At 60.0% G+C, this 80,906-nt stretch carries 80 protein-coding genes (1 of these 80 running past the window's edge); 41 read left to right on the top strand and 39 right to left on the bottom strand.

Going from position 1 to position 80,906, the window contains the following annotated elements; genetic code table 11:
• Both E0486_RS08955 and E0486_RS08960 read left to right on the top strand, forming a co-directional pair.
• Positions 1-867, top strand: the 3' portion of a protein-coding gene (locus E0486_RS08955) for a 3'-5' exonuclease (RefSeq protein WP_207906222.1). It extends 186 nt beyond the left edge of the window; the window shows 867 of its 1,053 coding nt (coding positions 187-1,053); its start codon lies off the left edge, out of view; its stop codon occupies positions 865-867.
• Positions 864-1,325: a DUF1801 domain-containing protein gene (locus E0486_RS08960; RefSeq protein WP_131851825.1), complete on the top strand. Its 462-nt coding sequence runs from the start codon at positions 864-866 to the stop codon at positions 1,323-1,325. The genes E0486_RS08955 and E0486_RS08960 overlap by 4 nt, the downstream gene beginning before the upstream one ends.
• Positions 1,326-1,444: 119 nt before the next feature.
• Here the strand turns inward: E0486_RS08960 and E0486_RS08965 are convergent, their stop codons facing one another.
• Positions 1,445-2,113, bottom strand: coding sequence for a porin family protein (locus tag E0486_RS08965; protein ID WP_131851826.1), 669 nt, complete (start codon positions 2,111-2,113; stop codon positions 1,445-1,447).
• Positions 2,114-2,251: 138 nt separating this feature from the next.
• On the opposite strand from E0486_RS08965, the gene E0486_RS08970 reads away from it, so the two are divergent.
• Positions 2,252-3,289, top strand: coding sequence for a bifunctional methionine sulfoxide reductase B/A protein (locus tag E0486_RS08970; RefSeq protein ID WP_207906223.1), 1,038 nt, complete (start codon positions 2,252-2,254; stop codon positions 3,287-3,289).
• Between the two features lie 155 nt (positions 3,290-3,444).
• Here the strand turns inward: E0486_RS08970 and dusB are convergent, their stop codons facing one another.
• Positions 3,445-4,476, bottom strand: a complete 1,032-nt coding sequence (gene dusB, locus E0486_RS08975; protein WP_131851827.1) for a tRNA dihydrouridine synthase DusB — start codon at positions 4,474-4,476, stop codon at positions 3,445-3,447.
• A 58-nt stretch (positions 4,477-4,534) separates the two neighbouring features.
• On the opposite strand from dusB, the gene E0486_RS08980 reads away from it, so the two are divergent.
• The 4 genes from E0486_RS08980 (at position 4,535) to E0486_RS18815 (ending at position 7,187) form a co-directional block, all read left to right on the top strand.
• A complete protein-coding gene (locus E0486_RS08980) occupies positions 4,535-5,500 on the top strand; it encodes a CPBP family intramembrane glutamic endopeptidase (protein WP_165917258.1) in 966 nt (321 codons plus the stop codon).
• A gap of 2 nt (positions 5,501-5,502) precedes the next feature.
• On the top strand, positions 5,503-6,213 hold the full coding sequence (locus E0486_RS08985) for a phosphatidate cytidylyltransferase (protein WP_131851829.1): 711 nt from the start codon (positions 5,503-5,505) through the stop codon (positions 6,211-6,213).
• Between the two features lie 117 nt (positions 6,214-6,330).
• Positions 6,331-6,987 (top strand): phosphatidylserine decarboxylase family protein, encoded by a 657-nt coding sequence (locus tag E0486_RS08990; RefSeq protein WP_131851830.1) that lies wholly within the window; start codon positions 6,331-6,333, stop codon positions 6,985-6,987.
• A gap of 32 nt (positions 6,988-7,019) precedes the next feature.
• Positions 7,020-7,187, top strand: coding sequence for a hypothetical protein (locus E0486_RS18815; protein WP_165917259.1), 168 nt, complete (start codon positions 7,020-7,022; stop codon positions 7,185-7,187).
• A 43-nt stretch (positions 7,188-7,230) separates the two neighbouring features.
• Here the strand turns inward: E0486_RS18815 and E0486_RS08995 are convergent, their stop codons facing one another.
• Positions 7,231-7,905, bottom strand: a complete 675-nt coding sequence (locus E0486_RS08995; protein WP_131851831.1) for a response regulator — start codon at positions 7,903-7,905, stop codon at positions 7,231-7,233.
• A 213-nt stretch (positions 7,906-8,118) separates the two neighbouring features.
• On the opposite strand from E0486_RS08995, the gene E0486_RS09000 reads away from it, so the two are divergent.
• Positions 8,119-9,183 (top strand): sensor histidine kinase, encoded by a 1,065-nt coding sequence (locus E0486_RS09000; RefSeq protein WP_131851832.1) that lies wholly within the window; start codon positions 8,119-8,121, stop codon positions 9,181-9,183.
• On the opposite strand, the gene E0486_RS09005 is transcribed toward E0486_RS09000, so the two are convergent.
• Together E0486_RS09005 and E0486_RS09010 are read right to left on the bottom strand one after the other, a co-directional pair.
• Positions 9,180-9,596: a response regulator gene (locus E0486_RS09005; RefSeq protein WP_131851833.1), complete on the bottom strand. Its 417-nt coding sequence runs from the start codon at positions 9,594-9,596 to the stop codon at positions 9,180-9,182. The genes E0486_RS09000 and E0486_RS09005 overlap by 4 nt on opposite strands.
• A 100-nt stretch (positions 9,597-9,696) precedes the next feature.
• Positions 9,697-10,401 carry a YjjG family noncanonical pyrimidine nucleotidase gene (locus E0486_RS09010; RefSeq protein ID WP_131851834.1) on the bottom strand — a complete coding sequence of 235 codons (705 nt, stop codon included), beginning with the start codon at positions 10,399-10,401 and terminating at the stop codon, positions 9,697-9,699.
• Positions 10,402-10,435: 34 nt separating this feature from the next.
• Here E0486_RS09010 and E0486_RS09015 point away from each other — a divergent pair, with 34 nt between their 5' ends.
• Positions 10,436-11,137, top strand: coding sequence for an SDR family oxidoreductase (locus tag E0486_RS09015; protein WP_131851835.1), 702 nt, complete (start codon positions 10,436-10,438; stop codon positions 11,135-11,137).
• A gap of 112 nt (positions 11,138-11,249) precedes the next feature.
• Here E0486_RS09015 and E0486_RS09020 read toward each other — a convergent pair whose 3' ends face one another.
• The 4 genes from E0486_RS09020 to E0486_RS09035 are packed head-to-tail and all read right to left on the bottom strand — an operon-like array spanning position 11,250 to position 14,393.
• Entirely contained in the window at positions 11,250-11,990 is a 741-nt protein-coding gene (locus tag E0486_RS09020; RefSeq protein WP_131851836.1) for a response regulator transcription factor, read from the bottom strand.
• Between the two features lie 8 nt (positions 11,991-11,998).
• Entirely contained in the window at positions 11,999-12,982 is a 984-nt protein-coding gene (locus E0486_RS09025) for a sensor histidine kinase (RefSeq protein ID WP_131851837.1), read from the bottom strand.
• A 1-nt stretch (position 12,983) separates the two neighbouring features.
• Positions 12,984-13,460, bottom strand: a complete 477-nt coding sequence (locus tag E0486_RS09030) for a gliding motility lipoprotein GldH (protein ID WP_131851838.1) — start codon at positions 13,458-13,460, stop codon at positions 12,984-12,986.
• A 57-nt stretch (positions 13,461-13,517) separates the two neighbouring features.
• A complete protein-coding gene (locus E0486_RS09035; RefSeq protein ID WP_131851839.1) occupies positions 13,518-14,393 on the bottom strand; it encodes a YicC/YloC family endoribonuclease in 876 nt (291 codons plus the stop codon).
• A gap of 258 nt (positions 14,394-14,651) precedes the next feature.
• Between E0486_RS09035 and E0486_RS09040 the strand changes: the two genes are divergently transcribed.
• From E0486_RS09040 to E0486_RS09070, 7 genes are all read left to right on the top strand, one after another.
• Positions 14,652-15,599, top strand: coding sequence for a UDP-3-O-(3-hydroxymyristoyl)glucosamine N-acyltransferase (locus E0486_RS09040; protein WP_131851840.1), 948 nt, complete (start codon positions 14,652-14,654; stop codon positions 15,597-15,599).
• A gap of 170 nt (positions 15,600-15,769) precedes the next feature.
• A complete protein-coding gene (locus E0486_RS09045; protein WP_131851841.1) occupies positions 15,770-16,012 on the top strand; it encodes a hypothetical protein in 243 nt (80 codons plus the stop codon).
• A gap of 57 nt (positions 16,013-16,069) precedes the next feature.
• Positions 16,070-16,825, top strand: a complete 756-nt coding sequence (locus tag E0486_RS09050) for an LOG family protein (protein WP_131851842.1) — start codon at positions 16,070-16,072, stop codon at positions 16,823-16,825.
• Position 16,826: 1 nt separating this feature from the next.
• Positions 16,827-18,923, top strand: coding sequence for a glycoside hydrolase family 97 protein (locus tag E0486_RS09055; RefSeq protein ID WP_131851843.1), 2,097 nt, complete (start codon positions 16,827-16,829; stop codon positions 18,921-18,923).
• 155 nt (positions 18,924-19,078) lie between these two features.
• A complete protein-coding gene (locus E0486_RS09060) occupies positions 19,079-19,363 on the top strand; it encodes a SemiSWEET family sugar transporter (protein ID WP_131851844.1) in 285 nt (94 codons plus the stop codon).
• Positions 19,353-19,961, top strand: a complete 609-nt coding sequence (locus E0486_RS09065; protein ID WP_131851845.1) for an HAD family hydrolase — start codon at positions 19,353-19,355, stop codon at positions 19,959-19,961. The genes E0486_RS09060 and E0486_RS09065 overlap by 11 nt, the downstream gene beginning before the upstream one ends.
• A gap of 26 nt (positions 19,962-19,987) precedes the next feature.
• Positions 19,988-20,602 (top strand): HAD family hydrolase, encoded by a 615-nt coding sequence (locus tag E0486_RS09070; RefSeq protein WP_131851846.1) that lies wholly within the window; start codon positions 19,988-19,990, stop codon positions 20,600-20,602.
• A gap of 121 nt (positions 20,603-20,723) precedes the next feature.
• Here the strand turns inward: E0486_RS09070 and metH are convergent, their stop codons facing one another.
• The 3 genes from metH to recR form a co-directional block, all read right to left on the bottom strand.
• Positions 20,724-23,456, bottom strand: coding sequence for a methionine synthase (gene metH / locus E0486_RS09075; protein ID WP_165917260.1), 2,733 nt, complete (start codon positions 23,454-23,456; stop codon positions 20,724-20,726).
• The gene (locus E0486_RS19205) at positions 23,453-24,481 is read right to left on the bottom strand and encodes a homocysteine S-methyltransferase family protein (protein ID WP_165917261.1); all 1,029 of its coding nucleotides are present in this window, start codon (positions 24,479-24,481) and stop codon (positions 23,453-23,455) included. Before E0486_RS19205 ends, metH begins: the two co-directional genes overlap by 4 nt.
• Before the next feature lie 253 nt (positions 24,482-24,734).
• Entirely contained in the window at positions 24,735-25,358 is a 624-nt protein-coding gene (gene recR / locus E0486_RS09080) for a recombination mediator RecR (protein ID WP_131851847.1), read from the bottom strand.
• A gap of 110 nt (positions 25,359-25,468) precedes the next feature.
• On the opposite strand from recR, the gene E0486_RS09085 reads away from it, so the two are divergent.
• Entirely contained in the window at positions 25,469-26,647 is a 1,179-nt protein-coding gene (locus tag E0486_RS09085; RefSeq protein WP_131851848.1) for a hypothetical protein, read from the top strand.
• Between the two features lie 57 nt (positions 26,648-26,704).
• Here E0486_RS09085 and E0486_RS09090 read toward each other — a convergent pair whose 3' ends face one another.
• From E0486_RS09090 to E0486_RS09150, 13 genes are all read right to left on the bottom strand, one after another.
• The gene (locus tag E0486_RS09090) at positions 26,705-28,117 is read right to left on the bottom strand and encodes an Ig-like domain-containing domain (protein WP_131851849.1); all 1,413 of its coding nucleotides are present in this window, start codon (positions 28,115-28,117) and stop codon (positions 26,705-26,707) included.
• A 55-nt stretch (positions 28,118-28,172) separates the two neighbouring features.
• A complete protein-coding gene (bglX, locus tag E0486_RS09095) occupies positions 28,173-30,455 on the bottom strand; it encodes a beta-glucosidase BglX (RefSeq protein WP_131851850.1) in 2,283 nt (760 codons plus the stop codon).
• 114 nt (positions 30,456-30,569) lie between these two features.
• Positions 30,570-32,327 (bottom strand): discoidin domain-containing protein, encoded by a 1,758-nt coding sequence (locus E0486_RS09100; RefSeq protein WP_131851851.1) that lies wholly within the window; start codon positions 32,325-32,327, stop codon positions 30,570-30,572.
• Positions 32,324-33,625 carry a glucoamylase family protein gene (locus E0486_RS09105; protein ID WP_131851852.1) on the bottom strand — a complete coding sequence of 434 codons (1,302 nt, stop codon included), beginning with the start codon at positions 33,623-33,625 and terminating at the stop codon, positions 32,324-32,326. The genes E0486_RS09100 and E0486_RS09105 overlap by 4 nt, the downstream gene beginning before the upstream one ends.
• Positions 33,626-33,635: 10 nt before the next feature.
• Positions 33,636-35,309 (bottom strand): glucoamylase family protein, encoded by a 1,674-nt coding sequence (locus E0486_RS09110; RefSeq protein ID WP_131851853.1) that lies wholly within the window; start codon positions 35,307-35,309, stop codon positions 33,636-33,638.
• Positions 35,310-35,369: 60 nt separating this feature from the next.
• Positions 35,370-36,299, bottom strand: coding sequence for a LamG domain-containing protein (locus E0486_RS09115; protein ID WP_131851854.1), 930 nt, complete (start codon positions 36,297-36,299; stop codon positions 35,370-35,372).
• Between the two features lie 51 nt (positions 36,300-36,350).
• Positions 36,351-37,880: a RagB/SusD family nutrient uptake outer membrane protein gene (locus E0486_RS09120; protein WP_131851855.1), complete on the bottom strand. Its 1,530-nt coding sequence runs from the start codon at positions 37,878-37,880 to the stop codon at positions 36,351-36,353.
• Positions 37,881-37,883: 3 nt separating this feature from the next.
• A complete protein-coding gene (locus tag E0486_RS09125; protein ID WP_131851856.1) occupies positions 37,884-41,192 on the bottom strand; it encodes a SusC/RagA family TonB-linked outer membrane protein in 3,309 nt (1,102 codons plus the stop codon).
• Positions 41,193-41,274: 82 nt separating this feature from the next.
• On the bottom strand, positions 41,275-42,336 hold the full coding sequence (locus tag E0486_RS09130) for a FecR family protein (RefSeq protein ID WP_131851857.1): 1,062 nt from the start codon (positions 42,334-42,336) through the stop codon (positions 41,275-41,277).
• Positions 42,337-42,454: 118 nt separating this feature from the next.
• Positions 42,455-43,039, bottom strand: a complete 585-nt coding sequence (locus E0486_RS09135; protein WP_165917262.1) for an RNA polymerase sigma-70 factor — start codon at positions 43,037-43,039, stop codon at positions 42,455-42,457.
• A gap of 140 nt (positions 43,040-43,179) precedes the next feature.
• Positions 43,180-46,356: an ATP-dependent helicase gene (locus tag E0486_RS09140; RefSeq protein WP_131851859.1), complete on the bottom strand. Its 3,177-nt coding sequence runs from the start codon at positions 46,354-46,356 to the stop codon at positions 43,180-43,182.
• Between the two features lie 901 nt (positions 46,357-47,257).
• Positions 47,258-47,716 carry an IS200/IS605 family transposase gene (tnpA, locus tag E0486_RS09145; RefSeq protein ID WP_131851860.1) on the bottom strand — a complete coding sequence of 153 codons (459 nt, stop codon included), beginning with the start codon at positions 47,714-47,716 and terminating at the stop codon, positions 47,258-47,260.
• A 631-nt stretch (positions 47,717-48,347) separates the two neighbouring features.
• Complete coding sequence (locus E0486_RS09150; RefSeq protein WP_131851861.1) at positions 48,348-49,091, bottom strand: DUF6261 family protein; 744 nt, start codon at positions 49,089-49,091, stop codon at positions 48,348-48,350.
• A gap of 374 nt (positions 49,092-49,465) precedes the next feature.
• Here E0486_RS09150 and E0486_RS09155 point away from each other — a divergent pair, with 374 nt between their 5' ends.
• The 3 genes from E0486_RS09155 to E0486_RS09165 all read left to right on the top strand — a co-directional run bounded on the left by E0486_RS09155 (position 49,466) and on the right by E0486_RS09165 (position 51,620).
• Positions 49,466-50,182 carry a hypothetical protein gene (locus tag E0486_RS09155; RefSeq protein WP_131851862.1) on the top strand — a complete coding sequence of 239 codons (717 nt, stop codon included), beginning with the start codon at positions 49,466-49,468 and terminating at the stop codon, positions 50,180-50,182.
• 229 nt (positions 50,183-50,411) lie between these two features.
• Positions 50,412-51,002, top strand: coding sequence for a hypothetical protein (locus E0486_RS09160; RefSeq protein ID WP_131851863.1), 591 nt, complete (start codon positions 50,412-50,414; stop codon positions 51,000-51,002).
• 81 nt (positions 51,003-51,083) lie between these two features.
• Entirely contained in the window at positions 51,084-51,620 is a 537-nt protein-coding gene (locus E0486_RS09165; protein WP_131851864.1) for a hypothetical protein, read from the top strand.
• A 141-nt stretch (positions 51,621-51,761) separates the two neighbouring features.
• Here the strand turns inward: E0486_RS09165 and E0486_RS09170 are convergent, their stop codons facing one another.
• Positions 51,762-52,148 carry a GxxExxY protein gene (locus E0486_RS09170; RefSeq protein ID WP_131851865.1) on the bottom strand — a complete coding sequence of 129 codons (387 nt, stop codon included), beginning with the start codon at positions 52,146-52,148 and terminating at the stop codon, positions 51,762-51,764.
• A gap of 236 nt (positions 52,149-52,384) precedes the next feature.
• On the opposite strand from E0486_RS09170, the gene E0486_RS09175 reads away from it, so the two are divergent.
• Together E0486_RS09175 and E0486_RS09180 are read left to right on the top strand one after the other, a co-directional pair.
• Positions 52,385-52,795, top strand: a complete 411-nt coding sequence (locus E0486_RS09175; RefSeq protein ID WP_131851866.1) for a helix-turn-helix domain-containing protein — start codon at positions 52,385-52,387, stop codon at positions 52,793-52,795.
• Positions 52,796-52,860: 65 nt separating this feature from the next.
• On the top strand, positions 52,861-53,277 hold the full coding sequence (locus E0486_RS09180) for a VOC family protein (protein WP_131851867.1): 417 nt from the start codon (positions 52,861-52,863) through the stop codon (positions 53,275-53,277).
• On the opposite strand, the gene E0486_RS09185 is transcribed toward E0486_RS09180, so the two are convergent.
• A complete protein-coding gene (locus E0486_RS09185) occupies positions 53,274-53,954 on the bottom strand; it encodes a DUF1345 domain-containing protein (RefSeq protein ID WP_207906225.1) in 681 nt (226 codons plus the stop codon). The two genes, E0486_RS09180 and E0486_RS09185, sit on opposite strands and share 4 nt — an antisense overlap.
• An 86-nt stretch (positions 53,955-54,040) precedes the next feature.
• Here E0486_RS09185 and E0486_RS09190 point away from each other — a divergent pair, with 86 nt between their 5' ends.
• Positions 54,041-54,571, top strand: a complete 531-nt coding sequence (locus tag E0486_RS09190; RefSeq protein ID WP_131851868.1) for a PepSY-like domain-containing protein — start codon at positions 54,041-54,043, stop codon at positions 54,569-54,571.
• A gap of 165 nt (positions 54,572-54,736) precedes the next feature.
• On the opposite strand, the gene E0486_RS09195 is transcribed toward E0486_RS09190, so the two are convergent.
• Both E0486_RS09195 and E0486_RS09200 read right to left on the bottom strand, forming a co-directional pair.
• Positions 54,737-55,132, bottom strand: a complete 396-nt coding sequence (locus tag E0486_RS09195) for a response regulator (RefSeq protein WP_131851869.1) — start codon at positions 55,130-55,132, stop codon at positions 54,737-54,739.
• Between the two features lie 120 nt (positions 55,133-55,252).
• Positions 55,253-56,119, bottom strand: coding sequence for a DUF4349 domain-containing protein (locus tag E0486_RS09200; RefSeq protein ID WP_131851870.1), 867 nt, complete (start codon positions 56,117-56,119; stop codon positions 55,253-55,255).
• 280 nt (positions 56,120-56,399) lie between these two features.
• Between E0486_RS09200 and E0486_RS09205 the strand changes: the two genes are divergently transcribed.
• The gene (locus E0486_RS09205) at positions 56,400-56,687 is read left to right on the top strand and encodes a hypothetical protein (RefSeq protein ID WP_131851871.1); all 288 of its coding nucleotides are present in this window, start codon (positions 56,400-56,402) and stop codon (positions 56,685-56,687) included.
• 125 nt (positions 56,688-56,812) lie between these two features.
• Here E0486_RS09205 and E0486_RS09210 read toward each other — a convergent pair whose 3' ends face one another.
• Positions 56,813-57,406 carry a YMGG-like glycine zipper-containing protein gene (locus tag E0486_RS09210; protein WP_207906226.1) on the bottom strand — a complete coding sequence of 198 codons (594 nt, stop codon included), beginning with the start codon at positions 57,404-57,406 and terminating at the stop codon, positions 56,813-56,815.
• A 219-nt stretch (positions 57,407-57,625) separates the two neighbouring features.
• Positions 57,626-58,726: an AI-2E family transporter gene (locus E0486_RS09215; RefSeq protein WP_131851872.1), complete on the bottom strand. Its 1,101-nt coding sequence runs from the start codon at positions 58,724-58,726 to the stop codon at positions 57,626-57,628.
• Between the two features lie 134 nt (positions 58,727-58,860).
• Between E0486_RS09215 and E0486_RS09220 the strand changes: the two genes are divergently transcribed.
• A complete protein-coding gene (locus E0486_RS09220; RefSeq protein ID WP_131851873.1) occupies positions 58,861-59,415 on the top strand; it encodes a peroxiredoxin in 555 nt (184 codons plus the stop codon).
• Positions 59,416-59,544: 129 nt separating this feature from the next.
• Complete coding sequence (locus E0486_RS09225; RefSeq protein WP_131851874.1) at positions 59,545-60,138, top strand: carboxymuconolactone decarboxylase family protein; 594 nt, start codon at positions 59,545-59,547, stop codon at positions 60,136-60,138.
• A gap of 63 nt (positions 60,139-60,201) precedes the next feature.
• On the opposite strand, the gene E0486_RS09230 is transcribed toward E0486_RS09225, so the two are convergent.
• From E0486_RS09230 to E0486_RS09235, 3 genes are all read right to left on the bottom strand, one after another.
• Positions 60,202-61,473 carry a glycerophosphodiester phosphodiesterase gene (locus tag E0486_RS09230; RefSeq protein WP_131851875.1) on the bottom strand — a complete coding sequence of 424 codons (1,272 nt, stop codon included), beginning with the start codon at positions 61,471-61,473 and terminating at the stop codon, positions 60,202-60,204.
• A 52-nt stretch (positions 61,474-61,525) separates the two neighbouring features.
• Positions 61,526-61,675, bottom strand: a complete 150-nt coding sequence (locus E0486_RS18825; RefSeq protein WP_165917263.1) for a hypothetical protein — start codon at positions 61,673-61,675, stop codon at positions 61,526-61,528.
• A gap of 68 nt (positions 61,676-61,743) precedes the next feature.
• Positions 61,744-63,246, bottom strand: coding sequence for a malate:quinone oxidoreductase (locus E0486_RS09235; protein WP_131851876.1), 1,503 nt, complete (start codon positions 63,244-63,246; stop codon positions 61,744-61,746).
• A gap of 770 nt (positions 63,247-64,016) precedes the next feature.
• Here E0486_RS09235 and E0486_RS09240 point away from each other — a divergent pair.
• From E0486_RS09240 to E0486_RS09260, 5 genes are all read left to right on the top strand, one after another.
• Positions 64,017-64,775 (top strand): SDR family NAD(P)-dependent oxidoreductase, encoded by a 759-nt coding sequence (locus tag E0486_RS09240; protein WP_131851877.1) that lies wholly within the window; start codon positions 64,017-64,019, stop codon positions 64,773-64,775.
• A gap of 35 nt (positions 64,776-64,810) precedes the next feature.
• Complete coding sequence (locus tag E0486_RS09245) at positions 64,811-65,125, top strand: CHY zinc finger protein (protein WP_131851878.1); 315 nt, start codon at positions 64,811-64,813, stop codon at positions 65,123-65,125.
• 125 nt (positions 65,126-65,250) lie between these two features.
• Positions 65,251-65,523 carry a hypothetical protein gene (locus tag E0486_RS09250; RefSeq protein WP_131851879.1) on the top strand — a complete coding sequence of 91 codons (273 nt, stop codon included), beginning with the start codon at positions 65,251-65,253 and terminating at the stop codon, positions 65,521-65,523.
• Positions 65,524-65,662: 139 nt separating this feature from the next.
• Positions 65,663-66,106, top strand: coding sequence for a hypothetical protein (locus E0486_RS09255; protein WP_131851880.1), 444 nt, complete (start codon positions 65,663-65,665; stop codon positions 66,104-66,106).
• Positions 66,107-66,247: 141 nt separating this feature from the next.
• The gene (locus E0486_RS09260; protein ID WP_131851881.1) at positions 66,248-66,697 is read left to right on the top strand and encodes an RNA recognition motif domain-containing protein; all 450 of its coding nucleotides are present in this window, start codon (positions 66,248-66,250) and stop codon (positions 66,695-66,697) included.
• Between the two features lie 129 nt (positions 66,698-66,826).
• Here the strand turns inward: E0486_RS09260 and E0486_RS09265 are convergent, their stop codons facing one another.
• Positions 66,827-67,786 carry a metallophosphoesterase family protein gene (locus E0486_RS09265; protein ID WP_207906228.1) on the bottom strand — a complete coding sequence of 320 codons (960 nt, stop codon included), beginning with the start codon at positions 67,784-67,786 and terminating at the stop codon, positions 66,827-66,829.
• A gap of 173 nt (positions 67,787-67,959) precedes the next feature.
• Between E0486_RS09265 and E0486_RS09270 the strand changes: the two genes are divergently transcribed.
• Together E0486_RS09270 and E0486_RS09275 are read left to right on the top strand one after the other, a co-directional pair.
• A complete protein-coding gene (locus tag E0486_RS09270) occupies positions 67,960-68,574 on the top strand; it encodes a YgjV family protein (protein ID WP_165917264.1) in 615 nt (204 codons plus the stop codon).
• Positions 68,575-68,617: 43 nt separating this feature from the next.
• A complete protein-coding gene (locus tag E0486_RS09275; RefSeq protein ID WP_131851883.1) occupies positions 68,618-68,824 on the top strand; it encodes a hypothetical protein in 207 nt (68 codons plus the stop codon).
• A 91-nt stretch (positions 68,825-68,915) separates the two neighbouring features.
• Here the strand turns inward: E0486_RS09275 and E0486_RS09280 are convergent, their stop codons facing one another.
• Together E0486_RS09280 and E0486_RS09285 are read right to left on the bottom strand one after the other, a co-directional pair.
• Positions 68,916-70,154, bottom strand: coding sequence for an aminotransferase class V-fold PLP-dependent enzyme (locus E0486_RS09280; RefSeq protein ID WP_131851884.1), 1,239 nt, complete (start codon positions 70,152-70,154; stop codon positions 68,916-68,918).
• 359 nt (positions 70,155-70,513) lie between these two features.
• Positions 70,514-71,692, bottom strand: coding sequence for an AI-2E family transporter (locus E0486_RS09285; RefSeq protein WP_131851885.1), 1,179 nt, complete (start codon positions 71,690-71,692; stop codon positions 70,514-70,516).
• 84 nt (positions 71,693-71,776) lie between these two features.
• Here E0486_RS09285 and E0486_RS09290 point away from each other — a divergent pair, with 84 nt between their 5' ends.
• Both E0486_RS09290 and E0486_RS09295 read left to right on the top strand, forming a co-directional pair.
• Positions 71,777-71,962, top strand: a complete 186-nt coding sequence (locus E0486_RS09290; protein WP_131851886.1) for a hypothetical protein — start codon at positions 71,777-71,779, stop codon at positions 71,960-71,962.
• 174 nt (positions 71,963-72,136) lie between these two features.
• On the top strand, positions 72,137-72,820 hold the full coding sequence (locus E0486_RS09295; RefSeq protein ID WP_131851887.1) for a DUF4197 domain-containing protein: 684 nt from the start codon (positions 72,137-72,139) through the stop codon (positions 72,818-72,820).
• A gap of 32 nt (positions 72,821-72,852) precedes the next feature.
• On the opposite strand, the gene E0486_RS09300 is transcribed toward E0486_RS09295, so the two are convergent.
• Complete coding sequence (locus E0486_RS09300; RefSeq protein ID WP_131851888.1) at positions 72,853-73,569, bottom strand: hypothetical protein; 717 nt, start codon at positions 73,567-73,569, stop codon at positions 72,853-72,855.
• A 210-nt stretch (positions 73,570-73,779) separates the two neighbouring features.
• Between E0486_RS09300 and E0486_RS09305 the strand changes: the two genes are divergently transcribed.
• From E0486_RS09305 to E0486_RS09315, 3 genes are all read left to right on the top strand, one after another.
• Entirely contained in the window at positions 73,780-74,301 is a 522-nt protein-coding gene (locus E0486_RS09305) for a glycine zipper domain-containing protein (RefSeq protein ID WP_131851889.1), read from the top strand.
• A gap of 188 nt (positions 74,302-74,489) precedes the next feature.
• Complete coding sequence (locus tag E0486_RS09310) at positions 74,490-75,884, top strand: alpha-amylase family glycosyl hydrolase (protein WP_131851890.1); 1,395 nt, start codon at positions 74,490-74,492, stop codon at positions 75,882-75,884.
• Positions 75,885-75,983: 99 nt separating this feature from the next.
• The gene (locus tag E0486_RS09315) at positions 75,984-78,155 is read left to right on the top strand and encodes a S46 family peptidase (RefSeq protein ID WP_131851891.1); all 2,172 of its coding nucleotides are present in this window, start codon (positions 75,984-75,986) and stop codon (positions 78,153-78,155) included.
• Positions 78,156-78,231: 76 nt separating this feature from the next.
• On the opposite strand, the gene E0486_RS09320 is transcribed toward E0486_RS09315, so the two are convergent.
• On the bottom strand, positions 78,232-78,789 hold the full coding sequence (locus E0486_RS09320) for a hypothetical protein (RefSeq protein WP_131851892.1): 558 nt from the start codon (positions 78,787-78,789) through the stop codon (positions 78,232-78,234).
• A 143-nt stretch (positions 78,790-78,932) separates the two neighbouring features.
• Between E0486_RS09320 and E0486_RS09325 the strand changes: the two genes are divergently transcribed.
• From E0486_RS09325 to E0486_RS09335, 3 genes are all read left to right on the top strand, one after another.
• Positions 78,933-79,826 carry a 2-hydroxyacid dehydrogenase gene (locus E0486_RS09325; protein ID WP_131851893.1) on the top strand — a complete coding sequence of 298 codons (894 nt, stop codon included), beginning with the start codon at positions 78,933-78,935 and terminating at the stop codon, positions 79,824-79,826.
• A gap of 61 nt (positions 79,827-79,887) precedes the next feature.
• Complete coding sequence (locus E0486_RS09330) at positions 79,888-80,178, top strand: transposase (RefSeq protein WP_131850826.1); 291 nt, start codon at positions 79,888-79,890, stop codon at positions 80,176-80,178.
• Positions 80,157-80,906 (top strand): IS3 family transposase (locus tag E0486_RS09335; protein WP_131850825.1); only part of this gene is annotated, 750 nt, incomplete at its 3' end. The genes E0486_RS09330 and E0486_RS09335, both read left to right, overlap by 22 nt.

Below are 80,906 nucleotides of genomic sequence, written 5' to 3' on the forward strand. Positions count from 1 at the left end.
ACCATTCCCATTCCGCCCGGGGCCACAGCCGTGCACCAGATCACCGATGAAATGGTAGCCGGCAAGCCCACGTTTGCGGAGCTGGCCCCCACGCTGGCCGACTTCTTCTGCAATTGCGACCTCGGCGGCTACAACATCAAGCGCTTCGATGTGCCGATGCTGATGGAAGAATTCGCGCGCCTGGGCAAGTACCCCGTGAAGGTGAGCGACACCCATATGGTGGACGTGATGGGCATTTACCACCAGCGCGAAAAGCGCGACCTCGCCGCAGCCGTGCGCTTCTACTGCGACCGCGATCACGACGGGGCCCACAGTGCCAAGGCCGACGTGCTGGCCACCATCGACGTACTGAAGCAGCAGCTGCTCCGCTACAACGACCTCCAGCCCAACACGAGCTTCCTGCACAACCTCCTCGACGATGGCCTGGTGGACCTGAGCCGCCGCTTTGTGCGCGACGCTACGGGCAACATCATCTTCAACTTCGGAAAGAATAAAGGCAAGCCCGTGGAAAGCGACCCGGGCTACCTCGAATGGATGCTCAACGGCGACTTCACCGCCGACACCAAGATCGCCATCAAGCGCATCCAGATGAACATCGTGTGGAAGCGGCAGCTGAAAGAATGGCTGGCCTCCCACCGGATTCTCGATAACAGTGCGGTGGCTTCGGCGCTTTACGCCACGCTCAAGTTCGGGCAGGACATTTTCCCTTTCAGCACCTATCCCGAAAAAGGCCGCCTGACCGTAACCTACCTCGACGAGCCGCCGGCCTCTTATACCTTCCTGCACAAAGACGCGCAGGCCATCCTGCTGCAACTGCTCGACGAACAACTCGTGCCGCAACAGCAAACCAACCAACCCGCCTTATGACCTCCTCCGCACCTACGGTAAACGAATACCTCGCCCACCTGCCTGAAGACCGCCAGCCGGCGATGGAGCGCCTGTTTGAAACGCTCCAGAAACACCTGCACAAAGGCTTCGAGCCGCGCATGGCCTACGGCATGATCACCTGGGTGGTGCCGCACAGCACGTACCCGGCCGGCTACCACTGCGATCCCAAGCTCGCATTGCCCTTTATCAGCATCGCCAGCCAGAAGAATTTCATCGCCCTGTACCACATGGGAATTTACGCCGACAAAAAGCTGCACGACTGGTTCGTGGCCGAATACCCGAAGCACAGCAAAACGAAACTTGATATGGGCAAGAGCTGCATCCGCTTTAAGAAGCCGGAGCAGATTCCCTTCGACCTCGTTCAGCAGCTGGTGGAAAAAATGTCGCCGCAGCAGTGGATCGAAGCCTACGAGCGAGGACTGAAGAGAGATCGCTGATGTCGGATGGAGGATGTCTGATAGGAATAAAAAAGAAAAACGGATCGCTACGCGATCCGTTTTTCCTATCAGACATCCGACATCAGACATCCGACATCAGACATCCGACATCAGACATCTTAAAATCTGAAACCCACGCCCACCTTGAACGCCTGGTTGTAGGCGTCCATGTTCTGGTTGGCGTCAACCTTGGTAAGGCCGCGGTCGTAGGCCGCGCGGATGTTGAAGCCGTTGGCGAACTGGTAGCCCACACCGCCGGTAAGTCCGAAGTCGATCTTGTTGAACTGGTCGGCGGTGTTGAAGCGATCGTTGTAGGCGTTGAAGCCGAGGGCGCCTGCGGTTACGTGGAGGTCCGACTTGGCGAGGTACGAAACCTGCGGTCCGCCGAAAATCTCGAAGCCGTTAAAGGAGCCTTTGATGACTACGGGGAGTGAAAGGTAATGCTGGGTGAGCTGCGCCTTGGCCGAAGGGCTCAGTACCGAGGCGATGCCCTTGAATTGATAGGAGCCTTTGAGCTGGTAGCCCTTCTGGTCGTAAAAAAGACCAGGCTCCACCGATACAGCTCCGCCGAGCGGGATGTTGACCGAGGCGCCGCCGTAGAAGCCCATTTTGCTTTGCGTATGGAAGATGCCGTCGGTATAATCCACCAGGCTGTTGAGGCTTTGGCTGGCATCGCCCACGATGGAGGCGGAGGTCACGCCGGCGCGTACGCTGACGGCGGGTTTTGTTTGGGCGAAAGTGGCAGCCGAAGCAACGAGGCCGGCGAGGAGGAGTACATACTGTTTCATAAGTTAGGTTGTTGGGGGGTAAAGGCCCATGTATCCCTTAGAAGGCCGGAGAGTGCCCGGGGTTTGCTCGCCCCGCGTAAGATTTCGTTAAAGCCCCCGGGCCGCCATCTGGCCCGTTCCGAAATTCGTAGCTACAACATGGCGACTATGAATTGGAACGACGTCCTCGATCATACCAAAGCCACGGCGACGCCCCCGCGCCGCGTGGAAAAGACCAAAGAAGAATGGAAGGCGCTGCTGACGCCCGATCAGTTCCGCGTTACCCGCGAACACGGCACCGAACGGGCCTTCACCGGCGAATACTGCGAAGCCCACGCGCCCGGCATCTACGCCTGCGTGTGCTGCGGCACCGAGCTGTTCGACTCCACTACCAAATTTGATTCGGGCACCGGCTGGCCCTCGTTTACCGAACCAGTGGAAGACAACGTGATCCGCTACAAGCTCGACAAAAGCTGGGGCATGGAGCGCGTGGAAGTGTTGTGCAATGTATGCGACGCCCACCTGGGCCACGTGTTCCCCGACGGGCCGCGCCCCTCCGGCCTCCGCTTCTGCATCAATTCCGCCTCGCTGCAAAAGATCCATAAGGCTGCCGGTGAGCCCGCCGCCGGCGACCATACGGCAACCGGCGAGCCCGCAAGCGGGCAACTCGAAACGGCCACCGTCGGCGGCGGCTGCTTCTGGTGCATCGAGGCCTACCTGGATCAATTAAAAGGCGTCCACCGTGTGACGTCGGGCTATGCCGGCGGCCACACCGAGAAGCCCGACTACCGATCCGTTTGCGACGGCAATACGGGCCACGCCGAAGTAGTGCAGGTGGAATTCGATCCCAAAATCATTTCCTACAGCGACCTGCTGAAGGTCTTTATGATCATGCACAACCCCACCACGAAGAACCGCCAGGGCGCCGACGTAGGCACCCAGTACCGCTCGATCATTTTAACGAACGGCGAAAAGCAGGCGAGTACCGCGAAAAAGGTGCTGGAAGAAATGCAGTCCTACTACGAACAGCCGATCGTGACGGAAGTGGTGCCGCTGGAAAAGTTTCATTCCGCCGAACTGTACCACCAGGATTATTACAAGAACGATCCGTCGAAAGCCTATTGCCAGAGCGTCATCTCGCCGAAGCTGGCGAAGATGCGGGAGTACTTTAAAGGGTTTTTGAAGCAACCTGCGTAGAGAGAAAGAACGCTGATCCCGCAAGCGGGATACGCAAATTTGTCAGGATTCGTTATGATTTTCCAGAAAAAACAAAAGGCGCCGCTCGCGGTGCCTTACTATTAAAACAGATCTGCGTTAATCTTAAGAACCATATGAAATCTGCGTTCTTTCTCTTACCCCCGGCAGGTACCTGCGTAGAAGTATTCTTCCGGACGCGGCAGCTCGAGACCGCCGTAATATTTCACCACTTCGTCCAGCACTTCGTCGATGGGGGCCACTTCGGGGAGCGTTACGAGCTTGGAGCGGAACTCCTTGATGTTGGGCAGCCCCTTGAGGTAATTGGTGTAATGGCGGCGCATTTCGTTGATGCCCACGATGGGGCCCTTCCATTCCACCGAGCGGTGGAGGTGCTGGCGGATCACATCCACGCGCTCCTGCACGGTGGGTGGCGGCAGCATTTCGCCGGTGGCCACGAAGTGCTTGATCTCGCGGAAGATCCAGGGATAGCCGATGGCCGCGCGGCCGATCATGATGCCGTCCACACCGTAGCGGTTCTTGTATGCGAGGGCCTTCTGCGGCGAATCGATATCGCCGTTACCGAAGATGGGAATATGAATGCGGGGGTTGTTCTTCACGCGGGCGATGGGATCCCAGTTGGCCACGCCTTTATACATCTGGCAGCGGGTGCGGCCGTGGATGGCGAGGGCCTTGATGCCCACATCCTGCAGGCGCTCGGCCACCTCGTCGATGTTGATGGTATCGTCGTCCCAACCGAGACGCGTCTTGACCGTCACCGGCAGGTTCGTGGAGTTCACCACGGCTTTGGTGAGGCGCACCATCAGGTCCACATCTTTCAGCACACCGGCGCCGGCGCCTTTGCTCACCACCTTTTTTACGGGGCAGCCGAAGTTGATGTCGAGCAGGTCGGGGTTGACGGTGTCGACGATCTTCGCCGACAGGGCCATGGCCTCTTCATCGCCGCCGAAGATCTGGATGCCTACGGGCCGCTCCTCCTCGAAGATGTCGAGCTTGCGGCGGCTTTTGATGGCGTCGCGGATAAGGCCTTCCGAGGAGATGAACTCGGTGTACATCAGGTCGGCGCCATTCACCTTGCACACGGCACGGAACGGCGGATCGCTCACGTCCTCCATAGGAGCGAGGAGCAGCGGGAAGTCGGGAAGCTGGATTGTATCGATGGTCACCACGGCAAAAGCGGCTTATCTTGCGGCCGGGCGCAAAGGTACAATACCCCGCCGGGAACGCATGCAAACATATCTTAAATCGAGGCCTGTAATCGTCCAACTGCTGCTTTTCGTCGGCATGGCCATGGGGATCCTCATGATCTTTCTCGTCATCGGCGGCTCGCTGCTATCGGCCGTCAGCGGCATCTCGCTCCTGGAAATGGGCAACTACCGAAGCTGGGTTCCCGGCGACCCGAACCTGCTGCTGCAACTGCGGGGGATGATGTTGCTCCAGTTTGCCGGCTTTTTCCTGATCCCCTCGCTTCTTTATGCGCGCTTTTGCGACAAGCGGCCGGGGGAATACCTCGGCTTGCGCGCGCCTTTCAGCCCGCTATTCTGGGTCATCGGGATCGTCACGCTGCTTGCGGCGTGGCCTTTTGTAGACCTCACCGGCGTGCTCAACCGCTGGATGATCGCGCACAGCCCCTTTCAGCAGGGCGTCAGCGCCATGGAGGAGCAGGCCAACCGCACGATCCTCATGATGCTCCAGGGCCATACGATCAAAAACCTGCTGCTCAACATCCTCTGCATCGCCGTCACGGCCGGTGTGGGCGAAGAGCTGCTGTTCCGGGGCATCATCCAGCGCCTGCTGATCCGCGGCACCCGCAGTCCCTGGTCGGGGATCCTGATCACGGCCTTCCTGTTTTCGTTCTTCCACATGCAGTTCATGGGCTTCCTGCCGCGCTTTTTCCTGGGCGTCATCCTGGGCGCGCTGTACTGGTACAGCGGCTCGCTTTGGGCCGCCATGCTCGCGCATTTCCTTTACGATGCGCTGCTCATCACCATCGCCTATTTTTTCCCCGCAACGGCTTCGAGCGACGCATCGGTGTTCGGCGGGCTCAATGTGCTGCTGCCCGCAGGCATTGCGGGCCTCGCGCTGGTGGTCTTCCTCATCAAAATAATGGAGCGCCGCAGCCGCACCGATTTCAACGCCATCTACGCGGAAGAACTCCACGGCCCGCGTCCCGATAACGATTTAAGCTTCTGACCATGGCCTTTCACTGGCAAACCTTCCGTACCCGCGCCCTTACGGCGATCCTCTTTGTGGCCGTCATGGCAGCTGGCCTCCTGATCAGCAAGTGGGGCTTCCTGCTGCTGTTCACAGTCGTGCACTTCGGCGGCTGGGCCGAGTTCCTGCGGCTGCGCCGCCAATTCCCCGACCGTAGTTCTACGGGCATCAGCGTCGGCGACCTACTGGGTGGGGGGCTCTACCTGACGCTGCCGCTCTTCCTGCTCTGCGACCTGCGCTTCGACTGGCTGCATACGCAAACAGCCACCGGCGACGCGGGGCTGGACGACGTCACGCGCCTCTCGCTGGTGTTGCTGCTCATCTTCTCCATCTGGATCAACGACACGATGGCCTATATCGTGGGCTCGTTGATCGGCAAAACGCCGCTGTCGCCCATTTCGCCCAAAAAGACCTGGGAAGGCACCGCCGGCGGCGCCCTGCTGGCCGTAGGCGTCATGAGCGCCCTGGCCTGGGCCGTGGATCCCGCCCTCACGCGCCACGCCGCCGCGATTTCTGCCATTGCCGCCATCACCGGCACTATCGGCGACCTGTTTGAAAGCAAGCTCAAGCGTACCGCAGGCGTTAAAGACAGCGGCTCCTTCATGCCCGGCCACGGCGGCTTCCTCGACCGCTTCGATTCGCTGCTCTTCGCCGCGCCCTGCGTATGGCTGTACGTAGCCCTCGCGCTGTAGGGGATTGCTCAAGTGGTCTATTAGTTGATCGGTAACCGGGACATACCGACCTCAAGAACCCGAAGAACCGTAAGAACCGGGTTGAAGTCGTACTTTCGCCGCCATAATCCTTTACTGATGCGTATTCACAAAGAAGGCTTCGTCACCATCCTGCTCTCCGTGATCGTGGTGGCGGCGGTCAACCTGCTCACGCTGTTTTTCGTAACGCCCTCCTACCCCACCCTGGGCTGGATCATCATGCTGGGCACCATCGGCCTGCTGGTGTTCATCCTTTCCTTTTTCCGTATCCCTACACGCACGCATGCGGTGGGTGAAGACCTCATCGTAGCGCCCTGCGACGGCACGGTGGTGGTGATCGAGGAAGTGGAGGCCGACGAATATTTTTCGGGCAAGCGCCTGCAGCTTTCCATCTTCATGAGCCCGCTCAACGTGCACGTAAACCGCAACCCTGTTGACGGCGAAGTGAAATACAGCCAGTACCACCCCGGCAAGTTTCTTGTGGCCTGGCACCCGAAATCCTCTACGGAAAACGAGCGCCACAGCGTGGTGTATGACCTCGACGGAAAGGAAGTGCTGGTGAAGCAGATTGCCGGCGCCCTCGCCAAGCGCATCGTCAACTACCTGAAGCCGGGCATGAACGTGAAGCAGGGCGATGAGATGGGCTTTATCAAGTTCGGCTCGCGCGTGGACCTGCTGCTGCCCCTAGGCACACAGATCGACGTGAAGATCAACCAGAAAGTAAAGGGTGGCGTGACCATCCTGGGCAAATGGTAAATGAATTATCTTTAAGGACTAATCATTCCGATATGAAAAAATCAGCACTCGTCATTCTCGCCGGCCTCTTCGCCGTGGGCACCGTAACCGCCACGGCACTGAACACCGACAAGGGTAAGAAAAAGAAGGCGCAGCACAGCTGCTGCCAGAAGATGAGCCCTGGCTGCCAGAAGTCGATGAAGACCTGCGCGAAGCCCTGAGCCCTTCCAAAAGCTTGAAGCCCCGGCGATGCCGGGGCTTTTTTTATGATTTCACTTCCGCGTCCGGCCTGCGGTTCCACGCAGGGCTGGGCAGGTTGTAGAGCATCGCCAGGTCCTTTAGCTGAAACAGCGTTTTGATCCGGAGCTTTTCGAATATGCGGGACTTGTAGGTGCCCACGGTCGAGGGCTTGACGTTCAGTTTCTGGGCGATCCCGCTGACCGTTTCTCCCGAAAGCACGAGCGTTGCGATCTCGAACTCGCGGCGCGACAGCGCATCGAACGGACTGCCCGTCTCCGGCTGCCCGAGCTGACCGGCCATCGTTTCGATCATTTCCTGGCTCATGTAGGTTTTGCGCCCGAGCACCAGCTCAAAAGCACGCCGGATCTCCAGCAGGGAGGAAGACTTGGGCAGGTAGCTGCGCGCGCCGGCCTGCAGAAAGCGCCGGCCATATACCTTTTCAGGAAGCATCGAAAAGATCAGGATATAGGCCTGCGGGTAGCGGATGGACAGCAACTCCACCAGCGCCACGCTGTCGGTCTCGCCGAGATGAATATCGAGGATGACCACATCGATGGGCTGGCGGCGCAGGATCTCCAGCGCAGCGTCGCCGTCGGCAGCTTCAAAAAACTGCAGCGATACGTCGAGCTCTTCCAGCAGTAACCGCAGGCCGTTGCGCATCACTGCGTGATCGTCAACAAGCAGAATGTTCTTTTGCACGGCGCGAATAAATGGGTTTTGAAGCACTTTATCTGTCTGTTTTTTTCCAAACGATTTGTAGCGCCCGGACTACAAATAATGATCCGCGATTTCCAAAAATTTGCCCAAAAACGTTGCGGCCGAGCTGGCGGTGCCGGACCATGGCGCAATCGGAAAAGCAGCCTAACTTTAGGAGAGCCAGCGGCCTTTTCTGCCTGACGTCCCGATCCAGCCATGACTTTTTTCCCGGAAATATTCGCTGCTCTTCCCAACCCCTATCTCTTCATCGAAGCGGGACCAGACTTCCGCATCCTGGCCGCCAACGATGCCTACCTCGCGGTGTCGGGCCAGACCGACCGCATCATCGGGCAACCTCTCTTTTCCGTTTTTCCAGGAAACAGCGATGAAGGCGTTACCGGCGCCCGCAGCCTGCAGGCCTCCCTGGAGGCAGTGTTGCGGGAGCGGTCGCGCCAGGACCTGCCCCTGATCCGCTACGACACCCGGAGCGCCGGCGACAGCCCATTTACCGAACGCTACTGGCGGGTGCACAACCTCCCCGTCAGCAACAAGGACGGCGCCCTGCTCGGCATCCTTCACGGCGTGGAAGAAGTGACCACGCAGGTGTTGCTGTACCGGCGGATGGCGCACCAGGACGACCGCAACCAGGAGCATATCCGTAATGCCGTACTCACTACCCAGGAAGTGGAGCGCATGGAGATCAGCCAGGAGCTTCACGACAACGTAGGCCAGATCTTGCACACGGCACGGCTCTATCTGGAGAAAGCGCAGCTCGACCCGGAGCGCGGCGGCGGCTTTCTGCCGCTCGGGCATGAGCTGGTGGTCAAAGCGATCGGCGAAGTAAAAGAGTTGTCGCAAACCCTTTTGCACAGCACGCAAGACGAGAAAATGCTCACGGCATCGCTCGAAGAGCTGCTTGCCAACGTGACCGACCTGAAAGAAATACAGGTAACGAAAACTTTCGACCTTCCTTCTGAAACGTTCATTGAATCAAAGGTGAAGACCACGGTACTCCGTATCCTGCAGGAGCAGCTGACCAACGTGATCCGGCATTCGGAGGCGCGCCACCTGCGCATCGGGCTGCATTTCAAGGACGGGCGTCTCCAGCTGACGGTGCAGGATGACGGGAAGGGATTTGATCCCGCGCACATGGTGCCCGGGTTCGGGATGCGCAGCATGAAGAGCCGCGTGGCTATGGTAGACGGCAGCCTCGACATCGACTCGCGCCCCGGCGACGGGTGTACCATCCGCGTTTCGATCCCGGCGCGGATACTGTCTTAGGCCGGCAGGCGGGCATTCACCGTGTCGATCATATCGCGGATGATGCGCACGCTTTCCTGCAGCGTATTGGGCTTTGAATAAAATCCCGTCGCGCCATTTTCAAGGCAGGTGCGGATGTCTTCCGAAAACGACGACGTGCTGAAGATCATCACGGGTGTTTGCTCCCAGCCGGGAAGCTCGCGCACGCGGCACAGAACTTCTACGCCGCCCATGCGCCGCATCTGCATATCGCAAATGACCGCAACGCTTTGCGCCGCGGCCGGACCGAGCCCGCGGATGTAGTTCAATAAAGGTTCGCCGTCGTCGAACTGGAGCAGGGTATGGCAGCCGCATTGCCTCAATCCGTCTTCAAATAACCAACGGTCGTCAGCATCGTCATCCGCATGCAGGATATGCAGGTTTCGTTCTTTCATCGCAGACCCATAAAGGTAGCCCAGCCGGATGGGGTGTAGGCTTCCGGGGCCTTTCGGGGCGCTAAATGTAGCCAGCCGGCTACAGGGCGGCCGCCGCGCCTCAGAGAAACGCCAGCAGCTGCTTCAGTGCCGTCACGGTGTAGGTAGGCGCAAAGGCCTGCGCCGCCCCGTTGAAGTTTACGTGCACGCCGTCCATCCCCACGCCGCGCGCGCCGGCGATGTCTACCTCGAGGCTGTCTCCGATCATCAGACTGTCAGCGGCCGTGGCGCCGGCCTTTTCAAGGGCATAGTGGTAGATCTCCGGCTGGGGCTTAAGGCTGTTGCTACCTTCCGAGGTAACGATATGCTGGAAAAAAGTATCAAGGCCCGACACGCGGAGCTTCGCGTGCTGGATCTGCTCGAAGCCGTTGGTGATCATGTGCATGCCGTAACCTTTTTCCTGCAGGCAGGTAAGCACTTCTTTGGTGTCGGGGAAGATAAGTGTGCGCGTGGGCAGCAGTTGCAGGAACAACTCGCTGAGCTGCCGGCTGAGGGCTTCGTCGGCGATCTTGAAATCGAGCAGCGTCAGCCACATACGCTTTAGGCGCAGCTCTTCCTGCCGGATGTAGCCTTTGCGGTAGCGTTCCCACAGCTTGTCGTTGTGCGCGATGTATGTATCGTAAAAAGCGTCGAAGTCGGCGATGCCGCGCTCCGGCAGCTTCAGGTCGAGGTGCAGCTGCTGCAGGGTGGCGCGCGCATTGGCGTCGAAGTCCCACAGGGTATGATCGAGGTCGAAGAACAGGTGCCGGTATTTGCGTTGGGGCATGAATTAGCTTTGCGTGAACCAACAAAAGTACCGAATGAACGTCGTCATCACCGGGGCTTCCCGCGGCATCGGGAAAGCCATCGCCGAACAATTCGCCGCGCATGGCCACCACCTGTTTCTCAATGCCCGAACCGAGTCAACACTGCTCGCCACCGCCGAGGAGCTGCGCACACGCTTCCCCGCCGTGCGGGTGGAAGCGATGGCAGCCGACCTTTCCGATAAAGCATCCGCGCGTCTTTTCGGAGAATGGGCCGTTGGCGCCGCGGGCACCATCGACGTGCTGGTCAACAACACCGGCACCTTTACACCGGGTGGTATTTCTACGGAAGCCGATGGCGCCCTCGAGCACATGCTCGGCACCAACCTTTTCAGCGCCTACCACGTTACACGTGCTGTGCTGCCGCACATGATGGCGGCGAAAAGCGGTCACATCTTTACCATCTGCTCCATCGCATCGCTGCAGGCTTATCCCAATGGCGGCGCCTACAGCATTTCCAAGTTCGCCCTGCTCGGGTTCAACCGCAACCTGCGCGAGGAACTCAAGCCCCACGGCATCAAAGTCACGTCGGTGCTGCCCGGCGCGGTGTACACCGATTCCTGGAACGGCTCCGGTGTTTCCGAAGACCGCATCATGAAGCCCGAAGACATTGCGCAGCTGATTTACACCGCGAGCCAGCTCTCGTATGCAGCGACGGTGGAGGAGATCGTCGTGCGGCCGCAGCTAGGGGACCTGTAGCCCCCTGTCCCCCGAAGGGGGCAATTAGGTCGAAGGTTCCTTACGACGACAAGCCTACTTTTAATCATTGCTTCATTAAGGAAAAGCCCGGATCGCTTTGCGATCCGGGCTTTTAATAAGCCTCCCCTTCGGGGAGGTTTAAGGGGGCTTCCGCGTATTTATACCCGACGCCTCTTACTGAGTGGAAATACTTCGGGTTGCGGGAATCTTCTTCAAAATACTTGCGGAAGTTCAGGATAAAGTTGTCGATGGTGCGGGTGGTCGGGTAAACGTTGTAACCCCACACCGACTGCAGGATTTTTTCGCGCGGGACCACTTCGTTCTTGTTTTCGATGAGCAGCTTCAGCAGCATCGTCTCTTTTTTACTGAGCTCGATGCGGGCACCGCCGCTGGTGACGGCCTCCTGCGCTTTAAAGTTGACCGTGTGGCCGCCGAAGCTGTAGGTGTCGCCCACGGTGGTCTTTTCCTTGATGCGCTGGCTTTTGCTGATCAGTTTGCGTACGCGCAGCACCAGCTCCTCGAGGTTGAACGGTTTGGTGAGGTAGTCGTCGGCGCCGCGCTTGAGGCCTTTCACACGGTCTTCGCTGCTGTTGCGGGCGCTGAGGATGAGGATGGGCACTTCGTCGTTGCTGAGGCGGATGTTCTGCGTCACGGCAAAACCGTCCACCTCGGGGATCATGATGTCCATGATGATGAGATCGAAATACTCCTCCTGCACGGCCTTCAGGGCGGCGATGCCGTCGTAGGCCGAAGTGACTTCGTAGCCTTCCAGCTCCAGGTTGAGCCGGAGCGTCTCGTGCAGGTTTTCTTCGTCTTCCACCACCAGGATAGAAGGTTTGGCAGGGGTGCTCATATGTACGCTCAGGGTTTTTTAAACCGTACCGTAAAGGTAGCCCCCTGCGGCTCATTGTCGCTGAGGGTAATGCCGGCATCGTGCGCGCGGGCAATGCGGCTGCAAATGTACAGCCCCAGGCCGGTGCCTTTGGCGCGGCGCGTCTGCTCGTTGCCAACCCGGTAAAACTTTTCAAACACCCGCTTCTTTTCAGCGTCGGGGATGCCGGGGCCTTCGTCGGACACCTGGAAGACCACCTGCCCCCGATCGGTGCCGAGGCTGCAGGAGAAGCAGGCATCCCGCGCATACTTGGCGGCATTTTCCAGCAGGTTGCTCACCAGCAGGCGGAGCAACAGCGGGTCCCCGGTAACGGTAACGCCTTCAGGCACCGTGGAGTTGACGCAGCGCTCTGGGTTGCGGCGGCGCACCTCGTCGAGCACACTGCGCACAATGCCGGAAAGATCCACGTCTTCGCGCGTGGGATGATAGGCGGCATCGTCGAGCTGCGAGCTGAGAAGCACGTTGTTGATGAGGGTGTCGAGGCGCATCGTTTCTTCGAGTGATGCCTGCAGCAGGCGGCGTTGTGTGTCTTCGGGCAGCTGGCGCCGCTGGAGTGTTTCGAGGTTGAGGCGCGCCACCGACAGCGGTGTTTTCAGCTCGTGGGTGATGGCCATCACGAAATTCTGTTGCTGCCGCTGCACCTGGAACTGCCGGCGCACGAGCCGGTAGATATACGCCGCGCCGAAGAGGATCAGCGCGAGGAACGTAACGCCTTCATACACATACTTGCGGGTATTGCGCTCATACTGTGCCTGGAGCGCGCGGCCTACGGCGGCGCCCTGCTCCGACTCGCCGATCAGCGGCGCCGAAGCCCAGATCTTGAGGTCGTAGATCTCCTTGTTCTGCCGCTCCAGCGACAGCAGCCACCATACCAGCGCCGCGATGATGTAAAACAGGAGCACCCAGAATACGATGGTCACCAGGCGGGTCTGAGGTCTGTTAGCGGCGGCCATATCAGCGTTGCTTTTTCTCGATCCGCAGGCCTACGTTCAGCACCTGCTCCAGCGGATCCTCGCGCATCAGCTGCTCGATGGAGAAGGTGTACGTGCCCGCTTTGTGAAAACGGAAGTCCTGGTCCAGCGGTGTCAGCGCAATGCGGTGCTCGTAGATGTCGTCCATGCCGCTGCCGAGCCAGCCCTTCTCGGGGTTGGCCAGCGGCAGTTCGTACTGCACGCGCGTGGCTTGCCCGTCGGGAGCCAGCGTAGCGAGCCCCACCCAGATGTTGTTGTAGTGGTAGCGGGCCGAATGGCGCAGCAGCACATAAATATTGTAGGAAGCCGTCGTGTCTTTAATGGCAAAGCGGAACGAAGGCTTCGTGCTGCTCTTCCAGGCCTGCCCCTTGATGGACACCGTCTGTTCGTACAGGTCGATGCTGTCGCAGCCGGCGAGCGCCATCAGGGACAAAAAAACGATCGTGAAAAATTTAGTCATAATAAGCTCTGTGAATCCTTACTTACATCAGACATCCGAGATCAGACATCCGATATCCTACAATACATTCAATACCTGCTCCTTCGCTTTTTCGAGTTCGTCTTTCATCTGCACCACGCACTTCTGGATGGTGTGGTCGTAGGCCTTGGAGCCGGTAGTGTTGATCTCGCGGCCGATCTCCTGGAGGATGAAGGAAAGCTTCTTGCCCTTGTTGGAATCTTCCTCGTTGAGCACCTGGGTAAAATATTCGAGGTGGTTGTTGAGTCGCACCTGCTCTTCGCTGATGTCGATCTTCTCGATGTAGTAGATCAGCTCCTGCTCGAGGCGGTTGGCGTCGTAGTTCTCTTTGCCTACGTGTTCTTCCAGCAGGCGGGTAATGCCTTCGCGGATCTTTTGCTGGCGCAGCGGCTCGAGGCTGGCCACCTGCTCCTGCTGCGCGGCGATGTTGCGGATGCGCAACTCCAGGTCCTGGCGCAGGGAGCGGCCTTCATCGGTGCGGTGGCGGTTGAGGTCTTCGATGGCGGCCTGCAGCGCTGCCTCGAATTGCTGCCACTCGGCATCGGTAAGCGTTTCGCTCGAAGGCGTGATCACTTCGGGCAGCTTGATGATGGTGGCCAGCAGGTCGCCGGTTTCGAGGTGCAACTCATCGGCCAGTGTACGCAGCGACTGGTGGTACGCTTTGACGAGGTCGGTGTTGATGGTGATGGGCTTTGCGCTCCCGGTTTCCTTGAGGCTGATGCCGCAGTCTACCGTGCCGCGCACGAGTCCTTCGGAAAGAACCTTGCGGATGTTGAACTCAAACGGCTTGAGGAAGGCCGGCATCTTCAGTTGCAATTCGAATTGCTTTCCATTGAGCGATTTGATATCGATCAGGAAGGTCTTGTCGCCCACGGCCCGCTCCGCTCTTCCGAAGCCTGTCATTGATTTCAGCATGCACCAAATTGTTTATAGAGGTAAAGGTAGAAATAAAAAGTCCCGACGAGATCGCCGGGACTAATATTGGGTTGGGTTAGTAAGTCAGGAAATAAAATTTCCTACCACAATATTAAAAAGTTTTTCCGCTAATAGAAAAAAAATATGCACAATTTTATTCACATTTTTTTGTCGTTGTAGTAGAACGACGATAACGCAATCGCATCCGCGCAGCCGAAAGCTACACCCTACCTTTGTTTTTCATTCTTCAAATCAATTATGCGCTTCGATCAACCAGTTGCACTCACCGATATCGCAAGCCTCATCGGCGCCGAGATCATCGGTAACAAAGAAGGATTCGCCACCGGCATCAACGAGATCCACAAGGTGGAAGCAGGCGACCTCGTTTTCGTGGATCATCCCAAGTACTACCGCAAATGCATCGAGTCGGCGGCAACGTTCATCATCATCAACCAACCCACGGAAGTGCCGCCCGGCAAGGCTTTGCTGCTGACGGCCGAACCGTTCGAAGCGTACCAGACGATCGTGCGGCACTATCGCCCCTTCGTTCCGCTGCGCACCGCCGTGAGCGAATCGGCAACGGTCGGTGAAGGCACGTACATCGCACCCGGTGCTGTCATCGGCAACAACGTACGCATCGGCCGCGACTGCGTCATCCATCCCAACGTGTTCATCGGCGACCATTGCATCATCGGCAACGACTGCATCATCCAGTCGGGCACGGTCATCGGCTCCGATGCATTTTATTACAACAAGAAAACATCCCGGCCGGTGCATTATAAAAAGATGCTCAGCTGTGGACGCGTGATCCTGGAAGACGCGGTAGAGATCGGCGCCAACTGCACCATCGATCGCGGCGTGAGCGGCGACACCGTGATCGGCGCGGGCACCAAGATGGACAACCTCGTGCACATCGGTCACGACACGGTAGTAGGAAAGAATTGTCTCTTTGCGGCACAGGTCGGCATTGCCGGCGCCACCACCATCGAAGACGGTGTGATCCTCTGGGGGCAGGTAGGCGTGAGCAAAACGCTGACCATCGGCGCCGGCACCGAAGTGTATGCGCAAAGCGGTGTGCCCGCTTCCATCGCCGGCGGTAAAAAATATTTCGGATCGCCCGTGCAGGAAGCTTCGGTCAAGATGAAGGAACTCGTTTGGATCAAGCGCATCCCGGAGATCTGGCAGAAGATCACGGGGAAGGAATAGTTCAGGAAGGTTTAGAAATGTTCAGTCGGTTTAAATAGGTTCATGAAACAGGCAGCGCGCCCATTTAAAGTAAAAATCACCCTGGACCTTTCTAAAAGATCCTAAACCCTTCAAAACCTGCCTGACCCCCAAACCTTAGCCTTGGCTTCAATATTGCTGCAATCCCGCTGATGAAACACCTCGCCTGGATCCTATTGCTCGCCTCCTGCGTTGGAGGTTCGTCGCGTCAGGACGAAGAGCCGCCTTCAACGGTGGACAGCCAGCTGCTGCAGGTGCCGGCCGACGCTGCGCCGGTGATCGACACCGACGATCACAACAAGCCGTCTACCGAACCCATCACGCTCGATTCGCCCGTTGGGCCCACACCGGGCTGGGATACCGTGCTGGAGCACCCCTTGCCCGGGAAGCAATGACCCCGTCCGGTGCGGCCTTTACCGATTGCCGCTTACATTTAGGTCCTAATCGTTTCCATGTCCGATCCACAAACAGAGCCGACCCGCAAGCAGGACCCCATCATCCCACCCAAGCAGCACGTATACCTCGACGGCCCCAAGAGCAGGAGCTACGAGCTTCGCTTTGCGTGGAAAGTGTTTTACGAGCTCGTCCGCGCCATCCGCACCCTGCACTTCGTGGGCCCCTGCATCACTGTATTCGGCTCGGCCCGTTTCCGCGAAGACCATGAATATTACCAGAAGGCGCGCGAGTTCGGCGCCCGCATCGCCGGCATCGGCTTCACCACCATGACCGGCGGCGGCCCCGGTATCATGGAAGCCGCCAACCGCGGCGCCTACGAAGCCGGCGGCAACTCCGTCGGCTGCAACATCAAGCTGCCCTTCGAGCAGGTGGAGAACAAGTGGCTCCACAAGAGCATGACCTTTGAGTTTTTCTTCACCCGCAAGACGATGCTCATCAAGTATTCCTACGCCTTCATCATCATGCCCGGCGGTTTTGGTACCATGGACGAGTTCTTTGAAACGCTTACGCTCATCCAAACGAAGACCATCACCGGCTTCCCCGTGGTGCTTTACGGAAAGGAGTATTACAGGGAGTTGCTGGAGGCGATGTACGACATGGCGCAACGCGGTACCATCGCTCCTTCCGACATGAACCTCGTGCTGCTCACCGACGACCTCGACGAAGCCATGGAACACATCCGCAAATACATACAGACGAATTATAAAATCAGGCCCCGCAGGCGACTGTGGTGGCTGTTTGAAAAAAAGTAACATGAAACGCTACCTGCTCCTGCTGCTCGCCGGCCTCTCCCTGAAAGCCGGCGCCCAGTCCACCGAACTACAGTCGCCCGACAACCGCCTCCGCCTGTGGGTGCACCTCGACAACGAAGGCCACCTGCAGTATGCGCTGAAGTTCGGCCAACGCGACGTGCTGCAACCAGGCACCCTGGGCATCACGCTCAAAGAACCCAATGTAGACCTCGCCACCTTCCGGCTGGTAGACCAGAAAGTAACCAGCCACGACGCCACCTGGACGCCCGTGTGGGGCGAATGGAGCCGCATCCGCGACCAGCACAACGAGCTGCGCTTCGAGCTGGAAGACCGCAGCGACGCGCACATACGCGTCAATGTCCTGTTCCGTTTGTTCAACGAAGGCCTCGGCTTCCGCTACGAATTTCCCGAGCAGAAAAACCTGCAGCACTTCGTGGTCGCGGCGGAGCACACCCAGTTTCACCTCAGCGGCGACCACAATGCCTTCTGGATCCCCGGCGACTACGACTCCAATGAATATCCCTATAACCATACGCGCCTCAGCGCCGTGGATGCCACCGTGGGCGACCAGCACACGGAAATCAGCACCCGCAGCATCATCGGGCCCGACTTCGTGCAAACGCCCCTCATGCTGAAAAGCGACGACGGCCTGTACATCAACATCCACGAAGCGGCGCTGATCAACTACCCCGCCATGAACCTCCACGTAGACAAGCAGCAGCACCTGCTTCAATCGCAGCTGGTGCCCGATGCAGTGGGGAACAGTGCCTACCTGCAAACGCCGGCACGTACGCCCTGGCGCACCGTCATCGTAAGCGACAAGGCCACTGACGTGCTGGCCGCCACGAAGATGATCCTGAACCTCAACGAGCCGCCCGCGCTGAAAAGCACCGCCTTCATCAAGCCGCAGAAGTTCGTCGGCGTATGGTGGGAAATGCACGTAGGGAAAGGCAGCTGGGATTATGCCGGCGGCCAGGTGGGCTCGCAGCAGTCGTCGCGCGTGCCGCACAGCGCCAACACGGCCAACGTAAAACGCTACATCGACTTCGCCGCCCGCAACGGCATCAAGAGCGTGCTGGTGGAAGGCTGGAACACGGGCTGGGAAGACTGGTTCGGCCGCTGGAAAGAGGACGTGTTCGACTTCGTAACGCCCTACCCCGACTTCAATGTAAAAGAGCTGCATGCCTATGCAAAGAAGAAAAGCGTGAAGATCATCATGCACCATGAAACCTCCGGCTCGGTGACCAACTACGAGCGCTGGATGGATACGGCTTACCGCTTTATGAAACTTTTCGGCTACGACGCCGTGAAAACCGGCTACGTGGGCCGCATCATTCCGCGTGGCGAGCACCACGACGGGCAATGGATGGTAAACCACTACACGCGTGTGGCAAAGAAGACCGGCCAATACGGTATCATGGTAGACATGCACGAGCCGACGCGCCCGACGGGGCTGCAGCGCACCTATCCCAACTGGCTCGCCTCCGAAGCCGCGCGTGGCAATGAATTCAACGCCTGGAGCGTGGGCAACCCGCCGGCGCACGAAACGATCCTGCCCTTCACCCGCCTCATAGGCGGCCCGATGGACTACACGCCAGGCATCTTCGAAATCAAAATGAGCGCCTACGATCCGAAGAAAAAAGAACAGGTGCATACGACGCTCGCCAAGCAACTGGCGCTCTATGTAACGATGTACAGCCCGCTGCAGATGGCCGCCGACCTGCCGGAGAATTATGAAAAGCATAAGGATGCGTTTCAGTTCATCAAAGACGTGGCCGTAGATTGGGACGATACAAAATACCTCGCCGCTGAGCCGGGCGAATTTCTCTGGGTAGCCCGCAAAGCCAAAGGCTCCGCCAGCTGGTTTGCCGGCGCCGTTACCAACGAGCAGTCCCGAACGATCGAAGCCGATTTTTCCTTCCTCGAAAAAGGCAAGACCTACCTCGCTACGATCTACCGCGACGCCGACAACGCGCACTGGCAAAACAACCCTACGGCGTATACGATCGAAAAGCGCCGCGTGACTGCCGATACAAAGCTGACGCTGAAACTCGCCGCCGGCGGTGGTGTGGCAATTAGCCTCGTGCCGGTAAAGTGATCTTCAAATAAAAAAAGTCGCAGAAGGCGTCGCGCAAGCGACGCCTTCTGCGTGATTGCGAGCGCAGCGGAACAATGATAGGCGATCGCCCGTCGTGCCAACCACGTACCTTCACCCAGCTCCAAAACATTACACCCAAAACTTAGATAATACTCATGGAACCCATCGAAGTCCTCGGCATGGTGGCCGGCTCCATTTCAGCGATTACCTTTCTGCCGCAGGTGATCAAAACCTGGCGCACGAAATCGGCTGCCGACATCTCCCTGCTCATGTTCACCTTCGCCACCATCAGCGTCATCCTCTGGCTGGTGTACGGCATCGCCAAGAAGAGCGTGCCGATCATCTACACCAACAGCATGGTGCTGCTGTTCTCCCTCATCATGCTGTATTTCAAGTTCCGCTATGGCAAACAGCAAATACCCGTTGCGCATGAAGCCTGACCCGACGATCGTGTGGGACCTCGGCAATGTGCTGGTGAACTGGAGCCCGCGCTACCTATACGACCGTATCTTCCAGGACCCGGCGGAGCGCGACTGGTTCCTCGACCAGGTGTGCACAATGGAATGGCACAACAGCGTAGACGGAGGCAAGCCCACCGCCGAAGCGACGCGGGAGCTTTCGGAAAAGCACCCGGACAGGGCGCACCTCATCGAAGCCTTCTACGCCCGCTGGAGGGAAATGTTCCAGGGCGCTATTGAAGGTTCCGTAGAAATACTGGACGAGCTCCGCCGCAAGAACTACCCGCAGTATGCCCTCACGAACTGGAGCGCCGAGCTTTTCGGCCAGTCGCGCTCGGATTTTCCGTTCCTTGAATGGTTCGACGGCATTGTGCTCAGTGGTGCCGAAGGCTTTACCAAGCCTGATCCGCGCCTGTACCTCCGGCTGCTGGAGCGTTATGGCCTCAGCGCCGCGCACTGCCTGTTCATCGACGATAAGGCCGTGAACGTAGAGGCCGCCCAGAACCTCGGCATGGACGGCATCCTGTTCAGCGACCCCGAAGCCCTGCGCCGCGACCTGGCGCTGCGCGGTGTTCTCTGAGTACTTTTGCCGCTCAATCGACCATTGTGATCAAGGATATCATCTTCGACCTCGGGGGCGTGCTCATCGACTGGAACCCCGACTATGTGTTTGACAAGCTGTTTGAAGGGCGCCCCCACGACAAGCAGTATTTCTACGAGCATATCTGTACTTCCGACTGGAACGAGGAACAGGACGCAGGCCGCCCGCTGCAGGAAGCTACCGAGTTGCTGGTGCAGCGGCATCCCGAATGGAAAGAACCGATCGAAGCCTTTTACGGGCGCTGGGAGGAAATGCTCGGCGGCCCCATCCAACCCACGGTGGAACTGTTTCGCCGCCTGAAGGAAAGCGAACGCTACCAGCTCTACGCCCTCACCAACTGGAGCTCGGAGACCTTTCCCGTAGCCCTGGAGCGCTACGACTTCCTGCATTGGTTTCACGGCCGCGTGGTGAGCGGTGAAGAAAAGATGCGCAAGCCGGCGCCGGCCTTTTACCAACTCATCCTCGATCGCTTCGACCTCGATCCGGCAACGACCCTGTTCATCGACGACAACAAGCGCAACGTGGATGCCGCCGCGGCTATGGGTATCCAGTGCATCTGGTTCCGCTCGCCGGAGCAACTGGAGCAGGAGCTCAGGAACCATAACCTGCTGCGGGTCTAAGAGAAAGAACGCGGATTTTTATAATGATTAAGATTAGCGCGGATTTTGGCTGCGTAGAACAAGGTCATAAACAATCATAATAAACCCACGTGTTCCGCTTGCGGAACCCGCGTTCTTTCTCTTACTCCAGCACGGGCCGCAGCCACTTCTCGGCTTCATCGATCGACATCCCTTTGCGCGCCGCGTAATCTTCCAGCTGATCGCGGCCGATCTTGCCGAGCCCGAAGTAGTGACTTTGCGGGTGGGCAAAATACCAACCGCACACCGATGCCGGCGGGTTCATGGCCAGGCTTTCCGTAAGCTCAATGCCGATGTTCTCCGTCACGTTGAGCAGCCGGAACAGCTTCAGCTTCTCCGTATGATCGGGGCAGGCCGGGTAGCCCGGCGCGGGGCGAATGCCGCTGTACTCCTCGCGGATCAGGCTATCGTTCGACAGCTGCTCGCCCGACGCATAACCCCAGTGCTCCTTGCGCACGGCTTCGTGCAGACATTCGGCGAACGCCTCCACAAAGCGGTCGGCCAGGATCTGCACCAGTATCTTGTTGTATTCGTCGTGCTCGGCGGCATAGCGGTCGATATGCCCCCGCGCGCCGTCGATCGTAACGGCGAAGGCGCCCATGTAGTCGGTGCCGGCCCCCTGTCCCCCGAAGGGGGCACTTAGATCGACTCCTTCTTCTGTATCTGCGGGTTTAATAAAATCGGAAAGCGCATAACTAGGCTGCCCGATAGCTTTTTTCATTTGCTGACGAAGGCTCTCCAGGTGCACCTTCTGGCCCCCGGCCTCGAGCACGATGGTATCGCGCCCGTTCGACAGCGCCGGCCAGAAGCCGATGACGCCATTGGCGGTAAACCACTGTTCCTTCACGATCGTCTCCACCATCTTTCGCGCGTCGTTGTACAGGCGCGTTGCTTCAGTGCCGAAGATGGGATCGCTGAGCACTTCCGGAAAGCGGCCGGGCATTTCCCACCCGATGAAAAAGGGACCCCAATCGATGTATCGGGCGATGGTAGCCAGGTCAAACGCGCGGAAAACCTGCACGCCATCCACCTTCGGCTTGACGGGCGTATACCGGCGCCAGTCGAAGCGCTCCTTGGTCACGACGGCTTCCTCGTAGGGAATGAGCACCTTCTGGCGCTGGCGGCCCAGGAACTGGTCGCGCAGGGCATCGTACTCGGCGCGCACGTCGCGCAGGAAGGCAGCGTTCTGCTCCTTGTTGAGCAGGCTCGTTACCGCAGTAACGCTGCGCGAAGCATCAAGCACGTGGAGCACGCCGCCGGCGTATTCGGGCGCAATCTTCACCGCCGTGTGCGTGCGCGAAGTAGTGGCGCCACCAATCAGCAGGGGCTGCTTCATGTTGCGCCGCTTCATTTCGCGGGCGATGTGTACCATCTCGTCGAGCGAGGGCGTGATGAGGCCCGACAGCCCGATGACGTCTACGTTTTCTTTCACCGCCGTGTCGAGGATCTTGTCGGCCGGCACCATCACACCGAGGTCGAGCACCTCGTAGCCGTTGCAGCCGAGCACGACGCCCACGATGTTCTTGCCGATGTCGTGCACGTCGCCCTTGACGGTGGCCATCAATATCTTAGCAGCGCCCGCCGGGGCGATCTCGCCGCGGGCCGCGCGCTCTTCTTTTTCTTTTTCAATAAACGGCGTCAGCACCGCTACGGCCTTCTTCATCACGCGGGCGCTCTTCACCACCTGTGGCAGGAACATCTTGCCCGAACCGAACAGGTCGCCCACCACGTCCATACCCGCCATCAGCGGGCCTTCGATCACATCGAGGGGCTTCGGGTATTTCCGACGCGCTTCTTCGGTGTCGGCGTCAATATGGTCGGTAATGCCGTTCACGAGGGCATGCTTCAGGCGCTCTTCCACCGAAGCCTGGCGCCAGGCTTCATCCTTTACGGCTTCCTTGCCTTTGGCTTTTACGGTTTCGGCAAAAGAAACGAGGCGCTCCGTGGAATCGGGGCGGCGGTTGAGGATCACGTCTTCGCAGAGCGCGCGCAGCTGCGGCTCGATCTCGTCATACACCACCAGCTGGCCGGCATTGACGATGCCCATATCCATACCTGCCTTGATGGCGTGGTAAAGAAAGACCGCGTGAATGGCTTCGCGCACCGGGTCGTTGCCACGAAAAGAAAAGGAAACGTTACTCACGCCGCCGCTGATCTTGGCCAGGGGGAAGCGCTGCTTGATGAGACGCGTGGCTTCGATAAAGTCCACCGCGTAGTTGTTGTGTTCTTCGATGCCGGTAGCAACGGCGAAAATGTTGGGATCGAAAATGATGTCCTGCGGCTCGAAGCCTACTCCTTCCGTAAGAATACGGTAGGCGCGTGAGCAGATGTCTACGCGTCGCTGCAGCGTGTCGGCCTGCCCGGCCTCGTCGAAGGCCATCACCACTACGGATGCGCCGTAGTCGAGGCAGATATGCGCCTGGCGGATGAACTCCGCTTCGCCTTCTTTCAGCGAGATGGAGTTGACGATACACTTGCCCTGCACGCATTTGAGGCCGGCTTCAATGATGGCGAACTTCGAAGAGTCGATCATCACCGGCACGCGCGCGATGTCGGGCTCCGCCTGCAGCAGGTGGAGAAAGGTGGTCATGGCCTGCACGCCGTCGAGCAGCGCATCGTCCATGTTGATGTCGATCACCTGGGCGCCGCTTTCCACCTGCTGGCGGGCTACGGACAGGGCTTCTTCGTACTTGTTCTCACGGATCAGGCGCGCAAATTTCTTGGAGCCGGTAACGTTGGTGCGCTCACCGACGTTGATGAAGTTGCTTTCGGGACGCAGCACCAGCGGCTCAAGGCCGGCCAGGCGCAGGTAGGGATGTATGATCGTTTCGCTCACGGGGTCAATTCTTTTTCTACGGTAGGTAAAGGTCGGGGGGCCAGGTGGCGCACCTGCTGCGCAATGTGGCGGATATGATCGGGCGTGGTGCCGCAGCAGCCACCCACGATGTTGACGAAGCCTTCCTTGGCCCAATCCTCGATGAAGTGCGCCGTGTCTTCGGGCTGCTCGTCGTACTCGCCCATCGCGTTGGGCAGGCCGGCATTCGGGTAAGCCGACGTATAGCATTCAGCAAGGGTACTGAGTTCTTCCACGTGCGGGCGCATTTCCTTCGCGCCGAGCGCGCAGTTGAGCCCGATGCTCAGGGGACGGGCATGGCGCACCGACGTGTAGAAGGCCTCCAGCGTTTGCCCGCTGAGCGTGCGGCCCGAGGCGTCGGTGATGGTGCCCGAGATCATGATGGGCAGCGGCTCGCGCCCGCTTTCGCGGAAGTATTGCCGGATGGCGAAGATGGCGGCCTTCGCATTGAGCGTATCGAAGATCGTCTCCACCAGCAGCAGGTCGGCGCCACCGTCAACCAAGCCTTTCACCTGCTCGTAATAAGCAGCCGCCGCTTCGTCGAAAGAGAGCGCGCGGTAACCGGGGTTGTTGACGTCGGGGGAAAGGGACAGGGTTTTGTTCATCGGACCGATCGCACCGGCCACATAGGCGTGGGCATTGACCGCGTCGGGATGCGCGGCGGCATACTCCGTAACGGCTTCTTTCGCCAGGCGCGCCGCAGCGACGTTGAGTTCGTAGGCCAGCGACTCCATGCCGTAATCAGCGAGCGACACGCGCTGCGCATTGAAGGTGTTCGTTTCAATGATATCCGCGCCGGCTTCGAGGTATTCGCGGTGGATGCCTTTGACGATGCCGGGCTGCGTGAGGCAAAGCAGGTCGTTGTTGCCTTTCAGGTCCGAAGGCCAGTCCTTGAAGCGTTCGCCGCGGTAGTCGGCTTCGCCGAGCCCGTGCCGCTGGATCATGGTGCCCATGGCCCCGTCGATGATCAGGATGCGCTCGCGGAGCGCGTCGTGTATTGCTGACATAGAGGTTCCGTTTAAACCGCGGAAGGTTTACAGCAAGCAATACAATTAAAAAAACGATGGAAAATCGAAGAAAGGAGCTTTCCCGCGTTTATTAGTTCTGTAGAGCCGAACAATAAACAAATCCGCTGTGGGTGCAAAGATAAGGCGGAGGCCGCCATCGAATAATGGCTATTGAATAATAACTATTGAATATCGGATGGTTGCTCCTTCGTTATTCAATATCCAATAAGCATTATTCAATAGTCAATGCGCGTCAGCGCCCCGCTTGCGAGACGTAGCTTTCGATCGGCAAACGGTTCTGGAGCGAGCGGGCGAGGGTCATCTCGTCGGCGTACTCGAGCTCGCCGCCGAAGGCGATGCCGCGGGCGATGGTGGTGATGCGAACCGCGGAAGGGAGCTTCTTCTGGATGTAGTAGATAGTGGTGTCGCCCTGGATGCTGGGGCTGAGGGCGAAGATGACCTCGGCGGTCTCTTCCTTGCCGATGCGGTGCAGCAGCGTGTCGATATGGAGCTGGCCCGGTCCGATGCCGTCGAGCGGGGAGATGACGCCGCCGAGCACGTGGTAGGTGCCGCTGAACTGCTGCGTGCTTTCGAGGGCGATGACGTCGCGGATATTCTCCACCACGCAGATGACGTCCTGCTTGCGCAGGGAGTTGGCGCAGATGGAGCAGATGTCGGCGTCTGCCACGTTGTGACAGCGGTTGCAGAACTTGATCTCGCTGCGCATACGGCTCAGCACCTCGCTGAACTGCTGCACTTCCCCGGGCTCCTGCTTGAGCAGGTGCAGCACGAGGCGGAGGGCTGTTTTCCGGCCGATGCCGGGCAGTTTGGCGAATTCGTTGACGGTATTTTCCAGGAGCGCCGAGGAGAATTGCATAAGGTTACAAATTTACCTTTTTACGCCCGGATTCAGGGGGATGACGGTGCTAAAAAATGGTTACAAAAGCACGTTGGAAGGCCTACTTTCGCCGCCTCAAAACTGACTGCATGAGCTACCTTTCCCGCGCCCTGTTCGGGGCGCTGTTCCTTGTCCTGACCCTATTCGCATCCGCACAGCGCAACTGGCGCCCCGGCTACGTCGTCAACCGCGATGGTGACACCCTCCGCGGCGAGATCGACGACCGCAAGTGGAGCCTGACGCCCGCTTCCATCGCCTTCCGCCCCTCCGCGCAAGACCCCCTTTCCGAGTACGGTGCCCGGCAGCTCAACGGCTTTGCCGTGGCCGACGGCGACCTCTATGCCGTGCAGGAACTGGAAGTGGACGATGCCCCGGTAGACATGGCCTACCTGGTGGACATTACCGAAAACCGGAGCAACCTCCGCCGGGTATTCCTCCGCCGCCTGTATGAAGGCCACCTGGTCTCCCTGTACGAATTGCAGGAAGCCTCCAAAACACACTTCTTTATCCGCGACAGCAGCGGCACCTTTACGGAGCTGCAATACCGGGTCGGCTACATTCCCGGCACACGCACTATCGATACGCGCCGGGGCTTTCGCAACACCCTGTATTTATACGTACCCGACAAAGAAAGCGCGCTGGCGGAAGCGGTGCGCAATGCCGAGTACAATTCGGAAAGCCTCCTGTTACTCTTCCCCAAACTCAATGCGGAACAATCCCTGAGCCGGAGCGAGCGCCTCCAGCGGACGCGTGGCATTCGCCTTCAGGTGTTCGCCGCCGCCGGCATCGTGACCAACTTCGTTCAGCTTAAGTCAACGCCATCGATGGCGCAAACACCGCCCGAGAAATCGACCGCCGACCCGCTTTATATTGCCGGACTTGAACTGAGTGAAAAGAACCGCCTGCAACACTTCTTCCTGCGCCTCGCCTTTTCCTACTCGTCGTTCAGCTACAGCGGCGATGTAAAGCTTCCTACCGCGACGATCACTTACGAAGCCAGGAATGTCAAGACGTTCCGCAGTGGCGTTTCCGTCCATTACCAGCATCACTTCGGACGGCTGAAGGCGTACCTCGGCCCCGGCGTTGCCTTCGAATATTCCAAGGTGGATTACACCAACATCCCGCAGTTCCAGGAATACCGGGGCATGGTGCCGCAGATCGGCGGCGGCCTCCGTTTCGGCCCTGTTTTCGTTGCGGCCGATTACCGCTTTCCCACGCAGAACCGCTTTCTCTCCGGCGCGCTGCTCTATGCAGGCTTCTGCTTCTGACCGGGCATCCCGCATAAAAAAGCCCCCGCCTTGAGGCGGGGGCTTTTTTATGACTCGTTATCGGCCCGGCGGCTGGGGCAGCTCGATCTCGATCTCGTTGTCGAGATCGGGCTTCACGGTAAGCTTGCGCTCTACCGGCAGCACGATTTCGGGCTGGCGCTTTCCGCCAAAGAAACGGCCCGCGTCCCAAATACCGTTACCGTTGCGGTCGAAAAGCAGGCGCAGGTCGTAGTCGCCCGGCGGGAAGAGGTCGCGGCTGAGGGTGCCGCTGCCCACGGGCGCCGAGAACACGACCTTGTCGCCCTGCACGAATTGCAGCACGGGGTTGCTGGAGGGAACGGCACCGCGGAAGCGCAACAGCAGCTTGCCGTAGTCTGTAGTTCGTTTCGCGCTGAATAAGACCGTGTCGTTGCGCAGCTGGCTGCGGCCGGTGGTATCGGTGGCGAAGTCTTTTTCGAGGATCAGCTGGTAGCTGGCGCCCTCCGTCCAGGCGCTGCGCAGGCTCAGTACCCGGCGCGTGCTGTCGAGGCGCAGGCTGGCGGGCACCGCGGTCGCGCTGTCGCGGTAGAGGCGCACCTTGCTGCTGTCGAAAGTTTTCACTTTGTTGTCGAAGGTGATGCGGAAGTCGCTCTGCAGGTCCTGCGTGCCGGGTGCGGTGGTGTATTTGAGGCGACGGTCGGTAGCGGCCTGCGGCGTCGAACGGGGTGTGCCCGAGGGTGAAGCGCCATTGGTGACAGCGGGCGTTTCGCGGTAGGCATAGAGCTGCAGCGGCGTATTCCCGCGGCCCGTCGTCACCGAAGAATCCAGGAAGCCGAACAGCTGGTTCTTGGCCAGGTAGCGGCGGTTGTTCTTGTCTTCAAGCACATACACGGCAAAGGTGCCCGCCGGCAGGTTGCGGAAGCGGAAGCGCCCCTCGGCATCGGGGTGCGTGATGTAGCGCGGACCCTGCGTTACCACGGCGCTGTCCTGGAGGTTGCGGTACAGTTCCACCAGCAGCGTGCTGTCGGTGCCGCCGGTCTCGGCAAGGGTGACGATGCCGTCCAGCGACAGCGAGTCGAGCGCGGGGCCGGTGGAAAAGGTATAGTCGAAGTCGCGCAGAATATTGCCTTCATTGAAATCGCGGATGGCGCTGCCGAAGTTAAAGGTGTAGGTGGTATTGGGCTCCAGCGTGTCTTTGAGACGGATGGTCAGCGTGCGGAGGCGGGTGGAGATCTCGGGCTGGATCTCGTACATCGGCGACACGGTCAGGTTGGTCCGCGTTTCCTGCAGCGTGATGTATTCGTCGAAGGTAAGCTCGATGGTCTTGCCGCGGAAGTTGGTCGTGGAGTCGGGCGGAGAAGAGCGCACGAGGCGCGGCGGCAGGCTGTCGCGCGGGCCACCGGCAGGCGGAACGATGTTGGCGCAGGAGTTTCCCAGCTGCGCCAGGATCAGCAGCAAAAAAGCGGCCGCCGGAAAAGAAAAGCGGTTCATGTTCCGGCAAACATAATTCCTTTCCGGCGGCAGCCCTGCTAAGAAAGCGATAATCTTACTTGTCCAGTACGAACGACACCGACTGGGTGCGGTCCGACGAAGGGCCCACCTGCACCCGGAACTCGCCGGGCTCGGCTACCCATTGCAGCGCGCTGTTGTAAAAACTCAGCTCGTTCACCGTCACCGGGAAGCGGATCGTGCGGCGCTCGCCCTTGCGCAGGTTCACTTTCCGGAAGGCCTTGAGCTTGCGCACCGGCTGCGTCACCGATGCCACGGGATCGGCGATGTACAGTTGCACCACCTCTTCGCCGTCATAGGCGCCGCTGTTGGTAACGGTGACGGAGGCCATCAGCGTTTCGCCGCGGCGCAGGTGCGTTTTGTCGAGCGTCAGCGGACCGTAGGTGAACTGCGTGTAGCTCAATCCGTAGCCAAACGCGAACAGCGGGTCATTCGACACATCGAGGTAGTTGGAGCGAAACTTCTGTCCTTCGCCGGCGGGTTGCGGGCGGCCGGTATTCTTGTGGTTGTAGTAAACGGGGATCTGCCCCACGTTGCGCGGCCAGCTCATGCTGAGGCGGCCCGACGGGTTGTAGCGGCCGAAGAGCAGGTCGGCGAGCGCGTTGCCCGCTTCGTGCCCGGGAAACCAATACTGCAACAGCGCATCCGCCTGGCGGGCTTCGTTTTCGATCGTCAGCGGGCGGCCGCTCATCAACACCACAACGATCGGTTTGCCGGTAGCCTTCAGCGCGGTCAGCAACGCCTGTTGCGACGCGGGCAGCCCGATGTCAGAGCGGCTTGCTGCTTCGCCGGTAAATTCAGAAGCCTCACCCAGCACGGCTACGATCACGTCGGCGGCCTGTGCCACGGCGAGGGCCGAGTCGAGCAGTTGCTTCGAAGTACCCGGCCCCCTATCCACGCGCTCGCCGAATACGTTGGCGCGCTTGGCCAGCGCCGTGTCGTCGGTGATATTGGCGCCCTTCGCGTACAGCACGTTCACCCCGCTCTCGCGGCGCAGGGCCTCGTAGATGGGCACAGAGGTTTGCGCATCGCCGCTCACCGCCCAGGTGCCGAGCATGTTGCTGCGGTTGTTGGCCAGCGGCCCGATGAGCGCGATGGTGCCGCGGGCTTGCAGCGGCAACAGGTTGCGGTCGTTTTTCAGGAGCACCGCCGAGCGCGCGGCATAGCGGCGCGCGGCGGCGCGCATGGCGGCATTCTGCACGGTGCGCCGGGCGCGGTCCGCATTGCAATAGCGGAAAGGGTCTTCAAAAAGCCCGAGCTTGTATTTCGCTTCGAGCACCCGGCGGCAGGCCGCGTCGATGTCGGCCAGCGTCACCTTGCCTTCCTTCAGCGATTTTTGCAGCGTGGTCAGAAAGCCTTCGCCCACCATATCCATATCGATGCCCGCTTTGAGGGCGAGGCGCGACACTTCCTGCAGGTCGCCCATGCCGTGCTCGATCATCTCGTTGATGGCGGTATAGTCGGTCACCACAAATCCTTTAAAGCCCCACTGGCGGCGCAGCAGGTCGGTCATCAGCCAGCGGTTGGCCGTGGCGGGGATTCCGTCGATCTCGTTGAAAGAGCTCATCACGCTGCCCACACCGGCGTCGACGGCGGCCTTGTACGGCGGCAGGTAGTACTCGTACATTTTGACGCGGCTCATGTCGGTGGTGTTGTAGTCGCGGCCGCCTTCGGCAGCGCCGTACAACGCGAAGTGCTTCACGCAGGCCATCAGCGTGTTGTCGGCCGAGAGGTCTTTGCCCTGGTAGCCGCGCACCATCGCGGCCGACAGCTGGCTGCCCAGGAAGGGGTCTTCGCCGGCGCCTTCGGCTACTCGGCCCCAGCGCGGGTCGCGGGCAATGTCGACCATGGGCGAGAAGGCCCAGCTAAGGCCGTCGGCGGTGGCCTCATCGGCCGCCATGCGCGCGCTTTCCTCCACCAGCGCCGTATCCCAGCTGCACGACAGCGCCAGCGGTATCGGCCAGGTGGTCTTGTAGCCATGAATGATGTCGGACCCGAAGAGGAGCGGGATCTTGAGCCGGCTGCCCGTAACGGCGAGGGTCTGCGCCTGCCGGATCTTATCTACACCGATCACGCCGAACAATCCGCCCACCTGCCCGCGACGGATCTTGCTCTCCACATCCGAGCTCACCACGGCCCCCGTGGCTACGCCACCACCGGGGGTCAGCAGGTTCAGCTGCCCGATCTTTTCCTCCAGCGTCATCCGCTTCATCAGGTAGCCCACGTACACGGTCATGCCGGAAGATCCGTTCTGCGCAAAGAGGCCGCTTACGGCGAAGAGCAACAGGAAGGCTAGGGTGGCTTTTTTCAACAGTATCATAAAAGCTGTATTTCTTGGTTTTATAAGGACACAAAGGAAAGTCAGGACCGCTGCAAACCCGAACCGCGTCGTGCGGAAAAACGGGGTTGACGTAGTATTGATGTAGTGCCGGGGCTAGTCGGAACGCACGGGCTCCGACTTCGCTCCCACTCCACCTTCATTAAACGCCTCGATGCGGAAGTAATAGGCCCGCTCGCGGTCCATCCCTTTGAAGTAATATTCGTTCACGCCATACAACAGGATGTTGCTGTACAACTTGTCGGGCGATGTGCCCATGTAGATGTTGTAGCCCGTAGCCCCGTCTACCGGCGACCATTTGATCCAGGCACTGCGCTTGTCTTTTTCGGTGCGCAGCACGAAGAAGGCCTTCGGAGGCGGTGGCGGCGTCACGTTGCCTTTGCCGAAAACGCGGAGGCCGCTGATGGCGAACTTGCCCGTGGGCATGTGGCTATTTTCCAGGCGGATGTAGCGCGCCTGCACCGGCGTGGCGAGCTCCACGTAGTCGTGGGGCACGTCGCTGCGGTTGTGGCGCTTGTCGGCGATAACGGTCCAGCGCTTTCCGTCGGTGGAAGCCTTCAATACATATTGGTGAAATACACCGCTGCTCTTGCCGAGAAACTCCGCATCCTGGTCGGCGTAGTTGATCTGCACCGCCTGCACCGTGGAAACCGCGCCGAGGTCGCTTTGCAGCCATTCGCCCGGGCCGCCCGACACGGCGCTCCAATAGGTCTTGATCGACTCATCCACTGCGTTGTTGGCAGCGTAGCCACCCAGCGTGCTCGACACTTGCACCGGCTTGTTGTAGTTGAGCAGCATCCAGCCCGTGAAGCCGCCGTCCCCATTGGGCGAGTAGCCGTCCGCGCGCGCCGCCCCGGGCAGGTAGTGCGGGTAGTCGCCGAAGGCAGTGTTGCAATACATGACGCCGCTGCTGTCGAAGCCCGCCGGCCAGAGGCCGAGGCGGCGCTCGAAGTTGTTCTTTACCGAAATGCCGATGGTTGATACGTGCCAGTAATTGCCCCAGCGGTCCTGGAAGGTGGCGCCATGGCCGGCACCGCGTGCAAAGCCGCCGGCTTTCCACGACAGCGGGTCGGACTGCGGCGTGAAGGGCCCGAGCGGACCGTCACCGACCACCACACCGTCGGCATAGCCGCTGAACTCGGTACCGGGCGCGCCGTATTGCAGGTAATATTTTCCGCCGTGTTTGGTCATCCACGCGCCCTCGATGAAGGGATCCAGGAACGTATCATCCAGGTATTCGCCGAAGCGCTGCCAACCGTAGCGCCAGGGCTCCAGCAGGTACATTTCCTGCCGTGTGCCAATGGGCCGCAGCGTCTTCCGGTCCAGCTCGATGCCGTAAAGCGGGTATCGGTTCGAAGAGCCGTTGTATTGATACAGCTTGCCGGGATCATCGGTGAAGAAAGCCGGGTCCCAGCCGCCGATCTCGAAGGAGTCGACGAGCGGCTTCCAGTCATTCCCCTTCGGATCGGTGCTCATCCAGATGCTGAAATTCTTTGTGTAGGTCGAACCGAACACGATCATCGTATCGCCCAGCACGCCCACGGCCGGCGCGCAGAGCTCGTCGTAGGTACCGGTATTCCAGGGACGCAGGAAGCGGCGCGACACGTAGTTCCAGTGCGAGAGGTCGGGGCTCCACCAGTAGCCCCATTGGTTGGTGGAAAACAGGTAGTAGTCGTTCTTATATATCACGATCACGGGGTCGGCGGTGGCGCGGTGCCGTCCCCATTCGGCAAAGGCCGGGATGGGGGTGTAGCCGTAATCGAGGTTTACCGGGTTGCAATAGGTGCGCTGCGCGCCGGCATAGTAAACGCCAACGCACAGGAGGCAGCACAATAGTGCGGTATGCCGTTTCATTTGAGGTAAGGGCTTTTAAAATTCAGCTTGCGCAATCCGCCCTGGACCTCCGGGCAGCTCATAAACAACTTCCACAGCAGGCCGCTGCGGTAGTTCTCGATCATCGCCACGATCGGTCCCTGGTCGATGGCCAGGTAGGACTCGGCATACCAGTCTTTGCTTTCGCTGAAGGCGTCGCGAAAACCGTAGGGCCCCCACAGCTTCGCTTTCTGCGGACCGTAGAAATACCGGAGTGCCTTCATCGACTCGGCCGGCGAATAAGGAAAGGCCGACAGTGCCGCCGTGGGCGTGATCACGCCCAGGTCCTCCGTCGGCGAGTGCGCGGCATAGCCCACCCAGGAGTCGGATGCCGTCAGGCCCCAGCAGTTCTCGCCGTAGCCTTTGTACTTCTTCGGGTTCTGCACGCAGTAATGGTGGTTGATCTTTGTATGGGCCGTGTTCTGCTGCCAGTAGTCGGCATAATCGTCCTTCAGCCCGTGCGGGTCGAGCCCGAGAAAGGAATACTGGCTGAAGAACAGCGGGCCGCCCCAGTCGAACCCGAGGGGCAGCACCGTGCCGAGGAAGGTCCTTCCGTTTTTGAAGAAATTGCTTTGCGCCCAGCCGCGGTGGTACACCGATGCCGGCACGGGATACCGATCGGCAGAGGCGGCCAGTATATATACAATAAGGCACTCGTTGAAGCCGCGGATCGGGAAGTTCATCGCCCAACCGTTGTTGGGACTCCAGTGCCAGTACAGCACGTCTTCGCCGCCCTTGGTGAACCAGTTCCACTCCACGTCGCTCCACAGCCAGTTGATGCGGTTGCGCAGTTCGCGCTCCACGTTGTTGTCACCATTGAAATACTGGCGCGCACAGAGCAGCCCCTGGAAGAGGTAGGCCGACTCAACGAGGTCGGCGCCATCGTCTTTGCGGCTGAACGGTATGGTGCGCCCCGTAGAGCCGTTGAGCCAGTGCGCGAACACGCCGTGGTACGCATCGGCCTTGAGCAGGAAGTTGACCATCTTCAGCAGGAGGCGCGCCGTGGTATCGCGACCGATAAAGCCGCGGTCCACGCCCGCGATGAGCGCCATCACGCCAAAGCCGGTACCGCCGGTGGTGACCACTTCGTTGCCGTAACCAAAGCTGTTGTTGCTCCGCTCGCGCGCCATGCCGCTTACGGGGTGGGCGAAGTCGGTGAAGTAGCGCAGTGTGGCCTTTTGCACGGTGTCGAGCAAGGCAGCGTCCGATAGTGTTTGCGACGAAGCGGGCGCAGCAACGGCCAGCAGGAAGACGAAGAGGAGCAGTCGGATCGGTTTCATGTGTTTGGTTTTACAGGTAAGGCGCGCTGAAGCCCAGGTTGCGGAGCCCGTTCTTTACTTCGGGGCAGCTCGTGAACAGGTTCCAGAGCAGGCCGCTGCGGTAATTTTCCATCATCACCACGATGGGCCCCTGGTCGATAGCGAGGTACGAATCGGCAAACCAGGGATCCTGCAAGCGGAAGGCGTCGTGCGGGCCATAGGTGCTCCAGAGGCGATCGCCCAGCTTATAATAGAAAAAACGGAGGGCCTTCATGGATTCGGCAGGCGTATACGGAAACGAAGAGAGGGCCGCGGTAGGTGCAAGGACACCCACATCGTTGGTCGGCGACGAGGCCGTGTAGCCATTCGGGATGTCGCTGGCGGTGAGGCCCCAGCACTGATCGCTGTAGCCATAGTATTTTCTCGGGTTGGCCACGCAATAGTCGTGGTTGATGAGCGCATGATTCACCACCTGTGTCGTATAGTTGGCATAGGCATCGGTGAGCCCGTTGGGATCCAGGCCCAGGAAGGAGTAGTGGGAAAAGAACAGCGGCCCGCCGTATGCAGGACCCAGGGGCAGCGGATGCCCGTAGTAGGAGCTGCCGTTGCGCATGCCCCCGCTCTGCGCCCAGCCCTGGTCGTACACGCTGCGCGGAATGCTGTGGGTGTTGGAAGAAGCGGCCAGCACATACGTGATGAGGCATTCGTTCCAGCCGCGGATGGGCATGTTCATCGCCCAGCCACCGCTGGGACTCCAGTGCCAGTACAGCACTTGCTCGCCGCCCTTGCGGAACCAGTCCCACTCCACGCGGTCGACGATTGTATTGATGTCGTTGCGCAGCGCGGCCTCGTCGGCAGCGGCGCCGCTGAAATATTGCCGGGCGCAAAGCAGTCCCTGCACGAGGTAAGACGTCTCCACGAGGTCGGCGCCGTTGTCGGCCGGGCTGAAGGGTATGACCACGCCGGTAACACCGTTGAGCCAGTGCGGGTAGGCGCCGTGAAAGGTTTGCGCCGTGTTCTCCAAAAAAGCCACGGTCGTTTGCAGGCGCTGCAGCGCCTGTGCCCGCGTAATGAAGTTGCGGTGAGCGCCCACGAGCAGCGCCATGATGCCGAAGCCCGAGCCGCCCGAGGTCACCACGTCGCCCGACGTGTTACGCTCGCGGGCGAGGCCGCTGACGGGGTGGCCGAAGTCGTAGAAATACCGGAAGGCCTGCAATTGCGTTTGCTCCACAAGTGCGGTGTCGGAAAGAACCGGGAACTTATCGCTCGAGTCGATGCCGGTGAAGATCGTAAGGGTGGTGGCCGGCGAAAAGGCGCCGCCGGTGGCGGAGCGGAGGTCGCCGGAGAGGGTGATGCTGTAGCGGGTAAGTGGTTGCAGCGCGGTGGCCGGCGTTACTTGAAGCACGCTGTCGTTGCCGGCGTAGGCAAGGCTGTAGGTGACGGCGCTGCCGGTGCTGCTTTGAAAGGAGAGGCTGCGGCCGACGCTCGCGCGGTCGAGCGGCGCGGTAAAGGCGAGCTGCAGCTGTGGCTGCCGCAGTGGCACGCCAAAGGCGGTGAGCCCCGTTGCCGGCACCCCGTTGACCTGCAGGGAGGCGAGGCCGAAGCCGGGTACCGGTGCGGGCACCACGGGAGCGGCTCCTTCGTTTTTCTTTTTACAGGAAAAGGCCAGGAGGACCAGCAGGGCCACTTGGAGCGGGCGTTTCATATGGTTCGTTTAAAAAAACCGGGACAACGCCTTCGTTGTCCCGGTTCGTTCGGAGAAAAATTAGCGGCCGGCTTTTTCCAGCTGGTACAGCGAGCTGATGTCGGTATCGCTGAGGGCCGAATACCATACGCGCAGCTCGTCGATCTGGCCGTTGAAGAGGCCCTGCCAGGTTTGGGCGGCCGAGTTGGCGAAGCCCGTGTTGGCGTTCGGGAAGGCGCCGATGAGCGACTGGTAAGGCGTGGTACCCACGATGCCGCCCAAGCCTACCGGCGGGTTGCCGTCGGTGCGGTGACGGAAGTTGTTGTTCGACACCAGCACGCCGTCGGCGAAGATGTCGATGTTGGAACCCGTGCCGTCGTAGCGCATTACGTAGTGTACCCAGCGGTTGGCGCCCTTAACGGTTTTGAAATCGGTTTCCCGCACACCGTAATCGTTGATGTTGTCGCCACCGCGACGGTTGCCGTTCGAATAGGTGCTGAACGCGGAGTGAAACACCAGGGTGTCGTTGTAAGCCACCGGCTTGTTGTTCTCGAGGTACATGTTCACCGGGCCGGTGTTCCAGTCGCTCTGTGTGGCGGCGCTCTGCGTGAGGGCGAATACGCTGGTGGTGGCCGTGGTGCCGTTGTTGGCGGTCTTCACCCAGGCGCTCACCGTAATGCTGCCGATGTTGGCCACGTTCAGTGCGGCGATGGAAGGATACAGCACGTACCCGTTGTTCAGGCCAAGGGCCTGGCTGCCCGCAGGACCGGATACGAACGAGGTGCCGGCGCTCGAGGTCGGCGCGGTGTTCGACATGCCTTCATTCAGCGTGCCGTTGAAGGTCCAGTGTGCCTTCAGCGTGGCGGCACCCACTTCGTTCGAGTTGTTGAAGCCGCCGATCGGGTCCGGGGGCGCCACGTCGTTGTCTTTCTTTTTGCAGGACGTCATCATCATGCCGCCCATCAGGAGGGTCAGAGCGCCAACAGTCAGTCGGCTGGTCATCTTGTTCATAAGTGTTGCAGTTTAAAAATTAGGAATGACTAAAAGAGTTGAATGCGTTGTTTAATAGCCGTTGTTCTGGTTGATCCGTCCACCGCTGAGGTCGATCTGCGTTTGCGGGATGGGAAACACTTCGTTCTTGTTGTCTACAAACGTCTTGCCCAGCGCCCGCAGGATGGTGCCGGCCCGCCCTTGCCGCACGATGTCGAAGAAGCGGTCCTGCTCCATGGCCAGCTCCAGTCGGCGCTCGTTCCACACCGATTGCTGCGTGGCGGGAACCGAGGTCAGGCCGGCACGTGTGCGGATGGCGTTGAGGTCATTCTGGGCTTCCCCCGCATGTCCCGTTTGCAAACCCGCTTCGGCATGGATCAGCAGCACTTCGGCATAACGCACGATCTTGACGTTCTTGGGCAGCCGGTCGGTATTGCCACTGCCGCAATAGGGATCCACGCGGCGGCCGAAGTAGGCCTTGTAGTTATACCGGTCGTTCTGCACCGCATTGCGGGGCGGGATCTGGAAGCCGTCCCACAGCGTCGTTCCGTTGGGCTGGATGAATAGGATGGTGGCGTCGCGGCGCACGTCGTTCGCCTCGTAGGCAGCGGCCAGGTTATCGCTCGGCGTATTGAGCCCGAAACCCAGGTCGGCCCAGCCGCCCACGCCGCCGGCACGCGGTCCCTGCGCCACCACGTAAAAGGGCACCGAAGCGTTGCAGTTGGCATCCACACCGGTCTGGATCTCGAATACCGACTCCACGTTGTTGTCGGCGAGGGCTTTGTTGCGGAAGTTCTGTGCGTAGTTGGTCACCAGTCCGTATTTGTTCGATGCGATCACCGCATCGGCGAGCTCGTAGGCCTTCTGGAAGTTACGCTGATACAGGTACACTTTCGCCAGCAGGCTTTGCGCCGCCCCCTTGTTGGCACGCCCCGGCTCGGTACCGGGATCGCCTTTTGCCGGCAGGCTGTCAACGCCGTACTGCAGGTCGTTGATGATGGCCGTATACACCTGGTCGCGCGTGGCCCGTACGTTGAATTCGTCGCTGGCGGCATCGGCCAGGCTTTCCGGCACGCGCAGCGACAGCGGCACGCCGCCGAAAAGACGTACGAGGTTGAAATAAAAATAGGCGCGCAGGAACCGTACTTCCCCGATCAGCGTCCGCTTCGTGACGTTGTCGATCGTACTGCCCTCGAGCACTTTCAGCGCATTGTTGGCGCTGTTGATGCCGCGGTAGTGGCCGTTCCAGAGGCGGTCTACATAAAAGTTACGGCTGTTCAGGTCGCTGGTGAAGTTGTCGAAGCCCACGGCTTCCGGCGACTGGTCGGCGGGGGTGCTGCCCTTGTCGGCGTCGTCGGAGGCCACGTCGGTGGCCATGCAGAAGATGATGCCGTGTACGTCGTCGCCGAAGCCGCCCTGGTAAAGCTGGCTATACACGCCCGTAACGAGGCGGCGCGCGATGGTCGGGTCGCCGGCAATGGAGTTTTCGGTGAGCTCGCCCGGCGGCTCTACCTCCAGGAAGCTGCGCTTGCAGTTGGTAAAGGACAGGGCCAGTACCAGCGGAAGCGACAGGAAGGTCAGTTTATGGAGTGATCGCTTCATACGTCAGAAATTTAAGTTTACGCCAAAGGCATAGGTTCGGGTAGTCGGGTAGGCATTGAGCTCGATGCCCTGGCTCAGCGGGTCGCTGCTGGCGAGCTCGGGCGTGAAGCCCGAATAGTTCGTCAGCGTATAGAGATTTTGCGCGGTGAGATACACCCGCAGGCCCTTGATGCCCCAGTTGCTCCAGCGGGCGCCCTGCACGGTATAGCCTACCGTCAGGTTGTTGATGCGTGCAAAGGAGCCCGACTCGAGGAAGTAGGTGGAATGGGGCAGGGCATTGAGGTTGGCGCGCGGAACGTCGGAGCTGTAGTTGGCAAAGGTCCAGCGGTCTTCGGCCACGCTGGCCTCGATGTTGTCGCGCTGGTTGAAGCGGGCCGCCTTTTTACCATTATAGATCTTGCTGCCCAGCGCGGCATAGATGGCTACGCTCAGGTCGAAGTTCTTGTAGGCAAACGAACTGTTGAGGCCCAGGGTCACCTTGGGCAGGTACGAGCCGGAGAAAACGCGGTCGTTGTCGTCGATCTTGCCGTCGTTGTTCTGGTCGATATAGCGCAGGTCGCCGAGCGCGGGCGCCTGCCCGTTGATGGTGATGGGCGTGCCGTTGCTCGTGATGTATTGCGCCAGCTCTTTCTGGTTGTGAAACACACCGTCGGCTTCCAGCATATAGAAGGAGCTGATCGGCTGGTTGTTGTCGGTGGCGGTGGTGCTGCCCTTGGAGCCGACGAAGCCCGAGAACACCGTTTGCCCGCCGCGGAGCGCCACCACGTTGTTTTCGTTGTAGCTCGCGTTGACGCCCAGTGTATAGCGCACCTGCTTGCCGATCTTGCCCTGCCAGTTGAGCCCCAGCTCCACGCCTTTGTTGTCGATGCTCGCCAGGTTGGTATACACGAGGTTGGTGAGCGTGCCGATGAGGATCGGCACCTGCACGAGGGCGTCTTTCACTTCCTTGCGGTACACGTCCAGCTCACCGGTAAGGCGGCCGTCCAACAGGCTGAAATCGAGGCCCAGGTCGGTCTCCGTCGTCGACTCCCACTTGATGTTCTTATCCACGAACGTGGAATAGTTGATCCCGGAATTATACTGGCCGTTGAAAAAATACGGCAGGTTGTTCTGGATCGTCTGGATGCTGGCCGACAGCGGGATATTGTCGTTACCGAGGCGGCCGTAGGAGGCGCGCAGCTTCAGGTAGTTGAACAGCTTCTGGCCGCCCATGAACTTCTCGTTGCTGATCACCCAGCCCAGGCCGATGGCGGGCGAGTAGGAATACTTCTCGGTGAACTGGGAGGTGCCGTCGGCGCGGAAGGTGCCGGTAACGAGGTACTTGCGGTCGAAGGCGTAGCTGAGGCGCGCGATGTAGGAGTTGCGGGTGCGCTCGGCGGCTTCGGAGCTGCTCTTCTGCGTCGACTCGTCGCCCTGGCTCAGGTAGCGGAGGCTCGGGTCGGCGGGTACGCCGTTGCGCGATGCGATGCTGCCGTTGCTCAGGATGCGCTCGGCCGTGGTGCCCAGCAGCAGGGTGAAGTCGCTGCGGCCGTAGGTGCGTTGCGCGGTCACCGTATTGTCCCACACCCAGCGGCGGTTGCGCTCGTCGCGTACCTGCAGCAGGCTCTTGTCGTTGCGCTGGTTGCCGCCGGCCACCAGGAAGGTCGCCGTGTCGTTGGCAAACTGGTTCGTGTAGATGTTGCGGTTGTTGAAGCCCAGGTCCACACCGAAGGAACTGCGGAAGGTGATCCAGCTCACCGGCTTGAAGTCCAGCGCGAGGGTGCCCTGGAAGCGGTTTTCCGAATACACGTTGTCGTTGCCTTCGATATCGAGCAGCGGGTTGCCCACGTTCTGGTAGGCCGACGTATTGCCGTAGCGGTTGCCGATCTTGGAGGGAATGATGGGCGCGGCATGGTACGCGTTGTTGTAGGCGGCGCCCAGGTTCACGTCCTGCGTCCGGCCGTTGCTGAACGAGATGAGGCTGCTCAGGCGGAACAGCTCCGACAGCTTGTAGTCGTTGTTGGAGCGGATGGTGAAGCGGCGGAACTTGCTGTTGAGCACGATGCCTTCGTCGGCAAAGTAGCCGGCGCTGAGGAAATAGGTCACGCGGTCGCTGCCGCCGGACACCGACAGGTTGTGGTTCTGGTAAAAGGCGCGCCGCAGGATGGTGCCGTACCAGTCGGTAGACGTGCTGGTGGCGGCCGGGTCTACGAGGATGTCGCCGTTGCCCGTGTTGACGCTGGCTTCGTTGATGTAGGTGGCATACTGCTGTGCGTTAGCCATCTTCACCAGGTGCGAGGCCTCACGGAGGCCCACGCTGCCGTCGTAGCTGGTGGTCATGGCGCCGACGCGACCTTTCTTGGTGGTGATGAGCACCACGCCGTTGGCGGCGCGCACACCGTAGATAGCGGCGGCGGAGGCGTCTTTGAGCACGTCCACCGAGGTGATGTCGGCATTGTTGATGTTGCGGATATCATCGGTGATCACGCCATCCACTACGTAGAGCGGGTTCACGCCACCGAGGATGCTGCCCGTACCGCGGATGCGCACCACGGGTGCGGAGTTGGGAGCGCCGGAAGAAATGATCTGCACGCCGGCCACCTTGCCCTGCAGGCCCTGTGTGGCCGTCAGTACCGGCTGGCGCGCCAGCTCGGTTCCCGACACCCGCGACACGGCACCGGTCACATCGCGCTTGCGCTGGGTGCCGTAGCCCACCACCACCACGTTGTCCATCAGGCTTTCGGCAGCCACGAGGCGCACGTTCATGGCGCCGTTGCCGATCGGCACCGTCTGTGTCTGGTAGCCCACGTAGGAGAAGGTGAGCGTCGTTACGGCGTCCGGCACATTGAGGGTAAATTGTCCCTGCGCATCGGTGCTGGTTCCGGTGCCGGCACCCGGCACGGTCACCGAAACGCCGGCGAGGGGCTGCCCCGCGCTGTTCGTCACGCGCCCGCTGACGGGGCGGTCGGCCGGGGGGCGGGAAGCCCCCTCCGGCTGGAGCACTACCACGTTGTTGTCGAGGAGGCGGTAGCTGATGCCCCGGCTCGGGAGCAGCTGGTCCAGCACGGTGCTCAGTTCGGCATCGCGCACATGCAGCGTCACCGGCTGCTTGCCGGCTACGATCGTTTCGTTGTAAAAAAAGCGGTAGGCGCTCTGCTGCTCAATGAGGTGCAGGGCCTGGCGCAGCTCGGTCCGGTCCAGGGCCAGGGTCAGCTTGTTGGGCAAACCGGCGCGGGAGGCCGCGGGCAGCAGCAACAGGAACAGCAACGCCAGGCCGAGCCGCTGCAGGAAGGAGCGGCGCGCCGTCGGTAGGGTATCTTTCTGAGTGTTCATAAGCAAGACATTTAATGGAAAAAAGTAAGGCTTCGCGTCGGGCGTGTCAGGAGCTGTTGCAAGGCAGTCGGTACATCATGTATCAATTGTTTTGTAGTGACAGCAGGAGGTACCCGCCGGCCTGCGGCTGCAGCCGGAAGCGGGCAATGAGTTGCAGCTCGGTGAGCGCCTGCGCGAGGCTCTCGTTCACAAAAGCCCCGGACACGCGTTCACCGGCGAGGCTTTCGTCGCCCACCGTTACGGGCACGCCGTACCAGCGGGTCATCCGGGCGGCCAGCACCGACAGGGGCTCGTTGCGAAACACCAGCTTATTGTCTACCCAGGCGGTTTCCACCACTTCTTCCGATGCGGTGTGTTCCAGGCTGCGCAGCTCCACCAGCGGCCCGCCCGTGGCCGTGTCGGCCGCCGCACGCACCACCAGCTTTTCGTTCGGGCGAAGGCGGTAGTTCTCGCCGGGGCGCTGGCCGAGCGTCAGCTGCACCTGCCCGCGGAGGAGGCTCGTTTCGGTGGCCTCACCGGGGTAGGCCTTGACGTTGAAGGCAGTGCCCAGCACCTTTATTTGGACATCGCCGGCCTGTATGGTAAAAGGCAGGGCGGCATTGTGGGTGACATCGAAAAAGGCCTCGCCGGTAAGCACCGTATGGCGGTGGGTCAGCCCGAAGCCCTCGGTATAGGTCAGGCGGCTGCCGGCATTGAGCCACACCACCGTGCTGTCGGGGAGCAACACCCGCGAGCGCGATCCCGGGCGGGTACTCACCTCGCTGTGGCGGGCGGAAAGCGTCTGGACGGGTGCCGCCGCGGAACGCAGCCACAGCCAGGCGCCCAGCAGCAGCGCCGCCGCGGGAAGGGCCAGCCAGAGCGGGCGCCGCCGCGCCGGGGGGCTGGGCAACACCGCGGGCGCGGGTGCCGGCTCCTCAAGCGGGACACCTGCTTCCCGCAGGCGCTCCAGGTGCCGCTCCCAGGCCGCCGCCGCTTCCGCGGAACGCGGGGGCGTAGGCTGGCCCCACAGTTGCTCCAGCGTTTCTGCCGAATAACGCAGGTGCGGGTAGGTGCGGCGCAAGTGCGTCCACTCCTCCTCCTCCTCCGGCGTCCATTCGCCAGACAGCTTCCGGGCTAACAGTGTCCAATAACGTTTTTCGTTCATAACGGTGGCGTACAAGGGTAAAGACCGGTGAAACCGGCGGTACCCCTAAAGCAGGGCAAACTATTTTTTGGAGGGGATGTAGTAACCGGTTAATCGATGAACCGGTTACCAGGGTAATCTAGTTGAGCGAGGTTTGGCCGGCGGGCTGCAGTTGCCGGTCGATGCGGCGCAGGGCGATGCTGATCTGCGTTTCCACGGTCTTTACCGACAAGCCCAGCAGCGCGGCGACTTCCTTGTAGCGGAGGCCTTCTTCCTTTACCAGCCGCAGAATGAGCTGGCACTGTGCCGGCAAGCGGTTCACGATCGCCTCGATGCGTCCGCCCGCTTCGCGGCCCAGCAGCAACTGCTCGGGGTCGGAGGCCGAGCCGGCGGCCAGGGCTTCCGAATGCGCCTCGGGCAGGTGGGCGTGGCGACGCTCCTTGTCGCGGGCATTGAGGGCGGCATTGCGCACGGCGATGTACAGGTAGAGGTTCGGGTTCGCGATCTGCTCGAGCTTGCCCCGGTTGATCCAGAGCCGCAGGAAGACGTCCGATACCACCTCTTCGGCCGTGAACCGGTTGTGGGTGATATGCCCCGCAAAAGCGACCAGCCGGTCGTGGTAGCGGAGAAACAGGTCACGGTAGGCCCCGGCGTCGCCCGCGGCCCCGATGCGTTGGATCAGTTCACTGGTAGAAAGGTCCTGTAGCACAGACAATCGTTTCAAGTGTGTGAGGCTTACCAAATCTAAGCGAATATCAAACACGGCTGCGCATTGAATAATATCCATTGAATAATATCTATTGAATAAGGAAGGAGCCCCTTCCGATATACAATATTCAATAGATATTATTCAATATTCAATCCCTACTCCACCACGCGCAGCATGCTCCGCTTGCTCTCTTCCTCTTCCTGCTTCAGCTCATGCAGGGCCACGGTCATCTTGTTGGTCTTCACGAATTTGCACCAGTGGCAGTCTTCCTGCCCGCAGCCGGTGTAAAACCTGCGCGCCTGGATGGCGGCGTAGGTGTCTTTCACCTGCGCCTTCACGTCCTGCAGGTCCATATCGTTGATGAGCACTTCCTCGCGCACGTATTCCTTCTTCTTGTTGGGCTCCACGAAGTCGAACACCACGTTCGTCACGTTCCACTCGGGCTTGTACGAGCCGATCATGATCTTGTAGAAAACGGCCTGGCGCCAGTAGTCGCCGCCGGCAGGAATCTTCGGGTTGGGACGGGCAAACTTCTCCCGGCTCCGCTCGGGGTCGCCGGTCTTGTAGTCCACGATGGTCACGTCGTTGCCACGGAACTCGATCTTGTCGAGCTTGCCGCGCAGCAGCTGTCCGTCTACGTTTACGCTGCGCACGTTGTGCTCGATGAGCACGAACTTGTTGAGATGCGCCACGTGGCGGTTGTAGTACTGCTTCAGGATCTCGAGGCCGTACTCGCTGCGGCGGGCAAACTGCTCCTTGGTGAAGCATTCGCGGTTGCGGCCCATATACCAGGTAAAGTCGTTGAGGAAGTCGTCGAGGGCGGGGAAGCGCTCCTGCGGGTCTTTCTTCATCTTCACGAACAGCTGCTCCAGCGCGTGGTGCACGGCCGAGCCGAACTCGGCGGCTTCGTTGCGCGGCGAGGGGATGCGTACGATGTTGCGGAAGTAAAATTCCAGCGGGCAGCGCAGGTAGTTGTTCAGCGCCGACACGTTCATCTGGAAGCCGGAGAGCACGCGCGCCACCATTTCTTCTTCGAGTGGCGCCACCTCGGGGGCGAATAAGCCGGTGAGCTGCAGGGTCTGGAACTCGGCGATGGCTTCGGCCTCGAGCACCTGCGCCTGCACGGGCAGCGGGTGCGACTCGAAGATCTCGGCGATGAACAGCGAAGGTTCCAGCAGCTTGCCTTCTTCCGTAGCATTACTGTACGAGATATACAGGTGCTGCTTGGCGCGCGTGAGGGCTACGTAAAAGAGGCGGCGCAGTTCCTCGGTATCGTCGCCCTTGGCGTTGGAGGCGAAGAGCGTGTCGGGGAAGGAGAAGCCCGAGTGGGGCTTGCGCTTCTTCTCCCACGAAGAAGCCGTGGAGCCGGCGAGGAACACGTAGTCGAATTCTAGGCCCTTGGAGCCGTGGCAGGTAAGCAGGTTCACGCCCTTTTCCTGGCCCGACACCTGCACCAGCGGCAGGGCGAGTCCTTCTTTCCGCATCAGGTCGAGGCGCTCCATAAACAGCTCGAGCGTACTGTACGGATGGCGGCGCAGCTCGTCGCGCACGTGGTTGTAGAAGCCCGTTACAAGCTGCAGCAGCCAGTGGCGCTCGGTGTGGTCCATGATGTGCCCGAGGAAGCCCGCTTCGCGGAGGATCTTCTCGAGCAGGTTGGCGAGCGTTTCGTTGGCGGCCGCGCCGATGAGGCGTTCCAGTAAATGTACGGTCTCGCAGAGGCGGCGGTCGAGGCCCTTGTCGAAGAGGTCTTTGGGGGCCGACCGCTCGCACACGTAGCGGCGGAGGGAGGTCTTTTGTTTTTTGTCCTGGTAGTTGGCGTCCGACACCAGCATGGCGGCCTTGGCCACTTCGAGCGGCGGGATGCCGAACCATTCGAAGTGGAGGATCTCGAACAGGAGGCCGTCCCCGCCGTAGGGCGTGTCGCGCTCGGCCACGATGTAGTCGAGCACCTGCAGCAGCTGCCGGATGAGGGGCTGCTCGAGGATGTTGAGGTGGCGGCGGCTGTAGAAGGGAATGCCTTTGAGGCGCAGGTATTGCGCGAGCTCCTCGCCGTAGCGGTTCTCGCGGTAGATGATGCCGATCTCGGAAGGCTCCACGCCGTCTTTGATGAGCGCTTCGATCTTCGTGGTGATGCCAATGAGTTCCTGCCCTTGTGTCGCATACGCATGCACTTCCGGGCCATGGGTCAGGTGCGCCATCGCCACGTTGGCGGCGCGCAGGTTCTTGCTCAGCCCGCCGATCTGCTTCACGAGGCGCTCCTCGTTGCGGTCGATGAGACTCTTGGAGATATCGAGAATAGGCTGCGTGGAGCGGTAGTTCTCGGTAAGCACCACGGTCATGAGGTCCTGGCCGAAGGAGGTTCCGAAGGCCATCATGTTTTCCACGTTGGCGCCCTGGAAGCGGTAGATACTCTGGTCGTCGTCGCCCACCACGAACACGTTGGGCTGGTCCCAGTAGTTGATCAGTAGTTCTACGATGCGGTTCTGCGAGCCCGAGGTATCCTGGTATTCGTCCACGAGGATGTACTGGTATTTCTCCTGGTAGTGACGCAGCAGGTCGGCATTGTCCTGGAAGGCGCCGATGACCCAGTTGATCATATCGTCGAAGTCGTAGCGGCTGCGGCGGCGCATCAGCTCCTGGAACTTCGTGAACTCGCCGCAGGCGGCGATGAGCTTTTGCATGCGCTCTTCCTGCTCGGCGATCTTGTCGGTGCGCACGTCGCCCTTCTTGAAGTCCTTGGTGGCGCGCTTGCAGATGTATTCGTCGCGGTTGGGGAGGTCTTTAAGGTACTCGCTCACCTTCTGGCAGATGTAGTCGGGCGTCCAGCCTTCGCGCTTCATGAGGGAGAAAAGCTGCTGGAGGTTGTGCATCTCGAAGTACACGTCGCCGCGGTAGCGCTTGAGGGGATGGTCTTTGCCGAAGCCGTCGATCAGCTCCTTGAGCAGCTCGATGCGCTCGAGGTCGGAGATGGGGTCAAGGGCCGTTTTTTCAAAGAGGCCCAGGTTGTCCTGGATCACCTCGTTGCAGAAGGCGTGGAAGGTATGCAGGGCCACGCGGTAGGCGTCGGGCCCGATAAAGCCGCTCAGGCGGCGGCGCATGGCCACCACGCCGGCGTCGGTATAGGTGAGGCAAAGAATATTATCGGGCTCCACCTGCGCGTCGGAAAGGAGGATCTTGCCGATGCGGGCGGACAGGATCTGCGTCTTGCCCGTACCCGGCCCGGCGATCACCATCACGGGCCCCTCGATCTGGTCCACTGCGGCTTTCTGCTGCTCGTTCAGGCGGGCGTATTCGGTTTCGAATTTTTCACGGAGTTCGGAGCGGTAGGCCATGAGGCAGTTTATAGTTTGTAGTTTATAGTTTGTAGTTGGCTGGCGCACGCCAGGCTTTTCAGCTATAAAAACGGGCGGAACGCTAATGCCTAAACAGACTCCGCCCGCCGTAGCTTCAGCGCAGGCGGGAAGTAAAGGTAGGGAGGATTGCTAGGATTTTTAGCAGGCGCCTACTGTGATAATATATATTTCATAAGGAATATCGCTTCCCCGCCTGCGGATTAAAATTCACCAAAATGGCGGCTAAGGAAAAAGAAATGGATCGTGTCGTTAGGAAAACTTCTGAAATAGCTTTATTGATTGGTCTTTTATATGGGTTGTCCCTTTTGCTTAGAAACCTCCTTTTTGAACGCGAAAGACGGAGGATTCTGATGTAAAGATCACTGATGCGCCAGGCGGCGAGCGCAACCTGCCGGAAAAGAAGGCGTTCACAGATGCCGCGCCGCGAAGCGGTGCCATCCTGATAGCCGGCGGGCAAAGCCCGCCGGTTTACGTTGTTAGAACAAACACTGCGCCCCGAAGGGGCGCCATCTTGATTACGTCCGGCGCAGCCGGGCGGCCGGATGACGCATCCGAAACCGTTCCAGCAACACCGATCCCACCGGCAGCTTCGCACCGGGGCCCTTCGGACCCCGTAATAAAGATGGCGCCCCCGCTTATCGCGGGGCAGGCTCTTTCGGGGCGTTGCTCCATCCATTCCCGTTCCGGCAGGCTGCGCCAGCCGGCTACCGGGATAGCACCGCTTCGCGGCGCATTGCTTCCCCCATCCGTTTCCCGGGAGGCTGCGCCTCCCGGCTACCTTGTCATCCTGAGCGCAGTCGAAGGATAGCGCCGCTTCGCGGCGCAGTTCCAAAGCTCTCCGTCCCCTTAAGTGAAGAAGACGTAGGGTGGGCCGCGCTGCTTACATCGGATCATGAAAGAGATACTGCGAATCAAACGGAATATCCCGCTCGGTCAGCATCCCGATAATTTCCTCGCGGAACTTCATCTTGCGATGATGCGCTTCCTGGTTGCGGATATAAGCGATCACCGTGGGCAGAATGTTCTTCGTGCAGGCAAACGCGGCATAGCCATCCTGCCAGTGAAAGGGCACCTCCGTAAAACCTCGCTTGTTGATCCATTCCGACGTATCGCTTTTGAGGTCGCGCATCAGGTTGCTTTCGGCTGTGGATGGATGCTTGCCGATCAGAATATGGAGGTGATCGGGCATCGCGTTGATGGCCAGCACTTTCTGCTTTTTGTTTTGAAGATGGCCGGTCTGGTAACGCAGCATCTCGTCGCGCCAGGGCGGGAGTAGGAGCGCCCGGCGGTACTTCACCGCCGTGATCAGGTGCACGTGTAATTGGGTATAAGACGACATACCCGAAAGTCCCGTTCCTATCCGGAATCACCCTGTGTTTTTCACCGTTGCAGCTTGCTTTTTTCCTGCCGGGAAACAGCTGTTTTTTCCACCAACCACCTACAGCCAACCCGATTACCCAGACGCATGCCGCTGAGTAGGCGCCCGAACGCTCCGTAGTGCCCGTACGCACGTACCCGATTGCCTGCCCGCGCGCTGCATAAAGTACACCCGCACGTTCCGGAAAGGCACCCGCACGCACCTGAAAGGCCACCCACGCGTTGCAGTAAGGCCACCCGCACGTTACCTGAAGCCCATACTCGCGTTGCATAAAGGTCACCCACGCGATACATAAAGCCCACCCGCGCGATACATAAAGCCCACCCGCGCGTTACATAAAACCCACCCGCGCGTTACATAAAGCCCGTACGCGCGTTACATAAAGCCCGTATGCACGTTACTGAATGGCCATACGCACGTACCATAAGGGCCATACGCTTCCCCCTGACAACCACGCAGTTACCTATTTTTTGCGCAAAACGGAAACAAGCAACCCTACCCGCTTATTCCCTTGCCCCCAACAAAAAAGCCCCTGTTTCCACAGCGGCCTTTTTTATCGCGCATCGCGCAACTACAAACTATAAACTACAAACTACAAACTCCCCGCGCCCTCCAACACCTTCGCGCCCTTTCTTTCGTGCACGATCTCGCGGTACTCCTGCGTGAGAATGTCCACCATGCGCACCAGGCGCTTCCAGGGCTCGGCGCCTTCGGCGGTATGGTAGAAGCCGTCGAGTTTGTGAAGCAGGTTTTCGTAGGCGAGCCGCAGCTCGTCGCGCTTTTCGATCATGGTGTAGGGCAGGTCGAGGTCGGCATCGAGGCCGGCGCGCTCCATGAAGGTGTTGTCGAAGTGGAGGTTGGCGGCATCGAGGGCATTGACCCAGGCGCCCAGGCCGAGGGCAGCTACAGCGGCCGCGCAGGCGCGGTCTTCGCGGAGGTCGCGCACGAGGGCGGCCACGAGGGCGGTTTCGCTGCGGTAGCTTTTGCTGATGTGCCGCGGGCCATAGGCCTCGAGGCGGCGGTCCAGCACGGCGGCGTGCTCGCGGAGGTCCTCATCGGGGTGATAGAGGTTGCCTTCGCAGAGTTCCTGCAGGCCCAGCACGAGGTCGTGGCGGCGGCCGTCGGCGGCCACCATGCGGGCGGTGTGGCGCGGCGCGCGGTCGCGGCGGAAGAGGGCCTTGATCTCGCCGTGGATCCGGGCGGCACCCGCCTGGGCGCTCTCCAGGGCCGCCGGCAGTGCGGCGTCGCTGTTGTCGATGCTGGCCAGCAGCTGCTCGAAAAACTGGATGAATTCCTCGTTGCTGAGGGGGGTTAAGTGTAAAGCATGCGATCGCATATGACTAAGGGTTTGGTTCCTATTAAGGTACGACGGAACGGAGCACAACCGCAAATCCCGGAGCCCTTCTTTTCGCAGCGCCGTTGCAGTGAGGGCGGCAGGGACGGTGGGAAGGTTTCTCGCAGAGGGCGCGGCGCGTTTTCCCCGCCGCTGGCGGGGCAGGCTGCAGAGGACGCAGAGGCCTTCCAGTTACCAACAGACACTTAGGCAGTAGTACAGGCAGGAATGTCGTTTCTGATCGAGGCTGCGGGAGGCGCCTTACAGGCGGAGGAAAGCCAACATGCCCTGCCGCTCATCTCGTTCTCTCATTCTCTCGTTCTCTCGTTCTCTCGTTCTCTCGTTCTCTTGTTCTCTCCTTCTCTGTATTTTCACCCATGCCCCGCCTGTTCCTTCTGCTCCCACTTTTTCTCGCTTCTTGCCTCGGTCCGGGCAACACCGATTGCTGTGAACGCCTGTCGCGCGACAGCCTCGCGCACGGACTGTACGTGGAGCGTTACCACACGTTTTGCGCCGGCGTCTGGGGCGACGGTTATACCCTGTACCTCACTGATACGACCTCATTCCGCGCCCGTATCGGCTGGCAAGACGAGCACGGCCACCTGGGCTGGCGGCTCGACGCCGACTCGCTGCGGGTGTTCCGGTATGAGTTTGCCGACGACATCGATACGTTGCGCCACGTACAGCTCTTCCCGGAACAATTGGCGGCAGTTCGTGCCAAGGGCCACGAAGTGCTACTGCAACCGCTATTGGGTGTTCCGCCGCCGGACTGCGTTCAGCTCGTCACAGATCCGGGCTTTACCGAGTTAAGCGAAGGTTACCGGCTACGCAGCCGGCAGTTGCAATGCCCGCCCAACTATACCAACGAGTACCGCCTCATCGATGGCAAAGGGCTTAACCTGCTTCTCGGCTACGATCGACCCGGCGAAAACCTGTCGTTTTACCCGACGGTGCAAAAGGACGGCTCGATCGACATTTACGAAACAACGAGTCGGCAATGGCGCGACACCACCCTGCGCGAAGCATTTTACCTGCCCGCCCTGCGCCACGCCGGCCTGGTCCAACCCTGCGACAAAACTTCCACGAAGAAGTAGGACCAGTAAAGCTTTCTTTACCATCGAACACTCAGACAAGATTAACGGCCGGATAAGCGACTTTTATTTCGAGGCTGGGGGCAGATCCTGCGCGCCCCCGGCCGAAGCCTATGGCGCGGAGGCCCGGGCGGAGGAAAGCCAACATGCCCTGCCGCTCATCTCGTTCTCTCGTTCTCTTGTTCTCTCATTCTCTCGTTCTCTCGTTCTCTCGTTCTCTGTATTTTCACTCATGCCCCGCCTGTTCCTTCTGCTCCCCCTTTTTCTGATTGCTGCCTGCAGCAGCAACGACAGCCAGCCCCGGCAATCGGTCGCCGCAACGGCTGCTGCCGCAACTTCCCCCACCGATACGAGCTGGCTGCCTGCGTTCCGCGCCTTCCGCGACGCGGTGTACCGACATGACAAGACCGCCGCGCGCGCCTTTGTGCCGCTGCCGATGGATACGGTGGAAAACGACGTGTGGTACGTGGCCGAACTGGAAAAGGCCACCGCAACCGGCATCAACGGCGCCCGGCCCTTTACCGCCGCCCACTTCGACCGCTACTTCGACCAGCTCTTCGCCCCGGGCTTTATCAAAACGCTGCTGAAGGTGAAAAGCGATACCCTATACCGCAGCGGCCGCTACGAAACCCCGTTCATCACCGAAGGCGATACCCGCTACCGGATGTATACACGAGTGGAAGACAACATCCTGCTACTGAACCTGTATTCCGAGTCGGTCACCGAAGCGGAGGAGGAAGTGACCACCGAGTTCAGCGTGCTCTACTACTTCGACATCCAGGGCAATCGCCTGCAGCTCCGGCGCATCCGAGTCGCCGGCTAACCCCCTCTCCCCTCATGTACTCATGTATTCATGTACTCATTTGATCTCCCCTCCTGACCCGCATCTCCCTACCTTACCTCTATGCACCACCACGAGGACCTCGTTTTCCTCCGCGACCTTTACGAAGGGGCGCGCCACCGCTACCGGCCGGCACAGTTGCGCACGATCCTGCTTGCCGAGGCGCCGCCCGAAAACCTGGAGCGCTTCTTCTATTACGAAGACGTGAAGCGGCAGGACTCCCTCTTTCTCGAGATCATGGGCGTGCTCTACCCGCGGCAGAAGGAAGCTTACCTCAAAGCCAAGCGTCCCACCGAGGGCAAGACCGACCTCCTGCAACGCTTTCAAAGCGACGGCTTCTGGCTCTGGAACTTCTACCCCCTGCCGGCCTCGCTGACCACCGACAGCGACGCGGTATTGCTCGAACGGCTCCTTGCCGGGCTGCGGCGCTATGCGTCCTTCGACACGCAACTCATTCTCATCAAAGCGTCGGTGTACGATACCTGCTACACGCCCCTGACAAGCGCCGGCTACCGCGTGGCGCCTGAGCGCCTGCCCTACCCCGGCAGCGGGCAGCAGGCGGTGTTCCGGGAGGGATTCCGAAGGGCGTTGGGGGATTGATGTTTTAACGCAGAGAAGCAGAGCGATTCACGGCGGGCACAGAGGCGAGGTCGCTACCAGCGACTATACGGATTGCGCGACAGGTCTTGATCCGTTTTCTGCACGAGGCTACGAGAGACGCCTTACAGGCGGAGGAAGGCGCTACCAGTTGCGGACATAGCGATGGAAGCCTTGCTTCAGGAGCGGAACATTGAAGTTGATCAGGTAGGCCAGCTTTTTATCGGCCAGTTTGAGGTAGGTGAGGAGTTGGGATTCATTGACGGGCACCAATTCCCGGACGGACTTCAATTCGACGATGACTGACTCATTGACAAGCAGATCCACGTTGAAAATCTCACCCAGATCTTCGCCATCAAAAACAAAACGCACCGGCGCCTCCACCTGCACACGGAAGCCGCGCCTGCGTAACGTGATCGCCATCGCTTTCTTGTAAGCCGATTCCAGGAGCCCCGGGCCAAGCGTCCGGTGCACATAAATAGCCGCATCCAACACGGCAGCACCGATACGGTTCAATTCTTCTTTGTCCATCCGGCAAACCTCACGTCGTTCGGAAAAACATCCATGTGAAAATCAACAGGGATTCCTGTTTTTTTCCTCCGCCTGCAAGGCGTCTCTCGTGGCCTCGATCAGCACGTAGTTTCAGATCGTTCAGGCTGCCAACATAACTGTTGGTAAAGAACCTGCCTCTGTGCCCGCCGTGAATCGCTCTGCTCCTCTGCGTTAAGAAACTACGCGCGCGCTCCCCACCCGGCCTACCTTTGCTTATGACGCCGCATGCCCATCATTACGCCCGCATCGTCAAGGCCAAGCTGTTCATCGACGCGCACTACGCCGAGGCGCTGAACCTGTCGCTCATCGCCGACGAGGCCCACTTCTCCCGGTTTCATTTCATACGCCTTTTCAAAAGCATCTACCGCCTCACGCCGCACCAATACCTCGTGCACGTGCGGATGAAAGAAGCCCGCAAGCTGCTGCAACAGGGCTGCGCTGTTACCGATGCGATGCTGGCCGTGGGCTTCGATTCCATCACGTCGTTCAGCAGCCTCTTCCGGCGCCACCACCGCCAGACCCCGGGCCAGTACCGGCGCCTGCAGCTGCAGCGGCGCCGGTTGCTGCGCGAAGAGCCCCTGCGCTTTGTGCCGCATTGCTTCGCCGCGCAAAAGGGCTGGGTGTAAACCGCAATTTTGAAGAAGAAAATGCGCGCGTTCCGCCGCTACTTTGCCGTACTAAAACACACAGCATGATTACCCGCCTCAACCACGTTTCCATCTTCGTGCTCGACCAGGAAAGCGCCTACGACTTCTACGTCAACAAACTCGGCTTCAACGTACACACCGACGCCCCGATGGGTCCCGGCGCACGCTGGCTCACCGTTACGCCGCCGCAGCAGCCCGAACTGGAGCTGTCGCTGATGCCGATCGTCGACGGGATGCTGTTCAAAGACGGCGCCGCCGAAAAGATGCGCGCGCTGGTGCAGGCCGGCACCTTTGGCTTCGGGGTGTTCGAGTGCGACGACCTGCAGGCCACCTACGAAGAGCTGGCCGCGAAAGGCGTCGTGTTTAAAAAGCCGCCCACGCGCGAGTTCTACGGCTACGAAGCCCTCTTCGTCGACGACTCGGGCAACTGGTTTTCGCTGGGCGAAAAGAAAAAGGACTAACGGCTGATGATGCCGTAGACGATGTTGATGGTGAACGCCACGATCACCGTGTTGTAGATGAAGGACAGCAGGCTGTGCAGCAGCACGAGGCGGCGGATGTGCCGGCTGGTGATCGACACGTCGCTCACCTGGTAAGTCATACCCAGCACAAAGGAGAAGTAGGCAAAGTCGAGCAGGTCGGGGTGCTGGTCGTTCGGGAACTGCAGCCCGACGCCCCCGTTGTGCTGCGTTACGCAGGAGTCCGGCCGGTAGTAAAGGTGGGCATACCGCAGCGTAAAAAGGGTATGAATGAGCAGCCAGGAGGCAGTGACTGCCACCACCGCCATCCAGATATGCAGGGTAAGGCCGCGCTTGCTGATGGTGGGCAGCTCCTGCAGCAGCGCCAGGATGGCAAAGAGGCTGAAGAACGCCGCTCCGACGATGAACAGGAAGCTGAGGAGGCGGCTGATGTCCTGCTCCCGGGCCACCAGGGCAGCATCCCGGGGATTGTTGCTGAGGATGGTCAGCCACGAGAAGGCCAGGATCACCCCGGCAAAAAGGCTCCAGGAAGGCAGGAAGGCGCCGCCAACCGTGTAGTGTTGCCAGCGCAGCAGCCCGAAAAACAGGCCGGCGGGGACGAGGGCCAGCAGCAGCCGCACCGCCCGCGGCACCGCGTTCACCATTCGAAACAGGGACATCCAAAAAAGTTTAACAGCCGGAAGGTATCGTTTTTCTTGGCAGCCTCTTTGCCGCTAAGTGGTATTGCTAACCACAAATCAAACAAATGAAAACACACCTGTTGAGCCTGGCAGCCGCCGTGATGCTGCTGGCCTCCTGCGGCGCCAGCCGCACTACCACGATGAGCAGCAGCACCAACAACGCCGCCTATGGCGTGCCGAGTGTAGTGGGCAGCAACTTCGCCACGCAATTTCCCGGCGCCACCAACATCCATTGGTCGGCCTACGACGCGACCGCCTCGCCCCTCGACTGGGACCTTGCCGGCTGGCCCACGCTCACCGGCAACGACTATATGGTCACCTTCGACCAGTATGGCAACCGCTACTATGCCTGGTACGATAACGCCGGCAACTGGATCGGCAGCGCTTACGCCGTCACCAACCTCGGCGTGTTGCCCGCGGGCATCAGCACCGCCATCCAGCAAAACTTCAGCGGCTACACCATCGAGTCGGTACAGCGCGAGCAGTGGAAAGGCAACGCCGCCTACGAGCTCAAGCTGCGCAACTACGAAGGCAAGCTGAAACTCCTCATGGACGAAAACGGCACCGTTTTGAAACGTAAAGACAAGGTGGAATAAGCCCGGATGATTCCATCGGAAAGCCCCGACGAAACGGTCGGGGCTTTTTGTGGTGCGCATGCGGATGACGCGCGTCTTGCCCGGCGAACGGGGTGGTCGTTGGTAAAAGCAAAAGACGCAGCGTCGGCTGCGTCTTCAGGGTACAATCGTTATTCCGGTAAAGGGTCAGGCGGGCTCTTTCTCGTTGAGGAGGTCCATCAGCGACTGGAACAGTTGCGCCTTCGTAAAGGGCTTTTCCAGGTAGATGTCGGCACCGCATTCGAGGGCGGCGTCTTTGGCGGCACCGTCGTAACCCGAGATCATGATGATCTTCACCGAGGGATGATTCTTTTTCAGGTAGGGAATGAAGTCGAGGCCATAACCGTCGGGGAGCTTGTTGTCGAGCAGCACGAGGGCGGGCGTTTCGCGCTGGAGGAATTCCTCGGCGGCCACCAATCCTTTTACGTGTTCGAGCTCCATGTCTTTGCCGGCGAGCATGATGTTCAGCAGCAGGCACATATCGCCTTCGTCTTCTACGATTAATACTTTACGCGCGGGGGCTTCGGGGTGGTTGATTGCCATGATGGAAGGTTTTTAGGTTGCGTTTTCGGGGTTTGTGGTGAATAAGCAGTAAAGCAGGTCAGTGTGGCGGCTTTACCTCAACGCTATATACCCTAAAATCGTTCCAAACTCCCCCGAGCTCTACTTTGCAGGCTGGACGCGGATTCCCGTTTTTCCCCAACGTCGCCAGGCGATCCACAGAAGGGTCCCAACGAGGAGGAACACCCACAAATGTGCCCCGGCGACCAGCAAACCGGCGAACCATCCCCAACCTCGGGCGAGGGCGTCGGCAAGGCGGCTCCCGAAGGGGGGCGTATAACTATCCAGGTCGCTGTTTACGATCACCTCGCGGCGCAGGAGGGGCGGTTGCGCCAGCTCCACGCGCACGATGCTGTAGCGCACGGCCTCGTCGATGCTGCGGCCCTCCAGGCGCTGGCCGATCTCTTCGTCGCGCACCTCCAGGGCCGAAGTAGTGGCGGTCACCTTCCGCGACGTGGCCGGGTTTTCGAGCAGCCGGCGCCGGGCGTCGGCGCGCCATTGGGCCGACACGTAATCGAGCGTGCGGTCGTCCACGTCGAAGTCGCTCCCCCGCACGAAGGCCGCCACCTGCGCCGCCGCGAACAGGAATTCATCGAGCCGCTCGGCCGGCACGCGCAACGTGAGCGACGCCGAAGGCTCCAGGGCATGCAGCAGGAGCACCGAGTCGTTGCTCTGCTTCAGCCGGCGGGTAGCGCCTTCGTTGGCCGACAGGTGCTGCTGGCGCAGGGCGCCGCCCATGTCTTTCGCCAGTACGGTCAGCGCGCGGGCGCCGCTTTGCACATCGCCCACCTGCAGCTCCAGCGCCGCCGTCTTCACGAGTTTGGAACCGGGCGGCTCGGCGGCGCCCGCACCGGCATACCCGGTGCTGTCGGCAGTGGTGTTACCGCGGTACTGCGGTTCTCCGTGGTCGTTAGACTGGCAGGCCACCAGCAAAAGGGCGCAGGCGGCGGCGAGGGCAATGGGCTTCATACAGTTCTTTAGCCTTGATCCTTTTTGACCCCGGAAAGTAACCTCGCAAAGCGGCGCTAAATGTTTCCGAAATCTGCAAACCGGCGGGTTACCCCGGGCACCCGCCTGAAAAAGCAGGCGGGAGCAGGCCCTTGTTGCCGTGCTTTTGTTTGAGCCCGGGCAGCGCCGTTTTCCACAAGAGGACTGCCCCTTACCGCCCGGCCTTTTATTTCGCTTTTCTGGAAAATAAATTAGGGACGATTCCGGAGCCAATGCCTACTTTGCTTCAAACTGCAACCTTATGGCTCAGGTCTTCAACCTTGATTTCACCTACCGGAGTTTTGTTCACTCGGCCATCATCACCGTGCGCCAGGTAGGCAACGACCACAGTGTGGTAGCCCAGATCCTCGACAGCAGCCTCCGTCATATCGTGCCCGACGGCGAGCTGAATTTCCGGCTCAGCAACGCCAGCCGCCAGCCCACTGCGGCACCGCGCCCGGGCTACAACGAACTGGAAACCGCATTACGCACCGCCGTCAGCCAGCACCTCCACCGCACGGCCCCGGAGCGCGGCTTACCCAACCCGTAATTCTACGGTCCCTGCCAGACCGCGGCAAGGGGAACCGTTACCTGGAGTAACCGACAAGCGACCTGAAGAAAAAGAAAGACGCACCGTAGTGCGCCTTTCGTCTATGCAAGTGTTTTACCTTCTGCTTACTGCATCACCGGGATGCGACCGTCTTTTTTGTCACCGGCCCGGCCTACGCCATAACCACCGGCGGCTCCGATGATACCACCGATCACGGCACCCATTGCCCGGTTTTTCTTGTTGATGACGGCACCGGCGGCGGCACCGACTACGCCACCGATCACGGCGCCTTTAGCGGCTTTGCTGATGCCTTTCTTGGCAGGGGCCTGGGCCGTGCTGCTCGATTCGGAAGAAGCCGAGCCGGCGTCGGTGCCCACCGAGGTACCGGCACCGTTATCGCTCGTAGCTACGGGTTCCGAAGAAGGAGCCGGCGCGGGTTGCGGCTTCGGCGTGCTCTTGGGAACGTTCACGTAACGGTAGCGGGTTACGGTGCGCACTTTCGGAGCGGCGGCCTTGGCAACCGCGGGGGCTGCTGCGACAGGCGCTTCGGGTTGTACGGGCAATTCGGACACGATGGCTTTCGAGGCATTGTAAGCGGCGAGGCCGGCGGTATCGATCGGGTTCACGGCAGGCGTTGCTGCGGTTGTGGCCGCATCGGGTGCGTTGTTACAGGCAACCAGCATCGAGGCAGCGGACAGGAAGAGTACAAATTTTTTCATACGGTTTGTTTTTACAGTGTTCGACCCCCTGAAAGCGGAAACCGTGCCGGCGGCTGTTAAAGAACTGCATAAGGCCGGGCTTTATGAAAGGATTAGGTTAATCAACGTGAAAACGTGGGGCGTGAGGCGTGAGGCGTGAAGCGTGAGGCGTGAGGCGTGAAGCGTGCGGCGTGCGGCGCGAGAAAAACCGGCGGCCTTTGACGCCTGACGCCTCACGCCTCACGACTTCTTCCCGATCGGCAGCCACTTCTTCAGCTTGTCGCCGAGGCCGCCTTCGCTTTTGTCCTGCCCCATCAGGTAGCCATACGGCTCGAGCGCATCCACGTGGTCGCACACGATCTTGAACATCCCGATGAGCGGGATGGCGAGCACCATGCCGGGGATGCCCCACAGGAGCTCTCCGGCCACGATCCCTGCAATGGTAAAGAGCGGGTTGATACTGACGCCGGCACCCACCACGAGCGGCTCCAGGATGTACGTCTGCAGGAACTGCACGGTGCCGTACGTAACCAGGATCCCGATGAGCAGGCCCGTGCCGCCCCCCTGCGCGAGCGCCATACCCGCCGTCAGCGCCGTGCCGGTGAGGTTGCCCACGAAAGGAATGATCTCCAGCAAGCCGCAAAGGATGGCGAAGAAGAACGGGTTCTTTACCCCCACGATCGAAAAGCCGATGCTGTAGAACACCCACAGGCAAAGGATCATCAGCGAAAGTCCGCCGAGGTAGCGCCGCGCGACCTTCTGGATGCTCACCAGGGTGTCATCGGCCGTGCTCTTGCTGCCGGCAGGAATCAGGCGCAGCAGGAAGCGGCGCAGGCGGTTGCGGAGGTACAGGAACAGGAACACGTATACGAATACGAGGATCGTGCTGGTGAGGAAGGTGGCCGTACCACTGAGCAGGCCGGTGAGAAAACCACTGATCTTGCCCGGCGTCTGCGCCTTCTGCGATTGCACGAGCTGCTGTTGCTCCTGCTGCGACAGCCCGAAGCGCGCCGTGATCTGCTGCCGCAGGCGGTCGAACTGGCGCATCAGCTGCTGCTCCATCTTACTGGCATCGTCAGCAAAGCCCGACACCTGCCAGATGATGAGCGACACGATAGCAGCTACGATGAGCAAGCCCAGCAGGAGACCGCCCAGTGAAGCCCAGCCGCGCTTCCAGCCCTTGCGTTCCAGCCACTGGGCGGCCGGCAGCAGCAGCATGGCGAAAAGAGCGGCAAAGGTGAGCGGCACCAGGAAGGGACGGGCATAGTAGAGGATCACCACGGCGCCTATGAGAACGGCAAAAACAAGGACGGTCCGGAGGAGCGGACGTTCGGTAGTCATAACCGCAGGGCTAAAAAACTGGTGCCAGCCCACCGTTTCGGTTTTGTCTATACTTCTATCGAAAATATCTACCGTGTCACTATTGGAACCTTGCTCCTTCTGTCGCACCTTTGCCCCGCGAAAACAAAGTAACTATGAAGAATGTAACCCTGTCCCTGGGCGCCCAGTTCCCCGATTTCAAGAAGAAAGCCGTTGTATCGATCGAGAAAGGAAAAGAATTTTACGACCTCACCTACGAAGAAATCCGCAATTCCGGCAAGTGGATGGTGATGTTCTGGTGGCCGAAGGATTTCACCTTCGTATGCCCCACCGAGATCGCCGAATTCAATAAAGCTTACCAGGACTTTACCGACCGCGACACCGTGCTGGTAGGTGCTTCCACCGACAGCGAGTTCGTACACGCCGCCTGGCGCCGCGACCACGAAGACCTGCGCGGCCTCCAGTTTCCCATGCTGGCCGACACGTCGAAGTCGCTCGCTACCGAGCTCGGCATCCTGGAAGCCGAAGAAAAGATCGCCTACCGCGCCACCTTCATCGTAGACCCCCAGGGCATCATCCGCTGGGTATCGCTCTACGACCTGAACGTAGGCCGTAATGTGAAAGAAGTACTGCGTGTACTCGACGCCCTACAGACCGACGAGCTCTGCCCCTGCAACTGGCAGAAGGGTGAAGCCACGCTGAATGCGTAAAAAAAGCGCCTGCGGGCGCTTTTTCATTTCAGATCTCAGATCTGTGATTTCAGATTGCGCCCAAGTACAAGTACGAAATCATGGATCTGGTATCTGAATCTCAAAATCATACATCTGAAATCACTTTTTATGTTGTTTGGGAATAACACCGCTACCGATAATACCGCAGTGCAGTTGCTGACCGACCTCGGCCTGGAACCCGTGCTGTCGCCGCGTTTGCAGGCACTCACCGACACGGGCAGCCGCTACCTCCGCGACCTGAAGATGAATCTGCAGACCGCCCTGGGCGCCGAAACGCTTGGCGCCAAAGACGCGAGCCTGATCGGGCTGGCCGTTGCCGTCAACGAGGGGCATGAAGGTCTGCAAAATGCCTTCCGCACCCGTGCACGGGCAGCAGGCGCCACCGAGGCCGAAGTGGCCGAAGTGCTTGCCTGCACCAGCCTCATGAACACCAATAATGTGTACTACCGCTTTCGCCACTACCTGCACGACGAGTTTTACGACAAGGCACCCGCAGGGATCCGCATGAGCATCATGGCATCGCCGGTGCTGGGTAAAGAGCTGTTCGAGCTGATCAGCCTGGCCGTGAGCGCCCTCAACGGTTGTGAGCTGTGCGTCACCTCGCACGAAAAAGCGCTGGTCGGCCACGGTACGGAGAAGATCCGCATCCACGATGCCGTGCGCCTGTCTGCCGTGGTGAAAAGCCTGGTGGTACTGCTGTAGGCTCGGCTATCGCTGATTGGCAATAAAGAGGCTCCACCGGGTGGTGCCTCTTTATTTTTTGAGCTATTCTATTGCGGCTTCGTGATTGTCGATCGCCGGTGGAACCTCGAGATTCATGCTCTGAAATCCTTCCGTATACCACCAATGAGCCACCACCGGGGCGGCGTTGGTAACGAGGCCGTCGAATGGACTGCGCCCCAGGTAGTAGCGGATCATCAGCGGGCTGTCGAGCGACCATACGAATACGCGCCGCCCCTGTGCCTGCTGCGTGGCCACCGCGTCGGGCTGAGGTCCGCCCGTGTATTGCGGCGCCCACACGTTCGCCTGCAGCGATTCGGCAACTTCCGGATCAAGCTCACAAAGAGAAGGGATCGATACAGGATCGGGCAGCGCTTCAAACTTCGCGCGGATGTCCTTATCAGGTATACCGATGAAAACCTCGAGCTTACGCCCGATGCGCGCGGCTTCACGCAGGAATTCCTGCTGCAGGTCGTACACCACCGCCAGGTCGTGCGGCTCCTTGATGTCGAGCCACACCACTTGCAGCGGCGTGCGGTACAGCACGGCCTCGAGCGCCTCGCGCAGCGACGGTACCTGGCCGCCCTTGCGCAGGCGGATGTGCCGCAACTCGGCGAAGGTGTGATCCCCGATAAAGCCTTTGAAGAGCGCGTTGTGTACGGAGTCGAAGGCGAGGAAGGAATCATGCGCCAGCACGGGCACATCGTCTTTCGTCCACCGAACGTCGATTTCCACACCGGTAGCGCCGAGGCGCGCGGCCATCAGCAGCATCGCCAGCGAGTTTTCCGAAACGGGCAGGAAGTCGACGTTGCGGGCCCCGCCGCGGTGGGCGATAATTTGAAAGGTATCGGATGCCGGCAGCGGGCCGGTGCGCTCCAGCGAGAAAAGGTGGCCGGGGCGCTGGTTGCGCTTTCCATAAAATCCCACCCAGCGCTTGCCGCGTTGCTCCAGGCGTACCGTTCCGGTGCCCGAGGCCGACAGCTTGCGCCAGTAGCCGTGCAGCAGGGTGGCGTTGGCGTCGGCGCGTGCAGTGCATACGAGGTAGGCGCCGTCCTGCGCGCAAAAGAAAGACAGGTGCTGTTGCACCGTGTCGCCGTTGCGCGTATAGGTCCACTTCAGCACGGCGGTTTCGCCGAAGAAGTCGGAGCCAGCGGTGATGCGGTAGATGCCTTCCAGGGCCTGGCAGGCCGGTGCGTCGAGGTCGCGGGTGCCGGGCGCACGGAAGCGGCGCCATCGTCGGCGGGGTACCGGCACATGCCGGGCCTTATAAGCGATCCAGGCGGCCACACCGCCTGCCAGGAGCAGGAAAGGAATCATGTAAAGTGTTGGGGCAAAAAGCGAGCCGGGGCGGCTCGTATAACGGTCACGCTCAGGCGCGCTTCCAGATGTTGTGCGTGTTCATTTGTGCTTCGCGGGCATACGTGCCGCATTGGTGCTGACCGGTCTTAACGGAGTAAACGAGCGTTGCTTTCTGAAGTGGTTTGCGTTTGCGTTTTTCGTCGCCGGAATGTTTCTGCATTTCCATGTCTCACTAAATTTTACAGGTAACGTTTGATGCAGAAATGGTTAGAAAAAACGTGCCAAAAATCAGGAAGCCGCTGCCGGCGCGGCCTGCGGGATGCCGAGCACACGTCCGGTATAGGCGCGTATCTCCTGGCAAAGGGCGGCATCTTTCCCCAACGAGCGTCCGTAGCTGGGCACAAGCCTACGCAGTTTTTGCTGCCATTCTTCCGAGGCGAGCCGCTGCGGAAAGCAACGCTGTAGCAAGTCGAGCATGATCGACACTGCGGTGGAAGCGCCGGGCGATGCACCAAGCAGTGCCGCGATGGAGCCGTCGGCGGCAGACACCACCTCGGTACCGAACTCCAGCACGCCGCCTTCCTCTTCGTCTTTCTTGATCACCTGCACGCGGTAGCCGGCGATGGCCAGCTCCCAGTCTTCCGCGCGCGCCCCGGGATAATATTCCCGCAGCGCCTCGAGCCTTGCCTCCGGCGTGAGCCGCACCTGGTCGATCAGGTATTTCGTCAGCGGCAGGTTGTGCATCCCCGCAGCCATCATGGGACGCAGGTTGCTGAATTTGATAGAGCGGAACAGGTCAAGTACGGAGCCGTGTTTGAGAAAGCGCGTGGTGAAGCCCGCATAAGGCCCGAAGAGCAGCTCGCGCTTACCCTTGATCCAACGGGTGTCGAGGTGCGGCACCGACATCGGCGGCGAGCCCACGGCGGCCAGGCCATACACCTTGGCTTCGTGCGCGCGGATCACCCCCTCGTTGGTGCAGCGCAACCACTGCCCGCTTACAGGGAAGCCGCCAAAGCCCAGGCCTTCCGGGATACCCGATTTGAGCAGCAGGGGCAGCGATCCGCCGCCGGCGCCGATGAACACGAAAGGCGCGCGGATGCTGCGTTTGTCGCCGGTAGCCTCGTCTTTCACGCGTACATGCCAGTAGCCGTCACGCTGGTCGAGGTCGAGCACTTCGTGGTTGAAATGCAGGTGCACGTCTTCGTTCTTCTGCAGGCACTCGAAAAGGCAACGCGTCAGGGCACCGAAGTTGACATCGGTGCCGAGGTCCATCTTCGTGGCCGCAACCGGGTCCGTAGAACTACGGTCCTGCATCACCAGCGGCGCCCACTGTGTGATGCGCGCGCGGTCCTCGCTGTATTGCATCCCGCGAAAGAGGTGGCACTCCTGCAGGGCAGCATGCCGCTTCTTCAGGTACTGCACGTTTTTCCCGCCCCACACAAAACTCATATGCGGAATGGGATGGATGAACTTGTCGGGAAACGTCACAACGCCCTGCTCCACGAGGTATGCCCAGAACTGCTTCGACACTTCGAACGACTCGGCGATCTTCACCGCCTTACTGATATCGATGGAGCCGTCGGCACGCTCGGGTGTGTAGTTGAGCTCGCAGAATGCCGAGTGACCCGTGCCGGCATTGTTCCAGGCGTCGGAGCTTTCCGCCGCGGCAGCTTCAAGGCGCTCGAAGATCTCGATGCGGTAGCCGGGATCCAACTGCTTTAGCAGGGCACCCAGCGTGGCACTCATGATGCCGGCACCGATGAGCACGATATCAGTGGTCGTTTCCTTCATAACCGGTGTCGGCTAAAAAGACATGCCAGTGAAGCAATGGGAGAATGCGATGAGGGGTAATGGAAGAGCAGTGGCGAAAGCAGACCTTATTTTGCGGCATAAAAAAAGCGCCTGCGGCGCTAAGGTTGGTGGAATTCGGCTTGTAAAAGGGTACGTTCTAAAGATTGGTTTTCACAGGGTTGGCCGGTAGACACAGGCTTGATAAAAAACGGACGGTCAGGTTCTCTAGGTCGGTGGTCTTCAGGATACTGGACGGTTCGGTCAAAAGGGTCGGACAGGTCGGTTAAAAGGGCTATTGGATGTAGGCGTTTTCCGTAGGACAATGTAAAAGTACGTCAGCTGGATAGCGATCGGGCCGCACATTAGACCTGCCCCCCCGGATCATAGGCAGAAGCCCCTTTTCGGGCGTCGACGGCTCCCATCATTTTGCCGCGCAAGCGCTTCCAACTCAGCTGCCGGCGGATAGCCTACGTGCAAACCCAACACGGCTTTACTATGAAATACTTAGTAGCAATGACATGTATATAAGTCCACTCTGTGAAGTAGGTCGCATGAAGTCCTGTAAACCACCGCCGTGCTTAACGAACCGGGTAATGGGCGCACACAGCCGGGCGACATATTCTATACGACGTATCTCCATGGATAGATACGGACAAGTATAGGGACGTGGATAGGGACAAGCTCCGCAGCGGCACGTGGGATGGGGAGCGGGGAGGCTTTATTTGTGGAACGTGCACTGGTTTAGATTTGTGCCTGAAAACTTTTCAGCTATGAATAAAACAAAAGTAGCCCTGGTTACCGGCGGCAGCCGCGGACTAGGCAAAGACATGGCGCTTGCCATTGCCGGCAAGGGGCTCGACGTGGTGCTCACCTACCGCAGCGAGCAGGGCGCCGCCGAAGAAACGGTGCGCCAGGTAGAAGCGCTTGGCCGCCGTGCCATCGCCCTTCCGCTCGACCTTTCCGTGGGCGGTGCGGCAGCGGGTTTCGCAGCGAAGCTGCAGCAAGCCCTTTCGGCCTGGGGCGTCGACCGCATCGACTTCCTCGTCAACAACGCGGGCATGGGCGGCAACCATCCCTTCGGCACGGTTACCGAAGCGGTGTTCGATGAATTCCTCAACGTGCACTACAAAGGGGTTTTCTTCCTCACACAGGCGCTGTTGCCGCAACTCGCCGACGGCGGCGGCATCATCAACATTTCCACCGGCACCACGCGCTTCGTCAACCCCGGCTACTCGGTGTATGCGTCGATGAAGGGTGCCATCGAAGTGTTCACCCGCTACCTGGCCAAAGAGCTCGGGGCCAGGGGCATCCGTGCCAACGTAGTGGCGCCGGGCCCGATCGAAACCGACTTCAACGGGGCGGCGATCCGCAACAACCCGCAGCTGAAAGAGCGGCTGGCCTCGATGACGCCGCTGGGCCGCGTGGGCGGAGCCGACGACATCGGCGGCGTGGTGGCCTTCCTGTGTACCGATGACGCAAAATGGGTGAACGGCCAGCGCATCGAAGTGAGTGGCGGGATCAATGTGTAACCAGGAGCAACGCTAGCCGCAGTATATTCGCCCCGATGGAAGTCAAAGGAAAACCGGTTGATGCGCAGACGCGCTGCGTCCATTACCATTCGCCAATGGATGTGATTGCCATCCGGTTCAAATGCTGCGGCGATTATTATCCCTGTATCCATTGCCATGAAGAAACGGCCGGCCACCCGGTGCAACGTTGGCCCGAAGCCGAATGGAGCATGCGCGCCGTTTTGTGCGGCGTATGCCGCCACGAGCTGACGATCCGGGAATATTTCGACAGTGCCTATGCCTGCCCTTCCTGTGGCGCCGCGTTCAACCCCGGCTGTCGAAACCACAATCACCTGTATTTCGAAGTCTAATTCAAAGCCGGAAGTGCGAAGTGGGAAGTGCGAAGCAAGCGTTAAAGCTATTTCCGACTTCCCACTTCCGGCTTCCGACTTTCTGCTGTGGTATCGGTTTTGCAACGTCCCCCGAAAAAACGGTTATGGATAAGCGTTCCTGGATTCCCATTCTCCTCATCGTATCCCTGGCTTCAATCGGCTACGCCATTTACCGCTCCACCGCCGAGCGTGTTGTAATTACCGAGGGCAATCGCCAGACGGTTTATGGTGAGCCGCAAAACGGCCTTGTGCTCGGCCTGCTGCTGCTGGGCGGACTGTGCCTGCTGGCTTCCGTTGCACTTTCTACGTGGCGCGACACCCGCGAGATCACGTCCACCCGCGTGGAAGAAGGTCCCATTGCCAACTTCCGTCGCTAGGGTATTGCAGTTCAGGGGGCGTTTTGTGCCGTTCATCCTGACTATTAGGCGTCTTGTACTACTTTGTATTGCATAGTACCTTAGGCGATGCCATCTTTGTGTAGTCAATCACAATTACGACACACAAAAATAGATAGTCATGAAAACGTTCTTCATCGCCCTCAGCTTTATCAGCAGCCTGTTTTTCAACCAGTTACACGCCAGCCCGGTGATCGACAACCCGGCTGTGGAAGCTGCCTTCGAAAGCCGCTTCGCCGCAGCCCGCGACGCCCAGTGGAGCGAGCTCGACGGACTTTACCGGGTACGCTTCAGCCTCGATGGCCTCGTGTCGAACGCCTACTTCAACGCCGAAGGCACCCTGGTGGCCCTCACCCGCCTGGTATCGCCGGCCGCCCTGCCGCAGGCCCTGCGCAACGCACTTCAGGAAGCGCTCGGCACCCGCTGGATCAGCGACCTCTTCGTGGTGGAGTCTGAAAAAGGCCGCGTTTACTACGCAACGCTGCAAAGCGCCGACGGCAAAGTGGTGCTGCGGTCGGTCCAGGGCCGCCGGTGGGCCCGCTACCACGCCAGCGTTTCGCTGTAACCAACAAGCTCTTTCCGCAAAGCCCTGCCTGGACGCAGGGCTTTGCTTTTGGGATAAAATCCCCGCCCGGCGCGGAAAATATCGCGTGCAGCCGGTAAGTTTGTGTAGATTTACTTTCCAACCCAATACAATCGTCACAGTATGAAACTTTTTGTAGCAGGCCTGCCGTATGACATGGATGATGCGGAGCTGACAGAGATCTTCGAAAAATTCGGCCCCCTCAATTCCGCGAAGGTGGCGATCGATAAAGAAACCGGGAAGAGCCGCGGCTTTGGTTTCGTGGAAATGCAAAACGAACAGGACGGTCTCGACGCGATCGAGCACCTGAAAGATATTGCCTTCGGCAAAAAGCAATTGATCGTGAAGAAAGCCGAAGACCGTGGTCCCGGCGGCCCTGGTGGCGGTGGCGGCTATGGCGGCGGCGGTGGCCAGCGCCCTTATCGCCCCGGTGGCGGTGGTGGCTATGGCGGCGGTGGCGGCAACTACGGCGGCGGCGGTGGAAACCGCGGCGGTGGCGGCGGCTACGGTGGTGGTGGCAATCGCGGTGGCGGTGGCGGCAACTATGGTGGTAGTGGTGGAAACCGCTACTAAGGTGAAGCGTGAGCCATCAGCGGTGAACGCTGACGCCTAAAATAAAAAGAACGGATGCCTTTGGCATCCGTTCTTTTTATTTGCTGGTATCGACGATTCATGTATCCGGAGGCTCCAGCTTCCGACTTCCTACTTGCTTACCACGAGCACCTTCTCCTCCTCGTGCCGGATCGCCACGGTGCGACCGTCCTCGAAGGTGCTGAAGTCGCCCGTAAGCTGGTGCGACGTCACCACGAGGTGATCCTTGGCGCGCTTGACAGTTAGGTAGTGAAACTGCGGCTTGTAATCCGTGGCCACATCGGAAAGGTCTTCGGTGCCGGCGCGCAGGGGCTGGTGCAGCCCGCCGCCGCCGCCGATGACCATAAAGTCTTTACCACCAACGTGGAAGTGTTCGTAGTTGTGCGAGTGCCCCGACAGGAACAGGCGGCACTTCGACGTTTTCAGGAAGGCCGGCACAAAGCGTTGCTGCACAGCATGGCTTACACCCACGATCTTGCTGTTGGTGTACGGCGAATGATGGCAGCTTACGACGATGTACTGCACCGAAGGGTCGTCCTGGAGCGCCTGCAGGGCGTCGGTATACCAACGCTGCTGCACGGAGTCTTCGTTGGCCGTCATCGCTTTGAAATTGGAATTGAGCAGCACCACGGCCACCGAGTCGACCACCTGCACGTAGCCGGTGCGCACGTGCTCGGGAAAGCGCTGCTGGAACTTACGCTCGCCGGCGGCGGCGCGGCCCATCACTTCGTGGTTGCCGAGGATGGCGTGCACGGGTACACCGCGGTCGCGGAGGCTGGTAAGGTAGCGGTCCATCGGCCGCCATTGCGCATTGCTGTAGCCGAGGTTTACTACATCGCCGAGCAGGAACAGGGCCTGCGGGCGGCGGCGCGCCACGTCGGAAAAAAGGAGGCGCGTAGCTGTTCGGTTGTTATTGGCCTTGAGCCAAAGCGTTTCCACGAACATCGGCGCCTGCGTGTCGCTGGCGAAGGCAATCTCGGTGCTGTCGTTGTTTGAGGGCATGGACTGTGCATTTGCAGGGCCTGTAAGGCTGGCGGCAAGCAGGGTAAGGACGGCGGCGATTCGGATCATAGGTGTGATTGGCCTTTAAAAATACCCGATCCGTACCGGCCGGCCTGCGGCCGGGCTTCCCTTTAACATCCTTCCTGACGCTTTTTTAACAGGCTTCTCACAGAAGGCAAATGCAGTACCATTTTGCGCCCTTGGCGAAGCCGCCTACTTTTGCACCCCCCAAAACAATCGCTATGACCGCCCTTGTCGGCTACCTCGCTACCCTTTTCCTGGCCCTGTCGCTGCTCGTGAGCAACGACCTCCAGTTCCGCTGGTTCAACACGCTCGGCTGCCTGAGCTTCATTATATACGGTGCGCTCTTCGGCGCTTTCCCCGTGATCCTGACCAACACGATCCTGCTGGTGATCAACGTGTATCACCTCATCAAGGTATACCGCTACCGCGCCGAGGAAGATTTTGACCTCATCCCCTACTCAGCCGGCGACCCGCTGGTGCAGAAGTTCCTGGATTTCTACGGGAAGGACATTGCCCACTATTTTCCCGCCTACCATAACACGGGCGAGGAGAACCTCCGCTTCTTCGTACTTCGCGATATGGCCATCGCCAACGTGTTTGCCGCTTCGGTGGAAGACGGCGGCACACTCACCGTGCGCCTCAACTACACCGTGCCGAAGTACCGCGATTTCAAGGTCGGCACTTTCCTGTTCGACAAGGGCCGCAACTTTTTGCAGCGCCAGAACGTGCGCCGCATCGTGTACAACGAAGTGGCCCATAGCGGCCACGCGCAGTTTCTCCGCCGCATGGGCTTTGTGCAGGAAGGCAGCAAATACGTCAAGCACCTCTCCTGACGCGTAGCTGGCACAGCGTTTTCGGTATGGTTGGAAAAAGATCATGAGCGACAAGCAATTCGAAACCGCGCGCAACAACGAGCAGTCGCCCGCACCGGGCTTCGCCTCCGTCAATACCCACAACCCGAGCGAGGAAGCCGAGCAGCAACCCCAAACCTCCCAGCAGGAGCGGCACCCGCGTTCCGCAGAGGATGCCAGCCGCCCCCGGCCGGAAAGTGCAGAAAGGGCGGCAGGTTCTGAAAGTTCTTAAAGTTTTTAGGGGTCTGCCTTCGGCCAATAAGAAGCTTTAAAAGCAAACGAAGGTTCGGAACCGAAGAGACGCACCCGGTGCGTCTCTTTCCTTAAGAACCCTGTTTAATAAACGCCCGGATCGCATCTGCCGTCTGGTCGATCTCCGCATAGGTATTGTAAAAGGCGAACGACACGCGGGCAAGACCGGTTACGCCCAGGTGTTGCATCAGCGGCTGCGCGGTCAGCTCGCCGGCACAGATGGCGATGCCTTCCTTGTCGAGGAATTTCTCGAGCTTTTTTACATCCAGGCCGGGCAACCCGAAAGAAATAAGCGGCTCCTTTTCCTTCGCCGTACCGTGGATGACCAGCCGGTCGATCGCCTCGAGCTTTTTCGTGGCGTAGCGCAAGAGCGCTTGTTCATACTTCGAAGTTTTGTGCCGATCGAGTTCGTTGAGGTAGTCGATGAGCGTGCCCGTGGCGATGATGTCGGCAAATGATTGGGTGCCGCCTTCGAACTTCATGGGTGCCTCGGCGTAAGTGCAGGCATCGAAGCTCACCTGCGTGGTCATCTCGCCACCACCAACGAGCGGCGCTATGCGATCCAGCCATTCCGCCTTGCCATAAAGCACACCCACACCCGTTGGCGAGCCCATCTTGTGGCAGGACAGCGTATAGAAGTCGCAATCGAGCTCCCGTAGATCTACGGGCATATGCGGTGCAGCCTGTGCGCCATCCACCACCAGGGCTATGTCGCGGCGGTGCGCCAACGCAGCGATCTCCTTGATCGGGAAGATCGTTCCCAGCACGTGCGAGGAGTGCGCCACGCTGATGACGCGCGTGCGCTCGTTGATGAGCCCTTCCAGCGCGTCCAAATCCAGTTCGCCCCTGGCCGTGATGGGCGCCACCTTCACTACCGCGCCGGTGAGCTGGCCCGCCATAAGCCAGGGCACGATGTTGGCGTGGTGCTCCAGCTGCGACACAATGATCTCGTCGCCGGCCTCGAGCCCCGCCTGCGCGAGCCCGTTGGCCACGATGTTGACCCCCTCGGTGCAGCCCTTGGTGAAAACGATCTCCTTTTCGGAGGAAGCCTTGAGAAAGCGCGCCATCTTTTTTCGGGCCGCTTCCTTCAGTTCCGTGCTTTGCTTGCTGAAGTAATGCTCCTCGTCGGGCTTCGCATATTCTTTCGTATAAAAATCGCGGATGCGGTCGATCACCACCTGCGGCTTGTGGGTGCTGGCCGCGCTGTCGAGGTATACCAGCGGTTTGCCGTGCACGTGGCGCCCCAGCATCGGGATGCCGCCACGGATCTTCTCAATGTCCAGTCCATACGTTTCCTTTTCCGGTTCCATAGGGGGCTGTTTCGCAGCAATGGCTCAAAAACCGTGCACGTCAAACCGGTGTGCCGCTCCGGCCGGCCGCCACCGGGCTTCGATTACCGAGCGGCTTGGCACCGACGGCGTAAGCAAGGAGGCGTACCGATAGACGCAGGCCTGCATAGTCGTAGGGCTTCGCGATGGGGTCGGTGTGGTAGGCGGCCGCAAAAAGAAGCCCGCCCGGGTCGGAGCAGCAGAATGTCCTCCGCGTCGTCTTCCACGCAGGTGATGTACTCCTTGACCATCCTATGCAAACTTTGAAACAACACGGTGTTGCCCCAAAGGTTAGCGGTGCAGTTTGCGGGCAGAATATAAATGCCGGCCAGGCTTCCGGCTTAGCTGCCTTCTTCCTTTTTGCCGGCTTCCTTGTCTTTGTCCACGTCTTCTTCCGGCGACTCCACATCGTTCTCGCGCTGCAGTTCTTCCTGCACCTTTTTCGATTTTCTGCGGAGGATGGGGAAGCGCATCGGGCTCTGGCGCGGGCGCTCATCGCCCAGCAGCACGCCCCACTGGCGCAGCGTTTCGCTGCGGTCGAAAATGATCTTGAGCACGGCGATCATCGGCAGCGACAGGAACATCCCCGATACGCCGGCAAGGGCGCCGCCCACCACCACACCCACGATGGTGGCCAGCGCGTTGATCTTGACCTTGGAGCCCACGATGCGCGGCATCAGGATGTTGTTGTCGAGAAACTGCACAAAGGCGATGGTGCCCAGCACGGCGAAGATGGGCCAGAGGTCATGCGAGGAGGCCAGCGTAATGAGCACCCCGATGATATTGCCGATAAGCGCTCCCACGTAGGGAATAAGGTTGAGAAAGGCGAAGATGACCCCGATCAGGATCGCGTGCTTGATGCCGATGACCATGAGGATGCCGCCCAGCAGGATCGTGATATACGTGATCTGGATGGCGAGGCCTACCAGGTAGCTCTTGATGATCACTTCCGACTCGCGCAGCGCCTCTTCCACCTTGTGGTGCGTCGGCACCGGGAACCAGAGGAACACGAAACGCAACAGCAGGTTTTTGTAGAACAGCATGAGGAAGATGTAGATCGGCAGCAGGCCCACGAAAATGAAGATCCCCGTGATGGACGAGGCGGCGCCGCCCGCCAGCCCCGACACCCAGTTCATGAGCTTGTCGTTTTGCTGGTCGATAAAGGCCGTTTGCTTCTGGGTGGAATAATGAAAGCGCGTTTCGATCCAGTGACTGAGCGAGCCGAGGTGCAGCCGCACGTTTTGCCGGATGGTGGGGAAGTCGGACACAAGGCCGCTGACCTGCGAGGAGAAGAACCAGATCAGCCCCGCCGCTACCAGGATCAGCGACAGCAGCGCCAGGCCGATGGCCAAAGTCTCCGGGAGCTTTTTGCCCCGCAGGAAGCGGTAGATGGGCAGGAGCATGATGGAGAGAAAAAAGGCCATCAGGATGGGCGAAAGGATGTCGCGGCCGCTGACGATGATCAAACCAAGGAAATAAAGACCCATCAGTTCCAGGGCCCGGCGAACGGTCAGGGGCATGCGCATTGTTTTACCGAAGATAAAACCGGACCAGCAGCCGGGGTGGTGGCACGCCGATTGCCTCTGTTCGGCCAAAACAACCACATGAAGAAGATTTTACTGGGCGCCCTGGTATGCGCGGCAGTTGCCGGCATCGTCGCCTACGCCATCAACCCCGAAAAAGTGACCGGCGCCATCGACGACCTGAAAAAGAAAGCCGACGACCTGCTGGGCAAGGCCGCCGAAGGCTACGACAGCCTGAAAGACCAGGCCAGCGGCGCGATGGGATGAGTGCACTGCCTCCTTCGGCTGCGCTCAGGATGACAGTGCGGCCGCCGGGTCGCTGAGTTCCTGTCAAGCTGAGCGCAGCCGAAGCTTTAACATTCCCCCATCAAACCCCCGCAACATTCTTGCGGTCTTGCATTCAGACTGCCATCCGCAGTCTTTTTCTTTAAAAAGGAGACTATGAAAAAGTTACTGTTACCCATCTTCGCCCTGCTGATCTTCCCGCTGCTCAATAGCTGCAGCGGCAGCAAATTGCTCAACTACACCCTCACCGAGCAGGACGCCGCGGCAGCGATCCGCGAGTTGCTCAACGCCGGCGCCCGCAACGGCTCCGTTGGCAACGCCTTCTCCAAGGAGAACGTGGTGAACACGGTGTTTCCTTCCGATGTGGCCAAGGTATTCAACACGCTCAACAACCTGGGCCTGAGTAAAGACCTCGACCGCTTCACCACCTCGCTCAGCGGTGCCGCTACCGCCTCCGTAGAGCGCGCCGTGCCCGTATTTGCCAGCGCCATTTCCGGCATGCGCCTCGGCGACGCCATCAACCTGGTAAAAGGCGGCGGCACCTCGGCCACGGATTACCTGAAAGCCAACACCGGCGCCAACCTGCGCACCGCGCTGACCCCCGTGATGGAAAACGCCCTGGCCGAGTATAAGCTCAACGACCAGTGGAATAAGCTGATCGGTCCCATCAAGAACACGGGCATCGGTAGCCGCCTCAACCTCGACTTGTCGAACCTGATGGCCGCCGCCGTGAGCGAAGCCATGTTCCGCAAAATGGCCGAAGGCGAGCAACTGATCCGCACCAACGCCTCTTACCGCACCACGCCCCTGCTGCAAAAAGTGTTTGGCCGGAGCTGGTAAAAAAGGAAATCTATTGCTTTATTGGTCTATTCCTAAGGAGTAAGGGTCGCCTGCGGGCGGCCTTCTCTTTTTGGGGCCTGGTCCGTCTGTGGATGGGACAGAAAAAGCTGGCGCCGGAGCAACCACAGCAGGCTTGCCATCCCTACAAAATGAAGCTGGATAAGCCAGGGCGTACCACCGAAGAACACACGGGCTCCGAAACCCTGATGTAGCAAGCGATTGTAAAGGGTATGGGTCAGGGGGTACTCGATGAGCAGCGGCAGCACCAGCAGCAGCACGACCATGGGGGCGCGGAGCCGGAATCGGCAGGTAGCCAGCAATACCGGCAACCCGGCGCACAGCAGCACCACCGTTGCCAGGATAACCCGCAGGGCTGGACCGAGGGTCTCGTTCCCGCTGAGCGCCAGCAGCACGACCTTTTCGTCGCCGCCACCCATCAGGGCCGTCAGCAACCGCGCAAAAGGCAGGGCGGCAAACAGGAGCGCGATCCCCGGCCCCGGACGCCGGCGACTGATCCACAGGCCGGTCCACATACAGGCAAAGGAGAACAGCGGCCCGGCGAGCGTGGCGATCCACCGGTAACCGTCCGAACGGGCGGTTTGCCACAGGTTGAAATCGCGGGGGCCATACCCACTGTAGAGTAAATACCCGGTTTGAATGTGTACCTGTTCGTGGAGTTCCGACAGCACGAAGCAGGCGCATAAAAAGGCGAGAAACCAAGGCAGAGACGGCCGGAATTCTTGTTTCATATCGGTTGAGACGCCGGCGTCGGCTCCACGGTTACCGCTCAGCATTGGGAAGAGAAATACTCAGGCCAACGTTAACGAATGTTAATCGAAAAAGCTGTTTTTCAATACTTTAAGAAACAAGCTCTGCTTTTTTAGGTGTCCTGGCCTACTCTGGCATGCTTTTCTATTAGTAGGGAATGAACCGTATTTCAGTCCACTAAACTGTATGTTATGAAAAAGATCTTCTCTACAATAACCGCCGCAGCCTTCCTGGTAGCCTGTAACACGACTCCCAACCCTACGGCCACGACAACGACAACGACTACGACTACTGCTTCGGACACGACGGGCCTCGCCCAGTTCCAGGCCTGGAAGTCGCAGAGCGAGCTTGCCCCGCAGGCTCCGAACGCCAATAACGCTATCGCAGCCGCTCCTGCTGCCAGCGCCACCCGCAGCTATGCGCCGGTGCGCCGCAGCAGCTCCTCGTCCAGCTCCCGCCGCTCTTCGTCTTCCTCGGGCAGTGGTAGTGGTTCCATGAGCTCTTCTTCGTCGAGCACCGCCTCCGCCCCCGCCAAGAAAGGCTGGAGCAAGGCCGCTAAAGGTGCCGTCATCGGTGGTGTAGCCGGTGCCGCCGCCGGTGCCATCATCAACAAGAAGAACCGCGCTGCCGGCGCCGTGATCGGCGGTGTACTCGGTGCTGCCGGTGGCTATGGTATCGGTCGTGCCGGTGATAAGAAAGATGGTCGCTACTAAGCGCACTACATATTTTTGAAAGACACCCTGACGGGCCCGGGATTCCTCCCGGGCCCTTTTTATGGAATAAGACCTATGGAAGTCTATTGAGTAAGGCGGGCGCCTCACGGCCCGCTTCGCAGAGCAGGCCAAGCACCTTTTTCGCGATTTGCGGCTTTGCCGCGTACTACCTTAGCTGAAAGCTAGTTATGCACCGCTTGCTCCTGCTCCTCAGCCTGCTGCTGACCACCACCGCCCCTGCGCAAAAGAACGATGCCCGCTACCAGCCCAAGCCTTACGTGGAGCTGCAGCACCCGGCCTGGAGCCGCAATGCCGTGCTGTACCAGGTCAACATCCGGCAATACACGCCCGAGGGCACCTTCAAGGCCTTCGCGGCGCACCTCCCGCGGCTCAAGGCGCTCGGCGTCGACATCCTCTGGCTGATGCCCATCCACCCCATCGGCCGCGAAAAGCGAAAGGGTGTGCTCGGCTCCGAATACTCCGTGCGCGATTACTATGGCGTGAACCCCGAGTTCGGCACCCTGCAGGACTTCAAAGACCTCGTGCGGGCCGCGCATGCCCAGGGTATGCACCTCATCCTCGACTGGGTGGCCAACCACTCGGCCTGGGACAACCCGCTGGCGAAGCAGCATCCCGATTGGTACACCCATACCGCCGAAGGCAGGTTTCAGCCCACCCCCTGGTACGACTGGGACGATGTGATCGACTTCGACTACAACAAACCCGCCTTGCGCAGGTACATGACCGAAGCGCTCCAATGGTGGGTAAAAGAAACCGGTATCGACGGCTACCGCTGCGATGTGGCCGGGTTCATCCCGGTGGACTTCTGGGACAATGTGCGGCGGGAGCTCGATGCCATCCGCCCCGTATTTCTACTGGCCGAGTGGGAAGCGCGCGACATGCACAAGCGCGCCTTCGATGCGACCTATAGCTGGAGCCTCTACGAAACGCTCCTCCGCGTGAGCAGGAACGAGCCCGGCGCCATGCCCGCCCTCGTGGAGTACCTCGCGCACGACGTGAACACCTGGCCCGACGAGGCCTACCGCATGCTCTTTACCGACAACCACGACAAGAACTCCTGGACCGGAACGCCCCTTACCCAGTTCGGTCCGGCTCTTGAGACCTGCATCGCCTTTACGTATGTCTGCAAAGGCATCCCGCTCATCTACAACGGGCAGGAAGCAGGCAGCGAAAAGATGCTGCGCTTCTTCGACAAGGACACGATCCAGTGGAAAACCGGCGCCCGCGATACGCTGTACCGCACCCTCAACAGCCTGAAGCACCGCAACCCGGCGCTGGCCAATGGAAAGGCAGGTGGTGAAATGATCCGGCTGAGCAACACGGCGCCGGGGCAGCTCCTGTCTTTTTACCGGCAGAAAGGTTCGCATTCGGTGATTGCCCTCTTCAATTTCAGCAAGGCGCCGGTAGTGGCCACGGTCTCTTTCCCGCCAGCCCTGCGCACCAGCTTCCGGCTCCCGTTTGCGCAGGGAAACCTGCTCCGGGACGCGCCCGGGACGATCACGCTCAGCGGCGAAGAGCGCTTTACGCTGGCCCCCTGGGGTTGGATGATCCTTGAACGATAGGCATGCAAGCATCCGTGCCAATCATGACCACGATTAAAAATCCGTACTCCTTCGCTCCGCGCTGGCGGCGTCCCTAATTTTGACCCACAACCTCAGTACATGAAACGACTCCTCTCCCTCGCCCTGCTGACCCTGTTGCTCAGCGTCCGCGCCCTGGCCGACGAAGGCATGTGGCTGCCGCAACTGCTGCAGACCCTCAACGAAAAAGACATGAAGAAGCTGGGCCTGAAGCTCAAGGCCAGCGACATCTACAGCATCAACAAAAGCTCCCTCAAAGACGCAATTGTATCGCTCGGCGGCTTCTGCACGGCCGAAGTCATCTCCACCCAGGGCCTGCTGCTCACCAACCACCACTGCGGCTTCGACGCCATCCAGAACCACAGCACCCTCGACCATAACTATATCCGCGACGGCTTCTGGTCGAAGAACAACGGCGAGGAGTTGCCCAACCCGGGCCTCACCGCCACCTTCATTGTGCGCATCGACGACGTAACGACGCAGGTGCTCTCGGGCATCACCCCCGGCCTCAGCGAGAGCGAGCGTACGGCCGCCATTTCCCGCGCCATCAACAGCCTCCGCCAGAGCCTCGACCGCGCCGCGGGGCAGGACGTGCTCATCCGTCCCTTCTTTGAAGGCAACAAGTACTACGCCTTCGTAACCGAAACCTACAAGGACATCCGCCTCGTGGGCGCACCGCCCTCCTCGATCGGCAACTTCGGCAAGGACACCGACAACTGGATGTGGCCCCGCCACACCGGCGACTTCTCGCTGTTCCGTATTTATACGGGCCCCGACGGCAGACCCGCCGACTACTCACCGGCCAACAAGCCGATGGTGCCGAAGCGCTCGCTCTCCATTTCGCTCGACGGTGTTACCGAAAACGACTTCACCATGGTGTTCGGCTTTCCCGGCCGCACCAACGAATACCTGCCCGCCTCGGGCGTGCAGCAGCTGATGTACATCTCCGACCCGGCCCGCATCGGCATCCGCGAAAAGGCGCTCTCTGTCCTCAACGGCTACATGCGCGCCGATGAAGGCATCCGCATTCAATACGCCTCGAAATACGCCGGGATCGAAAACTCCCACAAAAAGTGGAAAGGTGAGCTGCTCGGCCTGCAGTCCAAAGACATCCTCGGCCGCAAGCGGACCTATGAAGCCGAATTCCAGAAGCGCGTCAACGCGAACCCGAAGTGGAAAGCCGCCTATGGCACCGTGCTTACCGAACTCGACAGCAGCTACAGCGAACTGGGCCCCTACGCCTACGCCCGTGACTATTACAACGAAGTGCTCCCGCGCATCGAGCTCCTCTCGAACGCGCAATTGCTGGCCGGCCTCGTGACGGCCTACGAACGCGGCGGCGCCACCGCTTACAACGTCGAGCTGGCACGCGTTCGAGAAACGCTGAGCGGCATCTTCGGTGAGTACAACGCCACCGTGGACCGCAGCATGGCCGAAGCGCTGCTCGCGATGTACGTGCAGAACCAGAAGCCCGAATTCGTGGCCAACACGCTCGCCTCCGACAACGTGCGGAACGACGTGAACGGCTATGTGGCCCGCCTCTATGGCCAGTCGTACTTCGACGATTCGGCGGCCCTCTTCCGCGTGCTGAGCGCTACGCCCGAAGCCGCGGCGACTGCGCTCAAGGCCGACCCCGCGCTGCAGCTGCAACAGGAGATGCAACGCACCTACCAGCAGAGCGCCGGCAAGCATGCCACCGAGCTTACCGCACGCCTCACGGCCCTGCAGCGCACCTATATGAAGGCGCAGATGGAAGTGTTCCCCGAGCGCCGCTTTTACCCCGACGCCAACAGCACCCTGCGCGTCACCTACGGCAAAGCCAAACCCTACCAGCCCCGCGACGGCGTTACCTACGGAATGTATACCTACCTGGACGGCGTCATGGAAAAGTATGTGCCCGGCGACTATGAATTCGACGTGCCGCAAAAGCTGCGCACGCTCTATGCGCATAAAGACTTCGGGCAATACGGCGCCAACGGCCGCCAGCCGGTGTGCTTCATCGGCACCAACCACACCACCGGTGGCAACTCGGGCTCGCCCGTGCTCGATGCCTCGGGTAACCTCGTGGGCCTCAACTTCGACCGTGTGTGGGAAGGCACTATGAGCGACATCGCCTACGACCCCGATATCTGCCGCAACATCATGGTGGATATCCGCTACGTGTGCTTTATCATCGATAAGTACGCCGGCGCAACGAATCTTATATCGGAGCTGAAGTTTGTGCACCCGAAGAAGGGCATGGCCAAGAAATAACGCCTTAGAAGACAAATGACAAAAGCCTCGCTGTGCGAGGCTTTTGTCATTGCGAGCGCATCCGCCCGTTGCCAGATTAGTAATGCGTCTCCAGCTTCCGCAGGTCATGGTAATTGATGTGCCCGATCTCCCCGTCGTGCTGCGGCACCGGCACCTGCAGGATGCAGTCGATGTTGCTGTCGAGGGCACCGGCATTGACGTCCCAGTCTTTCTTCGCATGCTCACCGGAGCGGAAGCTCATGGTCTTTGTGTTGCCGATGAAGCTGTACCGGATGTCGAAGATGCCCTGGCAACCCAGGTGATTCTCCAGTACGTAACGGACCAGCACGGGGTCTTCGGGATAGACGTAGGTGTAGTTCACCTCCGCTTTCATTTCGTGACCGAGTTGCTTGCGCACAAGGTCGCGGTCGTAGGCCTGGGCCTCCTCGATGCGGGCAAAGCGCCGGTAGGGCAGGTGCAGCTCCTGCTCATAGAGCGGGTATACCGAGTAGCTGACGTCGCCGTCGCCATAGTCGTATTCAATGGCATTGTACAGGGTCAGCTTGCCGCCGGCCTGCCCGGGGCGGTCGTAGAAAAACGAGAGCTCGGCAAAGAGGCAGCCGGGCTTTGAATAAACTTTGAGGATGCGGTCCATGAGCAGCAGTTACTGGTGAAGGAGAAAGGTACGGCTTCCTGCTAAACCAATAAGTGCTCACCCATCGTTCTTCAACGCCCGCATCAGGAAGCTGGCTGACCGGCATCAGCCGGCACGCCGGGACCGCCCTGTACCTTCGTCTTATGACCGTCGCCATCTTCAGCACCCACGCCTTTGAGAAAGAAACACTTCGCAAAGCCCTCGCTCCGGCCCACGAGTTGCGCCTGCTGGCGCCGGCCCTTACGGCCGACACGGCGGCCCTGGCCGCGGGCTCCGAAGCCGTATGCCTCTTTGTGAACGACGATGCGTCGGCACCCGTACTGAAGCAACTGGCCGCACTCGGCGTTCGCTACCTCGTGCTGCGCTCGGCCGGCTTCAACAACGTGGACCTCGAAATAGCCAAAGCCTGCGGCCTGCGGGTGGCGCGGGTGCCGGCCTATTCACCCTATGCCGTGGCGGAGCATACGGTGGCGCTCCTGCTCGGCCTCAACCGAAAGCTCGTGAAGGCCCACAACCGCATCCGCGAAGGCAACTTCTCCCTCGACGGCCTCATCGGCTTCGACCTGCACGGCAAGACGGCCGGCATCGTAGGCACGGGCAAGATCGGCCAGCTGGTGGCGCAGATCCTCCGTGGCTTCGGCTGCCACGTGCTCGCCTTCGACCCGGCGCCCGACACGGGCTGGGCCACAGCCCACGGCGTGCGCTATGTACCGCTGGAGGAACTGTTCGCCTCCTCGGACATCATCTCGCTTCACGCGCCGCTGACGCCGCAAACGCACTACCTCGTACGCGCCGAAACCCTCGCACTTATGAAACGCGGCGTGATGCTGATCAACACCAGCCGCGGCGCGCTCATGCACACCCGCGACGCCATCGCCGCCCTCAAAACCGGCCAGCTCGGTTACCTCGGCCTCGACGTGTATGAAGAAGAACGCGGGCTCTTTTTCGAAGACCATTCCGAAGAGATCCTGCAGGACGACGTCATCGCCCGCCTCACCACCTTTCCCAACGTGCTCATCACGAGCCACCAGGTATAATGCTCCCTGAATTTGAAACCAGAGGTTAAGTTAAGAAAGGATGTACTTTTAACTACCTCAAATGAAGAAGCAGACCCGCCGCAAATTCACCCCCGCGTTCAAGGCTAAAGTAGCACTGGAAGCCATCAAGAACCAGCAAACCCTCGCTGAGCTCTCCAAAAAATTTGAAGTATCCGCCGTGATGATCTCGCGCTGGAAGTCGGAGTTCCTGGAAAACATGAGCGCTGTTTTTGAAAAGTCTTCCGACACGGAAGGCGAGCCCGTAGACACCCGCGAGCTCTATGCCCAGATCGGGCAGCTCCGCGTCGAAAATGAGTTTCTAAAAAAAAGTTGCAGGAAACTGGGGATCTGACGACGCGTGCCTCACTGGTGCAGCCCCGCTCCAGGAAGCTGTCGGTACGCCGGCAGTGCGCCCTGCTGGCGGTGAACCGCAGCCGGATCTATTACAAGCCGCGCCCGGAGAAGCCCGAGAATCTGAAAATGATGCAGCTCATGGACCACCACCTCTTGGAACACCCAACCGAAGGGGTCTTATCGGTGGTGCACCTGCTGCGCGACCGTGGCTATCCGGTTGGTCCAAAGCGCGTCCGGCGGCTGTTCCGACTCCTGGGTCACCAAACCATCTACCGCAGACGAAACCTCACTAAAATGGGCCAGAAGGTGTTCATAAAGCCGTATTTGCTGCGCGGGCTGGATATCAGCCGGCCCAACCAGGTATGGTCTACCGACATCACCTATATCCCGATGCGGCGGGGCTTCATGTACCTGACGGCTATCATCGACGTGTATAGCCGCAAGATCGTCGGATGGGGCATCTCCAACTCACTGGCGGCGCGCTGGTGCCTGGAGGTGCTGCAGGAGGCGATCGCGGAGCATGGAGCGCCGGAGATCATCAACTCTGATCAGGGCGTTCAGTACACCTGCGCCGGCTGGACTCAGTACCTGGAAAAGAACAGAATCAATATATCCATGGATGGAAAAGGACGGGCAACGGACAACATCTGGATCGAGCGGTTCTGGAAGTCACTGAAGTATAATCACGTTTATCTGAACCCTGCAGAAGATGGAAATGAACTTGTA

Source organism: Flaviaesturariibacter aridisoli (genome assembly GCF_004343705.1).
Classification (GTDB): domain Bacteria; phylum Bacteroidota; class Bacteroidia; order Chitinophagales; family Chitinophagaceae; genus Flavisolibacter; species Flavisolibacter aridisoli.

Bases quoted from the DNA above. Each gene is read 5' to 3' on its own strand.
- E0486_RS09195 (WP_131851869.1), bottom strand. From the start codon at position 55,132: ATGGCAATCAACCACCCCGAAGCCCCCGCGCGTAAAGTATTAATCGTA.
- E0486_RS08960 (WP_131851825.1), top strand. From the start codon at position 864: ATGACCTCCTCCGCACCTACGGTAAACGAATACCTCGCCCACCTGCCT.
- E0486_RS09020 (WP_131851836.1), bottom strand. From the start codon at position 11,990: ATGAGCACCCCTGCCAAACCTTCTATCCTGGTGGTGGAAGACGAAGAA.
- E0486_RS09320 (WP_131851892.1), bottom strand. From the start codon at position 78,789: ATGGACCGCATCCTCAAAGTTTATTCAAAGCCCGGCTGCCTCTTTGCC.
- E0486_RS09090 (WP_131851849.1), bottom strand. From the start codon at position 28,117: ATGAACCGCTTTTCTTTTCCGGCGGCCGCTTTTTTGCTGCTGATCCTG.
- E0486_RS09060 (WP_131851844.1), top strand. From the start codon at position 19,079: ATGGAACCCATCGAAGTCCTCGGCATGGTGGCCGGCTCCATTTCAGCG.
- E0486_RS09280 (WP_131851884.1), bottom strand. From the start codon at position 70,154: ATGGAACCGGAAAAGGAAACGTATGGACTGGACATTGAGAAGATCCGT.
- tnpA (WP_131851860.1), bottom strand. From the start codon at position 47,716: ATGTCGTCTTATACCCAATTACACGTGCACCTGATCACGGCGGTGAAG.
- E0486_RS08970 (WP_207906223.1), top strand. From the start codon at position 2,252: ATGGCGACTATGAATTGGAACGACGTCCTCGATCATACCAAAGCCACG.
- E0486_RS09015 (WP_131851835.1), top strand. From the start codon at position 10,436: ATGAACGTCGTCATCACCGGGGCTTCCCGCGGCATCGGGAAAGCCATC.
- E0486_RS09240 (WP_131851877.1), top strand. From the start codon at position 64,017: ATGAATAAAACAAAAGTAGCCCTGGTTACCGGCGGCAGCCGCGGACTA.
- E0486_RS09125 (WP_131851856.1), bottom strand. From the start codon at position 41,192: ATGAACACTCAGAAAGATACCCTACCGACGGCGCGCCGCTCCTTCCTG.
- E0486_RS18815 (WP_165917259.1), top strand. From the start codon at position 7,020: ATGAAAAAATCAGCACTCGTCATTCTCGCCGGCCTCTTCGCCGTGGGC.
- E0486_RS09055 (WP_131851843.1), top strand. From the start codon at position 16,827: ATGAAACGCTACCTGCTCCTGCTGCTCGCCGGCCTCTCCCTGAAAGCC.
- E0486_RS09215 (WP_131851872.1), bottom strand. From the start codon at position 58,726: ATGACTACCGAACGTCCGCTCCTCCGGACCGTCCTTGTTTTTGCCGTT.
- E0486_RS09140 (WP_131851859.1), bottom strand. From the start codon at position 46,356: ATGGCCTACCGCTCCGAACTCCGTGAAAAATTCGAAACCGAATACGCC.
- E0486_RS08990 (WP_131851830.1), top strand. From the start codon at position 6,331: ATGCGTATTCACAAAGAAGGCTTCGTCACCATCCTGCTCTCCGTGATC.
- E0486_RS09185 (WP_207906225.1), bottom strand. From the start codon at position 53,954: ATGTCCCTGTTTCGAATGGTGAACGCGGTGCCGCGGGCGGTGCGGCTG.
- E0486_RS09175 (WP_131851866.1), top strand. From the start codon at position 52,385: ATGACGCCGCATGCCCATCATTACGCCCGCATCGTCAAGGCCAAGCTG.
- E0486_RS08985 (WP_131851829.1), top strand. From the start codon at position 5,503: ATGGCCTTTCACTGGCAAACCTTCCGTACCCGCGCCCTTACGGCGATC.
- E0486_RS09120 (WP_131851855.1), bottom strand. From the start codon at position 37,880: ATGAAGCGATCACTCCATAAACTGACCTTCCTGTCGCTTCCGCTGGTA.
- E0486_RS09225 (WP_131851874.1), top strand. From the start codon at position 59,545: ATGTTGTTTGGGAATAACACCGCTACCGATAATACCGCAGTGCAGTTG.
- E0486_RS09325 (WP_131851893.1), top strand. From the start codon at position 78,933: ATGACCGTCGCCATCTTCAGCACCCACGCCTTTGAGAAAGAAACACTT.
- E0486_RS09235 (WP_131851876.1), bottom strand. From the start codon at position 63,246: ATGAAGGAAACGACCACTGATATCGTGCTCATCGGTGCCGGCATCATG.
- E0486_RS09155 (WP_131851862.1), top strand. From the start codon at position 49,466: ATGCCCCGCCTGTTCCTTCTGCTCCCACTTTTTCTCGCTTCTTGCCTC.
- E0486_RS09255 (WP_131851880.1), top strand. From the start codon at position 65,663: ATGAAAACGTTCTTCATCGCCCTCAGCTTTATCAGCAGCCTGTTTTTC.
- E0486_RS09025 (WP_131851837.1), bottom strand. From the start codon at position 12,982: ATGGCCGCCGCTAACAGACCTCAGACCCGCCTGGTGACCATCGTATTC.
- E0486_RS09210 (WP_207906226.1), bottom strand. From the start codon at position 57,406: ATGAAAAAATTTGTACTCTTCCTGTCCGCTGCCTCGATGCTGGTTGCC.
- bglX (WP_131851850.1), bottom strand. From the start codon at position 30,455: ATGATACTGTTGAAAAAAGCCACCCTAGCCTTCCTGTTGCTCTTCGCC.
- E0486_RS09030 (WP_131851838.1), bottom strand. From the start codon at position 13,460: ATGACTAAATTTTTCACGATCGTTTTTTTGTCCCTGATGGCGCTCGCC.
- E0486_RS18825 (WP_165917263.1), bottom strand. From the start codon at position 61,675: ATGCAGAAACATTCCGGCGACGAAAAACGCAAACGCAAACCACTTCAG.
- E0486_RS09005 (WP_131851833.1), bottom strand. From the start codon at position 9,596: ATGAAAGAACGAAACCTGCATATCCTGCATGCGGATGACGATGCTGAC.
- E0486_RS09045 (WP_131851841.1), top strand. From the start codon at position 15,770: ATGAAACACCTCGCCTGGATCCTATTGCTCGCCTCCTGCGTTGGAGGT.
- E0486_RS09085 (WP_131851848.1), top strand. From the start codon at position 25,469: ATGAGCTACCTTTCCCGCGCCCTGTTCGGGGCGCTGTTCCTTGTCCTG.
- E0486_RS09250 (WP_131851879.1), top strand. From the start codon at position 65,251: ATGGATAAGCGTTCCTGGATTCCCATTCTCCTCATCGTATCCCTGGCT.
- E0486_RS09315 (WP_131851891.1), top strand. From the start codon at position 75,984: ATGAAACGACTCCTCTCCCTCGCCCTGCTGACCCTGTTGCTCAGCGTC.
- E0486_RS09290 (WP_131851886.1), top strand. From the start codon at position 71,777: ATGAAGAAGATTTTACTGGGCGCCCTGGTATGCGCGGCAGTTGCCGGC.
- E0486_RS09105 (WP_131851852.1), bottom strand. From the start codon at position 33,625: ATGAAACCGATCCGACTGCTCCTCTTCGTCTTCCTGCTGGCCGTTGCT.
- recR (WP_131851847.1), bottom strand. From the start codon at position 25,358: ATGCAATTCTCCTCGGCGCTCCTGGAAAATACCGTCAACGAATTCGCC.
- E0486_RS09285 (WP_131851885.1), bottom strand. From the start codon at position 71,692: ATGCCCCTGACCGTTCGCCGGGCCCTGGAACTGATGGGTCTTTATTTC.
- E0486_RS09300 (WP_131851888.1), bottom strand. From the start codon at position 73,569: ATGAAACAAGAATTCCGGCCGTCTCTGCCTTGGTTTCTCGCCTTTTTA.
- E0486_RS09150 (WP_131851861.1), bottom strand. From the start codon at position 49,091: ATGCGATCGCATGCTTTACACTTAACCCCCCTCAGCAACGAGGAATTC.
- E0486_RS09165 (WP_131851864.1), top strand. From the start codon at position 51,084: ATGCACCACCACGAGGACCTCGTTTTCCTCCGCGACCTTTACGAAGGG.
- E0486_RS09295 (WP_131851887.1), top strand. From the start codon at position 72,137: ATGAAAAAGTTACTGTTACCCATCTTCGCCCTGCTGATCTTCCCGCTG.
- E0486_RS09265 (WP_207906228.1), bottom strand. From the start codon at position 67,786: ATGATCCGAATCGCCGCCGTCCTTACCCTGCTTGCCGCCAGCCTTACA.
- E0486_RS09245 (WP_131851878.1), top strand. From the start codon at position 64,811: ATGGAAGTCAAAGGAAAACCGGTTGATGCGCAGACGCGCTGCGTCCAT.
- E0486_RS09035 (WP_131851839.1), bottom strand. From the start codon at position 14,393: ATGCTGAAATCAATGACAGGCTTCGGAAGAGCGGAGCGGGCCGTGGGC.
- E0486_RS09180 (WP_131851867.1), top strand. From the start codon at position 52,861: ATGATTACCCGCCTCAACCACGTTTCCATCTTCGTGCTCGACCAGGAA.
- E0486_RS09000 (WP_131851832.1), top strand. From the start codon at position 8,119: ATGACTTTTTTCCCGGAAATATTCGCTGCTCTTCCCAACCCCTATCTC.
- E0486_RS09190 (WP_131851868.1), top strand. From the start codon at position 54,041: ATGAAAACACACCTGTTGAGCCTGGCAGCCGCCGTGATGCTGCTGGCC.
- E0486_RS08980 (WP_165917258.1), top strand. From the start codon at position 4,535: ATGCAAACATATCTTAAATCGAGGCCTGTAATCGTCCAACTGCTGCTT.
- E0486_RS09050 (WP_131851842.1), top strand. From the start codon at position 16,070: ATGTCCGATCCACAAACAGAGCCGACCCGCAAGCAGGACCCCATCATC.
- E0486_RS09100 (WP_131851851.1), bottom strand. From the start codon at position 32,327: ATGAAACGGCATACCGCACTATTGTGCTGCCTCCTGTGCGTTGGCGTT.
- E0486_RS09160 (WP_131851863.1), top strand. From the start codon at position 50,412: ATGCCCCGCCTGTTCCTTCTGCTCCCCCTTTTTCTGATTGCTGCCTGC.
- E0486_RS09010 (WP_131851834.1), bottom strand. From the start codon at position 10,401: ATGCCCCAACGCAAATACCGGCACCTGTTCTTCGACCTCGATCATACC.
- E0486_RS09170 (WP_131851865.1), bottom strand. From the start codon at position 52,148: ATGGACAAAGAAGAATTGAACCGTATCGGTGCTGCCGTGTTGGATGCG.
- E0486_RS19205 (WP_165917261.1), bottom strand. From the start codon at position 24,481: ATGTCAGCAATACACGACGCGCTCCGCGAGCGCATCCTGATCATCGAC.
- E0486_RS09310 (WP_131851890.1), top strand. From the start codon at position 74,490: ATGCACCGCTTGCTCCTGCTCCTCAGCCTGCTGCTGACCACCACCGCC.
- E0486_RS09260 (WP_131851881.1), top strand. From the start codon at position 66,248: ATGAAACTTTTTGTAGCAGGCCTGCCGTATGACATGGATGATGCGGAG.
- E0486_RS09275 (WP_131851883.1), top strand. From the start codon at position 68,618: ATGAGCGACAAGCAATTCGAAACCGCGCGCAACAACGAGCAGTCGCCC.
- E0486_RS08965 (WP_131851826.1), bottom strand. From the start codon at position 2,113: ATGAAACAGTATGTACTCCTCCTCGCCGGCCTCGTTGCTTCGGCTGCC.
- E0486_RS09305 (WP_131851889.1), top strand. From the start codon at position 73,780: ATGAAAAAGATCTTCTCTACAATAACCGCCGCAGCCTTCCTGGTAGCC.
- E0486_RS09270 (WP_165917264.1), top strand. From the start codon at position 67,960: ATGACCGCCCTTGTCGGCTACCTCGCTACCCTTTTCCTGGCCCTGTCG.
- E0486_RS09115 (WP_131851854.1), bottom strand. From the start codon at position 36,299: ATGAACAAGATGACCAGCCGACTGACTGTTGGCGCTCTGACCCTCCTG.
- E0486_RS09130 (WP_131851857.1), bottom strand. From the start codon at position 42,336: ATGAACGAAAAACGTTATTGGACACTGTTAGCCCGGAAGCTGTCTGGC.
- E0486_RS09205 (WP_131851871.1), top strand. From the start codon at position 56,400: ATGGCTCAGGTCTTCAACCTTGATTTCACCTACCGGAGTTTTGTTCAC.
- E0486_RS09230 (WP_131851875.1), bottom strand. From the start codon at position 61,473: ATGATTCCTTTCCTGCTCCTGGCAGGCGGTGTGGCCGCCTGGATCGCT.
- E0486_RS09330 (WP_131850826.1), top strand. From the start codon at position 79,888: ATGAAGAAGCAGACCCGCCGCAAATTCACCCCCGCGTTCAAGGCTAAA.
- E0486_RS09110 (WP_131851853.1), bottom strand. From the start codon at position 35,309: ATGAAACGCCCGCTCCAAGTGGCCCTGCTGGTCCTCCTGGCCTTTTCC.
- E0486_RS09220 (WP_131851873.1), top strand. From the start codon at position 58,861: ATGAAGAATGTAACCCTGTCCCTGGGCGCCCAGTTCCCCGATTTCAAG.
- E0486_RS09065 (WP_131851845.1), top strand. From the start codon at position 19,353: ATGAAGCCTGACCCGACGATCGTGTGGGACCTCGGCAATGTGCTGGTG.
- E0486_RS09040 (WP_131851840.1), top strand. From the start codon at position 14,652: ATGCGCTTCGATCAACCAGTTGCACTCACCGATATCGCAAGCCTCATC.
- E0486_RS09200 (WP_131851870.1), bottom strand. From the start codon at position 56,119: ATGAAGCCCATTGCCCTCGCCGCCGCCTGCGCCCTTTTGCTGGTGGCC.